This window comes from Mesoaciditoga sp. (assembly GCF_054006115.1).
The window spans coordinates 1-115,343 of the sequence record NZ_JBPNHS010000022.1 but is presented as its reverse complement, the minus strand read 5'-3'; the positions used below and the strand labels follow the sequence as shown (position 1 = coordinate 115,343).

Here is a 115,343-nt window from a genome sequence, read left to right as displayed (position 1 = left end):
TTTAACCAGGCGTAGAATTTTTGATTCTTAACTTCATTTAGTAAAGTGTTGTAAATGGGAGTTGCACTTTTCACGGCGTTAAAATTATTGTAAAGTTTCTTGCCTTCAACATCTATAAGATGCCATCCATATTGAGACTGAACCGGCCCAACGATTTCTCCAACTTTTGCATTGAAAGCCGCCTCTGCAAAAGGCTTAACCATTTGAGTTCTTGTAAACCAGCCCAGTTCTCCTCCATTTGTAGCGCTGCCAGTGTCTTTGGAATATTTTTTGGCAGCATTGTAGAAAGTTATCTTCTTATCCTTTATCATCTTCAATATTTTGTCTGCCGTTGCTTCACTGGAAACCAAAATGTGTGAAGCTTTAACCTCGTCGTATTGATTTTCTATCTCCTTTTTGTGTTCTTCGTAGTATTTCTTTACATCATTTTCAGTCACATTTGCAACCAAATTTATAACTTTCTGCGTAATGAGATTTTGACGGACATTAGGCTTAATCGCATTTTCAAAGTTCTTTATAGAACCATACTTGTTGATGATGTAAGATTTCGTTTGAGGATTGGAAGTGTATTGTTTAACTAAAGCCGCCAATTGCGAGTTAACTTCACTGTTTTCAACACTTATGTTATTCGTATTTGCAAAGTAATTAACCACTTTTTGGTCTGCAAGTTGTTTTATAGCATCCACCTGCATTTTTGGGAGTTCAAAAAGCGAATCTGGCTCCTTGCCGTAGTAAGTTTTATAATTTGAAATCAAGCTCTGAACGTAGTTTTGTAGGTCATTTGGCATAATCCAATATTTGTACGACAGTGGTGTGCCATCTTTGGTTAAGATGGCAACAGCCTGACTTGGAGAAGGCTTATAAGCTTTGTTTTGAGCTCTAGAACCTCCCATGTAAGCCGCTATGGACCAACCGGCAATACCGGCAACAAAGGTGATAACGATTATCCATACGATGAGAAGAGCATGTTTTTTCATTTTCTGCATCCACATATTTTTTAAGACACTCCTTCCTTTATGATTGCCATATATTTTTTGTAATTCAAAAGTATTTCCAACAACGATCGTAAATCTCCATTATGTATTACATCGCGCAAGATCATAACATTTTTAGATGGATTTGTTAAGCCTTCTTTGTAAAATCTTTTAAAATTCGTCAAAGCCTCTATGCTTTCAAAGATCATTTCCACGTCTTGATGCTTTGCTTTTATGCTTTCCACACCACTTTGAGCGGCAAGCACCCTGATTTTGGCATGTTGCAAAAGTCTCGTAACTTGTGTGGGAATAGCACCAAATCTATCTCTCATTTCTTCTTTTAAGCTGTCAACTTCTTCAACATTTCCAGCCGATGCCAATCTTCTGTACATTTTCATTCTTTCTATCGAATCGGGAATGTAAGATTTTGGCAACACCGCTGATGGCAATTCCACTTCTATTTTCTTATTTTCAAACGTTTTTTCTCCTTTTTTAACTCTGGATATTACCTGATGAAGAATTTCTTTGTACATATAAAGACCTATGGAATCTATATATCCGTGTTGCTTGAAACCAAATACTTCCCCAACGCCTCTTAATTCCATATCTCTCAACGCCAATTCCATCGCACTACCAGGCTCTGAAAATTTGGTCAGCGCTCTTAGCCTTTCCATAACTTCATTAGAAGGCTCTTTAAAGTACGTTAAATAAATAAACGCCCGCTTATTCGATCTTCCAACTCTGCCTTTCAATTGATAAAGCTGGCTCAAACCATATCTTTCTACATCGTCTACTATCAAAGTATTCGCATTTGGAACATCAACGCCATTCTCAACAACACTTGTGGCTACAAGAACGTCTACTTTTCCGGTGTAAAAATCGTCTATCGTTTTTAAGAAATCTTTTTTTTGCATTCTCCCGTGAACGCACGCCACTTTTAAAGAAGGTAATATATTCTTTAATTTATCTGTGACAACATTCAAATCTGCAACACGGTTGTGAACGTAAAAAACTTGACCTCCCCTGTTGATTTCTCTTAAAATAGCGCTTTGGATTATTTTCTCATTCCACTTTGCAACGTATATTTTAGGAGTTACTCTTCCAATTGGCGGCGTTTGAATGACGGACATTTTTTTGATACCGGAAAGTGCCATGTGCAGCGTTCGTGGAATAGGGGTGGCTGCAAGTGTTAAAACGTCTACGTTAACCTTAATCTTTTTCAGAAAGTCCTTTTGTTTTGTACCAAAACGTTGTTCTTCGTCTATAATAACAAGACCCAAATCGTTAAATCTTAATTTTTGATTTAGCAACGAATGGGTTCCAATAACGACATCTATTTTCCCATTTGATATAGCTTCAAAGAGCTCTCGACGTTCTTTCAAAGAGATTTGAGACGTAAGTAAAGAAACTTTTATCCCAAAAGAGTCCATTCTTGAAGAAAAGAGGTTGTAGTGCTGCCGTGCTAAAATGGTGGTTGGTGCGAGCAAAACTACCTGTTTTCCATTGACCACTGCGCGAAAGGCTGCCCGTAGGGCCACTTCAGTTTTTCCAAATCCCGTATCTCCACATACTAACCTGTCCATTGGCTTGATCGATTCCATGTCCGATAAAACTTCTTCTATTGCCTTTGATTGATCTGGAGTTTCCATGTGTTCAAAACCTTTTGCAAAAGCCCTTTCAAGTTCCGTGTCCGGTTCAAATGCGTATCCTACACTTTCTTCTCTCTCAGCGTATAATTCCATCATGGAACGTACTTCTTCTTCAATATTGGCTTTGATCTTTTCTTTTGTCTTTTTCCATTCTCTGCCGTTAATATCTGACAAAACCGCTTTTTCGTTTGAACCAACGTACTTGTTAACAAGTGTGAATTTTTCCACTGGAACGTAAAGGATGGCGTTGTTTTTATACTTTATTTTTATGTATTCATGTTCCCCGTCTACATCTTTTATAATTTGAGTTCCCTCGTAAATACCTATTCCATGTTCTGAGTGTACTACTAGATCGCCCTCTTTTATATCTGAAAATCCAGAACTTTGAATATTTTCTGCTTGGTCATTGGATTGTTGTCTTGGCATGGTATAAGAGAATTTTGGACTTTTAGTGATCTTTATTACGTCATCAAATGGAGCTTTTATTGGATTTTTGGAGATTGAGATTTCCTTGGGATGTTTCAAATTTTCGAAGAAAGCGTACGAAAATTTTTTGTACAGTTCTTCAAAGCTTTTTCCGTACAACTCTACAATTTCTTCTTCGTATTCTTCATATCTTTTCCTGCATGTTTGGGGTTCAAACACCACAAGATATTCATCTTTATCAAGCATATCGATAGCGGAGTAAGAATTCTTCCAGAAAAGTCCACCCATTCCTTGAAGGGTTTCAAAAGAATTTTCCGTGAATTCGAGGTGATTTGATTCTTTTAACCTTTCATGCGCTAACTTTAAAGATTCATCGTTGACTACAAATTCAAGAAACGGGAAAATTTCCACACTTTCAACTTTTCTTTCGCTTAACTGAGTATCTGCGTTGAAAATGCGAATGGATTCGATTTCATCGTCGAATGTTTCCACCCTCACGGCGGTAGAAATAGGTGAAAATATGTCTATTATGTCTCCTCTTATTGCAAATTCTCCGACACTTCTAACTGTCATTACACGCCTATAGCCCCGTTGAATGAGCCATTTTACGAAGTTCTCTTTTAATTTTCCGCCTTTACGAAGGAGCATGGCATTTGTGAAGAATGAAGGTGGGGCGCTTCTTTTTAACGCAGCCATTACATCTGCAATGACAGCCGTTTTCTTTCTGACTATACTCGTTAAAGCTTTTATTCTGTTCGAGATGCTTTGCTTTGATGGTTCCAAAGATTCGAAAGGAAGAGTGTCATGATCTCCTAATATTTCACATTCAAAGCCCGTTTCTTTGATTAAATTCGCGAACTTTGATGCAAGTCTCATATCTGGTACAACGATCAATGGCTTTAAATTCTCACTTAAAAGCGAAAACGCAATCCCTACTAACACGTCATCTGACGCTGGATAGACATTTATTCTATTCGCTTTTAAGTTCATATTTAGAGTGGGGATACTTTTTTTTACCTCTTCAAGATTCATAGTCGAATATCTATAACCTTTCCGCGATAAGGATCTGAGTTTTCACTCTCTTTTTTGCGTCTTTTAAACGAGTAAAACGACTTGCCGTTTTCATTAGAATCGGTGGAAGTGCCAACGTTAGGATTTTGAGTTCTATCTTTGGAGATAACCCTGCTTCTGTTAAGCGTGTTTTGTTTTTCCTGTTCAAATGTTGTTATTTGTTGAGCGGAACTCATCATTTGTTGGGAGTATTCAACGTTTTGTGCGCTGTCAACACTTTTTACTATTACAACTTGTAAATCTATTGGTCTTAACATCACCTCATCCCCTTAAATTTTTCCCTTATCTTCGAAAGAGCCACAGAATGTATTTGACACACTCTCGACTCGCTTATTTCCAAAATTTGAGCTATTTCTTTGAAAGTTAAGTCGTCGTAATAATACAACGAAAGTAACAATTTCTCTCTTTCTGTTAGACTGTCTATAGCGTCTTTTAGTTTTATTACCATTTCTTCGTCTTCGTAAAGTTCTTCTGGGGTTTTATCCTGAGAGGGTATCAAATCTCCTATTTCTTCGTTTGAAAGAAGGTATCTATCTAGTGAAAGAATTTGATTTCTGGCTATTTCACGTTCAATTATTCCCACTTCTTTTTCGTCTATCCCAAGTTCCTCGGCGATTTTGAAGTTTATCGTTTCTGGATCTTCATTCATGAATTTCATTCTTGCCTGTTCCACAGCTTTTAGCTTTTTTCTGAGTGTTCGGGGCATCCAATCTATCGATCTGAGATAGTCTAACATTGCACCACGAATTCTCGTTACCACGTAAGTTGAAAGTTTCACATGACGTGATGGATCAAACCTTTCCAAGGCCCCTAAAAGACCTACCACTCCTTCTTGAATTAGATCTTCAATTTCAACGGAAGGAGGTAAGGATTTTGCCAGGTCGTAAGCGAGCTTTCTTATTAAAGGTGTAAATTTCTTTACTGCCCATTCTTTATCCACGTAACTTTTCAGCGATATCACCTTTTTTACTCTTTACCGTTTTGAATCTCTTTTATCAAAATACCTTCCCTTTTCTTTCTTTCCAGATGTAAAAATGGCGTAAACCAAATAGAGCAAAAACTCTATCAAACTCGCAGAAACAGTTGCCCTTATCAAAGAATCAACGATATCCCAACCTGCATGGACATTCAGAAGAAGAAATAAGAATTCAAACAATAAAAATAGGTAGGTCCATGCCTTATATTTTGGAGAGTTCAATCTTTTCTTTTCCACCAACTTTCTTGATAAATAGCTCTCCTGTGTCAAGGTGAAACTCTATGCTTCTTGCCCTATTTTGTCCAGTGTCTTCAGCGACTAGTGGAATTTTCAAAGAAAGTAGAACCTCTTTTACCTTTTCAACGTTTCTCTTTCCAATATCGAAACCTTTACTTTGAAACATAGCCGCTCCGCCGGCTATTTTCGCTTCTAAATCTCGCAGATTTGCGCCTTTTTTGAGTATCTCATTAACCATTATTTCTATTCCCGGTTTTGCGTACTTACTCAATTTTCCAGTGGTTGCATTTGTTTCCGGAAGCATGACATGTATCATTCCACCTACACGTTTTTTCTTGTCCCTTATGCATACACCCACACATGAACCTAATCCTAGAGTTACGAGAATAGCGGGATTACTTGCAACAGCGTATTCGCCTATACCTATTATTATCTTTCCTGCCATACTTTTTTACCTCACTGAATGCCAAGTTTTGAGAAGATTTTATCGAGACTTTCCCCTTCTGGAAATAGCATCAAAAAGCCTTTAACGTCCCCTTCTTCTGAAATGTTTAAAAGATTTTCCACCATTATAACATCATCGTACTCTTCCGCGGCTTGAATTGATGTTTCTGCGATTATCGCTCCCAACATGTCCACTACCAACATGGGAACATCACTTTCCAAGAAAAGAGACGTGAAATTAGAAAGTGCTATTATGTACGAAGAGCACATGATATTTCCTATCTCTTTTAAAACAGATTGCCCCATTTCATCCAAACTCGTCAGATCTTCTGGTTCCTGACCAATTAGAAAAGATATGAGTTTTTTGGCAGCCTGAGATGGAAATATCATCAACATTTTTCCGGGTGCGTCTCCTTTTATACCAACAACTGTGGCTGCGGTTATTTCCTCCGGCTGGTCAAGAACCTTGTACAAATCCGATAGATCCACGATTTGCGCATGCGGAACTTCTATGTCCACGGTTTTTCCTATCATATTTGAAAGAGACGTTGCTGCATTTCCTGCCCCTATATTTCCTATTTCTTGTAAAACGTCAAGTTGCATATCACTTAGTTTATCTCTCCATTTCACTCTTCATTTCCTCCTTTCGATTTCAGCTCGAGTTTGAATATAAACCTCATTATCTTATCTTGTGTTGATAAAGGCATATTAAAAAATTCCAAACCGTAATAAAAGATCCCATTTGTACGATTTTCATTTTCTATTTTCCTCACAATTTTTGCCTCTTGATTTGCTAAAAATAGATCTTCTTCGAATTGAAAGTTAATTTTGACTATTGTTCCGACGGTGAGTTCTTTAGTTGTCCCTATCTTCATTCCCCCGGCACTTACGTCAAAGCTCATAAAAGTTACACTTTCATTCTCCGGTGTTATCAAAGTTCCATTTGCTATGAATTTTATTCTTAAAAATCTTCTCCTCTGAACCCTTCTTATTTTTCCCTGTATTCTAAACAAAGTCAGAGGAAGATTATCTTCTTCTTTGTTTTCCAAAACTACTCCGTAAAAAACGTACAGAGACATCTTGTCCACCACCGAGAGACGAGCCGTCAAACCTTTTGGGAATGGGACAAACCTTCCCTTCAAAGAAGGCATTGCCGCTTTCACGATATCGTTTTCAACATCCTGAACGGTAGATTTGAACACGCCTCCCGTAAAGCCCGTGATGGAACTTGCCTCTATTCTTAAAGGTAAACCGGGTTTTAATTTGCTTACATCGACTTCCTCGAGGAAATAAGCCAACGCTCATCTCCCCCACCTGAAAAATTTTTTTATCTTTTCCACAAAGCTACCTTTTCTATTCACCATTTCATGTTGATTTTCCATTATAGCAGAAACCAGCCCCATTACGCCAAATGTAGGTTGAATGTGTTTGTAAGAAAGCACAAAGGGCTTTTGTTCTCTAACCGATTTTTTAACTCGTATATCGTTAAGCATAGAGTAAGATTTTTCGAATTTCAACGTTGTGAATTTTGACGTTATCTCTTGAAATCTTTTTCCGAGCATCCTACCCTCATTCAACGAATTCGCCATGTTGACCATGAGATACAACTTACTTTTTAGCCCTTTTAAAGATAAAATTTTCAAAAAAGTGTAAGCATCCATTATCGCTGTTGGTTCTGGAGTTAAAACCAAAACAAAGTCATCTGAAGCCATGTAAGCGCTGTCCATTTTTTCTGAATATCCCGCTCCCATGTCTATGAGAACGTAATCCATTTCATTGCCAAGCATTTGAAATTCAGAAAAAAATCTTTCCATTTCTCCCATTTCAAAGGCATATATGTCTTCCACATCATTTCCACTGCTTAAAAGTGAAAAACCATACGCGGTTTCTTCAAGAATATCTTTTACGCTTAAACCTTCATTAAAAAAATCTTTCAACGTGTGTTTTACATTTATTCCGCCCAGAACATCAAGATTCGCAAATCCGACGTCCATATCTATAACGAGCACTTTTTTACCCCTTTTGGCAAGAGAAACGGCCGTATTTAGTGTTACAAGAGATTTACCTACTCCTCCTTTTCCAGAGGCAAATACAACGAATTTGGCTGTGTCTACGCTGTTCCTTAAGGCAACGGCTTGATCTTCTATCATTTTAAAACCTCCTTAATCATCAAAGAAGGTATGTCTATCTCATCGGCGTTGATTATATCATTTGGAACGTTTTGACCATTGGTAACAAAGGATATGGGAAGAGAAAATTCTTCCAAAGCTTTAACAGCCCCCAATATTGAAGACGTTTCATCTACCTTGGTAAGTATGAAATGTGTTGGAGCGGCTACCGAAAAGCGCCTTAGAACGTCTTCCATGTCTTCTCGCTTTTTAGTCGCATCCACCACAAGGAAAACGATGTCCGGTTTTATCTTTTGAACGTAAGAGGATATCTCAGTGATTTTCATTTCATCTTTTTGGCTTCTTCCAGCGGTATCAACCAAGAGCACTTCGTCTTTTACTTTAGATGAAAGTTCAAAAGCTTCATCTGGAGTATAAATAACTTTAAAAGGTATATGCATTATGTCCGCATACGTTTTCATCTGTTGAGCTGCCGCTATCCTGTAAGTGTCCAAAGTGACGATCGTCAGAGGTTGCCTTTCTTTCATTTTTATCATGGCCGCTATCTTTGCAAGCGTGGTTGTCTTACCCACCCCTGTTGGACCTATGAGCATTGCCTTCTTTGGCGCTGAGAATTTTATTTTCTCTGTTTTTACCATTTTTTCAAAGTGGGATCTTAGAGCCGCAGAAAGTTTCTCCTTATTTTTAGCTTCAACTGTACTCATATTTTTTGAAAGCTCTGTAACGATCTTTGAAGCTTCTTCGCTCTTCATTCCCTTTTCAACCAATCTGACGTATATGCTTTCAAAGGGTTCTGAAAAATTACCACTGATTTTTGCAGAAGAAAGACGTTGATTCATGATTTTCAGAGTGCTCTTTATTTCACTCAATTCACTTTTCAATTCACTGGTACTTTCACTTTCTTTGAAATACGTGCTTTCTTTCTTTTTTAAGTGATCACTTTGATCATCTTCTCTAAAGGCGGTCACTTCAACGAATACTTTCGAACCTATTCCCAAAAATCCGCCTCGGCGCACGCGACGTGTTTGGAGGATTACCGCGTCTGATCCCAATTCATTTTTTACTTTTATCATGGCTTCGGCCATGTTGGCAGCGAGAAATTTCTTCAATTCCATATCTTTCACCCTTCGCAAACTTTTGCAGTTGCCATTGATAAAAAATGAAAAATAACTTTGATAAGATATAAATATAATATTACGTTTTTATGAAGTTTATAATTTTCATTCAATCCTTGAATTAAGTTCATTATACACGAATATCCATTAAGAAGTGAACAGTTTTATCGCATGAAAATCAAATTAAATGAAAGAATCTATTTTTTGCCCTAAAGTTCAATTTTTGGCGTTTATCGTTTGAAAATATTGTAACTAATATTTTTTCACCACGGCTATTCTATTTCTTCCTGATATATCGTTGATTATCTCGTACGAAAAGCCTTCCTTTTCAAAAAAAGTTTTCAAGCTCTTTCTAAATGGATGTGCTATTTCAAAGTAGAAGATTTTTGGAAAATACCTTTTAAGAATGAATTTGTAAAGTTCATTACCATCTTCGCCTCCAACTAAAGCGTTGTAAGGTTCTTTGTGAAGTTCAGGCAGTTCTTGCCATTCTTCTTTTGTAAGATACGGAGGATTGGAAACGACGATGTCCGGAGATAAGGGCTCTATGCCGTAAGTGCCAATATGTATTTTTTCAGAAACATTATGAATTTTTGCGTTTTCTTTGGTAAGCGCTATGGCGTTCTCGTCCACATCAATTGCCCATATTTCACAATCAGGGACGTATTTTGCTATAGAAACTGATATAACACCGCTTCCGCAACCGATCTCAACTATCTTTAACCATTTTTGCCTTTTTGCATCTATGATAACTCTTTCAACTAATTCTTCAGTTTCCGGACGTGGCACCAACACTTTGTCGTTTATTTTAAATTCCAAAGCCATGAACGACTTTTTTCCGATGATATGATGAACTGGAACTCCTTCATATCTTTTTTTTATGAATTCTCTGTATTTTTTTAGCGCATCGTCGTTTAAATACTCGTCAAAGTGGGTGTAAAGCCATAACCTACTTTGCGAAGTAGCGTAACTCAAAAGCATCTCCGCGTCTACACGCGGAGATGGCGAAACTTTTTTCAAATATTTTGTGGTCCATTCTAAAACACTTTTAACAGTCCATTTTTCAGAGGCCAAGACGCGCCCTCACCTCTGGTTCTATCATGTCGGGCGTCCACGGTGGATCCCATACCAGTTCCACATCCACGGATTTCACGCCTTCCACATTTTCCAATATGTTCTTCGCATCTTCTGTTATCATTCCAACGAGAGGACATCCTGGAGTCGTCATTGTCATTTTTATCTTTACGTCTCCTTCTTCTGAAATATTAACTTCGTAGACTAAACCAAGAGATACAACATCCAACCCTATTTCCGGATCGATAACGGCTCTTAGGGCTTCCATAATTTTTTCTTTTGTAACCGCCATTTTCTCACTTCTTTCTTTTTTCTTTAAATAAACATTTTTATAGTGCTTTCTTTTTTGAATTTATCAAAAATATTTTTCATCCAATCATTCCATATTTTTTGCTGCTTTTGGGAAAGCAGTTCGTTTTTTATTTGACTTGACATTTCGTCCAGACTTTTCACAGAAGCGTCTTTTTTCCCTATAACTTTGAACAATTCCCAGCCGTACGATGTCTTAACCGGACCCACTATACCACCTATTTTGGTTTTGAAAAGTTGTGCTTCAAATGAGGGCATTTGAGATGTTTCGGGTATCCATCCTAAATCTCCATTTTTGTCTTTTGTTTGAACGTCCAAAGAGTACTTTGAAGCCGCGGATTCAAATGTGATCGCACCTGATTTTATTTCATTTAGCACCTTATTTGCCGTGGCCTCAGAGTTCAACATTATGTGTTCAACGTTTATCTGCTTTGGAGTTTTAAACATATCCAAATTTGCCTTGTAGTATTGTTTCACTTCATTTTCGCTTACCGTGGCGGATGACGTCACAACTTTTTTCAAAGCGTTAACGGTGAGGGTAAACTTCATTGTGAATATAGAATTCTTTTCAAACTTTTCAACACTTCCATAACCTTGAGATTTCAAATATTGTGAAAATTGATCCATGGTTATGTTGTATGATTTAAGCATCTGATCTATCTGTTCTTTTATCTTTTGAAGAGCCTGTGCATCTGTGAACTTAATTCCGTAATCTTTCTCTGCTAATTGTTCCATAAGAACGCTGTCTATCAAATCTCTTAGCACAGTTTCGTTGTAAGCTTTGAGAAATTCTGCTCCCGCTTTGGATGAAACCATTACTTGATACATCTTTGGGTTTGCCTTTTCTATGGCTTTTAACGTTTCGGGAACGTTTGCCGCTATCTGCAAAGTTTCAGCGTATATTGGCTCACCATTTACCAAAGCAACCATCTGATTGGTCGCGTTAGTTGACACTGTCGTTGGTGTGGCAGACGTTGCAAAGATTGCCACAACAAACACACTCACAATAAACGAAAGAATTAGAAACTTTTTCAAATTACTCACTCCTCTCCTTTGGCTTTTTGCCAGAATTTTTCCATTATTTCAACGGGTTGAGATTTGAAATCAACACCTTCTTTTTCTGAAAGTTCGTACATCTTTTCAAACCTGTCTATGAACTTTTCATTTGCCTTTCTGACCGCGACTTCTGGATCGATGTTCAAATGTCTTGCAAGATTTACCACGGCAAAGAGCAAATCACCAAGCTCTTCTTCCACTTCTTCGCGCGTTTTTGCTTCTTTGAGCTCTTGAAATTCTTCTTCTACTTTATCGAAAACAGGTTCGGGGGTTTTCCAATCAAAACCGTAAGCGGCCGCGTTTTCTTGAATGCGTCTTGCCATAGAAAGCCCTGGTAAAGCGGGATTAAGATTTCCAAGCTTTTTCTTTTTTTCTTTCTTTTCGGAGGCCTTTATTTCTTCCCATCTTTCGTAGGAATAACCTTTCACGTTTCCAAAAACATGGGGATGCCTTCGAATTAGCTTTTCGTTCAAGGTTTTAGCTACATCGTAGATATCGAATTCTCCTTCTTCTTCAGATATAATGGCATGGAATATCACTTGAAGCAAAACATCACCAAGCTCTTCTTTCAATTTCTGAGGATCTTTTGAATCTATGGCTTCCACAGCTTCAAAAGCCTCTTCTATCATGTAAGGCTTTAGGCTTTCATGGGTTTGTGCCGCATCCCATTCGCATCCACCTGGAGCACGCAGAAATTTCATCGTCTTTAAGAGTTCTTCTATATCTTTTATATCGGACATAAAACGCTATCACGCACTCGTTTTCAAAAGTATTATTTCTATTCTATCGGAAGCGTCTTCGGATCTATCTGCTATATCCCCAACCTGGAAGGCCAATTCCCTCAATTGCATTTTAAAAGCCAATTCTACGTCCATACCGAATATCTTTCTTACCAATTCTCTTTCAACGTGATCTCCTTGATTTTCGAATTTTTCAACTTCTAAAACCAATTCTTTTGTTTTTTCGATGTCTTCAAAGAGATTTTCACATGCTTTATGGAGAGCATCATATGTTTTCATGGATATTTCGAACTCTTTTTTGTAATCTTCTATCAATTCCGCTGGAATTTCCAAATTTTGTAGGTAAATTAGATCGGAAACGAATTCTGCCTTGTTGGATATTTTATCTATTGTTTCTATTAAACCTAGCATATCTCCTCTCGATTGAGCTAGAAAAGCTCCACTGTACATTAGAGTTTCCGCATTCCTTCTAATTGAATCTGCTTCCGTTTCTAAATGCCTAACTTCTGAAGCCACATCGCTTATTTCATCCGCAGAAACTTCGAATAATTTGTAGGTGGCTTCCAATGTCTCCTTTACTTTCAGGAGGTGCTTGAAGAACAAATCCAACACTTCGTTTTCTTTTTTACCGAAGAGTAACGACATAACTCACCTCCATACTTTTAACAAGATCTCGTATATTATAACAGCAAGAGCTCCAGTTGCAAAGGGAGTTATTGTCCAACCAGAAATTACTTTTATCAGTGTTTTACCATTTATCATCTTGGTTCCCTTAACAAGTCCAACGCCTATGACTGCCCCCACGACGGCTTGAGCGCTTGAAGTTGGAATTCCGATTAGAGAATAACCAAGCAAGGCTGTCGATTCTGCAACAAGTGCCACAGCTGAGCCTAATGGATCTAAGTTTGTTATATCTTTTCCAACGGCGTAAATAACTTTTTTGCTTGCTGTGAAAGTTCCAAGAGCCATCGCAAGCCCTCCGAAGATAAGTGCCTGTGGCACGGTCAACATTCCCTTACTTGTAAATTGACCGCTTACAATCGCAAGGTTGTTTGCTCCAAGCGAATACGCGGCATAAATTCCAGCAGAAAGGGATAAAAGCCTGACGAAGCTGCCACGCCTTCTCACTGATTTCATATTCTGGTAAAATGAGGCTATTAGTTTAAAGAGCAAAAATGAAAGCAATATGGCGCCAAAGGGAGTGAGTGCCCAGAATATTATCAATTTTATAACCAATAGCCAGTTTACATTAGCCTCAACTATGCCTATTCCAACAACGGCACCTATAACTCCCTGTGTTATAGAAGTTGGAATAGAAAATGACGTCATGATCAATGTAACGATCGCTGCGCTCAAAGAAGCACTCACAGCTGATAACACCGAAAGATGGGTGATGGTTGAAACTGTTCCAACACCCATATTTCCACCTAATAATGCTCCCAAAAGAATAAATGCGGAAGCCAAAATGGTAGCTATGCGGTATTTTATAACTCCAGATACAACTGGAGGGCCAAAAACGGTTGACATGTTATTGAAACCAAGCGTCCAACCCAAAAACAAAACGGGTATTATTATTGCAAGAAATGTCAGAACTCTTTCCTCCCTTGGTTACGTTTTAAGAAAAAAGTGACTAACGCTATGTCTTCCTTTGTTGTGATTTTAACGTTTTCCTTACTTCCCATAACACCTATGACATCTATTCCATTTTTTTCAAAAACTGCAGCATCATCGTAGAAATACTCATTTTCATGCTCTTGATAAAGCTCTTTCAATTCTCCGGCAATGCAACCTTGTGGCGTTTGTATTCTGAAAACTTTGCTTCGATCTATGGAGTATAGTTTACCATATTTTTTTATCCTTAAAGCATCTTCACTTGGAATAACTGGCACCACACATGCGTGAGGTACTATTTTGTTTTTTACTCTGTTGATTAAATCAACACTTACCAAAGGACGTGCGCCGTCATGGATTAAAATTTTTTCATTATCTTCAATTACTTTTAAAGCGTTCATCACAGAATCTTGTCTTCTATTTCCACCAACGACAAAGGAAAAAAATTCCTCTTTTGGAAGGAATTTTTCAAAGAGAGGTTTTTCTTCTATTTTTACAACCAAGATGATTTTTTTTACGCCACACGAAAGGAATTTTTCCACCGAGTGCATGAAGATCGGTTTTCCATCCAATATTTGAAGCGTTTTGTTATCTTTTCCCTGTGAAAAGCGTGTAGAAGATCCCGCGCATAGAATTATGGCAGTTGTCATTTTGGATTTATTCTCCCGAATAAGAGCTTTCCAGCATTTGTTCTAAGAATATTTGTTATGACTATTTCATGGTTTGTACCAACGAAGTTTCCACCGTCTTCCACAACTATCATCGTTCCATCTTCTGTAAATCCTATTCCCTGTTCTTTGTTTTTTCCTCTTCGAATTATTTGAATCATAACTTTTTGGCCTGGAAGCAAAGTGGGTTTGAGTATTTCGGAAAGATGATTTAAATTCAGCACCTTTACACCTTGCAATTGAGCCATCTTCGTGAGGTTGTAATCCAAAGTTACTATTTGTCCGCTGAACTTTCTTGCAAGATTTACTATTTCTTCATCTACTTTTCCTTCTTCGTAAGTTATGGTATCGTCTATTTTAAAGTTTATGTCCGGGATCTTTTTTATCTTTTCAACTATTTCAAATCCTTTGCGTCCTTTCTCCTTCTTTTCATTGTCAGAGCTATCTGCGAGTTTTTGTAATTCTATTAGAACGAATTGGGGTACAATAACGGTACCATTGAAGAGCCCTATGTCAAAAAGGTCTAAAATTTTGTCTTCTAAAAGCGCCGATGTATCAAATATAAAACTTCCTCTATTTTTGAACTTCTCTTTGCTTAATATCTTTTCTAAATTCACCCTTTTAGATATTTCAACAGCACTTAAAAGTGCCATAAAAATCACAGAGAGTTTTACGGCTGAAATCGTTATGATGTTTTTGCTCCATAAATGGTCGGTAAGGAATAAACCCGTTGCGGAAAAAACGGTAAAAGATCCCAAACCCACGGAAAAACTTATTGGTTCTATTTTTCTACCTTTTAAGTCTTTGAACAAAAAGTAAAGTGCGACACCTACAGATGCTCCTATAACGCCTCCTGGCAGCATTCCCATTCCCGGGTGCAATGTGTATCCAACGTAAAGACCAAGGAAAGTTGGTATTAAAGCCAACGCCCATTCCATGATTATTCCCCCCAAATAATAATTTTACGCGAATAATTGATGCGCTTAACGTCGTTATAATTCATTTCAAATTCGCTCTATGCTTTAGAGAAGAGATGCCAGTGATGATCGATTGAGCACGCTTTTCGCCTATTCCTTCAACTTTGACAAGTTCATCGAAGGATGCGTTTAAAATGCCCGAGAGATTTCTAAAGCGCTTTATCACGTTTTTTGCAACGCTCATGGGTATTCTTGGAATATTTCTAAGTAATCGATAGCCACGAGGTTGGATTTCCAATTCGAACAGTTGAGCTTCCTGAAGTTCATAGCCGAGAGTTTTTGCGATAAAATTGGAATCGCCTTTGTAACCCATCAATTTTGTAAAGACATCACCCGGTTCATGTTCCTCGCCTATTGCTTCATCAGATGCGTAATCCATTATCAGCAATTTTATGATATTTTCCACATCGTAAAGCAATTCATTCAAATGCACTTTTGCAAGTGTTCCTGCTTCTCCAAGTTCGGCAAGATAGAAATTCAATTCTTTGGAAATTTGAAGAATTGCAATTCCCCTTTCTATAACTTCAACCACGTCAAATAACGTAACCCGTCCTTCTATTTCCTGAATGTCTATATCAGAAATCCCCTTATCAAAATTACTTCTGTACCTCTCAATAGCACGAAGGCCTTGATTCATTTGCATAACAACGAATGAGACGTCATTTAACATGTGTTTCCATGTTCCACGATAGAGAGTTATAACTTTTCTTCTTTGAGAAATACACAAAACGAATTTGTCGGTTTGCCTGGCAATCCTTTCAGCAGTTTTGTGCCGCGTTCCAGTTTCATCGCTAGGTATGGTACTATCTGGTACCAAATGAGAGTTTGCGTACCAAATAGTTTTAAGATCTTCAGATATAACTATGGCGCCGTCCATCTTTGCAAGTTCGTATAGTTTGTTAGCGGTAAATGGACAGTTAAGTTCAAAGCCTGGTTGAATGATTCCGTTTTTCACGTATTCAGATGGATTCTGCACGAAAAATATTATGGCACCGTTGTCTGCTCGCATTATATCGTCAATGGCATTTCTCAGAGCCGTTCCAGGTGAAACCAATGTCAGCATATTCAATATTTCGTCGTAATCCATTTCATTCATCCTCCATCAGAGCCTTTGCTATGGCTTCCTTTATCGTTCTAACACCCATAATTCCTTTTTCTTTTGAAAGGTAAGAAGATATAATTCTTTTTATTCCCATTCTTCTCGCTTCTGAAATTCGCATTTTCATTTGTTGTACGGGTCTTACCCTTCCGTCAAGTCCAACTTCTCCAATAAAAACGGTTTTTACCGGAAAGCTCATCTTTTTTGCAGAAGAATAGAGCGCAGCGATTACCGCCAAATCGATGGCCGGATCTGTGATTTTCAATCCTCCTAAAATGTTTAGATAAAGATCGTTATTTTCTAAATGAACTCCCAGATAATTTGATGTTAAAGCCGAAAGCATGAAAAGCCTTGAATTTTCTATTCCTCGAGCAATTCTTATTGAATTTGAGCGCCTGTTAAAAGTTGTTAAACTTTGAACATTTACCAACAACGAACGAGAACCTTCCACTACCACTGATAAAGCGTTGCCAGGTTCTTCAGAGTCCATGTCGGCAAATATTTTAGATGGATCTGGAATTTCTACCATTCCTCGTGAGCTCATTTCGTAAACTGCTATTTCGTCCGTGGGCCCAAAACGATTTTTTGTAGATCTCAAAATTCTTCTTCCAGATCTCGCTTCTCCTTCCAGGTAAAGCACCGTGTCTACCATATGTTCAAGCACCATAGGTCCTGCTATGTTTCCGATCTTAGTTATATGACCTATCATGAAAACTGACGTATCGGTTTTTTTTGCGTATTCTACAAGTTTTGCCGTGCATTCTCTCATTTGGGATAGACTTCCGGTTAACGCGTTCATGCCAGATATGTGAAGAGTTTGGATAGAATCGAAAATAACGGCGACCGGCTTTCCCTTTATAGAGGAAAGAATACCATCAACTTCGACGCTGGAAGAAAGAAAAAGTGTATCTTTTTCAACACCAAGCCTTTTCACGCGCGACAACACTTGCGAAATAGACTCTTCTCCGCTCACATAGTAAACATTTCCATTTTCTGCGAGTTCGGAAGCGTATTGCAACAACAATGTAGACTTTCCAATCCCCGGACCACCCGCAAGCAAAATCACGCTTCCCTTTGTTAATCCACCACCTAAAACTCTATCCATCTCTCGCATCCTCGTTTTTACGCGTTCTGTTTTTAAAACGCTTTCTTTTGAAGATGCGAATTCTATTGAAGAAGGGGCGTTTTTAACGGCCCCTTCTACTTCTACTGCGGTGTTCCATTCTCCACATTGGGGACATCTTCCAAACCATTTTGCCGAAGTGTATCCGCAATTAGAGCAAACGTAAACTTTATCCTTTTCCCGCTTCACTTAAAATTACCTTTTTGTTTTTTGATTTTCGTTTTCTAAAGACTATTCTTCCTCTATTTACACTTACCACAATGGTATCTCCTAAAGAAAACTTGTTCGCCAATAACTCTTCTGAGAGGGGATCTTCTATATCCCTTTGAATTTCCCGCTTTAAAGGCCTCGCACCGTATATTGGGTCGAATCCTTTTGAGATGATGTATTCCTTCGCTTTTCTGTTTAAAGTGATCCTCATTCCACGTTCTTCAATACGTTTTTTCACATCTTTCATGAGAATGTCTATTATCTTTTCGATATCCTTTTTCTTGAGCGGATGGAAAACTATAACTTCATCGAGTCGGTTTAAAAATTCAGGTCTAAACGTTCTTTTTACTTCTTCCATCACTATGGACTTCATAGAAGAGTAGGAAGCTTCTTCGCTATTTTCTTCAACGAAACCCAAAGCGTGCTTTGTCTTATTTATTATTTCTCCACCCAAATTCGAAGTCATTATTATTATGGTATTTCTAAAATCAACGGTATGCCCTTGTGAATCGGTTAAGCGCCCTTCGTCTAATATCTGCAACAGGATGTTGAAAACGTCTGGGTGGGCTTTTTCTATTTCGTCAAGCAAAACCACTGAAAAAGGCTTTCGCCTTATTTTTTCTGTCAAAGTTCCTCCTTCTTCGTAACCCACGTAGCCTGGAGGGGCTCCAACAAGTCTCGAAACGGCAAATCTTTCCATGTATTCGGACATATCAATCCTTATAAGAGAATTTTCGTCTCCAAAGAGATATTCAGCCAACGCTTTGGCCAACTCTGTTTTTCCCACTCCGGTTGGACCTAAAAACATGAATGAACCCGTTGGTTTTCTTGGATCTTTTAATCCAGCTCTTGCCCTTCTTATAGCTTGTGATATCGCCCGAATGGCTTCTTCCTGAGAAACAACTCGTTTGTGAAGTTCTTTTTCCAGACTTAACAACTTTTGACTTTCGCTCTTTTCGATCTTCGTCAAAGGTATGCCTGTCCAGTTTGAAACTATTTGCGATACATCTTCAGTTCCGATATGTATTATTTCCGTTTCATGCGCTTTTTTCCACCTATTGTAAGCGGCGTTCAATCTTTGTTGAAGCTCCCTTTCTCTTAATCTGATTTCCGCAGCCTGATCGTAATCCTGGCGAGCAACAGCAAGCTCTTTCTCTTCTTGCGCATTCTTTATCTCAATTTCTATCCTCTTTATCTCATCCGGAATGATCATATTTTGCAGGCGTGCCCTCGCACCAGCTTCGTCTATAACGTCAATGGCTTTATCTGGTAAATAATGATCACTTATGTAGCGCTGAGAGAGTTTAACTGCGAATTCTAAAGCTTCATCGCTGTATTTGACTCCATGGTGAACTTCGTACTTGGATTTTAAACCCCTTAATATTTCCAGTGCTTGTTCTGCTGTGGGTTCGCTAACGTACACCTTTTGAAATCTTCGTTCCAGAGCCCCATCTTTTTCTATGTATTGCCGATATTCATCTGGTGTGGTGGAACCTATTATTTGAATTTCACCACGTGCCAAGGGTGGCTTCAAGATGTTGGCCGCGTCGACTGCCCCTTCGGCAGCCCCCGCTCCGACTATTGTGTGCACCTCATCTATGAAGAGTATTATATTTTTGTCATCTTTAACCGTATTTATGACTTTTTTCAATCTCTTTTCAAATTCGCCTCTGTACTTTGTTCCAGCAATAAGTGCGGCAACATCCAGAGAAAAGATGATCTTTCCTTTAAGCAATTCCGGCACATCTCCAGATGCTATCTTTTGAGCCAGTCCTTCCACAATGGCAGTTTTTCCAACTCCAGGTTCACCAATAAGAACGGGATTGTTCTTCTTTCTTCTGGATAAAATTTGCATTATCCTCTCTATTTCTTTTTCACGACCAATAACAGGATCTAATTTTCCATTTCTCGCTTCTTCTGTGAGATCAACGCCAAGATTCTCAAGAGTTTTCACACTTCTTGAAACATCTTTAGAAGAGTCTTTAACGAATCTATCACTTTCTTCGTCTTCTTCTCTTGGTATGATCCCCATCTCTTCTATGAGTTCTCTTCTCATTTCACTCAAATCAATACCGAATTTTCTCAAAATATGGGCTGCCACTCCTTCACCTTCACGCAATATGGCAAGAAGGATGTGCTCCGTTGAAATGTAATTTTGCTTTAGCATTTGAGCTTCTTCATAAGCCAATTCTATGATCTTTCTTGCTCGTGGAGTCATTTGGGGGGAGGAAAAGCTTTCCCTCGGAATGCCAGAACCAACTATGGTTATTATTTCCTTTCTCAATGAAGGATAATCTAAACCGCTTTCGCGGAGAATGTTGTAGGCCTCTCCGTTGGCGGATTTCATTATTCCCAAGAGCAAATGTTCGGTTCCAACGTACGAATGTCCTAAAGCGCGAGCTTCATCTTGCGCATTCACGAAAACTTGAGCTGCCCGTTTTGAAAATTTGTTGAACATATTACCACCTCTTTCAGACCCTTGACGTGTAAAAATACATAATCGACAGATAAAGCAAATTCACCATAACGTGGATTGTGGCTGGAACCGTCAAGGTCTTCTTTCTATAGTATAACAAATTTAAGAGTATTCCAAGCACAAACATTTTCATCCAATCCTCTAATGGATGTACCACCGCAAATGCCGTAGACACCATAACCATTGAAAATTCAGGGGAAAATTTCCGTTCCAGATAGTTGTATATCGCACCTCTAAAGAGCACTTCCTCTGCAACTGGAAAAAACAACCCTAAAGCTAAGACCATCAGAAAAGGATTTGTGTTCAACGAAAAATAAGGACGCAGTATGTTAGCGCTCCAGATCTTTGATGTTAGAAAAGCCATCAAAAGGTATACACCAAAAACGATTGGAAATATTATTATAGCCCATAACAGGTCATTTCCAAATGTTTTCATTCTAAACCATGTACCTATTCCGAAGCCTTTCTTTTTCAACAAAATGTGAAAACACCAGATTATGTAGATGGAAAATGAAATCAAAATCACCGCAGCTATTTCAGAAGAGGGTATAACCTTTTTCATGAGATAAAAAGCTGCTAAAAATGGAAAAGAAAGCACCATTAATTTTATAAAATCTTCAAAATCAACATTTGGATTCTCGCTCATCTTTGCTAATTATACACTTTTTTTGTTCTCAATGCTATAATTCAAACCGCTTACATGAAATTATTGAATTGGGAGGAAATTGTGAAAAAATATCTAATAACTACAGCATGTAATGAAAAATACGAAGATTTCTTGCTTAATCATTGGTACAAATCGTTAAAAGAAAACGTGAATTTATCTGAAACGGACGTTTTAATAATAGATTGGGGTCTAAGTGATAACATTAAGAAAAAATTTGATGGAGCCTTGATTTTTGAAAGCAAACACAAAGATGAAGGATTCATAAATACTTTAAGATTTATGGATCTACATGATTTTTTAATAGACAATCCACAATACGAACAAGTTATCCTGTGTGATAGTGGGGACATAATATTTCAATCGGATATATCTCATCTTTTCACATTAAAACCATCAATGGTACGTGGGGTAACCGAAAAAATATCTCCAAACATGGAAATACTCATAACAAACCGTAAAGTGAAAAACGCCGATAAGATTGTCAATTTTCTTAAAGGAAAAAATCTTATAAATGCAGGTTTCGTTGTTTACCCTTCCAACACATTTATCCAAATCGTGAAAAAAATGTTCGATCTTGTATTGGATAAAAAGGCGTGGGGAGTGGATATGATATTGTCCAATTATTTCATTTATAAGAGTGGTTTTTACGAAATAGATTCAAAATACAATTTCATACCAACAACTTCTAAAAGAAAGTTCTACATAAAAAATTCCACATTTTATCTGGCAAACGGAGAAATCATTCCTGTCGTTCATAATGCTGGAAATAAGGATTTCTTCCGTTCTGTTCGAAATTTTGGTTATGGTCCTGGCCACAATAAAACAAAAAAAGTAGTTATGAGTGTTTTAAGAGCTTTTTATGAGACTTTAAGCTTCTTAAGGAAAAAGCGCTAATCATTCACGCTTCGTTTTTTCAAAATTTCCACTTTCCAAATAGCGTGGATTACTGAATATAGCTCTGTTGTACACGTAAACGTTATAGAGTGTTGAGAAAAATAATTCTAACGAAAATGCCAAAAAGCCTAGTATTGCCCCTTTAATTTTTTTAAAGGACAGCGCCATACCGAGGATAATTCCAAATAAAATTGCCAACACACCGTAGGTTATTAAAGAAAGATAAGTCTTAGGAAATAAAAATGAAAAAATTATCATAAATAGCGCGAAGTACTGAATCAAAACTCCCATTGAAAGTGATCTTATTCTTTCAAGAACACCATTTTTCGTCCATTTGAGCATTTGAGATAATTTAACCGAGAATTTTTCAGGGGCCAATTCCATCACTGAAGCAGAATATATCCTTTTCCCTTTCTTTTTGTGTTGCGTAATCCAATTTCCAATGTAAGTATCATCGCTCAAGCAAACATCATCGTATTTAAAAGTCTTGAAACTTTCTTTGTGAATCAAGTGGCCTGATCCTGGAAATATGCTTCCTCCAAATAGACTTGCCACTTCATTCATCAAAGACATGAAAAGTTCATTTACATCCGCAGAGTAGTAAGATATCTTTTCCTTTTCTATATTTCTTCTTTGAGCTGACACGTAATCGAGTTTTTCTTTTTCCATCGTTAAAATTAAAAAATTCAAATCATCCAGCGATATCAAGCTGTCACTATCACAGATGAAAACAAAATCACTTTTTTCATCTTTAAGGGCAATTTCAAATCCTTCACCTTTTGGATGTAAAACCCTTCCGGATCTTATAAGCCTTCTAATTTCAACATTTTCAAAATCTTTCGAAGCTTTCACTAAATATTCGTACGTTCCATCGGTAGAATTATCATCAAATATCAGAGTACGAAAATTAGAAGGGAACTTGCTGTAATGTCCTACAAATCTTTTTGCCGATGTGATGTCGTTTTTTATGACTGTAAAGATCAGAAGGTTTTTTGATGATGAAAGAAAAGAAGAGGCCTTTTCATCTTTTTCTTTCTTTATTTTAGTAACGAAAATAATGTAAGAAAACAAGGCGGAAAAGAAAAATAAAAGCGGTATTAACCACTCCAAAAAGAGTGATCTTCCAAAGAAAAAAAAGATACCAAAAGCCCCAATTTCAGAAGTTAACAATAAAATCCTTTTTAATATCATTTCGCTTCCTCCAAATAAGTTATCCCAGCATTTTCCTTAGTAAGGTTGATTTATTCATTATTTGTGAAAGTTCATAACAGATTCCTAAGCCTATAATCCCACCTGTGGCGTTTAAAATGAAATTTGACTCATTTAGCAGATTATGATCAAACATCAGAGCAATTCCCAGGATCGAATAAAGTACCAATCCATGGCTAAGATAAATTCCAAATGAATTTTTCCCCAATGCCGATAACATCCTTGACAGAATTTTCAATTTTCTAAATGAATGGTAACTCAACCATAGGTAAATTTCCATTGCAAATACATAAAAAACGTACACAGCTGGACCAAGAATCAGGTAAGATTCCCAATCTTGAACGATCTTGGGAACGCTAATTATTTCCACGCACGAAAGAGCGTAAAATACAAAAAACAAAATCAAAACTTTAATAGAAGGGCGTTTTCTCCAGGGTATATCGTCATTTCTGGCCAAATACATTCCCCAAACATAAAAAAACATCCATGCGAGAGGATCTCGATATGTCATTAAAGAAGACACGTATTCCTTACCAAAGTAAAGTGGTACGAAGTAAAGACTCATAACTGTCAGTCCACTTATGAACAAAACTATCAATAATTTCTTCATTTTGATTAAGTCCATTTTTGAAATTATTGGCGTTAAAAGATAAAAAATCGCAAGAACTATTATGTAATAGAAAGGTAAAAACGCTTCCCCTAACAAATATTTTTGGGCAAAATTTACAAATGTAAAATGATAGGGTTGTTTTATAATGTACCCCACCTCAATCTGAAGTAAAAGATATATTGTTGACCAAATCACGTACGGAATCAAAATAGATTTTAACCTTTGACTTTCAAACATTTTAAAACTCTTTCTCTTCACATAGCTACGATACCCCAAAAAGCCGGATACGAAGAAAAAAATCGCTATAGCGGGCGCTAAAAGCGTTGAAGATACCATGAGTAGTCCACTTGTAAGGACGTGCAATTTGTCTAAGTTCAAAAAAGTTGCATGAACAAACACAACAACGAATATCGCAAATCCCTTTGCAACATCGAATTCATCTATTCTCATCTTCGTAAAAATGTTCCTTCACCACTTCAAAGTCGTTATCAAAAATTTTTGTGTCTTCTATGCTAAAAGAGCACTTGGTTATATCCTCTATCATTTTGTAATTCAAAGTCATGTGCTCTATCTTTAAATTCATAACAATTGTTAACTCTTCTACATCTTTAACACTTGCGGCCAACACTTTCGTTTTGCCATTTTCTAACGCTTTGAGTATGGAAGACACGTTTTCAAAAACGTTGAAGCCTCTTTTTTTCATTCTGTCAATGTAAATGGCAATGTAATCAACTCCAAGTGCGTCCCACATCAAAGCCTGTGAAGACGTGTAAACGGCAGTTGCACAAATTTTGTATCCTTTCTCTTTTAACTCACTGGCAATTTTTAAGCCTGCTGGAACCGATGGGACTTTTACAACAAATCGGGAAGTGTCCATTCTTTTTATTTTTCTTAGAAATTCTGGGATGTAAGACGAAGGAATTTGTGCGAAAATTTCTCCATCGCACACATTCATCAACTTTGAATAAAATTCCTCTATGCTTTCAAAGCTTTCCCATATTCTTTCACGCCTTAAAAGAGAGGGATTCGTTGTTACACCTTCAACGTATCTTAACGAAATGGCCTTTTCTATTTCTTTCAAGTTTGCCGAATCGACGTAAAAGCGCACGCGTTTTCCCCTTTCTGTCAGTTAAAAATCTTTTTTCGACCATCTTATTGCAATTTCTTCGGCTTTTAACCATTTAGCGTATTCGTTTGAAAGATTTTTTTTGGATTCAAAGATATCAGATGGGTTATTATATAACTTCAGTCTCTCAAAATCCCACTTTTCAGCGCCAATTCCACTTATCAAAAACGCTCCGTAGGCTGTCATTTCATTGAATTTTGGTCTTTCTACTTTTACGTTTGAAGCATCTGCCAAAATTTGGATGAGCAAAGAATTCTTAGCTCCTCCCCCATCCACGCTTATTTTGAAAATGGGTAAACCACTCTTTCGAAAGGAATCTACAACTTCAACGGTGGAAAATGCCATGGCGTCCAAAATCGAACGAAGTATATGAGCCTTTGTGTGAAAAGAACTTAAGCCCAAAAAAATTCCTCGTGCTTCGGGAATCCACCTTGGTGCCCCGATTCCATCCAATGCTGGTACGTAATACACTCCCTCGCTTGAAGCAACCGATCTCGCAAGAGGTTCTATTTCTCTTTCTTCTTCTATCAAGCCTATGTTCTTCTTTATCCACGTGATGTTATGACCACTTCCTAAAATCGATCCTTCCAATGCATAGGTTACTTCATTTCCTATTTTCCAGGCTATTGTTTTTAAAAGACCATCTGGGATTGAAGCATTTGAACTTCCAATGTTAGCCAAAACAAAAGCTCCTGTTCCGTAAGTGCATTTCACTTCACCAACATTGTAACATCTATTTCCAAAAAGCGATGCTTGCTGATCTCCCAAAACCCCTACAACATCTCCATATTTCGAGGCGCCAAAATCGTAAGCGGAGGGTTTAACCTCGGGCAATGTTTCTAACGGTACACCAAAAATCTCAAGTAAATCATCATCCCAGGAGAGCGTTGATAGGTTGAAAAGAAGCGTTCTAGAAGCGTTTGACACCTCTGTTAGATGTTTTCCGGTTAACTTCCATATCAAATACGAATCTACGGTTCCAAAATTCAGTTCTCCCTTCATCATCGCATCTTTTACTTCTTTTACATTGTCTATAAGCCATTTCATCTTCGAGGCGGAAAAATAAGGATCCAATAACAAACCGGTTTTTTTGCGAATTTCGTTTTCATATCCTTTCGCTCTTATTTTTTCGCAAAGCGCTTGTCCTCTTTTGTCTCTCCAAACGATGGCATTGTATAGAGGCTCACCTGTTTTTGAATTCCAGGCTACCACAGTTTCACGCTGATTTGTGATACCAAGAAATCTGGGCGAGCATTTGCACTTTTGTGCTGCTTCTTTCAACGATTCAACGCTTTTTTCATACAATTCTTTTGCCGATTGCTCGACCCATCCATCTCTTGGGTAAAAAGTCGTCAGTTTTTTTTGTGAAATGGATACTAACTCTCCTTCTTCTGTGAAAATCATAGCTCGCGTGCTCGTTGTTCCCTCGTCAATGACACCAAAATAATCCATTCAATCCACCTCTTCGTACTTTTTACACATGGCGTTCGAACATTCCAGTGTTCCAATTTCGTTTAACGCCATTTCGGCCACGGGATTTTTAATTCCACCAAGATGATAAGCCACGTGCAAATGAAGGCATTTTATGTGTGAAAAATCAACTATGCCACCCATGCCCGCATTTTTTATTCTCTCTTTTACCCATTTCAGATTTGATCTCTTTAGCATCTTTAACGCTTCTTCTCTAGCCATGATGTGAGCTTTCAGTTGTCGGTCGTATATTTTTGAAGACGACAAAAGCGCTTTTTCATATTCTGGAATTTTTCCTTCCGCTTCAAGTTGAGAAATTCGATACCTCAAATAAGGACACGTGAGCCAATAAATTGTTGGAAAAGGTTTGCCATTTAGAACGGGCTCGGATTTTATCACCATCGGAAAACCAAAAGAACATTTTAAAGATATTTCCGATAGGTTTTGTGGGAACTTTCCTATTTGGGCTGAAACAATTCTTAAGTCTTTATTAGAAATGCGCACCATTCATTTTCACATCGCTTTTCTATTATTTGAAATTCATATTTTTCGCAGGATCTCGCAAAATCGTCGCTTCGTGGTTTATCGATACCCGATGCGATAAATAGCACTCCCTTTGGCAATTGTGGAAGAAGCTTCATCAACACGTCGAAGACTATGTTTGCAACGTAAAGATCAAATTTGGCGTGCACTTGTGCCAATAAGTCAGATTTTTTCACTTCGTACTTTACACCATTTAGACGGGCGGTTTCTTTTGCCTGTTTGATGGCATTTTCATCCATATCAACCGCCAACACCTCATCGGCACCCAATTTCATTGCAATGGCGGAAAGAATACCAGTCCCACATCCAACGTCACAAACTTTCATTCCCCTCTTTAAGGCTTTTTTCAAAAATAAAGCCGCTAACTTTGTGGTTTCATGCTCACCGGTTCCGAAAGCCATTCCGAGATTTACATTTATAACAATACCTTTTGAAGGTTCAGCAAGCCTTTCTGGATCTGGGTTAACGTAGAGATCTTCATCTATGCGCACGATCTTTAAATTCTTTCTCCACACGGATAGCCAATCTTTATCGTCTGATAAAGTTGATTTGTAAGACACGTCAAATTTTTTGGCCAATTCCTTTATCAATTCTTCATCTTCTGTGTAAACGTGAAAGATCTCTTCTTTCTCAGAGGGATTTGTTTCCGAGTAAAATGAAGTTAAATTATGAATGGCAAAAAATTCGAAGAGATCATCCGATTTGCCCGATGAGATTTTTATTACCCATTCTTTTCTTTTCACTTAGCACACTCCTTTTCAAAAAATTATATCATTTTGGCAATGCTATTTGTGTATAATGCTCTGAAGAACGTTTTGAAGCCATCTCTGGGAGGAAAGATGAAAAAAGCAAACTTCTTTTCCATTTTTGCGACATTTTTCAGAATATCATTGCTAACCATAGGCGGTGGTTACGCGATGGTACCTGTCTTGGCAAATGGGGTGGAAAAAAAACAATGGATGGATAAAGATGAGTTTTACACTTTACTCGCAAAAGCGCAATCTATTCCCGGCTCCGTGGCTTTTAACCTTTCAGTGCTTGTTGGAGGAAAAATTGCCGGTTTAAAGGGAAGCTTGGCTGGTGGAATAGGAGTTATACTTCCACCTTTTTTTGCGATAGTGCTAATTGGTGCCATCCTTTCGACTTTTTCAAACTCGCCCTTTATCGTGGGCTTTCTAAAGGGAGCCTACGGCGCCGTTATGGGATTGATAGGAGGCGTACTTTACAAAATGATATCTTCGAAAAAGTGGAATCTTTTGGAAATTTCAGTGACACTCGTTGGAACTTTCCTTCTTATCGTGAAATCGAATTACGTCTTGGTTATATTTTCATTCATAGTGCTGATTGTTTGGCTGGGTGAGAAAAAATGGAAACTTTAGAGCTATTTTTGGTGTTTTTTAAAATAGGATTTCTTTCATTTGGAGGTGGTTGGACAGTCGTTGGTTTGATAAACCATGAGGTCATATCACACGGTTGGCTTAGCCCCTTGGACTTTCCGAAAATCGTTTCCGTTTCGCAGCTCACCCCGGGTCCGGTAGCCGTAAACGTCGCAACTTACGTTGGATTTAGAATAAATGGTATATTGGGTTCGATCTTTTCAACGTTGGGAATACTATCTCCTTCCATCTTGATAATAGTTGTGGTGAGTGTTCTATCAAGATTCATCAAGGCCGGTTCAAAAGAGATTGACAACGCGTTACGTGTGGCCTCGGTAGCGCTTATATCTTTAACCTTTTATTCATTATTTCAAGCATCGCATGGAGAATGGTTAACACTGGTATTGGCGGGTATTTCTTTTGTTTTTTTTGTTAAAACGAAAATAGATCCGGTATACATAATAATTCTTTCTGCCGTTTTAGGTGCAATTGTTTATGCTTTATGATGTTCAACGTGATATAATCCCTGCGTGAAAAGCAAAAATACGATTTGCTTGAAAGGTGGGTAATGTTCATGGAAACGGTTAAATCAAATATCTCAAAATTCGAAGAGTACACGCTTTACCTGATAGCACTTTTCATTCCTATCGTTACGATAAAAGGATGGACTTACGAGTACAGTACACAAAAGTACGCTTTCTTTTCCATCCTGGCATTTATCGTACTGATAAGTGCGATATGGAATTCGAGAAAACGTGAAAGCATTACGATAAAGTTCACGCTTCCATCCGTGGGGTGGGGATTATTTGGTGTGGCTGCGTTGCTTTCTTTGTTTTCAGTGATGGCAGAGGATATGCCTTATTTAAGGTATTCTGGACAGGTTGCGCTTTACGTGGTTTTGACATTTGTCTTTGCCATATACCTTATGAACAGAGTTGATTCCAAGAGAGTTATGATAAACATTCTTGGTATGCTGTTGATAAGTGCTGGCTTTATAACCTTAGACGCTTTTCTAAATTTTTACACCGGTTACGATATATGGCTTGGACACATAGGCACGCCTTACGTAAGGATGAATGTAAGGGCGTCCATAGGAAATCCAGATTTCGTTCCCGATTACCTCGGCGTTATGCTTTTCGTCGCTTTTTACTTTCTTTTTTCCAAAGATCTTGGTTACAAGATAACGAAGGAAAATGCAAAGAAGATTTATTCGAGGTTAACCGTTATAAAAGTCTCTGTTCTTATCGAAGCCATAGCGATGGTTGCGGTTATAATTTTTTCACAGACAAGGGGAGATTATCTGGCAGTACCGGCTTCCTTCGTTTTCTTTGCCCTGAGTTACACGTATTACCACAATTTCAAAGAGAAGGATAAAAACGATTCTGAAGAAAGTAAAAAGGCTCTTGAAGTAAGCCAAACTTACAAAAAAATCGCCAGATTCACCACAATGATGGTGGTGATATTTGCAATTGCGGTACTTCTGGAATTTTTGCTCTATTCTGTGCCGGGACCGTTTACTGGCGGTAGATTCAGCCTTTTTGGAAGGGCTTCTACCATTTCTTCTGCCACAACCTCTGGCGGTAGTGGGCAGCAAAGGTATTTGGCGTGGTGGGCCGCGTTTTATCAATGGAAAGATCATCCCATCATCGGACAGGGCATAGGAACCTATCAGACAAACGTGTTGCACTACCTTGGTGTCGCGGTTCAACATCATCCCGCTCTTATCGTCGCGTGGAACAATTTCAAAAGGGCCCACAACGATTACGTTCAAGTTTTGGGAGAAACTGGAATAATTGGTTTCTTGTCGATAATTTTCTTTCTCATTTCGTTGTTACTCTACTATTTGAGGGTTTTGAAGAAGCAAAAATACGACAACGCGATGTTGATGATGATGCTGGCATCGGCATCGTTGGTTACCATTTTAACGAGTGTGCTTTCATTTGCAGAGCATCTTATGCCGGATTCTATGACTTTGATGTTCCTGCTCGCGTTTTTGAATTCAAATCTTTTCAACAAAGACGAAGATTACACGTGGAAATGGGTTCTTAACAAAGCAAAATTCGTAACAGTGGCAACGGTGGCCATTGTCATAGCTGGCAGTGTGGCGCTGTTGAAAACGATGTACTTTGTAAGCGAAGTTTACTTTTTAAAGGGCAATGTCAATTATCAGTACATCAGCGCTTATCAAAAGGCGGCAAGAGACGTTTCATCCCAACTTCGAAGCGTGAAAAACGACATTCAGCTTTTAAAAGCTTACAAGGGAAAGTTCGCTTATCTTGATCCGAAAAACTACATTCCAGAGCATCTGAGTGCGTTGATGATGAGAAATCCCAATTTGAATAGAACGCAAGCGTCAATACAATTGGAGCAACAACGCGTTCAGGAATACAACAAACAGATGAACAACTTGTTGAATGCGCAAAAGAATTTGGAGGAAAATTTCAAAATATTTGAAAAGAACCAAAATCTTTCTTACAACGGCGCGGTTTACAATTTCATGAATTCGTTAGGATGGGATTGGACGTACGGCACGTCTGAGTTTTATTTGGGTTTACTTTGCACTTTTCCACAACGTGATCAGGCTGTGGTTGGAGAGTTGAACGCAGCTTTGAAGAAAAGTACAACCGCTCAGTTGAAAATATTAAAGGATCTATTTTACGGAAAAGAAGGTATGACGTATTACATATATCCACCTTACAGGCATCTCAATTACATTGAAGACTACGAATTGATAGAAAAACTAGTCAAAAATGGTAAGAGTTTAGTTGAGCTATGGAATGAGTTGAACTTAAATCAATTGATACAAATGCAGATGTACAGGGATGGAATAGATTATTTGCAAAGTTCGTTCCTTTCATTTGACGAGAAGAATTCCTACAGATTGATAGCCGAGTTCTCTTCCAACCTTTATCACATGGAACGTCAACAAATAAGCGTTTACGAACGTGCCATGAAGCAATTCCCGAAGTTCAAGAATGATTTCAAAAAGATCATTTCAGATCACGAAAAACTCGCTGATGAAGACAGGATAGAAATGGAAAAATGGTACGACAAAACGATTTTCATCTTGCCTGGAGGTTGGAACAGGTACCCAGGCTGGGATAACGTCTATTCCGAATACATAAACAACATATTGAGAGATACACCAATGAACGCGCAAACTTATGCAAAGATAAAAGAAATAGCCAAGAAATACATTTGGATAGGTAAATACATGCAAAAAACTTACTGGGCAGTGCCTGTGAATGTGTTTGACGTATTCACTTCATTGGCTCAGACATTTATAAATGAGAAGAAGTACGCGGAGGCCCTTACCGTGGTTGACGATACGTTACAGATATTCAAGCCCGCTTACAAATGGAACCTAAAAGACGAAGAAAGATGGCAAAACAACGGAAAAATTCATTCTTTGATCAGGAATTTCCTGGAAAAGTACCAAGAGCTGGAAAAAAATCGAACAGTTTTTCTCAAGCAACTGAAAGAGGTCTACACGTACGCTTTTGAAAACCCTAAGGCGAAAAAAATTGGTGAAGAATATTTGAACGATTGGAACAGAAATTTATTACTTAATGGTGAACAAAAAATGTCGACATCTGATATAATATCCTATATTGTAAAATTAGAAAGCAAGAAGTAAAGTTCAAAGTAATGAAAGACGATAAATATGTTGGATAAAAAAGTAGCGTTAAACGCGCTTCTGAATGTGATAAAGCTCTATCCTCGTTTTCATGAGCGAAGGGATCCATTTTACGTACTCATAAGTACGGTGCTGAGTCAAAGAACTCGCGATGCAAACACGGAAATTGCGTCAGGGGCGTTGTTTGAAAAATTCCCAAGTGCTTATGAGCTTTCTAAAGCGAAGAGAGAAGAAGTGGAAAAGCTCATAAAAGCCGCGGGAATGTACAGGCAAAAAGCGGAGCGAATCATTGAGATCGCGAAGGAGATAGTTGAAAGGTACAAAGGAAATGTTCCCAACGATCTCGAAAGCCTCCTGACGTTAAAAGGCGTTGGTAGAAAGACGGCCAACATAGTTTTGGCGGTTTCTTTCAACATTCCTGCGATAGCCGTGGATGTGCACGTTCATAGAATCACAAATCGTATGGGAATTGTAAAAACCAGCAAGCCAGAAGAAACCGAATTCGAGCTCATGAAGATTTTGCCAAAGAAATATTGGACAGAGATTAACGGCGCGCTGGTGAATTTCGGTCAGGAAGTGTGCACACCGAGAAAGCCAAAGTGTACAGACTGTCCGTTTAGGGAGGTGTGCGAGTACGGTCGAAGGAACGCAAGCGAAGTTAGCGGAAATGGCAAGTGAAAGTGAGCTTTCTGTTCTCACAACTTTTCGTATGGCGGGAAAAGTTAAAAAACTCTTAAAACCTGCAAGCGTTAACGAACTGGCAGAAATAATACAAGCGTTTCATGAAAACGGAGAATATTTCAAAATCATTGGAGGAGGATCTAACACCATTATACGCGATGGAATAAGTGTGCCTCTGGTAAGCACCCTTCATCTGAAAAGAATGCGTTTTGATGGAAATTACATTTTTGCGGAAAGTGGTGTTAGCCTTTCAAAAATAATAAGCGAAGCGGAAAAGAGAGGTTTATCCGGTCTTGAGTTTGCCAGTGGCATTCCCGGAACAATAGGTGGAGCCGTTTTCATGAATAGCGGCGCATTCGGTGGAGAAATTTCAAATCGTCTACAAAGTATTGTGGTTGTAAATAAAAGAGGAGAAGTAAAAGAATTGAGAGCAGGCGAAGTTGAATTTTCTTACCGAAGCTCTTCTTTTCATTCAGAAGATATGTGGATTGCCGGATGTGTTTTAAAACTTCAGTACTCCACGCCCTTAAAGGTTAAAACAAAGGTTGAAAAGTTCTTTGAAATGAAGAAGAATAGTCAGCCTCTGAACATGCCAAGCGTCGGATGTATATTCAAAAATCCAGAGAACGATTACGCCGCGCGCCTTATAGATGCGGCAGGGCTCAAGGGTTTTAAAGTCGGCGGGGTTATGGTTTCGAAAAAGCATGCCGGTTTTTTCGTTAACGTTGGCAAGGCCACCTTCGAAGATTTTAAAAGCGTTTACATGCGAGTTTTAAAAGAGGTAAAAGAAAAGCTCGGAGTAGAATTGGAGCCCGAGATTACCATTGTATGGTGAATTGCGAGGTGTTAAAATGAACATTCTTTACGCTTTGTGCACCTGGGGATTGGGGCACATGACGAGGGGTTTGCCAATCATGAGGAGATTGGTAAAAGAAGGACATCATCTCACGATATACACCGCTCATCGTCCTTTGATAGCTTTGAAAGAAGAGTTTGGCGATAAGTGCGATTACATTGAAAGCGTCATGTACCCGAGTCCCTACGGTAAGAATGGAGCGTTTGCCGTAAAGCTTTCTTTCATAATGCCTTCTATAATCAATGCAATGCTAAAGGAGCACAAGCAAATTTTGGAGATTTCACAAGAGAGACATATCGATCTTTTCATATCGGATTCTAAGTACGGCGCTTTTGATAAAAAGAAGCCGTCTGTTTTCATATTTCATCAGCTTCGTTACATTCCACCGAGCTTTCTTAGTTTTTTGAGAAACAAGACAGAGAAGTTCAATTACTTTTTTCGTCAATCCTTTAAAAAATTTGTCGTTCCCGATTTTGAAGAAAACGATGGTTTAACCGGTGATCTTTCTCACAATCTGTCTTATTTTTTAAAAGATATGATAGAGTACATCGGTATATTATCCGATTACGAAAAGATGGATGTCAAAGAAGATATCGATTACCTTATTTCCCTTTCCGGAAGAGAGCCAAACAGAAGCATGTTAGAAGATAAAATAGTTTCTCAACTGCACGAGCTAAAGGGAAAGATTGTACTTGTCAGAGGCACGCCCGAAGAAACGAAGAAAATAAACATTCCAGGTGTTGAAATAATAAATTACGCTGGAAAGGGCGTTCGAGACCAGCTAATGAACCGTGCGAAATTCGTCATAGCGCGTTCGGGTTACTCAACTATTATGGACATGGTGGAACTTGGAAAAAAAGGGCTTCTTATTCCAACTCCAGGACAAACTGAGCAGGAATATTTGGGAGAATACCTTGAGAAAAAAGGATATTTTTATTCCGTTAAGGAAGACGAAATCCTTTTAAGCCGGGATGTAGAAAGGGCAAAAAATTACAGGGGTTTTATCCCTCCCTGGCGCACAGAAGAGAGCGTTGAAAGGTTCATGAAGCTCATAGGGAGTTTGGTGAAATGAAAAAAGTAATTTTAGAGGTGGAAGAAATATTTGACCAAGCCACCCCACTGGTGGAAAAAAGATGGAAAGAGTTTGTGGAGTTAGGTCAAAATGGTAGCGAAGAGGAGCTTTTCAATGAGCTTTCTTTTTGTGTGTTGACTGCGAATTGGTCTGCGAAGGGTGGAATTCGAGCTCAAAAAGAAATAGGAAATGGATTTGTTAATTTTACAAAAGAAGAACTTGAAGCTGCCTTAAAAAGGGTTGGCCACAGATTTCCACATGCAAGGGCTGAATACATATACTCCAACCGATGGCTTTTAGGTAGTTTTAGAGAAATTTTGAAAATGCCTGTCTTTCAAGCAAGAGAGTACATTGTGAAGAACGTCAAAGGAATCGGATGGAAAGAAGCCAGTCATTTTTTGAGAAACGTCGGGAAAGAGGAAGTTGCGATTTTGGACAAACACATATTAAAACTTATGCTGAATTCAAATATCGTAGACGAAATTCCAAAAGGCTGGTCGAAGAAAAAGTACCTGGATTACGAATCGCGCCTTAAACCCATTGCCGAACATTTCAACGTCTCGTTGGGAAAGTTGGATCTTTACCTCTGGTATACTGTCAAAAAAAGCGTAGATAAATGATGAATACCATCTTAGGAAACAAAAGGCTGAGCGCTTATTCTTCCATCTTCATTTACGAATTTCGTGGGGCCCATCTCTTTTTCTATTATGGCGCGCGTGCTTCCTATTTTAAGCTCAAGACCAGGATAAACCTTTGAAGTTGCTATAACGCTACCTTTTTCAGCTTCTCTTTCAATTTCCTGTTGATAGGCTTTCATTTCGTCCATCATCTTCGTAAGACCTTGATAGAGCACGTACTGCGTTTTTTTCAATTTTGCGTACGTTTCTTCTTTATCGGACGGTAAAGAGCCGCCGAGCTTTTTCTTCATTTCTTCTAAAGCTCTTACCAGTTTCATAACTTTCTGCAAATTTTCCTTATCTATGTAGATCTTGGCGGAGAGTTCATTCATCTTATCACTTATTTCAGGATTTAATCCCACTTCAAGGTGTGTGGTAGCGGCCATCCATGAACCTATTTGTTTTGCCATGATCTTTATTCTCGCCATAACATTTGAGCTTACTATTTCTCCTTTCCCTTCTACAACTTCAACCAATTCCCCCGCCCTTACGACACTGTTTATTATGGAATCTCTGACGTAAAGAGAACCCTGACACTCCACAGTGGCATTTTCCAAAAACGTAACCCTTACGTCTTTTTTTGCTGAGATTATTCCTTTGTTCTTTCCTTTAACGCCTTTGCACTCTATGCTCATTTCACTTTGAATGGTAGCCGCTTCAACTGTTCCATCTATTTTTATATTTCCCTTTGCTTTAACCACAAAAGTTGGTTTAACACCACCTTTTATGTGCACATCTCCTGGAAAATCTATGTTGCCTGTGGAGTAGTCAACGTCTCCGTTTATTTCAAGCAGCTCACTGACATCGATAACGTTATCGCCGAGCTTAGGAATCCCCGACACCGTAGCCACAAGTTTGGCGCCGTCCGGCGTTAATTCCGTGTTTTTTCCAAGTAAAAACTTCACGTCTTTTCCATCTTTCGCGGCTATTTCATTGCCGAAGACATCTTTTCCATTTCTTCCCGTGCTTTTGGGATGTTTAACGGCCAGAACTTCTCCCGCCGAAACGACGTTGTACGATTTTATCTCTTTGTAGTTAACACTTCCATCTTCCATTATCACGGGCTTTTTTTCTTTCACTTCACCGCTGAGCTTGTACTCTATGAAAGCGTCTTTGCCGTCAACGGCTGGTATGCCGCGGGCTACAAGAACGGGATCGTTGACTATGGGTGCTTTTATCAGGTTTTTCACGTTCTCTTCGAGAATTCCAAATTTTATCCCGGCCTCTTTTAAAGCGGTGTAAATTTCTTCTTCAGAAATCTCACGAGTGTGCAAGATCACAAAGGCGTTTATTTTATTCGCATCAACCCTTATTTCTATTTTCCTTTCTTGCGCATTCATCTTTTCTCCTCCGCCAAACGACTTCTAAAATTTTTTATATCTTTTTTTTGGAAAGTACCGCTTTTATATCTTTAACACCGATTTTTTTGTTCCACCCACCTTGTGCCATATCAGGGCGACCGCCTCCTTTGCCTTCAAAAGCATTCGCTATTCTTTTGGCCACCTCGTTTGCTTTTGTGTTTCCGGAGGACTTAACCACGAATGATGTCTTATCCTCTTTTGGAGAAAAGAGGACGATAACAACTCCATCTTTTAAGATATTCAACGCCGTATCCGCGATATCTCTGGCCTGCGCGTTATCAACCTTTTGGGCGTCAAAGACGAACATTTCGTCTTCAGAATTTTTGAAATCGTCCAACGCTTTTTTTAACATATGATTCAGATTTTCTCGTTTCATACTGTTTACAAGTGCACGAAGTTTTTCCTTTTCTTCAATTGTTTCTTTTATCTTCATTTTTAGAGAATCCAAAGGCACTTCTAAATCTTTTGAAATGTCTTCAAGCTCTTCTTTCATTTTTCTCAACATATCGAGCGTGTACCTTCCGCTTATGGCCTCTATACGCCTTACTCCAGCCGAAACTGCCTTTTCTTCCAGTATGACGAAACTCCCGATATTTCCCGTATTTTTTACGTGGGTTCCACCGCAGAGCTCTTTACTGAATTTTCCAACACTTACAACCCTTACCTCATCAGAGTATTTTTCGTCAAATAAGGCCATCGCGCCGCTTTCCTTAGCCTGTTGTAAGGACATGATTTCCGTAGTTACTGGTATGGCTTCGAGAATTACAGAGTTAACAATCTTTTCAACTTCTTTAATCTCATCTTTTGACATGGCTTTCATGTGGGTGAAATCAAATCTCAGTTTCTCAAACGATACGAGAGATCCGGCCTGCTTAACATGTTCACCCAGCACTTTTCTAAGTGCGGCGTGAAGCAAATGTGTAGCAGTGTGGTTGCGTGATATGTCTTTTCTTCTTTCCTCATCTACTGACAACAGCACCTTCATTCCAACTTTTAGCACTCCGGATCGAACTTCAATTTTTTGCAAATGCAAGCTTCCTTTGAAGTAAGTGTCGTGAATTTCAGCAATTCCCCCTTGCCATTCGCATATTCCACTGTCACCTATTTGCCCGCCTTTTTCAGCGTAAAATGGAGTTTTATCGAAGATCACTTCTCCATTTTCCCCTTCTTCTAATTGAGGAACGCTTTCACCATTCGAAATAATGGCCATAACTTTCGCTTCAGCTTTCATTTCGTTGTATCCAACGAATTCGCTCTTCAGCTGAGAAAGCGTTTCGTACGTCCCCTCGATAAAATGCTTATCTCCCCTGTTTTTTCTTGCACGTTCCCTTTGTTCTTCCATTAAAGTGTTAAATCCGTCCACTTCAACTTCAATTCCCTTTTCCTTCGCTATTTCCACGGTTATATCAAGTGGTATGCCGTAGGTATCGTACAATTTGAAAGCCTCTTGAGAAGAGATCTTTGAAGATTGGGAGGCTATTTTATCTATAAGCGCCAATCCTTGATCCAGCGTGTTGAAAAATCTTTCTTCTTCATTTTTTATGGTTTCTTCGATCAAAACACGCCTTTCAGCTATTTCTGGATAAAATCCGCCCATCACACTTTCCACAACCTCAACGAATTTGTAAAGAAAAGGTTCATTTCTACCAAGTAACTTTCCATGTCTTACAGCTCTTCTTATGAGTCTCCTCAAAACGTAACCTCTTTCAGTATTTGAAGGAAACACCCCGTCGGCTATCAAAAAGGTAGCGGCTCTAACGTGATCTGATATGACTCTCATTGAAATATCGTCTTTTTCATTTTTCGCATACGTTTTTCCAAACGTTTCTTCACATTTTTTTATGAGTGGAATAAAAAGATCCGTGTCGAAGACGCTCTCAACATTTTGCATTACCGCTGTAATTCTTTCCAATCCCATGCCGGTGTCTATGTTTTTTCTTTCTAAATCGCCGATTTTTCCTTCTTCATCTTGATACAAGCCGGTAAAAACCAGATTCCAGATTTCCAGAAATCTATCGCAGTCACACGTTGGATCGCACTTATCTGGATCGGGACATTCTTTCACATTTAAACCGGTATCGAAGAAAATTTCTGAATCCGGTCCACAAGGACCGCTTGGTCCAACCGGTCCCCAAAAATTGTCTTCTTTTCCCATTCGTACTATTTTTTTAGGCTCAATTCCAATATGCTCTTTCCATATTTTGTAAGATTCGTCATCATCTTTGTAAATTGAAACCCATAACCTTTCTTTTGGGATCTTCAACCATTCAGTTAAGAATTCCCAGGCGTACTCTATCGCCTCTTTTTTGTAATAATCTCCAAATGAAAAATTTCCAAGCATTTCAAACATCGTCTGATGCCTTGGAGTCTTTCCAACATTTTCTATGTCATTTGTCCTCAAACATTTTTGAACGGTTGCGACTCGGGTATATTTTGGTTTTTCCAAACCCCAAAATATTTTCTTAAATGGTACCATCCCAGCAACCGTGAACAACAGCTGAGGATCGTCTGGAATTAAAGAACTACTGGGTAAAATTTTGTGCCCTTTTGATTTGAAAAAGTCCAGGAACATCTTTCTTATCTGTGCAGAGGACAATTTTTCCAATTTTCACTCATCCTTTCATGGATAAAATGTTGAAATATTTCAGCAATTCAAGAGAAATAAAGTACATTGGCGCCGTAACTACCAAACCATCTATCCTATCCCAAAACCCACCGTGACCTGGTAAGACTTTTCCTGCATTTTTAAGCTGTCTATTCCTTTTGAAAACAGATTGAGTGAGATCCCCCACGGAATCGAAGAAAGCTATCACGGCTGAAATCGTGAGTACAGAAATCCACGAATAATGTCTCCAACCAAAAAATGGCCAGAGTATGGAATCGTATATTAAAAAGAAAACTACTGTGAACAACCATCCTCCCACTATTCCCTCGATTGACTTTCCAGAACTTATTCTTTTTACGAATTTATGCCTTCCCCACTTACTCCCCACGAAGTATGCAGCTGAATCAAAAGAGTAAACGGCTCCCAATAGAGCTAAAGAGTAAATCGCATCGAATTTGTAATAGATTACAGTGAAAAATGAAAGGTTAAAAGATAAGTACCATAACCCTATGGTTCCGTAAACTATGTTTTTTTCTATCGTTTCGTTTGAATCTTTAAAGAGTATGGCAAAGAAGAATCCACCAGCCATTGTTGCCAGGTACAACGAAACCACCACGAATGGCTCTTTTACGAATATTCCGAAAACTATGGCAAGCAAAGGAATAGCAACTATGTAGTAAAACTTATGGAATTTCCTTGAACCATCCAAAACGATGTTCACGTAATTGTATCCTGCCAATCCTATTGCCACAGCCACCAGGCCGACGGTACTCCAAAAGTTGACAAAACACAACACCGACGATGGCACAGCCACCGCGGCGGTTATAAGCCTTATCTTCGTTTCCTTTTTCAATTTATTCCTCCGAATTTTCTTTTTCTGCGTGAAAAATCGGCCAAAGCTTTGTCGAATTCTTCTTCATTGAAATCTGGCCATAAAACTTCTGTGAAATAAAGTTCCGTGTAAGCGAGTTGCCACAGCATGAAATTGCTTATTCTCATCTCACCGCCAGTGCGTATCAAAAGATCCGGATCTGGTTGACCGGACGTGTAAAGGTAGTCTTCGAATTTCCCATTTCCATTCCATCTTTTGGCCGCTTGAATTATTTCCAAGCGCCCTCCGTAATTCAAAGCTATATTCAAAGTCATGCCCTTAGCCTTTGAAGTTTTTTTCTCGGCTTCTTGGCATATTTCTTTCGTCTCATCTTTTAAAGCTTTTACGTTGCCTATGAACCTTACTTTCACTTCGTTTTCCATTAGTTGGTCTGTTCGATTTTTCATGTATTCTGCCAATATAGAAAATATGGCATCGATTTCCTCTTTTGGCCTTTTCCAGTTTTCTGTGGAAAATGAAAAAAGAGTTAGATACTTGATGCCACGATCGTTGGCCCACCTCACCACGTTTTCCGCAACTTTTGCTCCGACACGATGGCCTTCCCATCTATGAAGGCCTCTTTGAGTGGCCCATCTGCCGTTTCCATCCATTATTATTGCCAAGTGAGTTGGAATCAAAATTCCATTATCTCCTTTTCTTTTTCTTCGTAAATATCGTCTAATTTCTTCACGTATTCGTCTGTAACTTTTTGCACTTCATTTTCTAACGATTTCGCGTCGTCTTCTGGAAATTCACCACTTTCCTTTTTCTCTTTTATCTCCTTCATGATCTCTCTGCGAACGTTTCTTACCGCCACTTTTCCATCTTCAACTATGGATTTTGCCTTTTTGGCAAGTTGTTTTCTTTGTTCTGTGGTTGGTGACGGAAAAGCGAGTCTTATAACGCTTCCATCATTGGAAGGGTTTATTCCCAGATCTGAAGCCTGAATGGCCTTTTCTATAGAGCCTATCAAGCTTTTATCCCATGGTTTTACCACCAGTGTTCTGCCTTCACTAACTGAAATTGTGGACAACTGTGAAACGGGTGTTGGATTGCCGTAATAATCAACCTTTATTTCTTCAAGTAAAGCGGCAGAAGGTCTGCCAGTTCTAAGATGATTAAGCTCTGTCCTTATGCTTTCAACTGATTTTTCCATTTTTTCTCTTGCCTTTTTAACCAACGGGTGAGACTTCATAAACACTCTCCTCCTTCTTGTGTTAAATGTATGCCGAAATCTTATTATTGATTTCACCGCGTACAAATTGAGATGTGTACATATCGGAATCACCGTATTATACCATTCAAAAGGTTGAGTACGGTTGAACATCTACTTTTAAAGAAATTGAAGGATCGAATTTGAGATTTTCCTTTGTTAAGCGTTTCCTTAAAAAATCAAGTGCGTCTTCGAGTTTTTCGCACTTCAAAAGCAATTGATAACGGTACACATTTTTCAATTTGAAAACGGGTGATTCAACGGGACCAAGAGTTTCAAATGGACCACCTTTCAACACGTTTTTGGTTTGAAAGGCAAACGCTTTCGATCTATTTGCCTCTTTGTCTTGAATTGTGAGAAGTATTAGTTCTTTGAATGGAGGGTACCCAAGCATTTTTCTTCTTTTGAGTTCTTCTTCGTAAAAACCTTCAATATTTCCATTCGTTATGGCTTTAAATACGGAATTGTCCGGTTCCATGCTTTGAATGATCACGCGCCCTTCAACACCCCTTCCTGCTCGACCAGCCATCTGGGCGATGAGCTGAAAGGCACGCTCGTTCGCGCGAAAATCCGGAATTGCAAAAACGTGATCGGTATCGATAACTCCAACAAGTTCAACTCTTGGAAAGTCCAGTCCTTTGGTTATCATTTTGGTGCCGACAACTATGTCCACTTTCATTTCTGATATTTCTTTTAGCACTTCTTCAAGAGAAGAAACATCGTTTATTTCGTCTTTGTCTATTCTTTTAACCCTTAGTCCGGGGAAGATCTTACTCACTTCGTTCTCTACCCTTTCAGTTCCAATTCCACCTTTTATCAAATTCTTTGAGCCACATTTCGGACATTCGTCTGGAACCTTTTCACTGAATCCACAGTAATGGCATTTCAAAGTGAAAGTGTTTTTATGGTAAGTAAGCGCAACATCACAGTTGGGGCACGTGAATATGTATCCACAATTCGCGCATTGTACGCGTGGAGAAAAGCCTTTTCGCGGTACGAAAAGAAAAGATTGATTCCCATTTTTCGCAACCTTTTCCATCTCAGAAATAAGCTCTTGAGAAATTATTTCCGTTCTTCTTCCACGCATGTCTACAATTCGAATGGCGGGCAACTTTCCAACGGCCCTTGAAGATAAGCGATGTAAAGCGATTTTGCCTTCTTTCGCGTCGTAATAGGTTTCAACACGAGGCGTGGCCGAAGAAAGTATGAGTGCTGCTTTTTCCAGCTCGCATCTCCTCTTTGCCACGTCAACCGCATTGTAAAACGGACGCATTGCGTACTGTTTGTACGACTCATCCTGCTCTTCGTCCACAATGATGAGACCCAAATTTTTTATGGGTACCCAAACGGCGCTTCGAGTGCCGAGAAGAATATCGATTTCTCCATGAACCGCTCTCAGCCATTCCTTTTTCCTCGCCGCGCCAAGTGCACTGTGATAAACTCCGATTTTTTTATTTGGAAAGCGTTGACGGATCCTCAGAAGCAATTGTGGTGTGAGAGAAATTTCGGGTACCAATATCATAACTTTTCTTGATTCAATCAAAACTTTTTCGGCAACTTCAAAATACACTTCCGTTTTTCCGGACCCGGTTATTCCATATAATAAATGGGGTTTGCGGGGAGAAGAAAGGATCTCTTTCACAACTATCTTTTGTTCTGAATTTAACGTTAATTTTTTTGGATGGAACGAAGGAGCCATTTCTACAACTCTTACGAAACCTTTTCTTTCCAACGCTTTAATACTTGAACGTGGAAATTTTTTTAAAGCGTAGGTGTATTCCACAGAATCGTTTTCAAGCAGGTATTCCACAATTTCTTCTTCTCTTTTACCAAGATGGGAACTTAAAATCTTTGACACGGAAGCGCTAAGAATAAGGTATCGGTTTTTGATTTCTGTGATTTTTTTTGATTTCACGTCCTTGTGAGAAGGCAAAAAAGATAAATCAAGGATCTCTCCCACGCTGGAAAAATATCTTTTAGCCATTTCAATTGCAAGTTGCAACATTTTACCGTCAAGCAACGGAACTTCATCCACTACTTGAAGAATATTTCGCGTTTGAAAATGAGGTTTTTCAACCTCGCGCAAAACGTACCCGATTTTTTTGGAGTTTCTTATTGGTACCCACACCCTTACACCACTTTTCAATTTCTCAGAAAAAGAATAAACAAGTGGCTGAATGGGATATTTGGAAATGGCGATTAAGTAGAAGTGCGTCATTTTGACAGATCTATTTCAACGCTTTCGATAAACAAAGCGAGCATTGGAATATCCGAAAGCTCAATCTCACATAGGTATGCTCTCTCTTCTTCAAGTCCATTATTTCCTTGCTCTTTCAAATGTACTATTTCAAGCTTTGCAAGCTCAAAATCGTTGACGAACACGATGCCGCTTTCCCTTACGACGCTTTTATTTTCAAAAACGTATTCTTCCCTGAACATCACATCTCTATAGATGGAAACTTCGCTCTGCTGTTGCGTGTTTTTATCGTAAACCTTCATCTTTCGAACCTTAGGGAGGACTTTTTTTTCAAGCTCTTTCTTTTTCAATTCAAGGGTTTTAGATGCGTTTTCCAGAACGGAAGCTAGAATGTCCTCAAGGGCCGAAAATGTTTCTTCTTTTACGTTCAATGTGACACCTCCATTTCAAAAATGCGTCCCGTTGTTTTTACTTTTTCCTTGCCACAACTTATGAAGGCAGTTGGAACGGCGCATTCTTCATCGTCAAAAGTGCCCTTTTCCAAAAGGTAAACACTCTTGCTGGTGGTGAATTCGTTTTTTTCCATCAACTTAATGTTGAAATATGGAGAAGAGAATTCCTTGAATTCAAATGGTTGAGCGATGTGTTCGGTGGCGACTGCCAGTGATTCTTTTAAATGCAGCTTTCTTCCCCTTCCCCAATCGTAAAACCTGTACGTCATATCCGATGTGAGCTGGAATTCGTAAACTTCGACACCTGGTCCCATCGCGTGAACTGTCCCGGGTTTTATGTACACGGCTTGTCCAGCCTTAACTTCCACGAAATTGAGAAGAGAATCCCAGTCTCTGTTGCCTCTTTTAATCTCTTCCAAGGCGCCCTTTTTCAAACCATTCACTATCTTACCGCCATTTAAAAATACCCATATTTCTGGCTTTCCCCAGGGTTCCCCAACTTTTTTTGCAAATTCGTTATCCGGATGTACCTGAACTGATAGCCATTGTGAAGCTCTTATGTGTTTAACCAAAAAGGGAAACCTTTCGCTTTTCCACAATTCGTTTACCGCAGACCAACTCACTTTTTTTCCACTTTGGTCAACCAGTTCAGTTCGCTTCGTGGGAAAATCGGAACACAGCCAAACTTCTCCAATTTTTCCCCTTACGGAGTAACGCTTTGCCAGTTCTTCATCTCCCCACACTTTTTCAACGAATTCAGGCACGCACCTGTAAATCATCAGTTTATTTCCTCCACGTCTTCCAGTCTGCTGAACAGCAGAATGGAAATGAGAATTGAAATACCAACGTACAACAAAATTGGAAATAAATCGTAGTTCAAAACATTCAATATAGTGTAACCCAGCACGTTTATCCTTTGAAGCGCATCTGCGGTGAACGTCATCGGAAAAGCTTTAGATAGCCACTGCGCCACTTTTGGCATCTGGTGAATTGGTATGAATATGCCACTTAAAAATATGCTTGGAAAGATATATCCAACGACGATGGCGTTTGAAATGCGTTGGCTGGGCGAAAGCATCGATACGATGGTTCCTATTCCAACGAAAGCCAAAGTTCCTATGAAAAGCATAAAAATGCTTCTAAAAGGCGTTTGAAGTCCACTCGAAAAGAAAAGCTGAGCGGCTATCAACGCCAGCACGCCCTTTAAGGTACCGTCAACGGATTGAGCCGCTATTTTTCCAAGAATATGTGAGCTTCTGTTTACGGTACTTATCAATATAACCTTCAGAATGCCATTTTCCCTTTCGTATGAAATCGAAGATGAAAGCGTAACCGCAACGCTTGCCATGGCTATTAACACGGCAAGGGATGGTATCATGAAGTTCACGTAATTCATTTTCTTACCGTAAGGCCCGGCTATCGTAAGGGATGGCGGGATGATTTCCACCCGATCTTTTGGATTTCTGTAAAGTTCTAAGATATTTCTAACAACGACGGCATTTCCTATTTCCGAAAAGAGTGTTTTGAAAGTATCGTATATTATCACGGAAGTTTGTATGTTTACCGTCGAAGGAACGAAAACAAGATGGAATTTTTCTCCTTTTTGAACGGACTCGGAAAATCCCTTCGGGATCACCACCGCTCCATCATAAGTACCATCGTTTAGCCCCTTGTGCATTTCTTCAAGGCTGTCTACTCGCTTTATGGTATCCCCCTTTATCATACCGTAAACCAACGTCAGCGCGAGATTGGAGTAAGGTCCTTTGTCAGCGTTGTAAACCGCTATTTTGTAATTTTGCATATTCATGATGTTGGGAAATATCAGCCCTACGACTATCATGGCCGCTATGGGGATTATAACTGTTAAAAATATACCATTTTTGTTTTTGTATATTATTTTTAGCTCGCTTGAAAAGGATTTAAAAAAGTCATTCATCTGTTGACACCATCCTACAACTTTCCGCTTTTTGAACTAAAGTCATTCCTTCTTCATCCTTAAGAAGTGCCACATTTTCCGTTTTTGGATAGTTAAACCTGTAAATGAAATTTTTGCCATCGTCGAACGCGATCGTAAAAGAGATATCGACCAATTTTTTCATTTGAACGCGTTTTCCAAAAGCGTCTTTAACGGCTGCTTCCATTATGCCGGTCAACATCTGCCTTCTAGCCCAGGCAAAGTTGGCAAGACAACCTAGGATGCCGTACGCCTTCCTTCCATCATCGCTGGAATAATCCGTCTTCTTCATCTTCTTTGCAACGGCTTTTGTAAAATCTCCTCCACCTATATTCAAAGCGATCACCGAATGATCTTCACAGTGTAAAAAATTCGTTTTAAGATCAAAGAGCGTTTCCAGAGTTCTCAGCGCAACTTCAAAGTCTTCATAGTCGATCACTGTAGGGTCAGCAAATGAAAAAACGCCTGAGAATTCCGTTGCTTTCATGTCTTCTTCCGTTCCAAATGCGCTGTCTATCGCCCATCTACTTCCCTTGGTGAAAAGAGACTTTATTCCCTTTTTACCCATAAAACTCACTCTGTTAAGAACTCTTTCCAAACGTTTCTTGAAAAAACCTTCCAATTTTTGAATTTCTTTCTTTTCAAATCTTTTGTACACAAGCACAAATGAAATTCCGTCATTCATCGATGCAAAAAATTCGGGCACTATCTGCGTCTTTTCTCTTTCAAGGCGCACCATGAATCCATCCCAATCAAGATCTTTTTTCTTTTCGACGATTCCATTACTTTCGCTCAGCACGTGATACAAAGCGTCCATTTCCATTTCCTTCCCCTTTTTTAAGTGCTTTACAAAACGCTTGACAATAAGAGAAAATCTTCAACATCGAAGACGGCATCTCCATTTTCGTCAATTCCAAAAGTGTATGGTATGCCTTTAACGTGATCAAAGGCGTGAACGTATGTGGATTTGAACTTTTCTCCGAACTTCACCTTCACTTTGTGAGCTTGTCCTTCCAAAATTCCAACGTAAAGCAGGAAATACTTGTCCATCTTTCTTAAGATTGAAACGGAATCCCGTGAAGAATCATTTGGCAAAACGTAAATTTCTCCATACCTCATTACGGGCATTCTCTGGCGCAAATTGAGCATTGAAGAAAAGAATTCTTGAAAATCGCTATCTCCTTTTGAAAAGTCCAGCACGTACTCGTTGAATATGTCAGGCTTTTCTTCCAGCGCAAACTCCTGACCATTGTAAATGAGTATTGCACCTTTTTGAATGAATAAGAAAGTTGTCCACGCTTTCAGCTTTTCTTTTGAGACGTAATGCGCGATCCTTTCCTGATCGTGATTTTCGAGGAATCTCAATTTAACATTTCCATCAAAAGCGCTTTTTTGGTATTCAAAATGATTTACGTATTGTTCCAAAGATGTTTTGCCTTCAAAGTGAGCACGCAATATGTCATAACTGTCGTAATCGTACGTTAGATCAAAGGCCTGATACATCTCCACTTCTTTTGATTCTGAAATCCAAAGAAGCTTTTTCATCTGTGAAAGTTCAGCACGTGCCCTATTCCAAAAAGAAATGGGAACCAGCCCTGCAACGTCGCATCTAAAACCATCGATATCGTACTCTTTTACCCAGAATTTCAGTGTGTCTATGAGGTACTTTACGAGATCGTAATTCGAAAAGTCGAAGTCTACAATGTCCGTCCAATCGGCCACCTTTCGAGTTGGACCATTTTCATCTCTCATGAACCAGTCTGGGTGTTCCTTCAGCAAAACTGAATCCGCGGCCATGTGGTTGAAAACCACGTCCATTAACGCTTTCATCTTTAAAGCGTGTATCTTGGAGATCAACCTTTTAAAATCGTCAACACTTCCCAACGATTCATCGATTTTTCTGTAATCTTGTATGGCGTAAGGCGAACCCAATTTTCCCTTTCTGTTTAGTTGTCCCACGGGATGAATTGGCATGAACCATATCGTGTTAACTCCCAAGCTTTTTATCCTTTCAAGGTCTTTTTCAACCTTTTCGAAGCCACCGTACACTCGGGTGAATACTTCATACACGACCAAATCTTCGAGCTTTTTTTCGGTATCAAGCGCCATTTTTATCTCCCTTTTTGAATATACTTCTCCTTAGATGTTATAATTCACACGGTATATTCTAACATGAAAAGCGAACTAAAATTGGTGGATTTGGGAGGAAAAGTTGAAATTAGAAGATTTCGATTACGAAGTTCCAAAAGAAGCAATAGCGCAGGTTCCAGTTCATCCGCGCGATAGCGCAAAGCTGATGGTAATTCACCGCGAAAACGAAAGGATAGAGCACAAAATATTCAGAGACGTTGTGGACTACTTAAAAGAAGGAGACCTGCTCGTTTTAAATGAAACTAAAGTTATAAAAGCGCGTTTACTCGGCAAGAAAACGACGGGAGCGCGAGTTGAAGTTTTCCTTTTGAAAAAAATAGAAAATAGAGTTTGGCAAACCCTTGTTAGGCCAGGTGGAAAGGTAAAAGAGGGAACAGAAGTCGTCTTTTCGAAGTCAATACGCGGAAAATGCATTCGGCATCTAAACGATGGAACCCGATATTTTGAGTTCAATGTCGATGACAAGGAGCTTGAAAGCGTGGGAGAAGTTCCACTTCCTCCTTACATAACAAGCAGAGAAAGCCAACCCGAAGACTACCAAACGGTTTTCGCAAAAGTACCCGGTTCGGTCGCGGCTCCAACGGCTGGTCTTCACTTCACGAATGAACTTCTTGAAAAAATAGAAAGAAAAGGCGTTAAAATACTTAAAGTTCGTCTGGACGTTGGACTTGACACCTTTAAGCCCATAGAAGAGAAAAATATTGAAGAACATAAAATGCACACCGAATTTTACAGAATAGAAGATGAAGTGGCCGAACAGATAAGAAAGAAGAAAGGACGCCTTTTTGCGGTTGGAACAACGGTTGTGAGAACTTTGGAATCGTGGGCAAAAAGTGGCAAGTTAACCGATTACACGAGTTTGTACATCTACCCACCTTATCGCTTTAAGGTGGTGGACGCTTTGATAACCAATTTTCACATTCCAAAATCTTCTTTAATAGTACTCGTTTCAGCATTTGCCGGAAGAGAATTGGTGATGAAAGCTTACAAAAACGCATTGAATAACGGCTACCGTTTTTTCTCATTTGGCGACGCGTGTCTTTTCTTATGAATTGTTTTCAAAAGATGGAGTGAAAAATGGAGAAACCGAGGGAACGAGCTGAAAAGTACGGCATAAGGTCTTTGGAAGATTCTGAACTCGTTGCCATCCTTTTGAGAACTGGAAGAAACGGAAAGAATGTTGTAGAATTGGCAGGGGAAATCATGGCAGCTTTCGATAATTCTTTCTTAAGAATGGAAAGAGCGTGCGTGCAAGAATTTTTAAAAGTGGCTGGCGTGGGCAGGGCAAAAGCTTTGACAATCCAGGCGGCTTTGGAAATAGGAAAGAGAATGTGGAAGGAGTCTTTAAAAAACAGGCAACGCCTTTCAAAAGCCGAAGAAGTCTTTGAGTTCTGCAAGGATATGACGCTTTTAAATGTTGAAACCGTGAGGGTGATAGCGCTTAACGGAAAGCTCGAAGTGGTTTCTTCTAAGGATCTCAGCGTCGGAACGGCAACGACGTCATTGGTTCATCCGCGCGAAGTCTTCGCCTTTGCGCTTTCCTATCCCACATCTGGTATCATATTGGTACACAACCATCCATCTGGTGATCCTTCACCGAGCGAAAACGACAAAAAGGTGACGCGAAAGATAAAAGACGCTTCAAAGATAATGGAAATTCCCCTTTTGGATCACATCATCGTTGCAAGTAAAGGTTATTACAGTTTTTTAAATGACAAATTTCATTTTAAGAAGTGACCTTAGCGGTCGATAATTGTTTGGGAAAACGTGAAATCAATTGGTTGTAAAAATATCAAATCTTGGAGGTGCGATATGAAAGTTTGGCTTAAGATCTCTTTGATCGCCATCATAGTTGGTGCCATTTTGGGCGTTCTGGTCTTCGCCGTCTACATGAAGCGTTTGAGTGTGGACAACGCAATACAAAAGGTGAACGCTTCAACGCAACAGGTTCAGAACGCTTACTCGCAAACGAGAAAAGCTGCGGATCTCAGGTACACATCAACTTTTGCCCTTTCAACTTTGAATCTTGGGGTTTTCAGCTCAACTTCTTCCGATCTTCAACAGCGTGAAAAAGACTTCAACTCTCAGGTTTCCAAAGCCATCGATTTGGTGTCTCAATTTCCAGGTTCAAAAACCACGAAGAATATAAAGGAAGAGCTGAACACTTTAAAAATCAGTGGCGATGCCGTGCTTTTACAGGCGAACTCTTTGATTAGAAACAAACAAAATTTAAAACGTCAACAGCAAAAATTGAAAGATCTACAGATGCAGCTTACGAAACTTGACGGCGAGATGTCAAATCTCTTTGAATATCACAAAAAGCTCTACGACACGATTTCGGCAAGCTACATGGCTATTTCTCAAAAGGCGAACAATCTCACGTCTCTTTCAGGCGATAAATTGAAAGAGGCTCAAAGCAAGATAGCTTCCGAGATAAAAGCTCTGCCAATTTCTCAAACGAGCATAAGCGATCTCGAGAAATTGCTTACAGATCTCGCGAATTACGCCGGGGTTTCTCAGGCAAACGATGCCATAACATCGATGAAATTGGCGGTCAGACAGATAAGACTGGCTTCAAGCAATGAAATTGTTGACGACGATTTGAGCGATTTCAACGTGCATCTGCAGGATTACGAAACGGTTCTTGACATGGGCCTTCTCAATTATGCCGATACTGTGTACGGAAAGATGCTGTTGAAAAGATACGGAGATCTGGCGACAAAGTTCGCGAATTTCATAAAACAGTACTCAGCCATTCAATTCGAATTAAGCTCCCAAAACACGATAGTGAACGGTTATTCGTCTCAAATTGAAAACCAGAGAAAGCTCATATCGACGCTTTTGAACACGAAGGTTAAAGACACATTTGAATCCTTGATTTCTAGCATTTCAACGCTATTCAGCCAATCTGACAAGACACTGAAGGCATCTCTTTCCAACATCCAATCCGCGTCGCAAGACGTTTCAAACGCTTTCAGCTCTCTAATGATACTTTTCTTGATAATAACAGCTGTTGCGATAGCCGCGATGATATTGGCTGCCATATGGCTCATTTTGAACTTCGTCAGAATATTGAACAGGTTAAAAGCCATGGCAAAGAAGATAGAAGAGGGAGACTTAACCTTTGAAATAGAGAGAACGAACAGGAAAGACGAATTTGGAGTGTTGCAAAACACCTTTAAAGATATGGTCGATTCTTTGAAGACAATGGTGAACAACATAAAGGCGAGCGCTGACGATGTGAACGATGGTTCGCAAAATCTGAGCGCCGCTATCGAAGAAAATTCCGCAACCGTTGAAGAAGTGGGAGCCAGTCTGGAAAAGATGAAAAATTCCGCTCAAGAGGCCGTTAACGGCTTAAGCGCGATGGTTGAAAGAATATCCGATCTGGAAAAATTGGAAGACAACACGAATGACAGCGCTCAATCCGTCAAAGAAGCCGCGGAAGGTTCGGTTGGAGTGGCGCATGAAGGCCAAAAGAAGATAGAAAAGATGGTTGATGATTTGTTGCAAACCAAAGAAAGCATCATGGATGGTGTCAAATCCATTGAAAGCCTGAAAGAATCCTACTCATCCATTTCAAAATTCGTTGAGACCATCGAAGCCATAGCCGAACAGACCAACCTCCTGGCACTCAACGCCGCGATCGAAGCTGCTAGGGCTGGAGAAGCCGGAAAAGGCTTCGCAGTTGTCGCGGAAGAGATACGCAGTCTTGCGGAAGAATCCAACAAGGCGGCGGAAGAGGTAAGAAGACAGATAAGTTCTCTTCAGAATGATATTATGGGAACGACCAAAGACATAGAATCCGGCGCCAAGTCAATAGAAGAACTTTCAAGCGAAGCCAGCTCCGTTGTTGACGCCGTTCACAAGATGATTTCCGCCTTTGAAAACATAAACGGCAAGGTGGAGGAAATCACCGAAGCGCTTCAGGCTCAAAAGGTGGAAATGGCCGAAACGGCTGCGGATTCCAAAGAGCGCGAAGAAGCCTTCAAACAGATGATAGAAGATCTTGAAAACGTCTCTGAAAGCTTGAACGAAAGCGGAAGGGCGGTTGCCGATATAGCGAACACGGCCGAAGAGCTGGCAAGGATATCCGAAAAGCTGAACGAATTGACGAAGAGATTCAAAGTTTGACAAAAATGCATTTACAACATAAAAAAGGCGGGACCTTCCCGCCTTTTTTGTTTTTCTCTTTTTCCTTATTCGTATTTCAACTTTGAAAGCTGTCTCTTGTATTCATCGTACGCTTGTTGAAGTTCCCTTACCGCTTGCGCCAATTCTTCTCTTATTTCACCCTGTTCACTTAAGCGTTGCATTAGATGTTCCATTCCTTCATCCATGTTCTGTATTCTGTTGGTTAAATCTGTGATGCCGGACGTGATTTCTTCGGTTGAAGCGCTTTGTTCCTGCGAAGCCGCGGCAATGTTTTCTATTGTGGAAGTTATCTGATTTATATTGGACGCTATCTCTTCGAATTTGGTTGCCATCTCATCCACTTGCTCGGCGCTTTCTGAAACGGATTCGGTCGACTCTTTCGTGGCTTCAACCGCCTGACTGGTCTTCGATTGAACTTCTTCGATTATCTTTGAAATATTGGCAGTTGATTGTTTTGTCTCTTCCGCCAATCCCCTTATCTCTTCCGCGACAACCGCAAAGCCTTTTCCAGCTTCTCCAGCCCTAGCCGCTTCGATCGCGGCGTTGAGCGCCAGGAGGTTGGTCTGTTCGGCTATCTTGTTTATCGCATCCACTATTTCTCCTATCTTCTTTGAAGATTCGTCAAGGCCTTCCGCTATCTTGGCAGTCTCCATTGCCGAATTTTCCGTGTTGGTCATCGAATCCTTCGCCTTGGCGGCTATTTGTGTCAGTTCCTTTATCGTTTCGTCAATATTTGTAGCCGCTTCGCTTGCCTCTTGAGCGGCTTTCGCGAGTGTTTGCGACGCCGAAGCGATCTCTTCGATGCTCGCGTTGGTTTCTTCAACGGAAGAAGCCATGTTTGAAAAATCAGCTTTGGAATTACTCAAAAAGTTTGTTATCTCTTCAGTTATGCCCGCGAGCCTTTCTTCGTGTTCACCCACAATTTGAGACACTTCTCCAACCTTTTCAGAAGAAGTCGCGATATTTTTGATGACCTCTCTCAAATTGTTCAACGCCTTGTTGAAGCGCCTGAATAGATCTCCTATTTCGTCGTTTCGCGTGGTTTTGAATTCGTAAGTCAAATCGTTTTGGTCGAATTTGTTTCCAAGCATCGCAAAGTGTTTCAACGGCTCTGTAGCGTAACTCACACCGAATATCATAGCTGCGACAGCTCCGCCACCTATTAAAACGATCAACAATATGGAAATGTCCCTTACATGATTTATCATATTGGAAATATCGGAAACCGGCGTGATTATCATCGCTATCCATCCGTTTTGAAGCGGGACGAAAGATGTGAATTTCGTTATGCCTTCAAGCGTGTACGTGAGCTCTCCCTCTTTTTGATCTACTATTTTTTTACCCCAATCGTATTTCGCCAAGTTTAACCCTATCAACTTTGGATAAGGATCTACCAAGATCCTTCCATCTTGAGAAAGAATTGCCAAATAAGAATGAGGCGTCAATCGAGCCGATTTCATCATTCCCGCGAGTGCGTCCAAAAAGACGTCGCCTCCCACCACGCCTATCACATTTCCATTTTTATCCGTAACTTTGCACGCGGCGGTCATAACCCATTTTCCGGTAGACGCGTCTCTGTAAGGTTCTGTGATCACCGGACCATCTGCTGCCATTGCGGCTTTGTACCAAGGCCTTACGCGTGGGTCATACCCTTGTGGAAGATCTTGCTTGGGATAAATGAAGAATTTCCCGCTCTTCGTTCCTATGTACAAATCCGAAAAATTCGGGTAGTCTCCGATCGTCGTTTTGAAGTATTTCCTCAGCGCGTTTTCGGAGCTTTCAAATTCTTCTTTCGTCAAATTTGGAGCGGCAAGCAATCTTGGATCTTTTGCGGTATGTCCAATTATTCTCATATCGGTTGTGAAGATCTGGTTCAAAAGTTGCGCATCCAGATTCACGGTGTTAACTTGAGAATTTTTCAAATGGCTCATCAACAGACCATGCATGTTAAAGTAAAAGAACAAGCCTATCACCACGGCTGGAACCATACCTACTACTACGGCCATTACTATAAGAAAATTTCGAAATCTTTTCTTGTCGCTTTTTCTCCACTCTTCCTTTGCCATAAGGCACCTCCTTTGGAATTGTATTTGAAAAATGAATCATTCAAAGTCATTTTAATATTTTTTTCAGCTCTTCTATTTGCTCTTTCTTTCCAAGCACTATAAGCCTCATTCCCTTTTCTACTACAGTTGAACCCGCGGGGTTGAAATTCACGTTTTCGTCCTTTTGAACGGCTATGACTATTAGTCCCACTCTTTGTGGGATCTTAAGCTCAGACAGCGTCTTTCCCGCCGCAGAGCTTTGGACGTCCACAAAAACCTCGTCTATTTCCAGCGTCATTCCCGTTGCCCTGTAAAGCGCATCCATCATCGGGGACACACCCGGATTGGTAACGAGCAACGCCATACGTGAACCCACCATTTCAGTGGACGACACGATGTTGTCAACCCCAGCGTATCCCAGCCTTTTTATGGCCCCAACGTCCGACGCTTTGCTTATGATCTTCAGCTTGTAATTCAAACTTTTCGCCATGAGCGTTATATAGACGTTGAGCGAATCGTCTGGAAGCGTGAGAACCAATGTTTTTGCTCTGAGAATTCCGGCTTTTATCAGCGTGTCTTCATTGGTGGCGTCTCCTATAACGTACGCGAAATTCTTTTCGTTTATGAGTTCCCTCACATTTTCTATTATTTCCTGGCTTGAATCCACCAGAACGTAAGGGTATTTTCTGTTTGTCAGCCTTAATGCCACGTACTTTCCAACTTTTCCCCCACCAACGATCACACAATGATCTTTCATGCTTTCTATCATTTTGTTCACCTTTTTCAGTTCCATGTACTTTTTAATATCTCCGTCCATGAAGAAGGCGGCGAAATTACTAACCGCGTACACAAAGATACTTATTCCACCCATTATCATGATGATTGTGAAAATGTATCCAGGCTTCGTCATCTCTTTTGGAAGACCAAATCCCACGGTGGAAAAGGTTATCATCGCCATGTACAAAGAGGTTAAGAAATCCCATTTTTCTATGATCATGTACCCGCTCGTTGCCACGATTATACCCGTAACCACCAGCAGGAACGAGACGATCATCTTTCGAACCCGGGCTTTGAAAGCTTCCAGCATCAATGGATCCATTTTCCTTCTACCCCTTTGCCATTTGGCATATCAATCCATCTTGGTTTTAAAAGCGAAAGGCAACTATGAAATATTTTATCACGATTTAATGGCTATTTTGTTACGACCGTCTTTTTCAAAGATGAACTATTGCCAAATTCGTCCTTAGAAATAACATTTATTTCATATACCGCCCCCTTCTTAGCCTTAAACGTGAGAGTGGTACGCGTTGAAGGATAAGAGAACACCTTTGAAATGATGGGAATGATATCGGGATACAGATTCGGAGATTTTGATGAGTACACTTCGACTTTAAGACTTTTAACCTTGCTCTCTTTGTCGTAAGTGGTGATATTCACCTTTACTTCTTGTCCAGACGCGACTGTTGAAGGCGCGCTGATGTTCAAGTAAGGCGGGGTTTCATCCTTTTCAACGATGAAATTCGACTGAGCGTACCCTTTATTGGCGTACATATCAACCGCCTCAGCCATTAAAGAATGCACTCCAGATTTCTCTGTTTTTTCCTTGAAAACGTATGGTGGAAGGTATTGGGTATCCTTTAATTTTCCGTCGACGTAGAAATTAACGTAATCTATTTCCGCGTTTGATTTCAGAACATCCGCGGTGGCCACAACACTTTGGCCCACGTACAATTTTGCCGGTTTTATCCTCAAACGCACTATGGGCAATTTTCCCGGATAAACGTAAAAATAAAATGTTTCCGTGGCTTCATGACCGTACACGTCCTTCGCGGCGACTGTGAAGTTGTGCGTTCCGGTCGCTTCCGCTATCCATTTCACGCAGTAAAGTCCGCTCGCGCTCTTAGAAGGCGTGATTGGAACTTCATCCACCCACGTTTTAACATTTTCTATCTCATTTTTGTCGCTCACACTTGCACACAAAGTTACCCTTGAAGATTGTTTTATGAGTGAATTGAATTCGGGCCTTATTACGGGAGCGTTTTCGTTTAGAAGACGTGGAGTGACTTTCACCATAACGGTCGTAGAAGAAACCGTGTTGTAAGAGTCAACCGCACTCACGAGTATTGGTATGTATCCGGCTTTTTTCGGGAGCCAGGATATGGAAAATTCGCCATCATTTCCATTTAGGCTTTCGCCAAGTAGAGAGGAATCCAACATGTTCACAAATGTTACCTTTTTTATCACCGCGCTTGGGGCGGTTGGACTGGCAAAAGCCGTCAAAATTTTGGCAATTCCAACAGTTGCCGTTTGTGTGAATTTGGCTTTCAATTGAGGAGGATACATCAATGGGTTAAAGTTCACCGTGAAAAAGAGCTGTGAATAAGCTTTTTTGTTCATCTTGTCCACGGCTTCAACCTTTATTTCATGGTTTCCATCCGAAGGGAAAAAAGTGTACGATAGGACGTTCGTAGAAACGGTGTCACTTATCGCACCATCGATAAAAAGACTCATCATTTGAATTGGAGCGTAGGAATCCGACGCGTAAGCCTTGACCGTAACTTTATCGCCGTGCTTTGGTGTGGATGGCGTTATTCCAACTTGAACGCTTAAATCGCTTTGATTAGGTTCAATGGAAATATGGTAAATCTTTTTAACGCACCATCCCTTCAAGTCTTCTAAGTTTACTTCCACTTCATGGTAGCCTGATACGATGTCCCACGTTGCGACGTAGGTGTCCGAAGAAATTTGGGTGGTGTTTAAATCGTTTCCATCCACCGAGATGTTAGCGTAAAAACCGTTTGGATCTTCTCCTATAACTTTGAACGTTACGAATCTGTCCTCTAAGCTTGGATTTTGAGGTGTCCATGTAAAAGTCATTATCTTTGGAAAAGGATAAGGACCCACATTTACTATTACTCGAGTTGAAAAAGTGGTACCCATCATGTCCTTTACCGAAATTTCTAAAGCGTGGTCTCCGGGAACAGCATCCCACTTTGCCGTGTACATATCACCGGTGTTGGTGACATTTAGAATTGCCGAATCGAGCTTCATCGTGAGATCTGATATTCCTATTACAGAAGTTGCTTCGGTTTCAAAAGTGATTTGCTCGCCACCAATCGGATTTATCGGATCCCATCTTATCTTTTCCACGGATGGAGGCGAAGGCATCTTTACTTTTAAATATTTCGATGTGCTCACAGAATTTCCATAAGTATCACTCGCAGTGGCCACTATTGTGTGAGTGCCTTCTTGAGCCGTCCAGTAGAAAACGCCACTTGCCGAGTTTCCCGGCAAGGACACGCCATCCACAGCGACGGAATAAGATATATCAGAATAATCATCATTTGATTTAACCGAAACGGTGACCTTTTGTCCCGCGACTGGTGCTGCTGGGAAAAGAGATATAATTGGTGTGGAAGGGGGAGCGACTTTCATACAACCGCTCAAAATCAAAATAGTAGATATCAGAATCATAAAGAGAATCACCATTAAAAGTAGATTGTTACCCTTTTTCTTCAAAATCATCACCCCGCACGTTTTCTATATTATAATTCATTTTTCTTCACCCATTTACCTTTCTTTGAAATAACTAAAAACAGCTTTTTCATGGGAATATTGGCAAAAAGTGGATTTTCACGAAATGTTTCAAAATCTTTAATTGACTTTGTAACACATTCAGGAGTATACTACACACGCAGCTGGAGGTGTAAAAATGTTTGATAACCTTCAAGAAAAATTGGCAGGCGCCTTTAAAATTTTAAAGGGAAAGGGAAAGATAACTGAAAATAACGTGAGAGAAGCTTTGAGGCAGGTCAAAATGTCTCTCCTTTCCGCCGATGTTAATTACAAAGTTGTAAAGGAATTCATGGATAAAGTTACCTCCGAAGCGTTGGGAGAAAAGGTTATGCGAAGCATAACCCCCGATCAACAGTTCATAAAGATCGTTAACGACGAACTTGTCGAGTTGCTTGGAGGGCAAAAAAGCGATCTTGATCTGAAATCCCGACCCGCCGTTATTCTGATGGTGGGCTTGCAGGGAAGCGGGAAGACCACTACAGCTGCCAAACTCGCTTTGTGGTTAAAAAAGAAAAAGGGAAGAAATCCCTTGCTGGTTGCGGACGACGTTCATAGGCCCGCTGCCATTGAACAGCTGGAAACGCTCGGTCAAAGTATAGGTATTCCAGTCTTTACAGGTGATAGAAAAGATCCGTACGGAATAGCGAAAAAAGCCCTGGATTTTGCCGTGGCAAAGGGATTGGATACCGTTATCATAGATACCGCTGGCCGCCTTCAAATAGACGAAGAGATGATGAAAGAAGTTGAAGAAATTTCTAGAATAGTTAAACCAGATGAAATCCTTATGGTGCTCGATTCCATGGCTGGTCAAGATGTTGTTAACGCGGCGGCCGAATTCGATAGAAGACTTGAAGTTACCGGTTTTGTCGTAACAAAATTGGATGGCGATTCGAGAGGGGGAGTCGCGCTTTCAGCCAAGTACGTGACCGGTAAACCGATAAAATTCGTGGGTATTGGTGAAAAGGTCGATCAGATCGACGCTTTTTATCCGGATAGAATGGCTTCAAGAATTCTTGGGATGGGTGACGTTGTTTCACTTGTCGAAAAGGTTCAGGAGAGCTTTGACAAGAAAAAGATGGAAGAGATGGAAAAACGCCTTCGAAAAGCTCAATTCACCTTTGACGATTTTCGTGAACAGCTGAAACAGATAAAGAAGATGGGATCCCTTTCTTCACTTTTGGAAATGATTCCAGGCGCTTCAAAGATAAAGAACGTTCAAGTGGATGAAGATCAACTGAAACACGTTGAAGCGATTATAAATTCTATGACGAAAAAGGAGAGAACAAATCCAGGAATAATAAATTTCTCCAGGAAAAAGAGAATAGCCGCCGGAAGCGGAAGGCCTCTCAGCGAAGTCAACAAGCTCATGAAGAGCTACGATGAAATGAAAAAGATGATGAAGAGGTTTGGAAAATTGGATAAAAAAGGAAAATTGGGAAAATTTCCATTTCAATTCAAATAAAAAACGGAGGTGTTGTGAAGGATCATGGTAAAGATAAGACTTACCAGAATGGGAAAGCGTGGACAGCCTTTTTACAGAGTTATAGTTGTGGATGCAAGAAAAACGAGAGACGGTGCCTACATCGAATCGCTTGGGTATTACAACCCAATGAGAAAGCCATTTGAGCTTAATATCGACAATGAAAGAGCGCTTTTCTGGCTTGAAAGGGGAGCTCAGCCGACAGATACAGTAAGATCGCTGCTTTCAAAAAATGGTGTCATGCAAAAGTTCCATGAAAAGAAGTACGCCAAAAGCTCTAAGGAGTGAGAAACTTGGACCTGTTAGAGCCGCTTGAATTTCTCGTAAAAAGCGCATGTAAAGAGCCTGAATTGGTTAAAATAAACGAAAAATTTGAAGGAAAAAAGACGATTTACGAGATATTCGCGTCAGATGAAGACATAGGTCAGATAATCGGTAAAAATGGACGAACGATAAAATCAATAGACCTTTTGTTGAGAACTTTAAAGAAGGGAAATGGCGAGTTTGAACTCAAGGTGATAAGGTGAGATGAATAAACGTCACGTTGAAATCGGTAAAATTTACACCACTTTTGGTTTGAAAGGCGAAGTAAAGGTTTACGCCTATGAAAAGAGCCTTTTTGGGAATTTGAAAGGAAAGAGCGTCTGGATAGAAGATGGCTCTTCTTCCCTTCAGGTTAAGATCAAAAATGCGAAGCCTTCCAAGAAAAACGATTTTTTAGTCAGCTTGGAAGGATTCGATAACATCAACAAATCCAAAAGGATTGTAGGAAAAGCCATAACGGTTGAAGAAGGTGAACTTCCACCGATTGAAGAAGACGAGTACTACTTTTATCAGGTAATTGGAATGGAAGTTTACGACGAAAATGAAAATTACATTGGAGAAGTGGTGGATATAATCCAAACCGGTTCCAACGACGTTTTTGTGGTGAAAAAAGGAGAAAGGGAAGAAGTGCTTGTTCCTGTAATAAAAGACTACATCATCAAATTGGACAAAGCACATTCTAAAATAAAGATGAAGAAGATGGTGTGGTATTAGTTGAAGGTAGAAGTTGTAACCACCATTCCAGCGTTTTTCGATGCCTTTAAGCGTTATGGAGTCGTTGGTAAGGCGATTCAAAGAGGTGTTATTGATTTCACAACAATTGATCTCAGGAAGTACACGCACGATTCCCACAGAACAACAGACGATTACGCTTACGGCACAGGCATTGGGATGGTGATGAAAGTAGAGCCGGTCTTTGAAATGTTTGATGATTATCTCTCGAATTTTCCACGACCATGGGTTGTGTATCCTTCCCCACAGGGCGAAAGATTTGATCAGGAAAAGGCAAAGGCTCTTGCGAAGAAGAAAGATTTGATGTTCATCTGTGGAAGGTATGAAGGTTTGGACGAGAGGATAATGACAATAGTCGATGAAGAGATATCAATTGGAGATTTCGTTGTGAGCGGTGCTGAGATCGTGGTTATGGTATTCTTGGATGCCATTGCTCGAATGGTTCCCGGGGTGGTTGGCAAGAAACAATCCGTGGTAAATGACTCTTTTTACAACGAACTTTTGGACTACGTTCACTATACCAGACCCGTGGAATTCAGAGGAATGAAAGTTCCAGAGATATTGAGAAGTGGCAATCATGCTAAGATAGGCAGATACCTTTTGAAAGACGCTTTAAAAAGAACTATACAAAAGAGACCTGATCTCTTCTTGAAACATGATTTCAGCTTGGAAGAAAAGGCGGCGCTCATCGAGCTTTTCAAGGAGATGCTGGACAATGCTGAATAAAATCTACGTGGCGGTTTTGCACTACCCAATGCTTGGCAAAGATGGAAGAATAGTGACAACTGCCGTTGCAAATATGGATGTGCACGATATAGCTCGAAGTTGCAGGACTTATCAAATTAAGAGATATTACATAGTAAACAATTTGCCGATGCAGAGACAAATTGTTATGAGAGTTCTAAATTACTGGAAGAGTGGTTTTGGGAGGGAATACAATCCTTCTCGTGCCGAAGCGCTAAAGCTTGTAAAACTCGTGCCTTACTATGAAGATCTGATTGAAGAAATTACAGAAGAAAACGATGGAATTGCACCGTTAAAAGTTTTTACATCAGCCAAAAGCAGAGACAACACCATCTCTTATAAAGAGATGAAAGAGTTGGCGATCAAGGAAAAAAAGCCTATTTTGCTTCTATTCGGGACCGGTCAGGGAATGCCAAACGAAATTTTGAAAACGTGCGAGCTTTCCCTTGAACCTATAAGAAGCAAATCGGATTACAACCACCTTTCAGTTAGATCTGCGGTTTCAATTACATTGGACAGAATAATAGGAGAAAATGTTTATCAAGGAGGGAAATAAAATGGATCAATTAATCAGGGCCGTTGAAATGCCTTACAAGAAAGAATGGCCCAAATTGGCAATAGGAGATCACGTTAAGGTTCTAACGGCCGTGGTAGAAGGAGGAAAAGAAAGGGAACAACTTTTTGAGGGATACGTTATAGCCATGTCCGGAGCGGCCGGAGGAAGAACATTTACCGTTAGGAAGATTTCTCACAACGGTATCGGAGTGGAAAAGATCTTTCCGTTTTCGTGTCCAACAGTTAAAGACATAAAAGTCGTGGGCCATGGAAAAGTGAGAAGGGCAAAATTGTATTACATTAGAAACCTTAAAGGTAAAAAGGCCCGAATAAAGGAAAAACGTGAAACCAAAAAGTGATATAAAGGAAAAAAAGAAAGAAAAAGTGATATATCAGAAAGCGAAACACGAGGCCTGGGAATGGGCGAAGGCTTTCGTGGTCGCTTTCTTGATAGCAATAGCGATCAAGCTGTACGTGTTGGACACGATGGTGGTACCAACTGGTTCCATGTTGCCAACGATTCAACTGAACGATAGAATGTTCGTAGACAAGATAACTTCCCATTATCAATGGCCAAAAGTGGGAGAAATAGTCGTCTTTTGGACGCCATTCATTGATAAAAGCGCTTTAAGCATGTTAGGACCATTTGATAGATTGATGGACGCTTTGAGTCCCGTAAGGTTTCACGGGCACGTTAAGTACGTGAAAAGGCTTGTAGGCGTTGGTGGAGATGTTTTAAAGCTTGTTCCGGCGAAGGGACATCCCTATCTTTACCACTTAGAAGTCAATGGTAAAATTCCCGATTCCCTTAAAAATAGACTTTATTCTAAACAGGGTATCTTTGCGGACCCAAATTTCTACAAAAAATTTGCTTACCCTCAAAAGTACCCCTTTGATCCAAATTACAGGCTTTTGATGTATTTCAACAAGGATACGGATTACACTAAAGTTTATGAGAAATACGTCAAATTGTGGGGAAATTACGTAAAGGTTGACAATGCTGGAAATGTCACAATTTACGTGCCAAAGGGATTTTTCTTTGTGATGGGTGACAACACTACGGACTCATTTGACAGCAGATATTGGGGATTTGTGCCCGATAACAACATGGTGGGAACACCGTTCTTAAGAATCTGGCCTTTAAACCGTTTTGGTACCGTGAATCTAAGACATTAGGGGTAGGGTGTGATTATGGAAATAGAAGTGTGGTATCCCTCTCATATCGAAAAGGCAAAAAAAGCATTGAAGTCTTTAACTAAGACGGTAAAAGGGGTTGTTGAAATAGTAGATGCGCGTGCGCCAATGGCCACGCGTCCTTTAGATATAGAGCCTTATTTCAAGGACAAATCAAAGATGATTTTTTTGAACAAGAGCGATTTGGCAGAACCCAACGTAACGAATAAATGGCTTGATGCTTTTTCAAAAAGGGGAATTAAGGCTATGGCGGGCTCTTTAAAGGAAATGAGAAATGTGAATAAGATTTTCGAGCCGTTTAAGAGCGCAAAAGAAGTAAACATAGCCATTGTGGGAATGCCAAATGTTGGAAAATCGACTTTGGTCAACATGATAAAAAGGAGAAGATCAGCATCGATTGGAGACAAACCTGGAGTTACAAGGGCAGTCCAATGGATAAGGGTTAGCGACCAGCTAAGAGTTCTGGATACCCCGGGTGTTACATATCCGAAGATATTCAACGATCTCCTTTACGCAAAACTCGGTTTGTGCAATGTCATAGACGTTGAAAAGATAGATTTTGAAGCCTTGATATATTACGAACTTAACCTGTTGTGCAAGATTCATCCCGAGGTGTTTGAAAGGATAGCAGAAGGTACATCTGTTATGGAAAGAGTTGAAAATTACGCCAAAAAGCGCCATTTTTTGCTAAAAGGCGGTATCTTAGATATGAATAGGGCACTTTTAACGCTTCACCGAGAAATAACTCATGGTGAGTTTGGAAGAATTTCATACGAAAAGCCTGAAGAATTTGATAAAATCTGAACAGGAGGGAAATAAAATGGATGACATTTTTGAAAAAGTGAAGAACATCATATCCGATAAGCTTGGTGTTGAAGCTTCAAGTATAAGTGAAGATTCTTCTTTTATAGACGATTTGGGAGCCGATTCTTTGGATGTGGTCGATATAGTGATGGCTTTTGAAGATGAGTTTGGCATCAAGGTTGAAGATGAAGATTTGGAAAAGTTTTCTACAGTTAAAGATGTTGTGAATTACATTAAATCAAAGATGTGATTGCCCGCTGATTTATCGATTGATTAACCATAGAGGGGTGAATGATGGGTAGTGTTGATCTCAGAATGACGAAACGGGGAGTGGTACTTTTCATAGAAAGCTATGATGAGCTTTCCCAGCTTTTTGCAGACATTACCAACAAAATTTCCCAGTTAGAAGGTTTTTTCTCAACGGGAGACAAGCTGTCAATAATGATGAAAGACAGGGAAAAGTACTCAAAAGATATAACCGATATAGTGTCTTTCGTAGAAGAAAAGGGGTTCAAGGTTGGAGAAATACTTGTAGGAGAAATGAATAGAAAAACTCCCAACAGAATGTCGGTAAAACAAAAATTAAACGTTGTGGAAAGTGAAACGAAGAAACGTTTGAATCCAACAAAGGTAATTAAGAAAACCATTAGATCAGGTCAGGCCGTTGTTCACGATGGTGACGTTATCATCATGGGAAATTTGAATTCCGGTGGAGAGATAATATCTGCCGGAAATGTTGTTATTTTAGGGGAAGCAAAAGGAGTCATAAGAGCGGGTGTTAAGGGAGAAGAGGATGCCATTATTTACGCCGTTGTGATGAATCCAGAACTTGTTCAAATAGCCAAACATGTGGCCCACCTGACTGAGGTCTCTGAAAATTCCATTGCTCACGTAAGAGGTGGTAAAATAGTCTTTGAAAAATACGACAATTTGAATTTTTCCAACGGGAGAGGTTAAAATTGGATAAAATTGAAGAGCTACTGAAAAAACTTTCTCAAGCCTTTGGACCTTCTGGGTATGAAGATGAAGTTGTTGATGTTGTTGAAAAAGAATTGAATGATATTTGCGATTTACATCGTCTTTCATCGAATTCGCTTCTGGCAATTTTAAATGGAAATAAAAAAGGGAAGATGCTTTTTTCTGCTCATTTAGATGAGGTTGGTATTATGCTTTCAAAAATAGAAAATGGTTACGCGCGCATCGTACCGGTGGGGGGAGTCGACCCAAAAATTCTTCCCGCGCAGAAGGTGAAGATAAGGACAAGTGAAGGTTTTCAACACGGTGTAGTGGGTATGCTTGCTCCTCACCTTCAAAAAAAAGGGAAAAAGGGCAATGTCACTTTTGATTCGCTCTTTGTCGACTTAAGTTGTGCCCCAGCGGCAAAGGTGGGAGACGTTGCCGTTGTTGAAACATCGCCTTTTAAAATGGGAAAACACCTTTTTTCAGGGAAAGCCATGGATGACAGAGCAAGCGCGGCGGCATTGATAACAGCCATGAAAATGCTTGCTGATGTGCAAAATCGGCCAAATGTGTATGCACTCTTTTCATCAAGAGAAGAAGTGGGAATGATAGGGGCGATGACCGGGACTTTTGAAGTTAAACCGGATGTTGGAATTGCCGTAGACGTTACATTTGCCGATAATTCTTCAGGCAACGCGCCGGATTTAAGGCTCGGAAAGGGTCCTGTTCTATCATTTGGAGTGGGAACATACCGTAAGATGTACGATGTTATGCGTGAAGTCGCAGAAAATGAAAATGTGAAATATCAAATTGAGCCAATTCCAGGAAGGACCGGAACCGATGCCGATGCCATTCAGCTTACTTACAAGGGCGTTCCCGCTATGCTCGTATCCATTCCGGAAATGTTCATGCACACACCGGTTGAAGTTGTCAATATGAAAGATCTGTGGGAAACGGCAAGGCTGTTAAGCGCTTTTGCAGTTAAATGGGGTGAAAGGTATGCATCTTGAAAATCTTTCCAATATACAGGCCATTTCAGGCTTTGAAGATGGCGTGGTGAATTACGTTAAAAGGGTGCTTGATTCTCACAGTTACGAATACAAAGAAGATTTTATGAAGAATTTAACCGTTTTTATGCCAGGCAAAAATCACGATTTTAAAATGGGAATTTTTGCCCATATGGATGAAGTTGGCCTTATGGTGACAAGGATAAAAGACGATGGAAGCGTGAAGTTCACAACGGTTGGAGGCGTGGATGCAAGGGTTCTTCCGGGAAAAAAAGTGAAAATTGGAAACGAAGTTGAAGGTGTGATCGGTTTTAAACCGATACATTTACAGAAAAAAGATGAAGTTCCTACTGTGGAAGAGCTTAGCGTGTTCGTTGAAGATACTTCAAAAATTGAGGTGGGAGATCCGATTTTTTTCACTACTGAATTCAAATCCTGCGGAAGTTATTACGTTGGAAAAGCTTTCGATGATAGAGTGGGATGCGCGATCATGCTGAATTTAATTGAAGAATTTGAAGATGAAAAGCCTCCCTTCGATCTTTACCTTTCTTTCGTTTCGCAAGAAGAAGTGGGACTGAGAGGAAGCGCTGTGGCGGCTGCAAATTTGGACATAGATACGGCACTTGTTATAGAAGGAACGACTGCCGGCGATAATCCGGAATTGGAAGAAGAGCATTGGGCTTCGCATGTGGGTGATGGTCCCGTTTTGATAGCCGTTCACAGTGGTTATATCGTAGACAAGAACATTTTTGAATCCCTTGTAAAAACGGCTCAAAATGAAAAGATCGCTTATCAGGTAAAGAGAAGGACGGCTGGTGGTACCGATGCGGCGAGAATAGCCAGAACGTTTTCCGGAATTCCAACGGGCGTTTTGGCCGTTAGCACGAGATACATTCATTCACCGGTTTCGTTGATATCTAAAGAGGATTTTGAAAACACTTATAAGCTTGTAAAGGCTTACATCGAGAGCGAGGTGCTTGTGCATTGAACCTGGAACATCTAAAGAAGTTACTCACGGCTTTTGGTCCAAGTGGCCGAGAGGAGAAAATAAGAAACACGATAATAGAGTTGATAAGGGATCACGTAGATGGATACAAAGTGGATAAAGTTGGAAATTTGATAGCTTGGAAAGAAGGAAACGGCGAAAACAAAAAGAGAATCCTTTTAGACGCTCACATGGATCAAATTGGCTTCGTGGTAACGCATGTGGATAAAAATGGATTTCTGAGAGTAGAACCTGTAGGAGGAATTTTGCCTCAGGTCGTATACGGAAGCCGCTTGAATTTCGATGGAATTACAGGCATCGTTGGAATAGAAAAAGAGAGCAGGGAAAGTTTCGAAAAGAATTTAAAAGAGATGAGCTTCGATAATTTATACGTTGATGTTATGGGACAGACTTCAAAAGTGTCGGTCGGTGCCTTTGGAATTTACGATTCTTATCCGGTTTTTGAGAATAACTTGGTTGCATCGCTGGCGTTAGATGATAGAATTGGATGCGAAATCCTTGTTGAGTGTCTTACAAGCGATGAAAGACCTTACAACGATCTTTACACGCTTTTTGCCGTTCAGGAAGAACACAGCTTATTAGGCGCTGCCGTGGGGGGCTTTGAAGTTGATCCGGATTTGGCAATTGCCATAGACGTAACAGATAGCGCAGATGTGCCAAAAGCCAATAAAAGGGTTTCCATGATTATGGGAAAGGGACCCGCCATAAAAGTAAAGGATTCCATGAGCGTTTCGAATCCAAAAGTGGTTGATTTTTTGAAAAAAGTGGCCGAAAAACACGCTATAGAGTACCAATTGGAAGTGCTTCCATTTGGAGGTACAGACGCTTATTCTCTGGAAAGGGTTAAAAATGGAATTCCAACAGCTGCCATTTCAATACCGACGAGATACATCCATACACCATCCGAAGTGTGCAACTTGAACGATGTGGAAAAAGCCATCACGCTTGTTCGTACAGTGGTAAATGAGGAGGTTATACTCTGAAAGTAGTAAGCTACTCTCCGGAACTTTCAAGGTTAGATGCCATGGAAGTTTACCTTTTGAATTTGAAAAAGGAATTGCTTCCTTTGATGGATTCTTTGTACCCCGGCAGAGAGATCTTTTACATTGTCGACTCTAAAGTAAAACTCTTTCATCCAGAGATTGGAAATTCAATGAGCTCTCTTCCCATGTTTGCGGGTGAAAGGGCGAAATCAATAGTTGGCGTGATGGACATACAGAATCAATTGATAAATTTGGAAGAGAAAAATCCAGTAGTCGTAGCCATAGGCGGCGGAAGTGTCTTGGACGTTTGCGGTTTTGCTCTTGCAACATTTGCAAAAAAGCTGAAGGTCATTTTCATTCCTACCACGTTTAGCGCACAACTTGAAGGTTTTTTTAAAGATGAAAGTTACATCAATTTCGATAGAGTCAAAGATGTTATGAAGGTTAATTTTCATCCAGACGAACTTGTGATTGTAAGCGAATTTTTCAAAACTCAGAAGTTTGAGGAGAGAAAAGCCGCTTTCATCCATGCGCTATCGTTAGGTCTTTCGCATTCTGAAAGATTTTTTGAAGCCACTTTGAAAATTTTGAATTCCAAGCTGTTTGAAAGCGATGAGATGATAAAGTATTTGCTCTTTGAAAGTTTAAGAACGCGTGCCAATGTGAACGGAAAAATGGTCGGTGAAGAGAGCGCAAGAATGTTGATCAGCGCCTCAAAATTGGAAATGCCTTACCTGACGGCTTTGCAATACGGCGTTTTGATAGAGTCATTTATCTCTATGAAACTCGGTTTTCTTTCAAAAGATTTATTTGAAAGGGTTTATCGCGCGGTGATTTTGTGTTCGAAGGAACACTTTGATCTTTCTGGAGCCGTTGAGACTTTATCTTATTTTGAAGAGCCCATGGTGGTACATTTACCGGTGAAAATAGGCTCTGTTATGGAATACAAAATCTTCCCTGGCTTTTTAAGTGAAATGATATACTCTGCTCACTTTCAGGGGTATCTGTAGGGCTGGAGTGCGGATAAGAAAAACGAAAGTTAAAGATAAAGGAGAAGGGAGATATAGATTATGAGCAAGGATAACAATGCCTATTACGTTGCCAGATTGGTAATACTTTTAAGCCTGATAGGCATAGTGCTGATTCTGATAGGCTGGATGGTAGGTTTGAACGGAAAAGTCAACAGTATGGCAACTTCTGTGAAGAATGAGAATGAAAAGATCTCACAACTTTTAACGGCTGTGGCGAGCGTTACAGAAAAGGTTGAAAGCCTTAGCGCTTCAAGGTTGTCAAATAACGTAACTGTGAGCTTACCTTCATTAAGTGCTACAAGCGTGACTGTTCAACCGTTGGAGTACACTTCTTTGCTGAGAGATGCGCCATTGAGCTTATCTTCAAGTGTCACGCTTTCCACTATATCGTCAACCAATTTAAATGCTTTTAAAGCGGTGCTTTCAAAGTACACTATTTACGAGATAACTCAGGCCAATGGAAAGTATTATCTATCTTATCCAGCTTCATTTGGAAAAACCTATTCTTTTCAAGTTTTATCTTCTCCTTATCCGGACAGGGTATTGGATATAGTGAAGACTCTCAGAACTATGGGGCAACCTGCCTTTAAGATAGACTACGCAAACCAATCTGCGCTTTTCCTAGGAGTTTTTCCAACGCCGTCTGAAGGAAAAGCCTATCGTAGCACTTTAAACGCTTCTTCTCTTGTGAAGGTTTTAGGAACGAAGCCATCGGAGTGGGTGCTAAGGCACATTCCATGAGGAAAAGATGAGTACGAAAAGCAGGATAATGATTGGAATCGCCTCTTTGATTGTTTTAACAGGGGCGATTGTTGTTTTCACACCTTTTAACTCTTTTGTAAGAAGAACAAGAAAGCCTTCCAATGTTGTATCGAACGAAAAAGTTGAAAGCGCCAAATTTTCTCTGATAAATGTTAACGAAGCGGATGTGAAAACTTTGGAAAAACTTCCTGGAATAGGTCCAACTAAGGCAAGAGCCATAGTTGAGTACAGAAATGAACATGGCAGTTTTTCGTCTTTAAAGTCGTTGCTCAACGTCAAGGGAATAGGTCAGGCAACTTTGAAAAGAATGGAAAAGTTTTTAACTGGTTTCGTTTCTTCGCCCGCTGGTGAGTCCGACGATACTGATGTGGTTAAGAAAGAGAATGTGAAAACTTCAGGCTCTTTAAATCAAAATGCTTTGATAGATATAAATCACGCTGATATCATGGAAATAGCGAAATTACCGTACATAGGAATGGCAAAGGCAAAGGCTATAGTTGAGTACAGAAATGAGCATGGTCTTTTTAAGAATGTCCAGGATTTGAAGAAGGTGAAAGGAATTGGTGATAAAATCGTTCATAAGATAGAAAAGTTTATTGAGATAAGGCGCTAAAGTGGTATATTAATTCTTAAGAGGTGGTTTTCAATGACTAGTGATGTCTTCATGGATGTGGTAAAACAGGGAATTTTCATTCTTTTAACCGTTATAACGCCCGTAATGGTGTTGAGTTTGTTGGTTGGTTTGACGATAAGCGTATTTCAAGCCGTAACGCAAATAAACGAGCAAACTCTGACTTTTGTCCCCAAAATACTCGTTGTCTTTTTAACTCTGGCGGTAACTGGAGGTTGGATAATGCAAAAGATGGTGGAATACGCTCAAATGTTGTGGACACAGTATTTGGCAATGATATGAAGATATGAGTTTTCAAGCTTTTCTTCAAAATAATTTTTTAACTTGGATGATGATAATGGCGCGAGTGACGGGATTGTTCTCTTTTTCTCCCTTTTTAGGCGCGCCTTTTATTCCAAGAAGCGTTAGAATTTTGATCATCGTTATCTTTTCATGGCTTTTGATTCCTTACTCCGGGGTTGTTATTTCCTTTTCAATCCCGGTGGGTATCATTGTGTGGATGATCTTGCTTAACTTTACAGTAGGAATGGCAATTGGCCTTTTCGCAACGATTTTTTTTGAAGCCGTTCAATTTGCGGGAAGGGTATACGGCTATCAAATAGGCTTTGCCGTTGCGAACGTTTTAGATCCACAAACTCAATCACAGGTTCCAATTTTAGGGCAGTTAACTTACCTGATAGCGGCCTTTTTGTTTGTATCCATGGATGGGCCGGCCATACTGTTGCTGGCAATGGCGAATTCGCTGAAAAAAATTCCAATTGACTCGTTGGTACTCGGAACGAATTTCGTTCCACTTTTTTGGAAAGAAGTGGGCACGATCTTTTCTCTTGGACTACAAATAGGTTTTCCGATCATAGCTTTTATGCTTATAGTTACCATAGTTTTGGGAGTTATGGCTAGGATAATGCCGCAAATGAACGTTTTCATGGTGGGAATGCCTCTAGACGTTTTCGTCGGCTTGATAATGTTTGCGATGCTAATACCAATATGGTTCACGCTTTTTGGAAACCAAATCGCTGAGCTCTCGACAAAATTGGCTATGCTTATAGGTGGAATGTAAAAGTGAAAGATAGAAAAGCGGCTGAAACGATGTGGATCGACCTGGGAGTGTTTGCCGATCCGGAAAAAACAGAAAAGGCGACGCCTAGAAGGAGAAAGAAGGCCAGGGAAGAAGGAAACGTTTCGCAGTCCCAGGATTTGAACATGGCAATTTCTCTTTTAAGTGTTTCAAGTGTCGTATATTTCACGTTTGCCGGTTTGTACCATTCTTTTGTTAAGATACTTCTGGTGATGACCGATGGCTTTGGCGGAGCGGCAACTATGTCAATACCGCAAGCAATGCACTATTTAGCTTTTGCTTTTTCCGCCGCGCTTTCGTGGTTGTTAATGGTTATGATCGTGGGACTAATGGGAGCAGCTTTGCCCTCCATGCTTCAAACGAGATTTTTATTTTCTTTAAAGGCCTTAGTACCAGATTTGAACAAGTTGAACCCAATTGAAGGTTTTAAAAAGATGTTCTCGTTGAGAACTGTTTTTGAGTTCATAAAGTCATTGCTTAAAATGGCGGTGATCGCTTACATCGGATACGTTTCCATAGTGCACGCGTGGCCTGGTTTGTTTGCCATGTCTGAAAAGCCGTTAGAAGCTTCTGCATTAGCTTTAGGCTCTTTTATGTACCATATGATAATGGAAATAGGGTTGGCGCTTCTGGCAATTGGAATATTTGATATATACTATCAGAGATGGGAATACGAAAGATCATTGAGGATGACAAAAAAAGAAGTAAAGGATGAAATGAAAGATACCGAAGGAAATCCGCTCATAAAGAACAAACAAAGGCAAAAGATGATGCAGCTTGCCAGAAGTCGTATGATGCAGAACATACAAAACGCCCAGGTTGTCGTTACAAACCCTACGCACGTTGCCGTTGCCATAGAATATCATGAAGATATGAACGCTCCAAAAGTCGTGGCAAAGGGTGCCGGCGAAGTTGCCGAAAGAATAAAGAAAGAAGCGAGAAAGTATGGTATTCCCATTCTGAGGAATCCTCCTTTGGCACGAGATTTGTTCAAGAGCGTTGAGATAGGCGAAGAGATTCCATCTCGTCTTTACAGGTTAGTGGCGGAATTGTTGGTCACTGTCTACAAGATGAAGAACAAAGCTTGAGGTGTTTTGATGTCAAAATACGATGATATTTTCATAGCCGCGGGAGTACTTTTCATAGTTTTACTGTTGATCTTACCGATATCTGGATGGGCCCTTGATTTGCTTCAAATTCTTGACATAACGATTTCTGTATTGGTACTCCTTACGGCCATATATTTGAAGAGAGCCATCGATCTTTCTTCTTTTCCGACGATTGTGTTGGTGCTAACCATATATCGTGTTGCTTTGAACGTGGCTTCAACTCGTCTTATCCTTCTACAAGGTAAAAATTTTCAGGGTCACGTGATAAAGGCCTTTGGAAATTTCGTCGTTGGTGGAAATTTCGTTATCGGAATAGTCGTGTTTTTCATACTCGTTATCGTTCAATTCATAGTTATAACCCGTGGTGCCGAAAGAATAGCCGAGGTCGCAGCAAGGTTCACCTTGGACGCGATGCCCGGAAAGCAGATGTCCATAGATGCGGACTACAACGCCGGAATAATAACTGAAGAAGAGGCAAAGCGTAGGAGAGAAGAAGTGCGCAGGGAAGCGGATTTTTACGGTGCAATGGATGGAGCCTCTAAATTCGTGCGTGGTGATGCCATTTCCAGCATAATAATAGTGTTCATAAACATAATAGGTGGTCTTATAATAGGCATGCTCATGCACCACATGGGTGCAGGTGAAGCCGCTCATGTTTACACCTTGCTAACCGTTGGCGATGGTCTTGTAACGCAAATACCCGCCTTACTCGTTTCGACTTCAAGTGGAATAATCGTTTCCAGGGCGGCTTCTACGAGCTCGCTTGGAAAGGATATTCTCAGAGAGTTAACTCAAGAACCAAGGGCTTTGATGATTACCGGAGCGGCAATTTTGCTTTTGGGAATATTCACTCCTTTGCCAACGATTTCAATGGTTTTAGTGGGGTTCTTAACAATTGCCCTTGGATACATGTCGTACAGGGCGACATCTCAGAAAAAAGTGGTTGAAGAAGTTGGAAACGTATCCTCTTCAGCACAACCTTCTGGCGGCGGAAACTCTTCGAATGGAGCCATGGATATTTCAGATGTTATAAATACGGACACCGTTGAGGTGGAAATAGGATATGGATTGATTCCTCTGGCCGATAGAAGCCAGGGTGGAGATCTTTTAGAAAGGGTTACAATGGTTAGAAAGCAAATAGCGTATGAGCTTGGTTTTATGTTAAGTCCGATAAGAGTGAGGGATAGCGTTCTTTTAAAACCAAATGAGTACGTGATTAAAATTTTAGGTTCGGAAGTGGCGAAGTACGAGATATTTCCAAACCGTTTGCTCGCTATGAATCCTGGCATGGTTGAAGAAAAAATAGAAGGTATTCCAACAAAGGAGCCAGCTTTTGGATTAGAAGCTTTTTGGATAACAGAGGATCAAAGAGAGCGTGCTAGAGGGTTGGGATACACGGTGGTGGACGCGCCAAGCGTTTTTGCCACGCATTTAACGGAAATATTGAGAGAGCATGCTGCCGAATTGTTGGGTAGAAAAGAAATGGAAGTGTTGATAGAAGGCTTAAGAGAAAAGATGCCATCACTCGTAGATGAATTGATACCTGGCGTTATGAAAGAACATACCGTAAGAAGAATACTTCAGCGCTTGTTAGAGGAAAAAGTTTCATTGCGAAACTTGCCCCTCATATTTGAAACGCTCATTGAAAATGGTGAGAAAACTTCGAGCATTTCTGAGTTGGTTCAGAAGGTTAGAATAGCCCTCAAAAGACAAATAAGTGAAAGTGCAAAATCAGACGATGGTTACGTTCACGCTGTGGCCCTTTCCCAAAACCTTGAAGAAAAGCTTATGGATGCGATGACGGTTTCTGAAGACAGAAAGATGTTCAACGTGAATCCAGATCTCATGTCGAAGATCATGGACACTATGGCGGTTTCACTCAAAAAAGTTATGGAAAAAGGGTTCTATCCAGTTGTTATCTGTTCGGCCTCTATAAGAGAAGCGGTGGCGAGATACGTGATCAAGAACATCCCAAAGATTCAAGTGGTTGCTTACGAAGAGATGACCGATGACGTTAAATTGAAGATAGAAGAGATCGTTAATCTTTAAGTGCGATGTTCACGCCGAGGCTTTTCAATTTATCATCTACCTTTTCATACCCTCTGTAAAGAATATCGAAATTTTTCACAACACTTTTTCCTTCAGCAATGGTAGCGGCTAAGGTAATTGCCGCAGTTTCTCTCAGATCCCATCCAATAACATTTGCGCCGTTGAGCCTTTGTGGACCGGATATTTTTATCTCTTTATTTTTGTCAACTGATATGTGGGCTCCCATTTTTTTCAATTCTTCAACGTGGCTCAACCTGTTTTCAAAAATATTTTCAGTTATTGTTGAATGTCCCTTGGCAACTAACGCCAAAACGCCCATTTGTGGCTGAAGATCGGTTGGAAAGCCTGGATAGGGAGCGGTTTCAAGGTGAAACCCTTTTATCTTTGAAGGTCGTGCAACGATCTTCGAATTTTCAACGATTAAATTTGCACCGATTTCTCTTAAGAAATTCACATAATTCAAAGAGCTTTTTTCAACGCCATTTATCACGATTTCACCGTTGTTTATCAACGAAAGAATAACGTACGTTCCCGCTTCTATTCTGTCACCCATTATTTTAAAATCGATAGTTGAAAAATTTGAACTTCCCTCTATTTTTATATTTGCCGTTCCAGCGCCTTTTATCCTTGCGCCCATGGAATTCAAGAAGCTTTGCAATTCAACTATTTCAGGTTCCCTGGCACAATTGGAGATGTACGTTGTGGTTTTTTTCAACATTGCGGCCGTGATCATGAGATGTTCAGTTGCCCCTACGCTTGGAAAGGGAAGACGTATTCTTGCTTCACGCAATTTGTGAGAAATTTTAGCCCTCACAAAATTTTCCTCGACTTTTACATCAAAGCCCATGGCTTTTAAACCTTGAATGTGAATGTCTATTGGCCTTTTTCCTATCGAACAGCCACCAGGATATGAAAGAATCGATTCGCCATTTTTAACCGCCAAAGGTCCAAGCAAAAGTATGGAAGCCCTTATTTTTGAAGGAAGAGTGCTGAGATCGCCGTTCATGTCATGAGCGGAAAAAATCGTAACGTTTTCTTTCTTATTGTAGTTAATTCCGCTCTTTTGAAGAAGACTCAGCATTTCCTTAACATCTGTAAGATCGGGAAGATTCAGCAAAGTGACATTTGGATTTACAACGAGCGCTGCCAATAAGGGTAAGGCCGCGTTCTTAGCCCCTCCAACTTTTATTTCGCCTCTTATTTCGTTTCTTCCTTTGATTGTCGCGTTCAACTATTTTCACCTTTTCTTTTTTTATTCCTTCCAATTTGAAAACTCACAGCGAGTATGGAAATAACAAGGAATATGGAAACGAAAGCGGTCAACATCCAAATGTGCTTTCCATCTGAAAGTGAACTCACGATATTCTGAGGTTTTACACCAAACTTTGGTGCTATTGGAATCATCAAGGAATAGGCAACTACCAAAGAACCAAAGGCGGCTAACGCCGTACCGACCGCTTTTCTTTCACTCATTAGGGTTACAAAGCCAATTATTACACCGAAAGTTAGAAAAACTCCTAACCCAACCAAATTCGGATTGTTCGCTATGGTTATTTTTACGTTAAAGGCGCTTACTATCCAATTGTAAAAGTAATAGACTACCAAACCACCGGCAAGAAAACCTGCCAGAAATATCGCGAATTTGTAAAAAGCTATGAAGAGCGCCGTTGATAAAAATGCGATTATCAAAAGAAAGACTATGTGTATCATTCCTATGTTGGAAGTCGAAGCCGATAAATTGAAAGTGTGTTGAGCCATTATGCCATTCCAAAGCATCTGACCAGCGTAAATTCCACCTATGAAGCCTATAATGGCCAGAGAAGTTCTTAAAAGGTAATAACCAAAAAATGCCATGGCAAGACCTATTGCCAATGCCACAGGCCAGTATAATATCATGATGTGGTAAACTTCATCCAATTGCATTTGAAAGCCTCCCATCTATCCACTCTTTTACAAGAACTTCGATCAGGAATTTTGCATTCCCTCCATTTTTGGCTTCCACTTCGATATCTTGAACTTTTTGAAGAAATAGGATAACTTCATCGAATTTTACACTTTTCAAAAGATTCTTTCTTTGCTTTTTTCCAAGTGAAAAACCCACCAAATCCGCGATTTGTGGTGTCCTGACGTTTAGAAGTTTCGCCGTGTCTTTTACATCGTTCCACGAGTAATTTTTCTTTTCCATCAAGATCAGTTGGGCTAGAAGAATTAACGTTTTTTCAAGATTTGTTAGTATCACGAGTACATGCGAGTCGTCTAAAAGCTTTTTGAATTTATCTAATGCAAATTCATTGCGCGCTAAGATCATGTACGTTGATTCGAATAAATCAGCTTTAACGTAAAAGGGCACGAACTCTGCTACATCATCAACTGTCACGTTATTGGATATGGTTCCAAGCTTTTCCAATTCTTTGGATATGAGATCTAGTTTGGTCCCTACACGAATAAATATCTCTCGCGCCGCTTCATCGTCGATTTTTATAGATAAAAGCGATCCAATCTCTTTTATCTTTTCAACCCATTTCTCTTCTTCCCATGGCTTTGGAGATGTGAGATCGTCAAATTTGCCGAATTTTTTCAATATGTCTGCCTGTGATGAAATTACCATGATATCCGTTTCACCTTCAAATTTTTTCAACGCGTCGTTTAGCCATTTCAATTCTTCTTTGTGCCATTTTTCAACTGATTTTACCAGGATCATGGGTTTTTCCATCATGGCGTAAGAAAAAAGAAAATTCTTAACCTTTGAAATTTTCAAAGGATCTTCCGGTTCTATCTCAACGATCCATCTATCTTTGATCGTTGATAAATACTTTTTTAATTCCCAAAAATTGTCGCTCAATATGTACTTTTTCATTTTTCATCCCATTTTATGGTATTATAATACTCGCCACATCGAACCACTGAAATTCATCAAGGATGGAGGTGGGAAGATGAAATACCGTGATAGGCTTCTTAACTCTCTTGGAAGTTTGCTTTCTGAAAACTTGAATCGTCGAGTTTTTCTCGTATCAGAACCACAGAACGGATTGTCTAAAGTGATTTTTCACGATGGAAACAGGGTTTTATTTTGCGGTTCGTTTCACGATTCAGAGTTTCTTTCTCCTGGTTTTAAAGAAAAGGTTCTCATGGAGGCTAACGCATCGCTTGAGGCTAACTCTCAATTTCTTCGAAGCCAATCGATGCGGCCCCAAATATTCCGGCGTCGTCAACTAAATCACTAAGAACTATTTCGTACGTGTTCCAAAAAGATCTCATAACATTTTCGCGCGTGTACTTTTTAACGCTAGAAAGCAAAATATCTCCAGCGCGGGAAACACCTCCGCCGATAACGATTATTTGTGGATTAAAAATGTGTATGAGGCTTCCAAGAGCCGTTCCCAACGATTGTGAGACAATCTCCAGAACTTTAACTCCAAGTTGGTCGCCCATTCTTGCGGCGTCCATAACTTCTTTCGCGCTGAAATTCTTTATCTCACTTTCAGGATACCTTTCCTTCCACTCTTTTGCAAGTCTGGAAATTCCCGTAGCCGAGGCTATCGTTTCAAGGCAACCATGATTTCCACAACCGCAAGGATAGCCGTTTGGATCAACTATTATGTGTCCGAGTTCGGCACCTATTCCATTATGGCCTCTCAAGAGTTTTCCTCCTGTAATAACGCCACCTCCAACACCGGTGCCCAGCGTTATTCCGATTATATCGGTGTAGCCCTTTGCTTTGCCAAACCATTTTTCTCCCATCACGAATGCGTTGGCGTCATTTTCCAAAGACACGTTCACTTTCGTCCTTTTTTCTATTTCCTCAGCGAGTGGAACGTTTATCCAACCGGGAAAATTCGGGGAGAATCTCACAATACCGTTTTTATGATCTATAGAGCCAGGTGATCCAATTCCTATCTTTGAAACACCATTCACTTTTTCTATCAATTCGATGGCCGCATTTGACATTCTTTGAACAACTCGCTCGAAGCCTTCATGGACTTTCGTTTCCACTTTATTTCTTGCGAGTATCTCGCCATTATCGTTGACAACGGCCATTGCGATATTCGTTCCACCAAGATCTATACCGAGTACTTTCATGTATTCCTCCCTGTTCGCGCTTTGAAATAAAAAGAATTTGTGATAAAATTTCCTGTGGACACCGTGCTAGGTGGGGAGTTAGCGGTTCCCTTTACCCGAAATCCGCTTTATGCGGGGCCGAAGGTCGTCCCAGGGCGCTTGTTGCACGGAAAGGGCTCACCTTTGAGCGTTGAAAGCAAGGTCCCACGCAGCGGAAAACCACGAACCTGGTCAGGTCCGAGAGGAAGCAGCCATAAGTGGCCACTTCCGGGTGACGTGGGGTAGCCTTGCTGGAGCTTTGAAGATGAGTACCGCCTTGTAGCAAGTTGTTCGAAGACGTCTGCACGGTGTCTTTTGTAATTCTTCATTCCATTCCCAATTCTTTTCTCATGAATTTGACGAATTTTATTGCCAAATCCGGATCAAAAGAGCTTCCCGCTTCTTTCTCTATTAAATCAAGAACCTCGCCTTCTTTTAAAGGTCTGCCCAATATCTCCGATGAAACTGTGTTTAAAGCCTCATCGTAGAAATCGCATATTCCTATTAATCTTGCGTAGTACGGAATCTCTTCTCCTTTTAAACCATCTGGATAGCCCTGGCCATTCCATTTTTCATGGTGACTGCGTGCTATCGGAGCTGCATCTTCCAAAACTATGGTTGTTGCAAGAAAGATAGAGCCAACAACCGTGTGATCTGTTCCGTCATGAAGCCACATTCTTATCCTCGTTGGGGTGTAAAGCATGAGCTGTTCCAATCCTATCTTTCCGACGTCGTGAAGCATGGCATATTTGCTCAACAATTCCAATTCATCACCAACTATTCCCAAGGTTGGAGCGAATTTTTCCACCAACTTTGTGACTCGCTCGGAATGGCTTAATCCTTTTCTGTCTTCAACTTCACTGTTTACGATGAAGCTTTGGAGCATTCTGCTTATCAAAGTTCTCATTCTTCCGGCGTAAACAAAAGTGTTTTTAAAACCAAATTGCATGGAAAGGCCCACTCCCATTGCTAACAGCGGATCAGAAATTGGAACATTTGCCTTTTTATCTGCATAGAATACATCAAAGCCGTTGTTCGTTTTGACACAGAGGGGCTTATCGCTTTTTATGGGAAACGTTGAAAAGACAACATCGGCATCTTCTTTAGAGGTAAATTTTGCCATTGAATCCATTTCTTTCTTCAAATCTTTCAATTCTTCAGGAAGGTACACTTTCACGTCGTTTTTCAAAGCTATCACCTCGCGAAAAACCGCGCCGTTACGTTTATCATCCATAAGAGCGTGGGATTAAGTATGACATTTACTATTCCAAAAAAGATCAAAACCAACAATATTATAGTACCGTACATCTCATATTTTAACATCCAATTCATGTACTTGCTCGGTAAAAAAGCCACTAACGCTTTTGAACCGTCCAAAGGGGGAACCGGAATAAGATTGAATATGAAGAGTACGTAATTTATCAATATAAACCAGGCCGTCGCATCCGCAAGATACGATACGTATGGGTTGGCGCTCATGTTGGGAAAGGTGTTGAAAATGAGGGGAGAGTATCTCGCGTAAGCGTAAAAACCGGTCTTTACAAATATCCCTTCCGTTATAAAGCCAAGTACGAAATTTGAGAATGGTCCAGCAAGAGAAACAATTATAATGTCCCTTTTGAATCTTTTAAACTTCCAGAAGTTTATCGGGACAGGCCTTGCCCATCCAAAGTGAAAGAAAATGAGCATCAGGGTTCCGATGGGATCTAAGTGTTTAACGGGATTGAGAGTTAATCTGCCAGCTTTCTTTGCGGTATCGTCTCCTGAAAGGTACGCAGCCAAAGCGTGAAAGAATTCGTGTACCGTTATGGCGATTAGCACTCCTGGGGTCGCACCAAGCGCTTGAATGAAAAACATCCTACCGAACATTTTCTTCTCCTTCAAAGAAAGCGATTTCTTTTAAAGCCATTTTAAAATCTTCCGCAAGTGGAGCCACAAACCTCATTGCCTCGTTTGTAAAAGGGTGGTAAATTTCTAAAACCACAGCGTGCAACAACTGTCTTCTTACCCAACTTAAAGGGTATGATGGCTTTACACCGTAGATTTGATCTCCAACGACCGGGTGTCCTATGTGTTTCATGTGCACCCTTATTTGATGAGTTCTTCCAGTCATGATTCTCACTTTTAAAAGACTCCAATTTTTAAAAGTTTTCAGTGTTTCGTACTTGCTCAACGCGTTTCTTCCCCAGCTCAGCACGTCCATTCTCGTTCTTACCTGTGGATTTCTTGCTATGGGAGCGTTTATCTCTCCACTTTCGTCTTTTGGGATGCCTTCTACCAGGGTGAGATAGGTTTTTTTTGTTCTTCTCGCTTTGAATTGTGCTGATAATAAGCGCTGGCTTTCTGGGTCTTTTGCGACAAGGATCACCCCTGATGTATCTTTGTCAAGACGGTGAACTATGAAAGGTTGAGTTTCCCCTTTGAATCTCCAGAGTAAAGCGTTTACCAATGTGCCGGTTGTCTTTTTCACGGTTGGATGGGTAACGAGTCCGGCTTGTTTGTTCACAACTATCATGTGATCGTCCTCGTATATCACATCTAACGGTATATTCTCGGCTGGAATAATCGGCATCTCTGGTGGTGGAAAAACGGCTTCAACGAAGTCTCCATCTTTTAACTTGTAAGATGGCTTTGTTGGTAAGGAGTTAACAGTTACCTTTCCCATTTTTATCAGATTTTGAATGACCGTTCTTGACGTGTGCTTTGGTGCAAATTCCATGAGCGCCACGTCAATTCGTCTTCCCGCTTCTCTGGTCGTAACCTTTAACTCAACTTTTTCCAACTTTTCTCTCTCTCTTCAAAAAGTAAATGCCTAACCCTATCGCTCCGGCCACAACACAAGAGTCTGCAACGTTAAAAATTGGCCAGTACGGCAGTTGAATAAAGTCCGTTACAGATCCATACGCCAATCTACTAATCGCATTGGAAAGCGCACCGCCAATCGTTAAACCCATTGAAAGTTGAAAAAACCAGTTCTTTCTTTCTTTCCAGGTTAAAGAAAATATTGCAAGCGCTACAATTATGGACAGAACGATGTATTCAACCACTTTAGGGTCACTTTGAAAAACGCTAAAGCCCATACCGGTATTTTTGGCGTAAGTCAAGTTCACAACGTGCTTTATCACCACTATACTTTGCCATAGATGCATGTGAGTTTCCACTGCGTGTTTACTCAGCTGATCAAAAAAGATAACGGAAGCTGCTATTAACCATTCAACCCACATCTCATTTCACGTTTACCACTTTTTTGTAGAAGAAAGGTTCGATCGGTTCAAGGCCTATTTTTCTACTGTTGAAAATTCTTTCAGTTCCTCCTACAAAAAGGATCCCTCCGGGTTTTAGAGCCTCCGCAAATTTTCTGTAAAGTTTTTCTTTTGCATCCATTTCAAAGTATATGACCACGTTTCTACATAAAATAGCCATTAAGTTTTTTTCAAATGGATCTGCCAGCAGATTTTGCCTCTTAAAAGTTACCCTCTTCTTGATCTTATCAATGACTTGAAAACGTCCGTCTTCGAGCTTTTTGAAGTATTTATCTCTTACAGACTCTTTTATGTTTACCAACGATTTCTTGTCGTAAATTCCCTTTTTGGCAACTTCAAGTATGTTGGGATCTAGATCGGATGCTAAAACTTTGTAATTTATTGGAGAAGCGTGCATCTCTTCCAGCATGATGGCTATCGAATATGGTTCCTCTCCACTTGCACATCCAGCGCTCCAGATCGTTCCACGAGGCGTGGTCTTCATTTCCATTTCTATGTAGCGTTTGAATTTTTCCCATTTGTCCGGATTTCTAAAAAATTCGGTAACATTTATGGTGATCCTATCGAAGAACTCTTTTTGTTTGGATGGATCTTTGTCCAAAAGCTTTAAGTACTCGTTGTAATCATTAAATCCGTACTTTCTTATCAGAAAGTCCACTCTTCTTTTCATTCTTTCAAGTTTGTATCCCGACATATCAAAATTCAGCTTTCTTCTTATAGCGTCGGCAAATTTCATAAATGATTCGTTGTCAAGCATATTCTAAAACCTCCATTTCATTCCAAGCCATAAGCTCATTTCTTTTTCATATGAAAAATCCGCAAAAAGCGATACGTTCTTTCCAAAGCTTTTTTCAATTTTCATTCCAAAGTTAGTTTCTAATATTTGCGGAAAAGTGTTCACATACGTTGTGGATAAAAACGTTTTGAAGTTCGCAGAAAATAATTTGAATTTTGTACTTGAATTGAAATAAAACTCATTTTCACTCATCGCGAAGAACGCCTCTGAAGAGCCATTATCGTATTTGAAAATTCCAACGTATTTAGATGGAATTTGTTCACTCGCATTTGGGAAAACCATTTCTTCGTTTGAAAATCCTTGAAGTAAAACTTCAAAATTTTCGTACTTCCCTCCAAGTCCAACGAAGTATGAACCACCGTACTTTCCACCATTTAGATAGAAAAGACCTTTTGAAAGGCCAAAGGTAAAAGTCATAGCGTTTTCGTACCACCAGAAATCTGAGAAAAAGAATGGCGATACATATTTCAAATCATATGTTCCTCTATCCCAGAAGATTGCCATATCATTTCCGGCGTTGTTCACTTCTACACCATTTCGCCAACCTCTTGGGATGTTTCCAACATCCCACGTTGTTAAAAATAGAGTTGAATGCGTCGAAGTGGCACCATACTCAATTTTAAGATTCTTCCAATTGAAATTCGCGTATCGAATAACATTCGAAGAAAAAGACGTTACGTTAAGGGTGTTATTACTGGCAGTCACACCTATTGAAAGCTCGCTCACGACGTGAGCAACCCAGAAATTGAGCGTGAATCTTCCATTTATCGCCAGTTCACAACCATTGGATGAGAAATAAGGGCCTATTTTACCTTCAAAGTGACTAACGGGCTTGGCATACAAAATGGTTGCCATTATCAAAGTGAGCGAAATGATGAACACTACTTTTCTCATGAATTCGGCCATTTCCCGTTAATTTTTTCTTACCCTATGGCCTTGTCTCCTTTCGAAGAATTTCGTCAGCTCAAATATCACTTCTCTTGGAATTGCCATAAATTCCAATGGATATATTCCATCGTGGTAATCGCTTCCAACGGTTACCAACATACCGTGAATTATGGCTAATTCATGATAAAATTTTGAAATAGAATAAGTGTGTTTTGAATGGTAAGCTTCTACACCATCGAGACCCCATTCAATCATCTGAACGATATCTTCTTCTTTTAAGCCATGCTGTTTTGAGTTTTTGTAAAGACCCGGATGTGCGACAACCGCGATTCCTCCGGCTTCGTGTATTTTTTCTATCGCTTCCTTCGGAGAAAGACCGTCTGGTGCAACGTACGCAGCTCCATTGTCCCCTATTAGTTGAGCTGTAAAAGCTTCTTTTGGACTGCGAATGTATCCCTTTTTTACTAGCGCCTTTGCAACGTTCATTCTCCCAACAAATGGACCTGGAGACTGGGCCAACACATCGTCAAAAGTTACGTCGTACTCCATCGAGTTTAATTTGTTTACTATTCTTACAACTTTATCTATGCGGGCTTTAAATCTCGAAGACAAAAAAGAATTAAACTCTCTATTTTTTATGTCGAAATCGTAACCAAGAATATGAACTTCCCCTTCCTTGTACATAGTGGATATTTCTACACCGCTTACAAGAAAGATACCCAACTCTTCAGCCGCTTTTTTCGCTTCTAACACACCGCTTATCGTATCATGATCGGTAAGCGCAGCCAATTTGACGCCTGACCGCGCTACCAATTCCAAAACTTCCCTTACACTCAAAGAGCCATCGGAATTATTACTGTGGAAATGCAAATCTACCTTTTTCAACATGAATTTACCCGATTTTAGACATTATTTCTTCAAGCTCCGCATCGTCTATGTCAAAATTAGCGTAGACTTCCTGCACATCATCAAGATCTTCGATAAGACTCACAACTTGAAGAACTTTCTCAGCATCTTTTCCGCTCACGTGAACCGTCATTTTGGGTACAAAAGTGTTTTCATAAGATTCGACTTCGTAGCCAGCTGCTTTCAAAGCATCAACGACCTTTAAAAGATTTTCTGGGGCTGTGACTATTTCGTAGCCATCATCATCTTCTTTTATGTCTTCAGCTCCGGCATCGATGGCACTCATCATAAACTCGTCACCATCAGATACAGCTTCCTTTTTCACGTTTATGATTCCTTTTCTTTCAAATTGCCATGCAACGCTTCCAGATTCTGCCAAATTTCCACCGTATTTTGAAAGTATGTGTCTTATATCCGCCGTGGTTCTGTTTTTGTTATCCGTAAGCGTTGATATGTACATTGCCACTCCCGCTGGAGCGTAACCTTCGTACATGATTTCTTCGTAGTTAACCCCTTCCAGCTCTCCAGTTCCGCGCTTAATTGCCCTTTCAATCGTGTCTTTGGGCATGTTAACCTGACGAGCCTTATCGATGGCCGTTCTGAGCCTTGGATTCATACTTGGATCTCCACCGCCCGTTCTTGCGGCAACTGTCAGCTCCCTTATGACCTTTGTAAATTCTGCAGAGCGCTTGCTATCCTGGGCCGCCTTTCTGTGCTTGATGTTGGCCCACTTATTATGTCCAGACATTTAAAATCCCTCCTGAATTCATATAGTTTCAGACTATTTTAACATAAAATCATTCATATTTTGGCGACTAACACCGTTATATCGTCATGTTGTTGAGCGCCGTAGGAAAAATCGGCGACATCGGAGACTATCAATTGAAGAAGATCGGATGGTTCAAGCATAGTGGAATTCTTAACCAAATTGTTCAGCCTTTCAAGACCATACTCTTGACCTGAAACGTTTCTGGCTTCCGCAACCCCATCTGTGTACATAACCAAAACGTCTCCCTTTTTTACATGCACGGTTTTTATTTCATAAGCTTGCGGGACGTCTAAAATCCCGAAAGGAACACCGTTAGCGTTTAAGAAACTTAGTTCTCCGTTCCTTGAAAAGATAATCGGATCATGGCCTGCGTTTACGTATTCAAAAGTAGATTTATTTGGATCGAATATGCCAACCACGGCGGTTACAAATCTGTCTTCTGAGATATCAGAAGAAATAAGATGGTTAAAGTAATTTATGAGCTCTGAGAAACTCCTGTTACTTTGCACAATTCCCTTTAAATAACTTCTAAACGAACTCATTATCAAGGCTGCTGGTACGCCTTTCCCCGACACATCGGCGATTGTGATGAAGAGTTTCCCGTTTAGTTCAAAAGCGTCATAATAATCTCCCCCCACATCGTGGGCGGGAATGGATGTGCCCGCAACGCTGAACTTTTTCGGAAAGTTCTTTGGAAAAAGATGCTGCTGTATATCGTAAGCTATCGATAATTCCTTTTGAATTGCCGCTCTTTCAACTTCACTTTTAAAGTAATGGTAATTGCTAAAAGCCACTCTTAACTGTTTGGCAGTGGATTCAACCAATTTTCTATCTGCCGCGTTGTAGAATGAACCACCCTTTTTGTTTACCAAAACGAAGGCACCGTAAAACTCTTCTTCAGATTCTATCGGGATGATCATCAAGGAATTTTTATCGTCCAACACAACTTTGTGTTTTTCGGTAAGCATGTAAGAATCAAAAAATTCTTCCGCTTTATTGGTTTTGGTGCGGCTGAATTTTCTTATTTGTCCTTCTTCCATTGTGAAAAGTGCAACTTCTTCCGAGGGAATGTTCTTTTCTATTATGTTCACCACTTCCAGGGCCACGTCATGCGGATTGACACTTTTGGAAAGCGTGTTGGTGATTTCCAGCAAACTCGACAACAGATCGTACGTGTTTGAAATTTCTTCCAAATTCGCTTCCATCATCAAAGAAGTGTTTTCAAGCTCATCCCTGTATTTTTTCACGCTTTTCATAAGACATTCAAACATCGAAGCCATTTTTTCTATCGTTATATCTTCTTCTGATAGATCAACTTCTGGACAGTCGTATTCTATTTTTTTATAGTCACTTAAGATGAGATCGTAGAGCTTTTTCAGTTCATTCTTCCCCTGCAAGTTCATTGACAACCTCCACCAATTTTTTAGGGCTGAAAGGTTTTGTCAAAAATTTTTTTGCGCCCAACTTTAGCGCGTGTTCTGCATCGTCGTCTCCACCCTTTGCGGTTAACATGACAACGTTTATGTCTTTAAGAGAGTCGTCGCTTTGCATTTCTTTTAAAACTCCGAAACCATCTAAACGTGGCATCATCACGTCTAAAATGACGACCTTTGGTTTCAATTCTTTCATCTTTTCAATACCATCCACTCCATCGATGGCTTCATAAACGTCAAAACCGGCGCGTTTTAAATTGAATACCGATATTCTTCTCAACACATCTGAATCATCTATCACAAGTACTTTTATCATTTGCACCTCCTGTGATGACCCGGCTTCTAATCGTTAAGAATTGCCCATATTCTCCATTCTTCGGAATTGAAGAATTGAATGATCTGAAAATTTTCGCGATCCATATTTCGCCCTTTTTCTCAATATCAAGCGAAGCATCTTCAGGTTCTTTCAGAAATATCAATTTGAATTCATATCCATTCACAAATCTAGAGAGTTTGAATTTTTCATCAACTTTTTCGGCTTTGACAAACTCACAACCCCTTGGGCAGAGTTCATTTGCCTCTTTCAAACGTGAAATGTCTATTTCTTCAAAAGTCGTCACCACGAACAATCCTGCCAGATCTATTATACCCGTTGGCAGCGCTTGCGCAAAGGAAATTTTTGTTCTTTGGTGAAAACCTTCGGTTTGTTTCAATTCTATGCCCGTCCTTCTTAAAGCTCTGTCTATCATTTTCATCGTTTCCAGGTGAGACAAATATCTCAGCATTCCGTATTTTTTGTAGTGAAAAAGGTACTTGATTTGGTTCATAAGATTTCACCGCTTAGTTTTTCGATAGAGGCTTCTAAAGGCTCAGGAGCTTTCCTTCCCATCAACACATTTTTTACTCCAAAACGTTGGCACACTCCACATCCTGTACAACCATTCCGACAATCTTGCGTAAGCGAACCCTTAAGCGCTCTTTGATATTCTAACCACAAATATCCCTTTAAGACTCCTATATCTATTTTATCCCATGGAAAAACGTCTTTTACATCTTTCGCCGCACTTATTTGTTTTAAATTCACATTTTCTTCTTCAAAAATTTTCATCCATTCATCTGGATTGAAAGTTTCGTTCCAATCAGGAAAAATCAAGTTTTTCTTTTCCGCTTCTTCTATAACTTTTCCAATATTCGAATCTCCCCTTGAAAGCACACCTTCTATTAAAGCTTTTCTGGGATCGGTGAAGTTGATCTTTGCGTATTTATGTGCCCATGATATTAGTTTATACCTTCTGTAAGCTTCCTCTGGTTCTATCTGTGGTGCAAACTGGAAAGGCGTATGTGGCTTGGGAACGAATACACCCAACGTGGCGGAAACGTTTTTAAAGCCCATTTTTTTAACCTTTTGTAGCATTTCGCCTATGGCCATAACATCTTCATCACTTTCTGTGGGTAATCCCAACATGAAATAAAGTTTTATCCTTGACCATCCGGAATCTTTAGCGTGCTTTAAGGCTTCAAATATCTGTTCTTCTGTTATTCCTTTATTTATAACGTCCCTTAATCTTTGACTTCCCGCTTCTGGTGCCAGCGTTATGCCACTCTTTCTAACTCCGCTCACGGCATTTGCCAATTCGACGCTTAGAGCGTCGACGCGCGTAGATGGTATTGAGAAAGAAACGTTTTTCATTTCTTTTAAATGTGACATTAGTTCCTTTATTTGTGAATGATCTGCGCTACTCAAAGACAAAAGGCTTATTTCTTCGTAACCCGTGAATTTTACTATTTTTCTGGAAAGATCCACGATTTCTTGGTAGCTTCTTTCTCTAACCGGTCTGTATATCATTCCAGCTTGACAAAATCTACACCCATGCGTACAACCTCTCAATATTTCCACAACACCTCTGTCGTGAATGGTATTCATGTAAGGGACTATTTGTGCGGTTGGTGCGTTTGGCATACGAGAAACGAATCTTTTTGAAACTTTCTCACTAATTCCAGGTACGTACACACCTTGGATTGTGGAAAGCTTCTCAAGCTTCTGTCTCTTGTTTCCACCTTCATCGATGACTTTTAGCATTTCAATAATGCCTTCTTCACCGTCACCTACAAAAAATGCGTCTATGAATTCCTCCATAGGGGCCGGGTTCACGGTGCATGGTCCGCCCGCTATGACAATTGGGTACGTGTCATCACGTTCGTTCCTATGAATCGGTATGTTTGCCAACTTCAGTGCCCTTAATACATTGGGGTAAGACATTTCGTATTGGAGGGTAAACCCAATAACATCGAATTTGTCCAATGGTCTGTAGCTTTCTAACGAGTAAAGTGGTATACCTTCCCTTTTCATTTCCTCTTGCATATCAATCCACGGTAAATAAGCGCGTTCGCACGACGCAAACGAAGAAGAATTCACCACGTCGTACAAAATCGACATACCAAAGTGGGACATTCCCACGTCATAAAGATCTGGAAAGATCAAGCACAGATTTATTCTGGAATCTTTTTTGCGTATGCTATTGTATTCCCCACCTATGTACCGACTTGGTTTTTGCACTTTATCTAAAACGTTCACCAGTTTTTTCAATACGTTCAATTCTTTCCTCCATTCTCGTTTGCCTTTTCAATTTCTTCATCTTTTAAATTTTCAGCATTTTCGGCTTTCTTTCTTTTTCTTTTTATTATATCATTCAAAAACTTTCTCCGTTCTTTGAGAAATTCTTCTCTTATAGGATGCGTTTTTGCTATCTTAGCCAAAATCCTGTCTCCAAGGAACAAAAGAAGAGAACCAACTGAAAATGAAAAGACGTATCCGAGTTTTAAAGCAAGGTATCCAGCAATGAAGGAAGCGGAAATCGCACCCAGATTTATGACCATATTGAAAAGTCCCATTATCTTTCCCCTATTTTCAACCATGGCAAGGTTTGTAGCCTGAATGGTGGCGGGAATGTAAAAAAATGGCCATGTAAATCCTACAGCCATAAAAGCGGAAAGCGTTATCCAAAGGCCAAAATGTGGTACAAAAATGGAAAGCGCAATTGCCAAGAACATGGTTATTCTTATCCAAAGCACTACGCTCATTATGGACATATCCCTAAATCTTTCCATAGCCTTATTTGTGAAGAGATATGCCATGTTCGTGAATAAATTATTTATTCCGTAAATTATAAAGATGTATCCGCTTGGAATGTTCATCACTTTTTTCAAAAAGATTGGAAATGGTGTGAAGAACATATTCGCTCCCAGAAAGACGATAAAAAGCCCAAACATGTAACGTTTTGTCTCCGGCTTGAAGTACGACATGTTGAATGGAGAAAGCACGTTGTGAGGAAGAGCCATGATGTTTCCAGCCAAGGAGTGGAGGTTTACGTTGAACTTTCTCGAACGGTGAATTTTTTTAAATGACATCTTTTTTCGCAAGTAGAAAGAGGCAAAAAGTGCCGAAATACCAAAAAGAAGCGCTGAAAGTAAAAAAATGGAGCGCATTTTCAGCGTTTCATTGCTTATTGTTGGAATGGAAACCGTTAACCAAGCTCCCCCAAGAAAAATTCCAATCGTTATTCCTACACTGTTGAAAAGATTAAGTGTGCTTATTTCTTTACGATAAATGCTTTCGTCGAATTTTCTATTAAGGTACGTTACTATCGTAGGGCTCATTATTGACAAGAAAAAGCCAAATGTCATGGAAAGAAGGTAATAAATCAAGATTGATTTTGTAAATCCCATGAGGATCAATGTTACGCCGTCAACCGATGCGCTTAAAAAGACCAGCTCAAAAAATCGCGGGTATTTGTCCAGAAAGATTCCGGTAAATAGGGAACCAAGTAAATTTCCCAAAGAAAACATGGCCATCGCCACACTGGCGCTGGCCACATTTCCATTTAACGCTACAACAACGAACAAACTTACTATTAAACTCGCCAATCCGTACGCGCTTCCTTGAAACCCGAAAGCGTAGTACCACTTCTTTAGATCTTTTATCATTTAAAGACTCCCAGCTCAGAAATCCCTCCGATTTTACTTCAAAATTCATGAAGAAAAAATTAAATGCATTTAAGACTTTGTTTTAATTAAAATTTTTCTTCTTAACCTTTGGTTCTTTTGATTTTTGTGCTTTTCAAACGTGAGATTTCATCGCGTAAATCGTCTATTTCTGAGTAAAGAGAACGTAAGGTTTTGGAAAACTCTTCGTTCTTTTTCATGTATTCATCCATAAGGGAAGCCACCTTCTCTTGACAATTTTGTTTTTCTTTTGCAACGGCGCTTTCTCTTTCAAATTCGGCTTTTGCCTTCATGTTTTCAATTTCCGTTGCGTGAGTTTTTCTCAAAGCGCTGAGCGAACTTTGTAAACTTTCCACTCTTGCTTTTAATTCCTTTTTTTCGCTTTCCAGCGACTGAACGTAAGCCTTCATATCGTTCAACGCCTTTTTCACCTTTTCGTTTTCCTGTACCAATCCTTCGAATTTTGAAAGAGACGATTTCAAGCTTTCTATTTTCTCTTTGTATTCAGAAATTAAGGCGTTTTTATTTTCGTCTGTTGAACGTAAACGCTTTATTTCATCATTTAAATGAGCGTTTTCACTTTTCATTTTCTTATTCTCAGTTGATAGCTCACTTAACTTCAATTTCAAATTTTTATTTTCATTTTTCAACTCTTCTTCTAATTTTTCCTTTTCATGTAAGCTTTTTCTCGCTTCATCTCTTAGAGCTTCGGCTTCACTTTGAAATTCCTCCACCAAGTTGGAGTATATGGCTCTTACTCTTGAAAGATGATTTTCGAGCTCTTTGAATTCTCTAACATGGTCTGCACCCTTTTCTGAATACTTTTCAATTTCATACATTTCTATAAGCTTGGCAAAGAATTCCTTAGCCGTTACCCCAGATTCTTTGACAAATGTTGTTATCTTTTCCTTCAATTTCTCATCTAACTTAACCGAATAAGTGGTATCTGACATTTAAATTCCCTCTCTCCGTTGAATAGTTGTTTACCTTAAGTTTACCACATGCGAATACGGTAAACGATCTCGTGTGTATATAATAGAGAGGTATGAAGGCGAAAACGTACAATTTTCTAAAACACAATAATTAAGAGCGAGGATTTTTCGAGAAGTTGCGAATGAAATTCTAAAGCAGACGAGGTGGAAAAATGCGGAAATTTGGAATAATTGGAGAACATCTTTCACATACTTTTTCTCCGCTTATTTACAACGATCTTTTCAAAAAGCATGGAGTGGACGCCACATACAAAATTTTGGAAATCCCACGCGATGCTTTTGATTTCATAGTTAAGGACATAACAAGCGATCTTATCGGATACAACGTAACTATTCCTTACAAATCCAAAATTATGGGATACTTGGAATCGGTCTCCCAGGACGCGAAAGAAATAGGAGCCGTCAACGTGGTGAACCACCTTAAAAAAGGGTTCAACACCGATTGGCAAGGTTTTAGAAAAAGCCTTGAAAATGTGAAACTGAAAGGCAAATACGCCCTTGTTTTAGGTGCCGGTGGAGCGGCAAGGGCAGTCTGTTATGCGCTTAAAAAAATGGATATGGACGTTTTTATAACGAATCGCACAATGGAAAGAGGGAAAAAGCTCGCGAAAGAATTCAATTTGAGATATGGAGTGCCATCTTTATCCAAAGTGGCGCTGCTAGTTAACGCCACCCCAATTGGAATGTATCCAACCGTTGAAGAGATGCCCTCAATAGATTTTTCCCGCCTTTCGAAGAAATGCGTTGTTTACGATTTGGTCTACAATCCCCGTCCCACAAAACTCATTCAGGAAGCTCAAAACAGGGGATTGAGAACGATAGACGGCCTTGAAATGTTGATACAGCAAGCCATTTTGAATTTGCGCATATGGTCCCTTGATGAATTGGCTGATGACCTGGAGAGAAACAAAAATTTGGTTTACGAATTGCTTAAGGAAGCCAGACAAGATTAAAAGGTATTTTAAGAAATCATGAGAAAACAGAAGAATTTTTGAGAAAAACTTAAAAAAACGGAATTAATTTCTAATAAGTGACGTAAAGTGTTGTTAATCAACGATGAGTGAATTTGCTTTTGAAAGAGAAAAGGGTATATTATGAAAGTAAACGTTTACTATAAATTTTATTTTTGTTCTTTCATAAAAAGACTCTGCTGTTTTAACAGCACGGGCAACTTCTAAAAAGGAGGGATTTGAATGAAATTTAGAACGGTGTTGCTGGTGGCCATTGCGGTGGTGATCTTTGGCGCACTATCAATGGCTCAACCCCTGCAATTGGCATTCTGGGGAGGTTGGACAGGTCCGGATGGAAATGTCATGCGTCAACTTGTTGCGGAATACAACAGTACGCATCCCAATGTCCATGTAACTTTGACCACAATGCAGTGGACGCCTCTTTTCACGAAATTTTTAGTCTCTTCTAGAGGCGGGCAATCTCCAAATATTTTGGCAATGCACGGTCCCGATGTTCCTGAATTTGCTTCCTACGGATTGCTTACTCCTATTTCTGATGTGTTGCAAGCAGCCGGCTTTAGCGCAAAAGATTTTGCCCCTGCAGCGTGGAATGGAACTTTTTACAATGGAAAACAATACGCGTTTCCGCTTGATTTACACATGAATTCCATATATTACAACAAAAAACTCTTCGAAAAGGCGGGCATCACTCCTCCAACGGGTTGGATAAGTGGCAAGGAATTTTTAAACATGGCCATTAAACTCACGGTTGACAAGAATGGAAAGCATCCTGGTGAAGCTGGTTTTGATCCAAATAACATTGTCCAATATGGAATAGCGCTTTATTCTTTGAATTGGCACGGATTTTTGGAATGGTATGAGCTTTTAAGACAGGAAGGATACAATTTCCTCAATCCTTCAATGAATAAGATCGGCTACCCGTTGCAAGCTGGAGAAAAAGCATGGAAATGGCTGCAAGATCTGTTCTTCAAATACCATGTAGCTCCGGTGGGAGCCAACAGCCCACTTCAAGATTTCTTAATTGGAAAAACCGCAATGCTTGAGGATGGTCCGTGGGAAATACCGGCGATGAAAGCGCAAAAAGGATTGGAATGGGGAACATTCCCGGTACCGCAGGTATTTGCTCATAAAGCCGTTTGGGGAAGTGGTCATGTCTTGACAATACCGGTTCATCAGGACAAGGCTCATATGAAAGCGGCGGAGGACTTCGTCATCTGGTTGATAAAACATTCAGATAAATGGGCACTTTCTGGCAACATACCGGCGTACAATTCGGCAAGAAAGTACGCCTCGAGCCTTGTGGGGCGTAACGGATTTCTTAAAGAAGCAGAATACGTTGCCATGCTTCCAAGGATACCTAAGGAATCACAGGTCTTTTCTTCCGCTTCGGTAAGTCCAATTGTCGTTGCCGGGCAAAATATTCTTGTGAGAAATCAAAATATAATGTCCGTCATGAAGTGGATGAATCAACAAATAAACATGATACTCGCTCAATAATCGCTTTATTTCCAGAAGCCACGATGTGGCTTCTGGAAATAACTTTTAATATGAAGTGAACGGGGGAAAGAGATGAAGAGCAAAAAGAAATCTTACAAATGGGTGCCGTATTTGTTTTTAATTCCGTATCTTGTAGCGTTTTTTGCTTTCAGATTTGGTCCTTCAATAGCGGGATTTTTTGTGAGTCTTACAAGATGGAATATAGTTGGGCAGGCAAAATTCGTTGGTTTCAACAATTTTGTAGAACTCTTCAAGGATCCAAATTTCATAAAGAGTCTGGTAAACACTTTGTATTTCATGTTGTTAACAGTCCCATCATTGGTAATAGGTGGTTTGCTAATTGCCATGCTTGTCGATCAACCATTAAAAGGAAGAACAGTAGCACGAACATTCGTTTTCATGCCTTACGTGATTATGTCAACCGTTGTTGGAGTTATCTGGTTATGGATATTCGATGCCCACTTTGGAATTCTAAATTATTATTTGGGTTTTTTAGGCATAAAACCAATCGCTTGGCTATCGAGTATAAATTGGGCAATGCCTGCCGTGGCTATCGCAACAGTGTGGTGGACCATAGGCTTTAACATGATATTATTTCTTGCAGGGCTTCAAGATATTCCAAATGAATTAAAAGAAGCGGCTCGCATAGATGGGGCATCCAGTTGGCAAGTATTTTGGAATGTAACTCTTCCCCTATTAACTCCTACTACAATTGTGGTGATCATGCTAACACTTATAAACACATTTCAAGTTTTCGCCCAAGTTTACGTCATGACTGGTGGAGGACCTTCTATGGCAACGCTTACAGTCGTTCAGTACATGTACGTTCAATCTTTCCAGTACTACAGATTGGGATACGGTTCAGCAATAGCGTACGTGATATTCATGTTCCTGGTTGTCTTCATACTTATAGAGAAGAAATTCTTGAAGAGGTTTGGTGATGAAAATTGAAAAATAGAGGGAAGAAACGTTTAATAAGGCTTTTACTGTATTTTCTCCTGATTTTATGTATCATCACGTCTTTCTTTCCCATTCTCTGGATGACTGTTAGCGCCTTTAAGCCGGAAGGGGAGATATTGAGTTATCCTCCTCAGTGGGTACCTTTGCATCCAACGTGGTCCAATTTTTCTTACGTTTTAAGTAAATTCAATTTTGCCCGTTGGACTTTTAACAGCGTAATTTCAGCTGTGGTGGCGATGATCATAGTGATTTTTATAGATTCGCTTGCGGCGTTTGCCTTTGCGAGAATGAAATTTCGAGGTAATAAAGTGCTTTACTCCATCATAATATCCATGCTCATGGTTCCCATTCAAGTAACAATAGTGCCTCTGTATCTTATGTTTGCAAACATGAATCTCTTAAATACATTGATAGCTCTTATTTTGCCAACAACTGGAAACGTAACGGGAGTTTTCATACTAACGAGCTTTTTCAAAAGCGTGCCTCAGGATCTTTTAGATGCTGCCATAGTCGATGGCGCGGGAAGTTTTAGGATATGGTGGTCAATAATGCTTCCTCTTGCGAGGCCGTCTATTAGTGCGGTGGCCATTATCACATTTATGAGTAATTGGACAAGCTTCTTATGGCCATTGGTATCTGTAAGTTCAGATGCTTCGCGAACCTTGCCTGTGGGAATTGCGCAATTCTTTGGAGGACAAAGTGGAGTCAGCGGATCTGCTCCTCAATATGGGCCGGCTATGGCCGCCGCTTTGATGGCAACTATTCCGGCAGTAGCGATATTTTTATTCTTGCAGCGATACTTTGTTAAAGGCATCATGATGACGGGGATAAAAGGATGATGAAGAATTCGTTTACTTTATCGAATGTATTGCAACGGGAGCTTTACCCTCCAATGCATCATTCAATAAGTGTAGAACAAGTTGAAAACAGGATTGTGGCCGTGTGGTACTCCGCATCCTATGAAACGGCACCAGACAGCGTTATATATTCATCTACATTTGAAAATGGTAAGTGGAATGCCCCAAAAGCTGTTGTTAAGCTTCCAGGATTAGGTTTGGGCAACCCAGTACTTTGGAAATTACCAAACAGAAATGAAATCTGGCTTTTATTTGTAATACTGCCCGAAAAGAGCTGGAAAAGTGCGGTAATTGCCAGAAAAATCTCGAAAGATGATGGAAAAAGTTGGTCTGATATTGAAATTATAAGTGAACAACGAGGGTTAATGACTAAATCGAAGCCTATTAAATTATCAAATGGAAGATATTTGATACCAATTTATGACGAAAAAGAGTGGTTTCCAATGGTGTTGATTTCAGAAAAAAACGGCAACAAATGGAATTTATATGGTGATACGACAGTTAAAGGCGTAATACAGCCTAATGTGGTGGAACTTGATAACGGTACTTTGCTAATGCTGAGTAGAACAAAGATGGGAAGAATGTACTATTCTCTCTCGTTTAATCAAGGTTTAAGCTGGATTTCCTCATCAAAAATGGATGTTCCTAATCCAAACAGTGGTATTTCCCTTGTCAAAATCAAAGAAAAGAAAATTTTTTTGTTAGCCTACAATCATTCAGAGTTTTTCAGAAATAGGATTGACATTTCGGTATCACGTGACGGGTTTTCATGGTCTAAGCCCATAAATGTGCTTATGGGGAATGGAGAATATTCATATCCTTGCATTTTAGTCGACTCGGAAAACATTCACGTTTTTTTTACAAAAAATAGGGTGAATTTCATTGACGCTCGTGCAAATCTAAATGAAATTTTAAAACATATAAGAGGTGAAGGCAATGCTTGAAGGTGTTGTAACGGCCGTGGTAACTCCCATGTCCAAGAATGGAGGTAGAATCGATTTTGAAGCCATTCCACCTTACGTCGATTTTCTCGTTGAAAAAGGGGTAAATGGCCTTTTTGTTAACGGTACGACATCTGAAGGATTGTTAATGAGTATAGATGAAAGAAGGCGCGTCCTTGAAGCTTTTCTTAGGGCAGCTAATGGAAGGGTGAAAGTCATCGCTCATTGTGGGGCAATGAGACTAAAAGAGGTACTTGCGTTGGTTGAGCATGCTCAAAAAAACGGCGCTCATGGAGTGGGTGTAGTGACACCTTTTTATTACAGAATTGGGGAAAGAGAGATGGAAAATTTTTACGCCAAAATAGGGGAAAAATTTCATGATATTCCCATGTACCTTTACAACATTCCGTCTTTGACTAACAATTGGATTACCCCACGAATTGCCACTGATTTGCATGAAAAATATTCGAACATCATGGGAGTTAAAGACAGTAGCGGAAATTTTTCTCATGTGTTATCTCTCATAAATGATACTCCAGATGATTTTTCGGTGTTAACAGGTTACGACAGGGCTTTTGCCTCCGTGCTTTTTGCTGGAGGAAAAGGTTGTGTTTCTGGGCCGGCAACGGTTTTTCCAGAATTTTTCGTTGAAGTTTGGAAGTCCTTTAAAGCCGGAAAATATTCTCAAGCAAAAGAATATCAAAGGAAACTCACAAAATTATCGTTGGCCCTTGGTGATGGAGCCAGTATTCCACTTTTGAAAGCCGCTTTAGAATGGAGAGGTGTAAAAGTTGGGGGGGTTAGAACACCACTTCTAGATCTGGAAGAAGATGAAGCAAGAATTTACAAAGAAAAAATAAGCAAAGTTTTAAATGAAGTGGGATTGAAGTGGAAAACATGAAGAGTAAAAAAGTATTTTGCATACTCATGTTGTGTGTGAACTTTACGGAAAGTATTGTAAGAGACATTACAAAAATTATTTATAAAAAATATGGGAAACACTTGACAACACTTTTTGATTTAAAACCCGCTTTCCAAGCGGACAAGGTGATTTCTTTTGAAGTCCTGTCAGAACGGATTCGCTCTTTTTTCCGCCTTTCAATTCAAAATATGAGGCACGTTCAGACACTCATCCATGAGTGCTTCGCTTTCCCGGCACGTCCTGTGCCTTTCAACCTCATATTTTGAATCTTCAGATGGCGAGCTCATATATTCTGACAAGTACTTCGAGGGTGAGGTTTAATCCCTTTTTGAAATGTTTCGTAACATTGACGCACAGGTTGAATTGCATAGTTTAAAACATAAAGAACGCAAAGAGGTGAGAGGATCATGGAGAAGATAAAAGTCGGAATAATGACCTTTTCTGATGGGAGGAAAAACGTTAACGATGAGTTGTTGGAAATAAACAAAAAATTCCAAAAAGCGATAGTGGAAGCTTTAAAAGACACAAATGAAGTTGAAATGATAGAGGCTGATGAGATAATTTCTAAGCCTTCACTTGCCAAAAGGGAAGCCTTGAAATTGAGGGAAAGAGGAGCCGAATTGACGATATTCAATTACTCCGTTTGGGCTTTTCCACATTTTTCCGTGATAGCAAGCAAATTCGCACCATCACCTTTTCTCCTTTTTGGCAACATAAATCCACAGTATCCTGGAATGGTTGGAATGCTTGCAGCCGCTGGAGCGTTGGATCAAACTGGCGTTGTTCACAAAAGGTTATGGGGAGATATCAACGATGAAAACGTTCTGAAAAAGGTCATGTCTTTTGTGAGAGCCGCATCGGCTTTCAATTCTTTAAAAGGACAAAGGTACGGCGTGATAGGTGGAAGGCCTATGGGAATGTACACAACCGTTCCGAACGTTGACCTTTGGAATTCCATTTTTGGTATAGACGTTGAACATATAGATCAATACGAAGTTATAAGGCTGTCCGAAAAGGTTGAAGAATCCCGTGCTCAAGAGGGATTGAAGTGGCTTGAGAAAATGGCAAAGAAAATTCATTACGATGGAAAGCAGCTTACTCCGGAAAAGCTTAAAACGCAGATAAAGAGCTATCATGCCATACAACGTATCATAGAAAACAACGAGTTGGATTTCGCTGGGATTAAAGGGCAACCGGAATTGACGGACAATTTTGTTACCATGGATGTGGCGGAAGCTTTCATGAACGATCCGTATGATTGGGAAGGAGAACACGAACCTTTCGTCCTGGCGACGGAAGCGGATTCTGATGGGGCTCTCACAATGCAGATATTCAAGCTCATAGCAAGAACGCCCGTTCTTTTTGCCGATGTTCGCCATTACGATGCGGAAGATAACTTCTTTGATCTTTGCAATTCCGGTGAGCATGCAACTTATTTTGCCGGCAAATCATTCGATCCGCAAGAAAACCTGAAAAAGGTTGAATTCTATCCAGAAGGTTTCTACTTCCCCGCTGGTGGCGCATCTGTAAGGCATATCGCCGCACCAGGAGAGGTTACACTTGCGCGTCTTGCGAGAAAGAACGGAAAGTATTGGATGGCGATTTTACCCGCTGAGTTCATGGATTTTGGAGAGAAAAAGAACGAAGAAAAGGCAAGAGCCACGCAGGTGGAGTGGCCTCACGCTTTTGCAAGGCTGAAGGTTGATGCCCAAGAATTCCTTTCCACTTACGATTCAAATCACACTCATGGTGTTTATGGTAATTACGTGGAAGAATTGGTGGACTTTTGTAAAATCGCCGGTATAGATTACAAAATTTACGGAGGTAAAGAATGAGATACTTCGCCGGTGTGGATATTGGAACTAGTTCTACAAAAGCGATTATAACGGATGAGAATTTAAACATCATCGCCGAAGCGACGGCGCATTACGGTGTGGATATGCCTAAACCGCTTTTCGCCGAACAGAGAGCGGAAGTGTGGTTGAAAGGTTTTACTCAAGCGTTAAGCGAGGCGGTAAATAAAGCTAATGTAAGGGACATAGAGGCGGTGTGCGTCAGTGGACTTTACGGAGGTTCTGGAGTGCCCCTTGATAGCACGATGGAACCACTTGGCCCCGCTCTCATTTGGATGGACAAGCGTGCCACCCAAGAAACGGAATGGGTTAAAGACCATATAGGGGTTGAAAAGCTCTTTGAAATAACGGGAAATTACGTCGATCCATACTTTGGATTCACAAAGATACTGTGGTTGAAAAATCACCATCCTGACTGGAAAAAGTTCAAACTTTTATTAACGCCGAAGGATTACGTGATATACAAGCTCACCGGCGAAATAGCGATTGACTATTCCTCTGCCGGAAACATTGGAGGTGTATTCGATCTCAAAAAAAGGAACTGGTCCGAGGAGCTTCTCAAAGAAATGGAAATACCGCGTCATCTTTTCCCGGACAGAATACTTCCCTCGAATGCCGTTGTTGGAAAGCTTAACGCCGAATTCGCTTCAGTTCTTAGTTTGAAAGAAGGAACTCCTATTGTGTCTGGCGGAATAGACGCAGCGGTCGCCACTTATGCCGCGGGCGTGGAAAAAAGCGGAGATCACGTGGCTATGATAGGAACGTCGATGTGTTGGGGAACCATTCATGACGGCAGATATCTTACCCCAAAGATGGTCAACATGCCTTACGTGATTGAACCCTTGAAAAACATCTATTCGTTTGGCGGTGCCACGACAGCAGGAGCAATTCTTGAATGGTTTAGGAAAGAATTTGCGCCGGATCAAACGTTGCAAGAGCTGGAAGAAGAGGCAAGAAAAGTCCCGGCTGGCGCAGAAGGCGTGAAAGTAGAGCCTTACTTCATGGGAGAAAGGGCACCTTTATGGGATCCGAACCTGAGAGGAAAGATCACCGGTTTGACCCTTTCAACTACACGCGCTCATATTTACAGGGCTTTTTTGGAGTCATTGGCGGAATCTTTGAGGCTAAACGTACAAACCGCAAAAGAGGCCTCAATACCGTTAAAAGATGAAATCTATGTGGTAGGTGGTGTAACTAAGAGCGCACTTTTGATGCAAACCATAGCTGATTTTTTGAAGATGAAGGTTAAAACGCTAAGTTCCACCTTAGATGCTCCAATAGGAGATGTGAAGTTGGCCATTAACAGGATAGAATTTTGACTTTCGAGGACACCTGAATTTTTCGTTGATACAAAGATTAAAAATGATGGACCAAAGTAGTGCCATATACCCTTATCTTCAAAGTATGATATAATTCGCCGTAAATGGTTGAGTAAAAACAAGGGGCGTGGGAAGCATCATATGATAATTCTGTCAGCGCATAAGTAAAAATGTCATCAAAGATTACAGATGTTAGGATCTTTAGAAAATTAAATGAATTTGAGGAGAAAAGGTTAAGAAAAAAAAGTATGCTGCTGTATATCAGAAAAGGTGATGTTCTTCATTCTCCTCGAGAAAAGATAAAACATGTAAGTGTTGTTTTAAACGGTTCTCTTAAGGTTGTAAAGTATTTCACAAATGGTAATGAGCAAATTCTGAGACATGTGAGAAAAAATGAAACTTTTGGAGAGAGCCTTATATTTGCGTTCAAAAATTACCCATCTTACATAATAAGCATGGAGGATTCTGAGATTTTGGAAGTTCCTTACGAAATTATTTTAGAACTTTTCGAAAATGAAGGATTCATGAAATCTTATTTGAATGAAATAGGGAATAAGGTGTTTAATCTTTCAAACGTGATAGAATTATTACTTATAAAATCTGTTGAAGAGAAATTGATGAGGTATCTTTGTCTCTTACGTCAAAAACAAAAATCCTCGATCGTTTATTTTGAATCAAAGCAGAAAATAGCAAGTGATATTGGCAGCGTAAGAGAAGTAGTATCAAGAAAGTTCAAAATTCTTGAGGATAAAAAGATGATAAAGATCGTTGATCGTCATCACGTAAAAGTGCTTGTTGATTTTTTGTTTTGTTAAAACAAATAAAAAGGCGGATAAAATAATGTCCGCCTTTTTATCGAAGTAATCCTCACTCCTCTTGATGGCTTTCTTGAAGACCAGAGGAAGTTTTCTTCGCCCGCTTTCTTATAGCACAGTCGTCTATCACGACTTCCCCTCTCATGACACCCTCGGCAAAGTCTTGACAGGACTTATATCCACAAGCACCGCAGTTCATATTTGGTAGCTCTCTCAAAACATCTTTTACAGATTTATATTCGACTTTCCTGTTGTTTAGTTCTTTTAGGACATCTTCTCTGCTTACCAATTTTCCCATGATATATCCCATGATTATTATGAATGGCACAGTCAACATGTACCTTGTGGATGCAAAAGTTATGCCCAAGAAGCTAGATTCGACCATGAACATGGTAAACTTTATGACAGCCCAAGAACTCAATATGATAACAGTGTTTTCCACACTGGCTCCTTTGTAAAAGAGGGACTGAGCAACTGGAAAAGCAGCGTATATTGGACCAGCTGAAAACCCTCCAATGAGCACAGATAAAAGCTTTCCTTTAAATCCAGATCCCTTTCCAAAAGCTTTTGTTATAACTTCTGTTGGAATCCATACCATTATTAACGAAGAAATGACAAATATGGGCGGTAAAATCTCCAGCATTTGTATGAGAAAGCCTTTTGTTATTTCCAAGCTCCTGAAGAATATGTGAGGGGACACGAAAAAAGTTATCGCATAAAGTAAAATACTTAAGAATATGAGCTTGTTATTTTTAATAATATTCTTGAGTTTCTTCATCCTAATATCACCCCCATTAAGAGCGCAATGAGAATTGCCGCCAAGAAACTTATCCATAATCTGTGTAAAGTAAATTTCTTTCCAAAGAATTTGAACTCTATCGGCATAGTTGCGAAACCTACCATTGTTAGCGTTGTTATGAAAGCGGCTATTGCCGCTATAGACGCTCCACTTTTAAGTAATGATTCGGAAAGTGGAAAAGCGATAAAGGCGGGTATAATCGTAACCGTTCCAATGGTTGCTGAAAGTAAAATACTGATAATTCCGTTAGAATTACCAAGCCACTGTTTAATGAGAGACGGAGGAAGCATAGCTAGAACCCATCCTACTAAAGCCATCACTCCTATTACCTCAACAAAAGTTGTTGCCATCAGGTTTTTCGAAATCTTCAAACTTTCTTTGGTTTTTTCTTTGCTTTTGAAGATTGAAAAACCAAAGAACCCACCAGCTATTATTACTAAAATCAACGTAGTCAATTTTTCTACCTCCTTTTCCAGGATTTTTAGCATTTTAACAAGAAGAAAGGAGATTAATAGTGATTATAGTCACGATAATTATCGCAAAACATGAATGTATGAAGATTATTCAAAAATAAATCTGAAGAAGTTAGAAAGAAGCAGAAACGTAAACGGCATCCGGTCCAAATTCCATTCAAAAGGTGAAGTGAATAGAATTAATAAGCCCTCGATGACTTCTCGATAAAAGCATCTCACAAAATGATAGGAAAGGGGTGTTTTAACTCATAAATTAAAGATACGAATTTGAAAAAGGCATGGTGATGATGAAACCGGGCGCTCCTAAATTGTAAGGATAAAAAAAGAATAAACACATTTTGATCGTCCTCAAAAAGAAAATGTTTTTCGTAATGTTCACATATACCAAAATACAAAAAAATAAGTTCACCTTAAAGGTGAACTTTAAATTTTCATTTCAAGTTGGATTGGAGCATGATCTGAACCCAAAACGTCTGAAAGTATAACGCTTCGCTTTACCCTCTCCTTCATTTTTTCATTCACCACGAAATAATCTATTCTCCATCCTATGTTTCTTTCACGTGCTTTAAATCTGTAAGTCCACCAAGTATAATGTCCGCCATCTTTTGTGAACATTCGGAAAGTATCCACATAACCATCGCTTAAGAATTCGCTCATCCATTCTCTTTCTTCTGGCGTAAAACCGGCATTACCTTCGTTTTGCTTTGGATTCGCTATATCTATTTCTTTGTGTGCCACGTTGAAATCGCCACACAACACCACGTCTTTTTTTGCTTTTAATTTGTTTAAATGTTCCTGTATTTCTCTATCGAATTTGAGTTTGAAATCCAATCGCTTCAAACCGTGTTGAGAGTTGGGAAAATAAGCATTTACAAGAAAAAAATCTTCAAATTCAATAGTTATGGCTCTTCCTTCGTCATCAAAGATCTCATTTCCTATGCCATAAACGACGTTTAGCGGTTTTAACTTCGTCAAGATGGCCGTGCCGGCATATCCTTTTTTCTTAGCAGAGTAGAAAAATTTCTCATAATCTTCGAGATTCATAACGTCTTCTGGAATACTTTGTGCATCCGCTTTAATTTCTTGAAAGCAAAACACATCTGCTTTGGTCTTTTGAATGAAATCGATTAGACCTTTCCTATGCGCGGCCCTTATGCCGTTAACATTCCATGAAATTAAAGAAATATGTGCCATTTTATCACTCTTTTAATCCGCTCGAAGCCAATCCCTTTACGAACAACTTCTGTACAAAGAAGAACAGCAACAAAGTTGGTGCCAACGCGATCAAAGTTCCAGCCATTATTATTCCCCAATTGTTATTGGACTGATTGCTCATCAACATCTTAAGTCCTATTTGAACAGTTTTCATATCGTTGCTGTTGGTTACAACCAATGGCCACAAATAAAGATTCCAAGCGTAAACGAAGTTTATCGCTGCGACTGCTCCTATCATGGATTTTGAAATTGGAATTAAGATGTGGAACAGGAATTTCATCGAAGTGGCTCCATCTATTCTTGCGGCGTCTTCAAGATCTTTCGGAATTGTCATGAAATGCTGTCTCATTAAAAACGTTGATGTCGCACTTGCCAAAAACGGAACCGTCAAGGCCCAGTAAGTGTTGACCCAATGAAAAATCCTCATCAAGTTGAACAAAGGCACAACCAAGAGCAACTCGGCGGGCATGAAAAGTGTCATGAACAATATGGCAAATAGCAAATTAGAACCCTTAAATTTGAAATTTGCGAAGGCAAAACCCGCAAATATTCCGAATATGGTCTTTCCAACCGTTATTATTGAGGCTATTATCAAACTGTTAAGCAAGAATCTTCCCATGTTGACTTTTTTGAAAACTTCTATGTAATTTTGAAAGTACAGCTTGTGAGGAAGAAGCGTGGGTGGAAAAGAAAAAACTTCTCCAGGACTCTTCAAGCTCATGCTCAAAGCAAGTAATATGGGTAAAAGCACTATCAAGGCTATCGCAACCAGCAAAATTTCTATTACAATCACTCTTACTTTCTTTTTTGTACTCTTTCTCATCTGTAATGCACCACTCTTTGCACGAATTTGAAATAGATAAACGTTACAACACCCATTATCAAAATAAGAATCATGGACTCGGCAGAAGCCATTCCACTGTTGAAATAGATAAAGCCATCTCTATATAAGCGGTATATGAAGGTGGTTGTTGAATTTCCAGGACCACCTTGCGTCATTATGTCTATTATTCCAAAAGATGAGAACATGGTAAAAATTATATCCATAATGGCAAGGTAAAAAGTTATAGGCGAAAGCAATGGAAGCGTTATGCTGAAAAACCTTCTTACGGATCCAGCGCCATCTATCTTAGCTGCTTCATAATAGCTATCTGGGATGCCCTGAAGTCCAGAAAGGAAGAATATTATATTGAATCCTAAATTCTGCCATATGGTTGCGATTATTATGGCTATCAAGGCAGAAGGATATGTGGTTAACCAATGGCTTTGAACGCCAAACATTTTCAAAAATGCGTAACTAACGTATCCAACAACTGGGTTTAACAAAAATGACCATAGCATTCCAGCGATCGCTGGAGAAACGGCGTATGGCGAGAAAACAATTGTCCTGAATATTCCCACGCCTGGCACTTTCTCATTTAGAACTAATGAGAAAAGCAGAGAAATTATCAATCCTAAGGTTATACTCACAACAACAAATATAAGAGTTGTCCACGCTTCCTGCTGATAACTTGGAGAATGGAGAAGCGCTTCAAAATTTTTTGCTCCTACAAAAAAAACTCTATTGCCAAATGGGCTTACCCTGTAGAGACTGTTTTTCAACGTTAAGACGGCTGGATAGTATATGAACAGCCCTATGATGAGAAGAGTTGGGATCAGTAAAAAGTAAGGTACTAGCTTCCTTGACAAATTCATCACCTCTCAGCGACTTTAAGAATAAAAGCAGGGTAGAGGCTCTACCCTGCTTTTTAAATCATTGATAAAGCGAGTTGTATTGTTCTATAGCTTCATTTGCCTGATCTTGAGCCCATTTGAGCGCCTGAGCCGGCGTCATGGTGTGGTTAAACACTTTGGAAAGAGCTTCTTCAATGGTTGCTCTAACTTTCGGGAAGACACCACAAACTCCGCCCCTTGTTGCGTAAGTAACGTTAGACATGAGAAGCTGGAAAACTGTTGTAAGGTATTGAGGGTATTTGGCGTAGAAGCCATGATACATCATTTTGGTTATGGCATTTTTGTTTATTGGGAAGTAACCCGTTCCTTCGCTCCACTGAACCTGTTGTGGAGTTTGTTCAAGCCATTTCAAGAAGGTCCATGCAGCCTGTTCTTTTGCCGGATTGTGAGTGTTTATCATCCACAAGCTTGCTCCACCTATTATGACACCGCCGTAAGGCACATCAGCTGGATGTGGAAGAGCCATAACGCCCAATTCAAAGTGTCCTTCTTTTGCCTGTTGAAGCATCATTCCAACATCGGATGTAGAATCAAGCAACATAGCGGCTTTTTGAGATGCGAAGATGGCGTTAGCGTTATCCCATCCAGGGCCACCGTTTATCATTATTCCTTCTTGAATCATGTTGTTCCAGAAGTTGAATATTCTCAAGCCAGCCGGGCTATCGAAGATAGCTTTTGTTGCTCTCTTTATTCTTCCATTTCCATTGTTGAACATCAAAGCGTTTTGAACAGCCATGTACTGCTCAAAGAACCATCCAATCAATCCAGAAGTGAAACCGTATTGGATCGTCTTTCCATCTTTCTTTATCGTAAGCTTTCTTGCCACTTTTTCAAATTCTTTCCAAGTTGTAGGAGGATTATTTGGATCTAAACCGGCTTTTTTGAATAACGTTTTGTTGTAGTAAATAACCGGGTTGGAGGAGTTAAATGGCATGCTGTAGAGCTTTCCACCAATTGTGTAATATCCACGCACTTGTGGAACCAACGTGTTGACATCAAAAGTTTTGTCTTCATCTATGAACTTTTGGATTGGAATAATTACTCCGCTATCTTTCATCATTTGCGTACCGATATCGTATATTTGGACTATGTCTGGTGGATTTCCACCCTTGACTGCTGCGATGGTCTTACTTAACGTTTCGCTGTATGAACCCGCGTAGTCAGCTTTTACAATTATATTGGGGTGCGTTTTATTGAATTCGGTCACGAGCTTTTGAACCATTTCTCCTAACGGTCCGTTCATCGCGTGCCAAAAATGAATCGTTATTGGCGCTGCGATGGCAAAAGACATGAGAAATACCACTGCCAAACTCAACACTACCAATTTACGCCACACAAAAACCACCTCCATTGTTTTTTTGCCCATTGGGCAATTTTTTATAAGACCTTAGAATGTCCATTCTAAATCCAGTTCTTTTAGTTTTTCCCTTGTGGGAATTCCATCTTTGTCCCAGCCTCTTGCTTCGTAGTATTCTTCCAACATCATGTCGTAATTCTTTATCGCACTTTCAGGAACTTTAGCGTACTTTCCAAATTCCGGTAAGCTCTTTACCCTTTCGGGAAGTTGATCGTCTTTTCTCGTGATTCCTTCCCTGACGTTGAACATGCGTTGAAGGTTGTATATCCTTTCGCCTATTTTCAAAAGTTCTTTTCCATCGATATTCCATCCAGTGAGATATGAAAGTTGAGTGGCAATGTCGTCTGGTGTAAGCCCAGCGTAGATGTAGAATTTGCACAGTCCTATTACGTCTGGTATTATTCCAAAGTCATGAAGAATTTTAGAAGCCTTTCCTTTTCCCTTCTCATCGAACCTATCAATTTCATTTGGATCTCGCAATCCATAAGGAATCAGCCCAAAGTCAACTTTATAAGCATCGTAAGCCATTCCTTCAATAGGGTGTATATGACTCATGCCTATGTTGCTTGCACCGTAAGTAAGAGCCAACGCTTTTCCAGAACGCGGATCGTGAGCGGCGCCTTCCAAACCTTTAACGTGAATCGCCATTTCATCCGCACCTTTTCCGACTTTTCGCGCCGCTCTCATAACGCCATCGGCCAAAAGATCTCCTATTCCCTCGCGCCTGGCAATCTTCTTTATCAATTCAACCGCGGCATCCATGTTTCCCCATTTCATATCGAGTCCGTCAAGTTCGTCTTTTGTAAGCAGCCCTTTTTCGTAACAATCCATCGCAAAGGCTATAGCTGCGCCCGTAGAAATCGTATCAAGTCCGTAAGCGTTGCAAAGGTAAGAAGCGTGGACGGCGGCATCCATGTCGTCATTCATTATGAAAGCTGTAAAAGCGGAAATCGATTCATATTCACTCCCCTCATGAATTGGCGTCTTCCACTTCCCGGAATCCACTTTTGCAATTCTCCCGCAAAAGAGGATACATCCTTTGTAGCATCCATGTGAAGCAACTAAGTTGTGCGTTTTAAAGTGTTCGTAGAGTTTTTCGCCTTTTCCCCACGAATTTGCTCTCCAATTTTTTGTTGGCCAATCCCCAGCATCATCACATTTGCCGAGATCACCAGTTGTACCATCTGTTTTCATTCCAAGATTGTCAGGATTTAGCAATTTTCTAGAGGAGTCTCTGCACGCTTTGTAAAATTCGTCACGATGCGCTATCGGAATCCTTTTGTTTCCACGCACGGCTACGGCAATCAGATTTTTAGAACCCATTACCGCTCCCGCACCTGTTCTACCGGCTGCGCGTGAACCATCTCCAAACATTACACTTGCGTAAAGCACTTCTTTTTCACCTGCAGGTCCTATGGAGGCTATCTCAAAATCCTCACCCAGTTTTTCTTTTAACAAAGAGGTCTTTTCGTACGAAGTTTTTCCAATTAATTCATGCGCATCTGAAAATTTAACTTCATTCTCGTCTACTGTAACGTAAAGTGGATGATCAGCTTTACCCTCCACTATTATCATATCATATCCAGCCTTCCTTAGCATAGGTCCCCAATCGCTTCCACTTCTTGATTCTCCCCATATGCCGGTTAATGGAGATTTGAAGCAAAGATCAACGCTTCCCGACCCAGGGGCCGCCGTGGCGGTTAATGGACCTGTAGCGAAGATAAGCTTGTTTTTTTCAGATAATGGCTCCACTCCTTTTTCGAGCTCTTCGTACAAAATTTTTGCCGCCAATCCCGCCCCACCTAAATACATTTTTGCGTCTTCTTCTTTTATGTTTTCCGTCCATGATTTTTTGTTTGAAAGATCTATCCTTAAAATTTTACCGTTGTAACCGTTCATTTCTCCCATATAATTCACTTCCAATGCCTTTTTGAGAGTCGTTTTTCCAACGCTTCTCTTCCTTCGTATGCAACTTCAAAGAACTCTTCAAGATTCTCTTGAGTGGCTTTTCTGGGATTGAAGGCCGACATTGAATACATCTTTTCTGATCTTTCCAAAATGTATTTTGCCACCGTTGGAATATCTTCCTTCTTCATTCCATATGACTTTAAATCTGTTGGCATATCCACATCTTCCATGAGATCAAAAGTTGCCTCAATCGCAGCCTCAGCAGCTTCTTCGGTTGACATGTACGATGTATCCACTCCCATTGCTTGAGCTATGAGAGCAAGCTTTCTTTGGGCGTAATCACTTGAAAAGTTAAACCAGTAAACGTATGGAAGCAGAACTCCACACGCCGCTCCGTGTGGGACGTTATACTTTGGAGATATGCCTTCCGATGCCGCATGACCCAGCGTTGCTGGTCCGGCCACCCATGGGAAGCTTATAACAATGCCACCTAACGCCGCAGACATGGCCATGTTCCATCTCGCTTCAAGATTTTCACCTTCGTGGTACGCGGCCCTTATATTTTCCGCCATTAGCTTTATCCCTTGAAGTGCCAAAGCGTCGGAGAATGGATTCGCTTGTTTGGAAATAACACCTTCAGCGCAATGGCTTAAAGCGTCAAACCCAGTGTTGGCTGTTACACGCGGAGGTAATTTTAACATGAGGGCTGGATCTATTAAAGCGTATTCAGCCAACACGGGGTCACCTGTTATCCACGTTTTGGCCGTTCCAACGTATTTTTCAGGAACTATGACAACCGCCGTGTTAGAAACTTCGCTACCGGTGCCCGAAGTTGTTGGTATAAGCATTTTAGGTTTTGAAGGGGGCAACGGTTTTGTGCTTGGTGCGAGGTAATCATCTATTTTTTCATCTCTACCGGCAAAACATGCCGCCATTTTTGCTCTGTCTAAACTGCTTCCACCACCTATACCTATTATCAGACCATAATCTTTTTTTGAGGCTTCTTCTATGACTTTATGTACTTGATCCAAAGTGGGCTCGATGGCATCTGGCGCGTACACGTCGATTTTAAAGCCATGTGCCTTGAGTGAATTTATAAGTCCTTCTATAAGTCCAAGATCGTACAACGCTTTATCCGTTATGACGATCACATCCTTGTTTTTAGCTATTTCTTCCGCTACTTCTCCGCTCTTTTCAATGGTGTTGAAGCCAAAAAGCATCTTTGGTGGCAATCTGTATTCATCATTTCTTCCCAACCAGTGTGTTAAGAAAAGCTCTTTTCCCATTTTTTACGCCTCCCATATTATGTCTGTTATCAAAAAAGAAACCACACCAATCACTTTGGGTGGTTTCTCTTATTCTCTCCACTCGTTTGTAAAATTATATCACCATTTGTCTTAACATGTCAACTGAACTTAAAACTTTTTAATATTTTTGTACATATTTTTGCGAAAAAATAAACGATCGGTTTTTCCAATTTTCGAAGTTATCTTCCATTTTATGTTCTTTTGTGATATTCATACATTTCATACACAAAGTAAGCCTATCATCTTTTGAACTTTCTCGCTTCGGTTATGAGAATTTCATACGTGTTAGAAAGGTTTGATGATAAGATTTCCTTCCACAGCATTTTCATAACCTTGGCAATATCCTTTCCGCTTATGCCTATTTTTTTAAGATCCAATGGTGATATTTTCAGAACACTGCGAGCGTACTTTTCAACAGCTTCATGCGATATTTTAAAAGATTTTAGAAGCTCTATCAAGCAAAGAAGCTCATCCTTTTTTACTCTTACGGTCCATTCCCAATCATTATTTTCAACACTTGAAGCGAGAAAGGTCATCCTTCTAACTTGGTGAATAACCCGTTTGGGCGGAAAGACGCGCTCAACAAAACTTTCAAAAGATGGTGTTTTGTAGAAAATAACACTCCATCTACACAAGGGCTCTACAGAGTCCGCTTTTTCCAAATTTTTTGTGGGAAATAAAAGATACGTTTCAATGTCTATTTCTTTAGCGATTTTGCAAGCCTTTGAAAAGTACCTTCCATTAACAAATCTTTCTAAAGGTGGAAATACCCTTTCTTTGGCACTTTGAGATATGTATTTTATGGCTTTTCGCATCGCAATTAGCGTTGGAGGATCAATGTTCAGGTTTTCTTCCGCGATAAAGCGCAGTCCCCTTATCACCCTGACGGGATCTTGAAAGAGATTTTGAGCTTTAAATGTTCTCAAAATACCGTTTTTCAGATCGTTCTTTCCATTACAAGGATCTACAATGTTTTTCGTGTTTAACTTTCCATCTTTTTCTACAGGGATTGCCATGGAGTTGATCGTGAAATCCCTTCTTTTTAAATCTTCATAAAGATCCTCATAATGTGTTACATCGTATTTAACGCCTTTGTAGTAAATTCCCACTGTTTTTCCATTATTGGAAGGTGCAAAGGTTTTCAAAGAGATATTTTCTAAGGGCGAAGTTGTTATGAGATCGTATTCTACAGGTTTTCTGCCCAACAATAAATCTCTAACTGCGCCTCCAACGACGTACAAGTCATCAAGTGAATTGGAAATGATTTGGGGAATGAAAATGGAGATCAATTTTTTAACTCCAAAGAGATCTCTTTTATCAAAGCATCGGCGCTTGCCAAATTCGTTGCGAGTGGAATGTTATGGACGTCGCATACCCTTAAGAGCGCTGAAACGTCTGGTTCATGAGGCTGAGCTGTAAGCGGATCACGTAGGAATATAACAAAATCTATTTGAGAAGACGCTATGAGAGAGCCTATTTGTAGATCTCCACCCATTGGGCCAGAGAGCACTTTGTTTAATTTTAATTTAAGTTTGTCTTCTATTATGCTACCTGTTGTGTGAGTTGCGTACAATTCGCATTGAGATAATATTTCCATATTTTCCCTTACAAACATTATCATGTCCACTTTTTTCTTGTCGTGGGCAATTAAAGCAACTCTTGGCTTTGGCATACGATACAGACCTCCCGTGTAAAATATGAGTGCTAAAGCTTACGTATGAATTTTAACACTTTTCAAATTCCAGGCACTCTTACACGTTTTTCAACCGCTGAAAATGCCCACGTTATGATAAAGATAACGATGAGGTACAACAGTGCAACACTAAGAAAAACATTCATGAACTCAAAATTCCTGCTGGCAAAAAATTCTCCCTGTGCCGTTAGCTCTGGAACACCAACCAGGTACGCAAGTGAGGTATATTTGATGAGGTACACGAACTCATTCGTCCATGATGGAAGAACCTTTCTCAACGCTTGGGGCAATATCACCGTTCTTATGGCCTGCCATCTTGTCATTCCTAATGAGAGGGCAGCTTTCATTTGCCCTTTTTCGACGGCTTGCAAAGCTCCTCTTATGTATTCGGCTTGATAAGCACCGCTGTTCAACGAAAAGCTTATGATCGCAGCGGCTAAAGGAGAAAGATGAATTCCTATTTGTGGAAGCGAAAAGTAAAGTATAAAAAGCTGTACCAACAAAGGCGTTCCACGTATTATTTCCACGTACGCTGTTGAAAGTCCATAAGAAATTTTTCTACCGTACACCCTTTCAATGGCTATAAAAACTCCTATGATAAAGCCAATTACTATGGAAACCGATGCCAATATCAAAGTGAATTTCAACCCTCCAATGAGAAGAGGAAAGCCCTGAATGAATACATGCAGAAAATGGCTCATCATTCCCTCCTGAATTTGGCAAGAAATTCTTTTGTTCTATCTTTTTCTGGATGAAATAGAATCTTGTCAGGTGTGCCTTCTTCAACTATGTAACCGTTTTCCATGAAAATAATCCTATCTGCTATGTCTCTGGCAAAAGACATTTCATGTGTAACTATTAGCATAGTCATGCCCTCTTGAGCGAGTTTTTTCATAACTTCCAAAACTTCTCCCACAAGTTCTGGATCAAGTGCTGATGTTGGTTCGTCAAAGAGAATAAGATCGGGTTCCATCGCCAACGCGCGAGCGATCCCCACCCTCTGTTTTTGACCACCCGAAAGCTCAGCCGGGTACGCATTCACTCTGTCTTCTAGACCAACTTTTTTCAAATTTTTTAATGCTATCTCCGTTGCCTTTTCTTTTGAAATCTTTTTCACCTTCCACGGCCCTATTCTCACGTTATCTAGAACTGTTAAATGATTAAAAAGATTGAATTCTTGAAACACCATGCCTATTTTTTGACGCATCTTTTCTATATTCTTCGTCTTAACAAGATCTTCACCTTCTAACAGCACTTCTCCGCCATCAGGCGTGATAAGCATGTTTATGCACGACAACATCGTTGATTTTCCAGTTCCAGAAGGCCCAATAACGACTATTGTTTCGCTTTTATCCATGTTGAAAGAAATACCCTTTAAAATTTCTTTTTTTCCAAAACTTTTTTTCAGATTTTTAACTTCTAAAAGCTTCATGCCCTTTCAACTCCCCTGATTTCATATCCTGGAATGGAAAATTTTCTTTCTATGCTGGAAACGAACTTGTTTGTTCCGAATGTTATGACGAAATATATTGCCGCGCACAACGAGTAAATGAGGAGAGGTTCATATGTGGTAGAAACTATGTATGTTCCTTCTCTCAGCAATTCCGTGACTCCAAGCGCATACGCTATGGAAGTATCTTTTAATACAATGGTGAATTCGTTGGTTAAAGGGGCTATTGAAAATCTTAACGCTTGCGGTAATGTTATGTAAAGGAAAGTTTGTCTTCCATTCATTCCCAAAGACTTGGCTGCCAGAATCTGGCCTTTGGAAACAGCCAGAATAGAACCACGGAATATTTGTGATTGATACGCTGAACTTCTTATACCCAACGAAATTATCGCCGCTACAAATGGATCGAATCTTATCCCGACAATTGGAAAGCCGAAGAATATTATGAACATTATCACAAGGATGGGAATACTCCTGATGATTCTTTCGTAAGCCGTTGCCACGATCTTTATCCAGATATTTCCGTACACTTCGGCTAATGCTACAAACACGGCTACGGCGGTTCCTAAAAAAAGGGAGGTAACGGTCAGTTCAACCGTTACCCACGTTCCATTCAGCAAAACCGCTATGGAAGATGATAAAAAATGCATGGCCTCACTTCATCACTTTCCGAAGTATTTATCTATGAGAAGCGTCATCTTTCCGGAAGATTCTAATTTTTTCAATCCATTGTTTATTTTGTTTAAAAGCTCCGTGTTTCCCTTTTTTACAGCTATACCGTAAGATTCACCAGTTACAAGCGTTGCCACGATCTTAACAGGCTTTATCTTCGCAAACCTTTCAGCTACAGGGCTGTCCAACACATTTGCATCCACCGAACCGTTAAGTAAAGCTTGAAGAGAATATATGAAGCTTTGATACCTTTTCACATTGTTTGGATTCAACAATCCTGGTTTTACAAGATTGTCACTTACCCAGAGATCGCCGGTCGTTCCTGTTTGAACTCCAACCTTGTGGTTTCCACATAAAACAGTAACCGTGAATTTGGAATCTTTTTTCACTATAACATCTTGGTCGGCGTGCCAATATGGCTCAGAGAAGTCGACTATTTTTTCCCTTTCGTTTGTTATGGTCATTCCAGCTATGGCAATGTCTATAACGCCAGCTCTTAAGGCCGGTATAAGAGAATCAAAAGACATATCCCTTATTTGAATTTTGAACCCCTCAATTTTGGCTATCTCGTTGATAAGATCGATGTCAAAGCCAACGTACTTGCCATTTTGCACATACTCAAATGGTGGAAAGTCCGCTGAGGTACCAACTATATAGGTAGTTGCCAGAGAAAGTGTGAAAAAAGTTAACGTAACAATTAAAAAAACAATAAAACTTTTTTTCATAACCTCTCCTCCTTTCGATTATTTGAATAAATTATATCATATTTATGTACTATTGTTGTGTGTGAGCACCAAAGTTTAATTATGTGTCGACAAATGTAGGAAACAAATCATAATTCAGCATAAAAAGTACGACTCTTTTGTTCCTTTAGACACGAAAATATATGAAATTAAAATTCATCTATCAAGGAGAAAATGTTTTTGTTTTCTAGATTTTTAATGTTCTCTCGGCGATATCTATCTATTCAAAATCTGTTAGAATAATGTGAGATAATAATACGCTGCGCAAAAAAATAAGAGAGAGGTGGGGCAATGAGAAAGACGCTTTTGTTTTTTGTGGTATTAGTTTCCTTTTTTGCTTTTTCCTTTTCTCTAACCATTAAAGTTGGCATTTACGATAACTCACCTCTTTCTTTCTATAAAAATGGAAGCGCTCAGGGCATACTTGTGAATGTTATGAACTCCATAGCAAAAAAGGAAAATTGGAAAGTTGAATATGTTTACGAGTCTTTTTCCAGGC

The 115,343-nt window shown here is 39.9% G+C and carries 116 protein-coding genes and 1 other RNA gene (1 of these 117 running past the window's edge); 43 read left to right on the top strand and 74 right to left on the bottom strand.

Annotation, left to right across the window (positions count from 1 at the left end; genetic code table 11):
• The 22 genes from ACXJIN_RS04475 to ACXJIN_RS04370 form a co-directional block, all read right to left on the bottom strand.
• On the bottom strand, nucleotides 1–977 hold the 5' end (the start) of the coding sequence (locus ACXJIN_RS04475) for a peptidylprolyl isomerase (protein ID WP_456399807.1). The gene continues 1,009 nt to the left of window position 1, outside the view; only the first 977 of its 1,986 coding nucleotides appear in the window; the start codon lies at nucleotides 975–977; its stop codon lies off the left edge, out of view.
• A 20-nt stretch (nucleotides 978–997) separates the two neighbouring features.
• The gene (mfd, locus tag ACXJIN_RS04470) at nucleotides 998–4,081 is read right to left on the bottom strand and encodes a transcription-repair coupling factor (RefSeq protein ID WP_456399806.1); all 3,084 of its coding nucleotides are present in this window, start codon (nucleotides 4,079–4,081) and stop codon (nucleotides 998–1,000) included.
• Nucleotides 4,078–4,377: a hypothetical protein gene (locus ACXJIN_RS04465; RefSeq protein ID WP_456399805.1), complete on the bottom strand. Its 300-nt coding sequence runs from the start codon at nucleotides 4,375–4,377 to the stop codon at nucleotides 4,078–4,080. The genes mfd and ACXJIN_RS04465 overlap by 4 nt, the downstream gene beginning before the upstream one ends.
• Entirely contained in the window at nucleotides 4,377–5,081 is a 705-nt protein-coding gene (locus tag ACXJIN_RS04460; protein ID WP_456399804.1) for a FliA/WhiG family RNA polymerase sigma factor, read from the bottom strand. Before ACXJIN_RS04460 ends, ACXJIN_RS04465 begins: the two co-directional genes overlap by 1 nt.
• Before the next feature lie 12 nt (nucleotides 5,082–5,093).
• Nucleotides 5,094–5,276 carry a hypothetical protein gene (locus ACXJIN_RS04455; protein WP_456399803.1) on the bottom strand — a complete coding sequence of 61 codons (183 nt, stop codon included), beginning with the start codon at nucleotides 5,274–5,276 and terminating at the stop codon, nucleotides 5,094–5,096.
• A 22-nt stretch (nucleotides 5,277–5,298) separates the two neighbouring features.
• Nucleotides 5,299–5,778: a chemoreceptor glutamine deamidase/glutamate methylesterase CheD gene (cheD, locus tag ACXJIN_RS04450; RefSeq protein WP_456399802.1), complete on the bottom strand. Its 480-nt coding sequence runs from the start codon at nucleotides 5,776–5,778 to the stop codon at nucleotides 5,299–5,301.
• An 11-nt stretch (nucleotides 5,779–5,789) separates the two neighbouring features.
• Complete coding sequence (gene cheC, locus ACXJIN_RS04445) at nucleotides 5,790–6,407, bottom strand: CheY-P phosphatase CheC (RefSeq protein WP_456399800.1); 618 nt, start codon at nucleotides 6,405–6,407, stop codon at nucleotides 5,790–5,792.
• Complete coding sequence (locus ACXJIN_RS04440; protein ID WP_456399799.1) at nucleotides 6,404–7,075, bottom strand: flagellar brake protein; 672 nt, start codon at nucleotides 7,073–7,075, stop codon at nucleotides 6,404–6,406. Before ACXJIN_RS04440 ends, cheC begins: the two co-directional genes overlap by 4 nt.
• Before the next feature lie 3 nt (nucleotides 7,076–7,078).
• Entirely contained in the window at nucleotides 7,079–7,927 is an 849-nt protein-coding gene (locus tag ACXJIN_RS04435; RefSeq protein WP_456399798.1) for an AAA family ATPase, read from the bottom strand.
• Nucleotides 7,924–9,021, bottom strand: a complete 1,098-nt coding sequence (gene flhF, locus ACXJIN_RS04430) for a flagellar biosynthesis GTPase FlhF (RefSeq protein WP_456399797.1) — start codon at nucleotides 9,019–9,021, stop codon at nucleotides 7,924–7,926. The genes ACXJIN_RS04435 and flhF overlap by 4 nt, the downstream gene beginning before the upstream one ends.
• 252 nt (nucleotides 9,022–9,273) lie before the next feature.
• Nucleotides 9,274–10,095: a peptide chain release factor N(5)-glutamine methyltransferase gene (gene prmC / locus ACXJIN_RS04425; RefSeq protein WP_456399796.1), complete on the bottom strand. Its 822-nt coding sequence runs from the start codon at nucleotides 10,093–10,095 to the stop codon at nucleotides 9,274–9,276.
• Complete coding sequence (locus tag ACXJIN_RS04420; RefSeq protein ID WP_456399795.1) at nucleotides 10,085–10,387, bottom strand: metal-sulfur cluster assembly factor; 303 nt, start codon at nucleotides 10,385–10,387, stop codon at nucleotides 10,085–10,087. Before ACXJIN_RS04420 ends, prmC begins: the two co-directional genes overlap by 11 nt.
• A 23-nt stretch (nucleotides 10,388–10,410) precedes the next feature.
• Entirely contained in the window at nucleotides 10,411–11,439 is a 1,029-nt protein-coding gene (locus tag ACXJIN_RS04415) for a peptidylprolyl isomerase (protein ID WP_456399794.1), read from the bottom strand.
• A gap of 5 nt (nucleotides 11,440–11,444) precedes the next feature.
• Nucleotides 11,445–12,200, bottom strand: a complete 756-nt coding sequence (gene mazG / locus ACXJIN_RS04410; protein WP_456399793.1) for a nucleoside triphosphate pyrophosphohydrolase — start codon at nucleotides 12,198–12,200, stop codon at nucleotides 11,445–11,447.
• A gap of 9 nt (nucleotides 12,201–12,209) precedes the next feature.
• The gene (locus ACXJIN_RS04405) at nucleotides 12,210–12,845 is read right to left on the bottom strand and encodes a TIGR00153 family protein (RefSeq protein WP_456399792.1); all 636 of its coding nucleotides are present in this window, start codon (nucleotides 12,843–12,845) and stop codon (nucleotides 12,210–12,212) included.
• Nucleotides 12,846–12,848: 3 nt separating this feature from the next.
• Nucleotides 12,849–13,727, bottom strand: a complete 879-nt coding sequence (locus tag ACXJIN_RS04400) for an inorganic phosphate transporter (RefSeq protein ID WP_456399791.1) — start codon at nucleotides 13,725–13,727, stop codon at nucleotides 12,849–12,851.
• Nucleotides 13,728–13,786: 59 nt separating this feature from the next.
• Entirely contained in the window at nucleotides 13,787–14,461 is a 675-nt protein-coding gene (locus ACXJIN_RS04395; RefSeq protein WP_456399790.1) for an IspD/TarI family cytidylyltransferase, read from the bottom strand.
• Nucleotides 14,458–15,417, bottom strand: a complete 960-nt coding sequence (locus ACXJIN_RS04390) for a PIN domain-containing protein (RefSeq protein WP_456399789.1) — start codon at nucleotides 15,415–15,417, stop codon at nucleotides 14,458–14,460. Before ACXJIN_RS04390 ends, ACXJIN_RS04395 begins: the two co-directional genes overlap by 4 nt.
• A gap of 61 nt (nucleotides 15,418–15,478) precedes the next feature.
• The gene (gene disA / locus ACXJIN_RS04385) at nucleotides 15,479–16,543 is read right to left on the bottom strand and encodes a DNA integrity scanning diadenylate cyclase DisA (RefSeq protein ID WP_456399788.1); all 1,065 of its coding nucleotides are present in this window, start codon (nucleotides 16,541–16,543) and stop codon (nucleotides 15,479–15,481) included.
• A 1-nt stretch (nucleotide 16,544) separates the two neighbouring features.
• Complete coding sequence (radA, locus tag ACXJIN_RS04380) at nucleotides 16,545–17,867, bottom strand: DNA repair protein RadA (protein WP_456399787.1); 1,323 nt, start codon at nucleotides 17,865–17,867, stop codon at nucleotides 16,545–16,547.
• Entirely contained in the window at nucleotides 17,848–20,346 is a 2,499-nt protein-coding gene (locus tag ACXJIN_RS04375) for an ATP-dependent Clp protease ATP-binding subunit (RefSeq protein ID WP_456399786.1), read from the bottom strand. The genes radA and ACXJIN_RS04375 overlap by 20 nt, the downstream gene beginning before the upstream one ends.
• Nucleotides 20,347–20,359: 13 nt before the next feature.
• Complete coding sequence (locus ACXJIN_RS04370) at nucleotides 20,360–21,010, bottom strand: CPBP family intramembrane glutamic endopeptidase (RefSeq protein ID WP_456399785.1); 651 nt, start codon at nucleotides 21,008–21,010, stop codon at nucleotides 20,360–20,362.
• Between the two features lie 81 nt (nucleotides 21,011–21,091).
• Here ACXJIN_RS04370 and ACXJIN_RS04365 point away from each other — a divergent pair, with 81 nt between their 5' ends.
• Nucleotides 21,092–21,925: a glycosyltransferase gene (locus ACXJIN_RS04365; protein ID WP_456399784.1), complete on the top strand. Its 834-nt coding sequence runs from the start codon at nucleotides 21,092–21,094 to the stop codon at nucleotides 21,923–21,925.
• On the opposite strand, the gene ACXJIN_RS04360 is transcribed toward ACXJIN_RS04365, so the two are convergent.
• Genes ACXJIN_RS04360 through ACXJIN_RS04335 form a run of 6 tightly spaced genes read right to left on the bottom strand, consistent with a single transcriptional unit; the run spans nucleotide 21,926 to nucleotide 27,626 of the window.
• A complete protein-coding gene (locus ACXJIN_RS04360) occupies nucleotides 21,926–23,116 on the bottom strand; it encodes a glycosyltransferase family 2 protein (protein ID WP_456399782.1) in 1,191 nt (396 codons plus the stop codon).
• Between the two features lie 19 nt (nucleotides 23,117–23,135).
• Nucleotides 23,136–24,194, bottom strand: a complete 1,059-nt coding sequence (locus ACXJIN_RS04355; protein WP_456399781.1) for an acyltransferase — start codon at nucleotides 24,192–24,194, stop codon at nucleotides 23,136–23,138.
• Nucleotides 24,181–24,852, bottom strand: a complete 672-nt coding sequence (locus tag ACXJIN_RS04350) for a transaldolase family protein (RefSeq protein ID WP_456399780.1) — start codon at nucleotides 24,850–24,852, stop codon at nucleotides 24,181–24,183. The genes ACXJIN_RS04355 and ACXJIN_RS04350 overlap by 14 nt, the downstream gene beginning before the upstream one ends.
• A gap of 21 nt (nucleotides 24,853–24,873) precedes the next feature.
• Complete coding sequence (locus tag ACXJIN_RS04345; RefSeq protein WP_456399779.1) at nucleotides 24,874–26,322, bottom strand: FGGY-family carbohydrate kinase; 1,449 nt, start codon at nucleotides 26,320–26,322, stop codon at nucleotides 24,874–24,876.
• Nucleotides 26,323–26,847, bottom strand: coding sequence for a DUF501 domain-containing protein (locus ACXJIN_RS04340; protein ID WP_456399778.1), 525 nt, complete (start codon nucleotides 26,845–26,847; stop codon nucleotides 26,323–26,325).
• Nucleotides 26,820–27,626, bottom strand: coding sequence for a 50S ribosomal protein L11 methyltransferase (locus ACXJIN_RS04335; RefSeq protein ID WP_456399777.1), 807 nt, complete (start codon nucleotides 27,624–27,626; stop codon nucleotides 26,820–26,822). Before ACXJIN_RS04335 ends, ACXJIN_RS04340 begins: the two co-directional genes overlap by 28 nt.
• Before the next feature lie 96 nt (nucleotides 27,627–27,722).
• On the opposite strand from ACXJIN_RS04335, the gene ACXJIN_RS04330 reads away from it, so the two are divergent.
• From ACXJIN_RS04330 to ACXJIN_RS04300, 7 genes are all read left to right on the top strand, one after another.
• Nucleotides 27,723–28,262 (top strand): chromate transporter, encoded by a 540-nt coding sequence (locus ACXJIN_RS04330; RefSeq protein WP_456399776.1) that lies wholly within the window; start codon nucleotides 27,723–27,725, stop codon nucleotides 28,260–28,262.
• Nucleotides 28,250–28,765: a chromate transporter gene (locus tag ACXJIN_RS04325; RefSeq protein WP_456399775.1), complete on the top strand. Its 516-nt coding sequence runs from the start codon at nucleotides 28,250–28,252 to the stop codon at nucleotides 28,763–28,765. The genes ACXJIN_RS04330 and ACXJIN_RS04325 overlap by 13 nt, the downstream gene beginning before the upstream one ends.
• Before the next feature lie 68 nt (nucleotides 28,766–28,833).
• Entirely contained in the window at nucleotides 28,834–31,896 is a 3,063-nt protein-coding gene (locus ACXJIN_RS04320; RefSeq protein ID WP_456399774.1) for an O-antigen ligase family protein, read from the top strand.
• 30 nt (nucleotides 31,897–31,926) lie between these two features.
• Nucleotides 31,927–32,574: an endonuclease III gene (gene nth / locus ACXJIN_RS04315; RefSeq protein WP_456399773.1), complete on the top strand. Its 648-nt coding sequence runs from the start codon at nucleotides 31,927–31,929 to the stop codon at nucleotides 32,572–32,574.
• A complete protein-coding gene (murB, locus tag ACXJIN_RS04310) occupies nucleotides 32,564–33,412 on the top strand; it encodes a UDP-N-acetylmuramate dehydrogenase (protein ID WP_456399772.1) in 849 nt (282 codons plus the stop codon). Before nth ends, murB begins: the two co-directional genes overlap by 11 nt.
• A gap of 16 nt (nucleotides 33,413–33,428) precedes the next feature.
• Nucleotides 33,429–34,505: a glycosyltransferase gene (locus tag ACXJIN_RS04305; RefSeq protein ID WP_456399771.1), complete on the top strand. Its 1,077-nt coding sequence runs from the start codon at nucleotides 33,429–33,431 to the stop codon at nucleotides 34,503–34,505.
• Entirely contained in the window at nucleotides 34,502–35,125 is a 624-nt protein-coding gene (locus ACXJIN_RS04300) for an N-glycosylase/DNA lyase (protein WP_456399770.1), read from the top strand. The genes ACXJIN_RS04305 and ACXJIN_RS04300 overlap by 4 nt, the downstream gene beginning before the upstream one ends.
• Before the next feature lie 11 nt (nucleotides 35,126–35,136).
• On the opposite strand, the gene ACXJIN_RS04295 is transcribed toward ACXJIN_RS04300, so the two are convergent.
• From ACXJIN_RS04295 to ACXJIN_RS04245, 11 genes are all read right to left on the bottom strand, one after another.
• Nucleotides 35,137–36,522 (bottom strand): flagellar assembly protein A, encoded by a 1,386-nt coding sequence (locus tag ACXJIN_RS04295; protein WP_456399769.1) that lies wholly within the window; start codon nucleotides 36,520–36,522, stop codon nucleotides 35,137–35,139.
• Between the two features lie 34 nt (nucleotides 36,523–36,556).
• On the bottom strand, nucleotides 36,557–39,148 hold the full coding sequence (gene alaS, locus ACXJIN_RS04290) for an alanine--tRNA ligase (protein WP_456399760.1): 2,592 nt from the start codon (nucleotides 39,146–39,148) through the stop codon (nucleotides 36,557–36,559).
• A gap of 7 nt (nucleotides 39,149–39,155) precedes the next feature.
• The gene (locus ACXJIN_RS04285; RefSeq protein ID WP_456399739.1) at nucleotides 39,156–40,001 is read right to left on the bottom strand and encodes a phosphatidate cytidylyltransferase; all 846 of its coding nucleotides are present in this window, start codon (nucleotides 39,999–40,001) and stop codon (nucleotides 39,156–39,158) included.
• Entirely contained in the window at nucleotides 39,998–40,657 is a 660-nt protein-coding gene (uppS, locus tag ACXJIN_RS04280; RefSeq protein ID WP_456399737.1) for a polyprenyl diphosphate synthase, read from the bottom strand. The genes ACXJIN_RS04285 and uppS overlap by 4 nt, the downstream gene beginning before the upstream one ends.
• On the bottom strand, nucleotides 40,654–41,214 hold the full coding sequence (frr, locus tag ACXJIN_RS04275) for a ribosome recycling factor (RefSeq protein WP_456399735.1): 561 nt from the start codon (nucleotides 41,212–41,214) through the stop codon (nucleotides 40,654–40,656). The genes uppS and frr overlap by 4 nt, the downstream gene beginning before the upstream one ends.
• A 106-nt stretch (nucleotides 41,215–41,320) precedes the next feature.
• Nucleotides 41,321–43,450 carry a replication restart helicase PriA gene (priA, locus tag ACXJIN_RS04270; RefSeq protein WP_456399733.1) on the bottom strand — a complete coding sequence of 710 codons (2,130 nt, stop codon included), beginning with the start codon at nucleotides 43,448–43,450 and terminating at the stop codon, nucleotides 41,321–41,323.
• A complete protein-coding gene (locus tag ACXJIN_RS04265; protein ID WP_456399731.1) occupies nucleotides 43,447–43,860 on the bottom strand; it encodes a hypothetical protein in 414 nt (137 codons plus the stop codon). Before ACXJIN_RS04265 ends, priA begins: the two co-directional genes overlap by 4 nt.
• Nucleotides 43,857–44,660, bottom strand: a complete 804-nt coding sequence (locus ACXJIN_RS04260) for a type I phosphomannose isomerase catalytic subunit (protein WP_456399729.1) — start codon at nucleotides 44,658–44,660, stop codon at nucleotides 43,857–43,859. The genes ACXJIN_RS04265 and ACXJIN_RS04260 overlap by 4 nt, the downstream gene beginning before the upstream one ends.
• Nucleotides 44,660–45,817 carry an ABC transporter permease gene (locus ACXJIN_RS04255; protein WP_456399727.1) on the bottom strand — a complete coding sequence of 386 codons (1,158 nt, stop codon included), beginning with the start codon at nucleotides 45,815–45,817 and terminating at the stop codon, nucleotides 44,660–44,662. The genes ACXJIN_RS04260 and ACXJIN_RS04255 overlap by 1 nt, the downstream gene beginning before the upstream one ends.
• A complete protein-coding gene (locus ACXJIN_RS04250; protein ID WP_456399725.1) occupies nucleotides 45,810–46,652 on the bottom strand; it encodes an RtcB family protein in 843 nt (280 codons plus the stop codon). The genes ACXJIN_RS04255 and ACXJIN_RS04250 overlap by 8 nt, the downstream gene beginning before the upstream one ends.
• Before the next feature lie 29 nt (nucleotides 46,653–46,681).
• Nucleotides 46,682–47,944: an alpha-amylase family glycosyl hydrolase gene (locus ACXJIN_RS04245; RefSeq protein ID WP_456399723.1), complete on the bottom strand. Its 1,263-nt coding sequence runs from the start codon at nucleotides 47,942–47,944 to the stop codon at nucleotides 46,682–46,684.
• A 103-nt stretch (nucleotides 47,945–48,047) separates the two neighbouring features.
• Here ACXJIN_RS04245 and queA point away from each other — a divergent pair, with 103 nt between their 5' ends.
• From queA to ACXJIN_RS04230, 3 genes are all read left to right on the top strand, one after another.
• On the top strand, nucleotides 48,048–49,037 hold the full coding sequence (gene queA / locus ACXJIN_RS04240) for a tRNA preQ1(34) S-adenosylmethionine ribosyltransferase-isomerase QueA (protein ID WP_456399721.1): 990 nt from the start codon (nucleotides 48,048–48,050) through the stop codon (nucleotides 49,035–49,037).
• Between the two features lie 26 nt (nucleotides 49,038–49,063).
• The gene (radC, locus tag ACXJIN_RS04235) at nucleotides 49,064–49,723 is read left to right on the top strand and encodes a RadC family protein (RefSeq protein ID WP_456399719.1); all 660 of its coding nucleotides are present in this window, start codon (nucleotides 49,064–49,066) and stop codon (nucleotides 49,721–49,723) included.
• A 75-nt stretch (nucleotides 49,724–49,798) separates the two neighbouring features.
• The gene (locus tag ACXJIN_RS04230) at nucleotides 49,799–52,120 is read left to right on the top strand and encodes a methyl-accepting chemotaxis protein (protein ID WP_456399717.1); all 2,322 of its coding nucleotides are present in this window, start codon (nucleotides 49,799–49,801) and stop codon (nucleotides 52,118–52,120) included.
• Between the two features lie 65 nt (nucleotides 52,121–52,185).
• Here ACXJIN_RS04230 and ACXJIN_RS04225 read toward each other — a convergent pair whose 3' ends face one another.
• The 3 genes from ACXJIN_RS04225 to ACXJIN_RS04215 all read right to left on the bottom strand — a co-directional run bounded on the left by ACXJIN_RS04225 (nucleotide 52,186) and on the right by ACXJIN_RS04215 (nucleotide 57,705).
• Entirely contained in the window at nucleotides 52,186–54,207 is a 2,022-nt protein-coding gene (locus ACXJIN_RS04225; protein ID WP_456399715.1) for a methyl-accepting chemotaxis protein, read from the bottom strand.
• A gap of 46 nt (nucleotides 54,208–54,253) precedes the next feature.
• Nucleotides 54,254–55,285 carry a potassium channel family protein gene (locus tag ACXJIN_RS04220; protein WP_456399713.1) on the bottom strand — a complete coding sequence of 344 codons (1,032 nt, stop codon included), beginning with the start codon at nucleotides 55,283–55,285 and terminating at the stop codon, nucleotides 54,254–54,256.
• A gap of 92 nt (nucleotides 55,286–55,377) precedes the next feature.
• Nucleotides 55,378–57,705, bottom strand: a complete 2,328-nt coding sequence (locus ACXJIN_RS04215; RefSeq protein WP_456399711.1) for an Ig-like domain-containing protein — start codon at nucleotides 57,703–57,705, stop codon at nucleotides 55,378–55,380.
• Between the two features lie 193 nt (nucleotides 57,706–57,898).
• On the opposite strand from ACXJIN_RS04215, the gene ffh reads away from it, so the two are divergent.
• Genes ffh through flhA form a run of 21 tightly spaced genes read left to right on the top strand, consistent with a single transcriptional unit; the run spans nucleotide 57,899 to nucleotide 74,211 of the window.
• Complete coding sequence (gene ffh / locus ACXJIN_RS04210) at nucleotides 57,899–59,224, top strand: signal recognition particle protein (RefSeq protein ID WP_456399709.1); 1,326 nt, start codon at nucleotides 57,899–57,901, stop codon at nucleotides 59,222–59,224.
• Between the two features lie 24 nt (nucleotides 59,225–59,248).
• Nucleotides 59,249–59,530, top strand: coding sequence for a 30S ribosomal protein S16 (gene rpsP / locus ACXJIN_RS04205; RefSeq protein ID WP_456399707.1), 282 nt, complete (start codon nucleotides 59,249–59,251; stop codon nucleotides 59,528–59,530).
• Complete coding sequence (locus ACXJIN_RS04200; RefSeq protein ID WP_456399705.1) at nucleotides 59,527–59,769, top strand: KH domain-containing protein; 243 nt, start codon at nucleotides 59,527–59,529, stop codon at nucleotides 59,767–59,769. The genes rpsP and ACXJIN_RS04200 overlap by 4 nt, the downstream gene beginning before the upstream one ends.
• 1 nt (nucleotide 59,770) lies before the next feature.
• On the top strand, nucleotides 59,771–60,280 hold the full coding sequence (gene rimM / locus ACXJIN_RS04195) for a ribosome maturation factor RimM (protein ID WP_456399703.1): 510 nt from the start codon (nucleotides 59,771–59,773) through the stop codon (nucleotides 60,278–60,280).
• Nucleotides 60,281–61,024: a tRNA (guanosine(37)-N1)-methyltransferase TrmD gene (gene trmD / locus ACXJIN_RS04190; RefSeq protein ID WP_456399701.1), complete on the top strand. Its 744-nt coding sequence runs from the start codon at nucleotides 60,281–60,283 to the stop codon at nucleotides 61,022–61,024. It begins immediately after the preceding gene.
• Nucleotides 61,014–61,598, top strand: a complete 585-nt coding sequence (locus ACXJIN_RS04185; RefSeq protein ID WP_456399699.1) for an RNA methyltransferase — start codon at nucleotides 61,014–61,016, stop codon at nucleotides 61,596–61,598. Before trmD ends, ACXJIN_RS04185 begins: the two co-directional genes overlap by 11 nt.
• 1 nt (nucleotide 61,599) lies before the next feature.
• Nucleotides 61,600–61,956, top strand: coding sequence for a 50S ribosomal protein L19 (gene rplS, locus ACXJIN_RS04180; protein WP_456399697.1), 357 nt, complete (start codon nucleotides 61,600–61,602; stop codon nucleotides 61,954–61,956).
• The gene (lepB, locus tag ACXJIN_RS04175) at nucleotides 61,940–62,773 is read left to right on the top strand and encodes a signal peptidase I (RefSeq protein ID WP_456399695.1); all 834 of its coding nucleotides are present in this window, start codon (nucleotides 61,940–61,942) and stop codon (nucleotides 62,771–62,773) included. The genes rplS and lepB overlap by 17 nt, the downstream gene beginning before the upstream one ends.
• 15 nt (nucleotides 62,774–62,788) lie before the next feature.
• A complete protein-coding gene (gene ylqF / locus ACXJIN_RS04170) occupies nucleotides 62,789–63,595 on the top strand; it encodes a ribosome biogenesis GTPase YlqF (protein ID WP_456399693.1) in 807 nt (268 codons plus the stop codon).
• A gap of 16 nt (nucleotides 63,596–63,611) precedes the next feature.
• The gene (locus tag ACXJIN_RS04165) at nucleotides 63,612–63,845 is read left to right on the top strand and encodes an acyl carrier protein (protein ID WP_456399691.1); all 234 of its coding nucleotides are present in this window, start codon (nucleotides 63,612–63,614) and stop codon (nucleotides 63,843–63,845) included.
• A gap of 44 nt (nucleotides 63,846–63,889) precedes the next feature.
• The gene (minC, locus tag ACXJIN_RS04160) at nucleotides 63,890–64,552 is read left to right on the top strand and encodes a septum site-determining protein MinC (protein ID WP_456399689.1); all 663 of its coding nucleotides are present in this window, start codon (nucleotides 63,890–63,892) and stop codon (nucleotides 64,550–64,552) included.
• Between the two features lie 2 nt (nucleotides 64,553–64,554).
• Nucleotides 64,555–65,565: a M20/M25/M40 family metallo-hydrolase gene (locus ACXJIN_RS04155; protein ID WP_456399687.1), complete on the top strand. Its 1,011-nt coding sequence runs from the start codon at nucleotides 64,555–64,557 to the stop codon at nucleotides 65,563–65,565.
• Entirely contained in the window at nucleotides 65,555–66,550 is a 996-nt protein-coding gene (locus ACXJIN_RS04150; RefSeq protein ID WP_456399685.1) for a M42 family metallopeptidase, read from the top strand. The genes ACXJIN_RS04155 and ACXJIN_RS04150 overlap by 11 nt, the downstream gene beginning before the upstream one ends.
• Nucleotides 66,547–67,551: a M42 family metallopeptidase gene (locus ACXJIN_RS04145; protein WP_456399683.1), complete on the top strand. Its 1,005-nt coding sequence runs from the start codon at nucleotides 66,547–66,549 to the stop codon at nucleotides 67,549–67,551. Before ACXJIN_RS04150 ends, ACXJIN_RS04145 begins: the two co-directional genes overlap by 4 nt.
• Nucleotides 67,552–67,592: 41 nt before the next feature.
• Nucleotides 67,593–68,561 (top strand): dehydroquinate synthase/iron-containing alcohol dehydrogenase family protein, encoded by a 969-nt coding sequence (locus ACXJIN_RS04140; RefSeq protein ID WP_456399681.1) that lies wholly within the window; start codon nucleotides 67,593–67,595, stop codon nucleotides 68,559–68,561.
• 60 nt (nucleotides 68,562–68,621) lie between these two features.
• Nucleotides 68,622–69,323 (top strand): hypothetical protein, encoded by a 702-nt coding sequence (locus ACXJIN_RS04135; protein ID WP_456399679.1) that lies wholly within the window; start codon nucleotides 68,622–68,624, stop codon nucleotides 69,321–69,323.
• A gap of 7 nt (nucleotides 69,324–69,330) precedes the next feature.
• The gene (locus ACXJIN_RS04130; RefSeq protein WP_456399677.1) at nucleotides 69,331–69,957 is read left to right on the top strand and encodes a ComEA family DNA-binding protein; all 627 of its coding nucleotides are present in this window, start codon (nucleotides 69,331–69,333) and stop codon (nucleotides 69,955–69,957) included.
• Between the two features lie 33 nt (nucleotides 69,958–69,990).
• Nucleotides 69,991–70,257: a flagellar biosynthesis protein FliQ gene (gene fliQ, locus ACXJIN_RS04125; RefSeq protein WP_456399675.1), complete on the top strand. Its 267-nt coding sequence runs from the start codon at nucleotides 69,991–69,993 to the stop codon at nucleotides 70,255–70,257.
• Nucleotides 70,258–70,261: 4 nt separating this feature from the next.
• Nucleotides 70,262–71,035 carry a flagellar biosynthetic protein FliR gene (gene fliR, locus ACXJIN_RS04120; RefSeq protein ID WP_456399673.1) on the top strand — a complete coding sequence of 258 codons (774 nt, stop codon included), beginning with the start codon at nucleotides 70,262–70,264 and terminating at the stop codon, nucleotides 71,033–71,035.
• A gap of 2 nt (nucleotides 71,036–71,037) precedes the next feature.
• Nucleotides 71,038–72,141: a flagellar biosynthesis protein FlhB gene (gene flhB, locus ACXJIN_RS04115; protein WP_456399671.1), complete on the top strand. Its 1,104-nt coding sequence runs from the start codon at nucleotides 71,038–71,040 to the stop codon at nucleotides 72,139–72,141.
• A gap of 9 nt (nucleotides 72,142–72,150) precedes the next feature.
• Nucleotides 72,151–74,211 carry a flagellar biosynthesis protein FlhA gene (flhA, locus tag ACXJIN_RS04110; RefSeq protein WP_456399669.1) on the top strand — a complete coding sequence of 687 codons (2,061 nt, stop codon included), beginning with the start codon at nucleotides 72,151–72,153 and terminating at the stop codon, nucleotides 74,209–74,211.
• Here the strand turns inward: flhA and murA are convergent.
• The 4 genes from murA to ACXJIN_RS04090 form a co-directional block, all read right to left on the bottom strand.
• A complete protein-coding gene (gene murA / locus ACXJIN_RS04105; RefSeq protein WP_456399667.1) occupies nucleotides 74,201–75,442 on the bottom strand; it encodes a UDP-N-acetylglucosamine 1-carboxyvinyltransferase in 1,242 nt (413 codons plus the stop codon). The two genes, flhA and murA, sit on opposite strands and share 11 nt — an antisense overlap.
• Nucleotides 75,439–76,134 carry a hypothetical protein gene (locus tag ACXJIN_RS04100; protein WP_456399665.1) on the bottom strand — a complete coding sequence of 232 codons (696 nt, stop codon included), beginning with the start codon at nucleotides 76,132–76,134 and terminating at the stop codon, nucleotides 75,439–75,441. The genes murA and ACXJIN_RS04100 overlap by 4 nt, the downstream gene beginning before the upstream one ends.
• Nucleotides 76,121–77,068, bottom strand: a complete 948-nt coding sequence (locus ACXJIN_RS04095; protein ID WP_456399663.1) for a DNA polymerase III subunit delta — start codon at nucleotides 77,066–77,068, stop codon at nucleotides 76,121–76,123. The genes ACXJIN_RS04100 and ACXJIN_RS04095 overlap by 14 nt, the downstream gene beginning before the upstream one ends.
• Nucleotides 77,069–77,364: 296 nt before the next feature.
• On the bottom strand, nucleotides 77,365–78,291 hold the full coding sequence (locus ACXJIN_RS04090; RefSeq protein WP_456399661.1) for an ROK family glucokinase: 927 nt from the start codon (nucleotides 78,289–78,291) through the stop codon (nucleotides 77,365–77,367).
• 61 nt (nucleotides 78,292–78,352) lie between these two features.
• Between ACXJIN_RS04090 and ffs the strand changes: the two genes are divergently transcribed.
• Nucleotides 78,353–78,618, top strand: an RNA gene (gene ffs, locus ACXJIN_RS04085) — signal recognition particle sRNA large type.
• A 16-nt stretch (nucleotides 78,619–78,634) separates the two neighbouring features.
• Here ffs and ACXJIN_RS04080 read toward each other — a convergent pair.
• The 14 genes from ACXJIN_RS04080 to ACXJIN_RS04015 all read right to left on the bottom strand — a co-directional run bounded on the left by ACXJIN_RS04080 (nucleotide 78,635) and on the right by ACXJIN_RS04015 (nucleotide 91,319).
• Complete coding sequence (locus ACXJIN_RS04080) at nucleotides 78,635–79,498, bottom strand: HD-GYP domain-containing protein (RefSeq protein WP_456399659.1); 864 nt, start codon at nucleotides 79,496–79,498, stop codon at nucleotides 78,635–78,637.
• Between the two features lie 5 nt (nucleotides 79,499–79,503).
• The gene (locus tag ACXJIN_RS04075; protein ID WP_456399657.1) at nucleotides 79,504–80,178 is read right to left on the bottom strand and encodes a site-2 protease family protein; all 675 of its coding nucleotides are present in this window, start codon (nucleotides 80,176–80,178) and stop codon (nucleotides 79,504–79,506) included.
• Nucleotides 80,168–81,091 carry an RluA family pseudouridine synthase gene (locus ACXJIN_RS04070; protein ID WP_456399655.1) on the bottom strand — a complete coding sequence of 308 codons (924 nt, stop codon included), beginning with the start codon at nucleotides 81,089–81,091 and terminating at the stop codon, nucleotides 80,168–80,170. The genes ACXJIN_RS04075 and ACXJIN_RS04070 overlap by 11 nt, the downstream gene beginning before the upstream one ends.
• Nucleotides 81,078–81,533, bottom strand: coding sequence for a signal peptidase II (gene lspA, locus ACXJIN_RS04065; protein ID WP_456399653.1), 456 nt, complete (start codon nucleotides 81,531–81,533; stop codon nucleotides 81,078–81,080). The genes ACXJIN_RS04070 and lspA overlap by 14 nt, the downstream gene beginning before the upstream one ends.
• Nucleotide 81,534: 1 nt before the next feature.
• Entirely contained in the window at nucleotides 81,535–82,329 is a 795-nt protein-coding gene (locus tag ACXJIN_RS04060; RefSeq protein WP_456399651.1) for a CheR family methyltransferase, read from the bottom strand.
• Nucleotides 82,330–82,332: 3 nt separating this feature from the next.
• On the bottom strand, nucleotides 82,333–83,262 hold the full coding sequence (locus ACXJIN_RS04055; protein WP_456399649.1) for a hypothetical protein: 930 nt from the start codon (nucleotides 83,260–83,262) through the stop codon (nucleotides 82,333–82,335).
• Nucleotides 83,263–83,280: 18 nt separating this feature from the next.
• Entirely contained in the window at nucleotides 83,281–84,141 is an 861-nt protein-coding gene (locus ACXJIN_RS04050; RefSeq protein WP_456399647.1) for a PHP domain-containing protein, read from the bottom strand.
• A gap of 7 nt (nucleotides 84,142–84,148) precedes the next feature.
• A complete protein-coding gene (locus ACXJIN_RS04045; protein ID WP_456399645.1) occupies nucleotides 84,149–84,910 on the bottom strand; it encodes a YebC/PmpR family DNA-binding transcriptional regulator in 762 nt (253 codons plus the stop codon).
• A 53-nt stretch (nucleotides 84,911–84,963) separates the two neighbouring features.
• Nucleotides 84,964–86,334 (bottom strand): GAF domain-containing SpoIIE family protein phosphatase, encoded by a 1,371-nt coding sequence (locus ACXJIN_RS04040; RefSeq protein ID WP_456399643.1) that lies wholly within the window; start codon nucleotides 86,332–86,334, stop codon nucleotides 84,964–84,966.
• On the bottom strand, nucleotides 86,312–86,680 hold the full coding sequence (locus ACXJIN_RS04035) for a response regulator transcription factor (RefSeq protein ID WP_456399641.1): 369 nt from the start codon (nucleotides 86,678–86,680) through the stop codon (nucleotides 86,312–86,314). The genes ACXJIN_RS04040 and ACXJIN_RS04035 overlap by 23 nt, the downstream gene beginning before the upstream one ends.
• Entirely contained in the window at nucleotides 86,655–87,191 is a 537-nt protein-coding gene (locus tag ACXJIN_RS04030) for a TIGR03936 family radical SAM-associated protein (RefSeq protein WP_456399639.1), read from the bottom strand. The genes ACXJIN_RS04035 and ACXJIN_RS04030 overlap by 26 nt, the downstream gene beginning before the upstream one ends.
• Complete coding sequence (locus tag ACXJIN_RS04025) at nucleotides 87,188–88,960, bottom strand: radical SAM protein (protein ID WP_456399637.1); 1,773 nt, start codon at nucleotides 88,958–88,960, stop codon at nucleotides 87,188–87,190. The genes ACXJIN_RS04030 and ACXJIN_RS04025 overlap by 4 nt, the downstream gene beginning before the upstream one ends.
• Nucleotides 88,957–90,348 carry an MFS transporter gene (locus ACXJIN_RS04020; protein WP_456399635.1) on the bottom strand — a complete coding sequence of 464 codons (1,392 nt, stop codon included), beginning with the start codon at nucleotides 90,346–90,348 and terminating at the stop codon, nucleotides 88,957–88,959. Before ACXJIN_RS04020 ends, ACXJIN_RS04025 begins: the two co-directional genes overlap by 4 nt.
• A 101-nt stretch (nucleotides 90,349–90,449) precedes the next feature.
• Nucleotides 90,450–91,319: a coiled-coil domain-containing protein gene (locus ACXJIN_RS04015; protein ID WP_456399633.1), complete on the bottom strand. Its 870-nt coding sequence runs from the start codon at nucleotides 91,317–91,319 to the stop codon at nucleotides 90,450–90,452.
• A gap of 191 nt (nucleotides 91,320–91,510) precedes the next feature.
• On the opposite strand from ACXJIN_RS04015, the gene aroE reads away from it, so the two are divergent.
• The 9 genes from aroE to ACXJIN_RS03970 all read left to right on the top strand — a co-directional run bounded on the left by aroE (nucleotide 91,511) and on the right by ACXJIN_RS03970 (nucleotide 101,493).
• Complete coding sequence (gene aroE / locus ACXJIN_RS04010) at nucleotides 91,511–92,311, top strand: shikimate dehydrogenase (protein ID WP_456399631.1); 801 nt, start codon at nucleotides 91,511–91,513, stop codon at nucleotides 92,309–92,311.
• Between the two features lie 240 nt (nucleotides 92,312–92,551).
• A complete protein-coding gene (locus ACXJIN_RS04005) occupies nucleotides 92,552–93,826 on the top strand; it encodes an extracellular solute-binding protein (protein ID WP_456399629.1) in 1,275 nt (424 codons plus the stop codon).
• Between the two features lie 72 nt (nucleotides 93,827–93,898).
• On the top strand, nucleotides 93,899–94,777 hold the full coding sequence (locus ACXJIN_RS04000) for a carbohydrate ABC transporter permease (RefSeq protein ID WP_456399627.1): 879 nt from the start codon (nucleotides 93,899–93,901) through the stop codon (nucleotides 94,775–94,777).
• The gene (locus ACXJIN_RS03995) at nucleotides 94,774–95,625 is read left to right on the top strand and encodes a carbohydrate ABC transporter permease (RefSeq protein ID WP_456399625.1); all 852 of its coding nucleotides are present in this window, start codon (nucleotides 94,774–94,776) and stop codon (nucleotides 95,623–95,625) included. Before ACXJIN_RS04000 ends, ACXJIN_RS03995 begins: the two co-directional genes overlap by 4 nt.
• Nucleotides 95,625–96,587: an exo-alpha-sialidase gene (locus ACXJIN_RS03990; RefSeq protein ID WP_456399623.1), complete on the top strand. Its 963-nt coding sequence runs from the start codon at nucleotides 95,625–95,627 to the stop codon at nucleotides 96,585–96,587. The genes ACXJIN_RS03995 and ACXJIN_RS03990 overlap by 1 nt, the downstream gene beginning before the upstream one ends.
• Nucleotides 96,580–97,485, top strand: a complete 906-nt coding sequence (locus ACXJIN_RS03985) for a dihydrodipicolinate synthase family protein (protein WP_456399621.1) — start codon at nucleotides 96,580–96,582, stop codon at nucleotides 97,483–97,485. The genes ACXJIN_RS03990 and ACXJIN_RS03985 overlap by 8 nt, the downstream gene beginning before the upstream one ends.
• A 428-nt stretch (nucleotides 97,486–97,913) precedes the next feature.
• Entirely contained in the window at nucleotides 97,914–99,341 is a 1,428-nt protein-coding gene (locus ACXJIN_RS03980) for an L-fucose/L-arabinose isomerase family protein (protein ID WP_456399619.1), read from the top strand.
• Nucleotides 99,338–100,678, top strand: coding sequence for an FGGY-family carbohydrate kinase (locus ACXJIN_RS03975; protein ID WP_456399617.1), 1,341 nt, complete (start codon nucleotides 99,338–99,340; stop codon nucleotides 100,676–100,678). The genes ACXJIN_RS03980 and ACXJIN_RS03975 overlap by 4 nt, the downstream gene beginning before the upstream one ends.
• Nucleotides 100,679–100,926: 248 nt before the next feature.
• A complete protein-coding gene (locus ACXJIN_RS03970; protein WP_456399615.1) occupies nucleotides 100,927–101,493 on the top strand; it encodes a Crp/Fnr family transcriptional regulator in 567 nt (188 codons plus the stop codon).
• Between the two features lie 52 nt (nucleotides 101,494–101,545).
• On the opposite strand, the gene ACXJIN_RS03965 is transcribed toward ACXJIN_RS03970, so the two are convergent.
• The 14 genes from ACXJIN_RS03965 to ACXJIN_RS03900 all read right to left on the bottom strand — a co-directional run bounded on the left by ACXJIN_RS03965 (nucleotide 101,546) and on the right by ACXJIN_RS03900 (nucleotide 114,826).
• Nucleotides 101,546–102,271 (bottom strand): permease, encoded by a 726-nt coding sequence (locus ACXJIN_RS03965; protein ID WP_456399613.1) that lies wholly within the window; start codon nucleotides 102,269–102,271, stop codon nucleotides 101,546–101,548.
• Nucleotides 102,268–102,747 carry a permease gene (locus tag ACXJIN_RS03960; RefSeq protein ID WP_456399611.1) on the bottom strand — a complete coding sequence of 160 codons (480 nt, stop codon included), beginning with the start codon at nucleotides 102,745–102,747 and terminating at the stop codon, nucleotides 102,268–102,270. Before ACXJIN_RS03960 ends, ACXJIN_RS03965 begins: the two co-directional genes overlap by 4 nt.
• 441 nt (nucleotides 102,748–103,188) lie before the next feature.
• Entirely contained in the window at nucleotides 103,189–103,959 is a 771-nt protein-coding gene (locus ACXJIN_RS03955; RefSeq protein WP_456399609.1) for an exodeoxyribonuclease III, read from the bottom strand.
• A 4-nt stretch (nucleotides 103,960–103,963) separates the two neighbouring features.
• Complete coding sequence (locus ACXJIN_RS03950; RefSeq protein WP_456399607.1) at nucleotides 103,964–104,803, bottom strand: carbohydrate ABC transporter permease; 840 nt, start codon at nucleotides 104,801–104,803, stop codon at nucleotides 103,964–103,966.
• A complete protein-coding gene (locus ACXJIN_RS03945; protein WP_456399605.1) occupies nucleotides 104,800–105,675 on the bottom strand; it encodes a carbohydrate ABC transporter permease in 876 nt (291 codons plus the stop codon). The genes ACXJIN_RS03950 and ACXJIN_RS03945 overlap by 4 nt, the downstream gene beginning before the upstream one ends.
• A 58-nt stretch (nucleotides 105,676–105,733) precedes the next feature.
• Nucleotides 105,734–107,050, bottom strand: a complete 1,317-nt coding sequence (locus tag ACXJIN_RS03940; RefSeq protein WP_456399603.1) for an ABC transporter substrate-binding protein — start codon at nucleotides 107,048–107,050, stop codon at nucleotides 105,734–105,736.
• Between the two features lie 51 nt (nucleotides 107,051–107,101).
• Entirely contained in the window at nucleotides 107,102–108,979 is a 1,878-nt protein-coding gene (locus tag ACXJIN_RS03935; RefSeq protein ID WP_456399601.1) for an aldehyde ferredoxin oxidoreductase family protein, read from the bottom strand.
• Nucleotides 108,980–108,984: 5 nt separating this feature from the next.
• A complete protein-coding gene (locus tag ACXJIN_RS03930) occupies nucleotides 108,985–110,265 on the bottom strand; it encodes an iron-containing alcohol dehydrogenase (protein ID WP_456399599.1) in 1,281 nt (426 codons plus the stop codon).
• Nucleotides 110,266–110,525: 260 nt separating this feature from the next.
• Nucleotides 110,526–111,575: a tRNA nucleotidyltransferase/poly(A) polymerase family protein gene (locus ACXJIN_RS03925; RefSeq protein ID WP_456399597.1), complete on the bottom strand. Its 1,050-nt coding sequence runs from the start codon at nucleotides 111,573–111,575 to the stop codon at nucleotides 110,526–110,528.
• On the bottom strand, nucleotides 111,572–111,958 hold the full coding sequence (locus ACXJIN_RS03920; RefSeq protein WP_456399595.1) for a methylglyoxal synthase: 387 nt from the start codon (nucleotides 111,956–111,958) through the stop codon (nucleotides 111,572–111,574). Before ACXJIN_RS03920 ends, ACXJIN_RS03925 begins: the two co-directional genes overlap by 4 nt.
• Nucleotides 111,959–112,020: 62 nt before the next feature.
• On the bottom strand, nucleotides 112,021–112,680 hold the full coding sequence (locus ACXJIN_RS03915; protein WP_456399593.1) for an amino acid ABC transporter permease: 660 nt from the start codon (nucleotides 112,678–112,680) through the stop codon (nucleotides 112,021–112,023).
• Nucleotides 112,680–113,411, bottom strand: coding sequence for an amino acid ABC transporter ATP-binding protein (locus ACXJIN_RS03910; RefSeq protein WP_456399591.1), 732 nt, complete (start codon nucleotides 113,409–113,411; stop codon nucleotides 112,680–112,682). The genes ACXJIN_RS03915 and ACXJIN_RS03910 overlap by 1 nt, the downstream gene beginning before the upstream one ends.
• Nucleotides 113,408–114,079: an amino acid ABC transporter permease gene (locus tag ACXJIN_RS03905; RefSeq protein WP_456399589.1), complete on the bottom strand. Its 672-nt coding sequence runs from the start codon at nucleotides 114,077–114,079 to the stop codon at nucleotides 113,408–113,410. Before ACXJIN_RS03905 ends, ACXJIN_RS03910 begins: the two co-directional genes overlap by 4 nt.
• A 12-nt stretch (nucleotides 114,080–114,091) precedes the next feature.
• Nucleotides 114,092–114,826 (bottom strand): basic amino acid ABC transporter substrate-binding protein, encoded by a 735-nt coding sequence (locus ACXJIN_RS03900; RefSeq protein WP_456399587.1) that lies wholly within the window; start codon nucleotides 114,824–114,826, stop codon nucleotides 114,092–114,094.
• A gap of 309 nt (nucleotides 114,827–115,135) precedes the next feature.
• Between ACXJIN_RS03900 and ACXJIN_RS03895 the strand changes: the two genes are divergently transcribed.
• Nucleotides 115,136–115,343, top strand: a 208-nt coding sequence (locus tag ACXJIN_RS03895; protein WP_456399585.1) for a type 2 periplasmic-binding domain-containing protein, incomplete at its 3' end; no start/stop codon positions are given.

Bases quoted from the DNA above. Each gene is read 5' to 3' on its own strand.
- mfd (WP_456399806.1), bottom strand. From the start codon at position 4,081: ATGAATCTTGAAGAGGTAAAAAAAAGTATCCCCACTCTAAATATGAAC.
- ACXJIN_RS04465 (WP_456399805.1), bottom strand. From the start codon at position 4,377: ATGTTAAGACCAATAGATTTACAAGTTGTAATAGTAAAAAGTGTTGAC.
- cheD (WP_456399802.1), bottom strand. From the start codon at position 5,778: ATGGCAGGAAAGATAATAATAGGTATAGGCGAATACGCTGTTGCAAGT.
- ACXJIN_RS04435 (WP_456399798.1), bottom strand. From the start codon at position 7,927: ATGATAGAAGATCAAGCCGTTGCCTTAAGGAACAGCGTAGACACAGCC.
- flhF (WP_456399797.1), bottom strand. From the start codon at position 9,021: ATGGAATTGAAGAAATTTCTCGCTGCCAACATGGCCGAAGCCATGATA.
- ACXJIN_RS04420 (WP_456399795.1), bottom strand. From the start codon at position 10,387: ATGGCGGTTACAAAAGAAAAAATTATGGAAGCCCTAAGAGCCGTTATC.
- mazG (WP_456399793.1), bottom strand. From the start codon at position 12,200: ATGTCCGATATAAAAGATATAGAAGAACTCTTAAAGACGATGAAATTT.
- ACXJIN_RS04405 (WP_456399792.1), bottom strand. From the start codon at position 12,845: ATGTCGTTACTCTTCGGTAAAAAAGAAAACGAAGTGTTGGATTTGTTC.
- ACXJIN_RS04400 (WP_456399791.1), bottom strand. From the start codon at position 13,727: ATGTCAACCGTTTTTGGCCCTCCAGTTGTATCTGGAGTTATAAAATAC.
- ACXJIN_RS04395 (WP_456399790.1), bottom strand. From the start codon at position 14,461: ATGACAACTGCCATAATTCTATGCGCGGGATCTTCTACACGCTTTTCA.
- ACXJIN_RS04390 (WP_456399789.1), bottom strand. From the start codon at position 15,417: ATGGAATGGGCGTTGGCTTTAATACCAACTTTCCTTGGTCTTTACGTT.
- disA (WP_456399788.1), bottom strand. From the start codon at position 16,543: ATGGATTACGACGAAATATTGAATATGCTGACATTGGTTTCACCTGGA.
- ACXJIN_RS04375 (WP_456399786.1), bottom strand. From the start codon at position 20,346: ATGTTCAACAAATTTTCAAAACGGGCAGCTCAAGTTTTCGTGAATGCG.
- ACXJIN_RS04370 (WP_456399785.1), bottom strand. From the start codon at position 21,010: ATGAGCGAGAATCCAAATGTTGATTTTGAAGATTTTATAAAATTAATG.
- ACXJIN_RS04360 (WP_456399782.1), bottom strand. From the start codon at position 23,116: ATGATATTAAAAAGGATTTTATTGTTAACTTCTGAAATTGGGGCTTTT.
- ACXJIN_RS04355 (WP_456399781.1), bottom strand. From the start codon at position 24,194: ATGAGAATAGATGAATTCGATGTTGCAAAGGGATTTGCGATATTCGTT.
- ACXJIN_RS04345 (WP_456399779.1), bottom strand. From the start codon at position 26,322: ATGGATTATTTTGGTGTCATTGACGAGGGAACAACGAGCACGCGAGCT.
- ACXJIN_RS04340 (WP_456399778.1), bottom strand. From the start codon at position 26,847: ATGGTGCGCATTTCTAATAAAGACTTAAGAATTGTTTCAGCCCAAATA.
- ACXJIN_RS04330 (WP_456399776.1), top strand. From the start codon at position 27,723: ATGAAAAAAGCAAACTTCTTTTCCATTTTTGCGACATTTTTCAGAATA.
- ACXJIN_RS04325 (WP_456399775.1), top strand. From the start codon at position 28,250: ATGGAAACTTTAGAGCTATTTTTGGTGTTTTTTAAAATAGGATTTCTT.
- ACXJIN_RS04320 (WP_456399774.1), top strand. From the start codon at position 28,834: ATGGAAACGGTTAAATCAAATATCTCAAAATTCGAAGAGTACACGCTT.
- murB (WP_456399772.1), top strand. From the start codon at position 32,564: ATGGCAAGTGAAAGTGAGCTTTCTGTTCTCACAACTTTTCGTATGGCG.
- ACXJIN_RS04305 (WP_456399771.1), top strand. From the start codon at position 33,429: ATGAACATTCTTTACGCTTTGTGCACCTGGGGATTGGGGCACATGACG.
- ACXJIN_RS04300 (WP_456399770.1), top strand. From the start codon at position 34,502: ATGAAAAAAGTAATTTTAGAGGTGGAAGAAATATTTGACCAAGCCACC.
- ACXJIN_RS04295 (WP_456399769.1), bottom strand. From the start codon at position 36,522: ATGAATGCGCAAGAAAGGAAAATAGAAATAAGGGTTGATGCGAATAAA.
- frr (WP_456399735.1), bottom strand. From the start codon at position 41,214: ATGAAGTCTCACCCGTTGGTTAAAAAGGCAAGAGAAAAAATGGAAAAA.
- priA (WP_456399733.1), bottom strand. From the start codon at position 43,450: ATGACGCACTTCTACTTAATCGCCATTTCCAAATATCCCATTCAGCCA.
- ACXJIN_RS04260 (WP_456399729.1), bottom strand. From the start codon at position 44,660: ATGATTTACAGGTGCGTGCCTGAATTCGTTGAAAAAGTGTGGGGAGAT.
- ACXJIN_RS04255 (WP_456399727.1), bottom strand. From the start codon at position 45,817: ATGAATGACTTTTTTAAATCCTTTTCAAGCGAGCTAAAAATAATATAC.
- ACXJIN_RS04250 (WP_456399725.1), bottom strand. From the start codon at position 46,652: ATGGACGCTTTGTATCACGTGCTGAGCGAAAGTAATGGAATCGTCGAA.
- ACXJIN_RS04245 (WP_456399723.1), bottom strand. From the start codon at position 47,944: ATGGCGCTTGATACCGAAAAAAAGCTCGAAGATTTGGTCGTGTATGAA.
- radC (WP_456399719.1), top strand. From the start codon at position 49,064: ATGGAGAAACCGAGGGAACGAGCTGAAAAGTACGGCATAAGGTCTTTG.
- ACXJIN_RS04230 (WP_456399717.1), top strand. From the start codon at position 49,799: ATGAAAGTTTGGCTTAAGATCTCTTTGATCGCCATCATAGTTGGTGCC.
- ACXJIN_RS04225 (WP_456399715.1), bottom strand. From the start codon at position 54,207: ATGGCAAAGGAAGAGTGGAGAAAAAGCGACAAGAAAAGATTTCGAAAT.
- ACXJIN_RS04220 (WP_456399713.1), bottom strand. From the start codon at position 55,285: ATGGATCCATTGATGCTGGAAGCTTTCAAAGCCCGGGTTCGAAAGATG.
- ffh (WP_456399709.1), top strand. From the start codon at position 57,899: ATGTTTGATAACCTTCAAGAAAAATTGGCAGGCGCCTTTAAAATTTTA.
- rpsP (WP_456399707.1), top strand. From the start codon at position 59,249: ATGGTAAAGATAAGACTTACCAGAATGGGAAAGCGTGGACAGCCTTTT.
- rimM (WP_456399703.1), top strand. From the start codon at position 59,771: ATGAATAAACGTCACGTTGAAATCGGTAAAATTTACACCACTTTTGGT.
- ACXJIN_RS04185 (WP_456399699.1), top strand. From the start codon at position 61,014: ATGCTGAATAAAATCTACGTGGCGGTTTTGCACTACCCAATGCTTGGC.
- rplS (WP_456399697.1), top strand. From the start codon at position 61,600: ATGGATCAATTAATCAGGGCCGTTGAAATGCCTTACAAGAAAGAATGG.
- ylqF (WP_456399693.1), top strand. From the start codon at position 62,789: ATGGAAATAGAAGTGTGGTATCCCTCTCATATCGAAAAGGCAAAAAAA.
- ACXJIN_RS04165 (WP_456399691.1), top strand. From the start codon at position 63,612: ATGGATGACATTTTTGAAAAAGTGAAGAACATCATATCCGATAAGCTT.
- minC (WP_456399689.1), top strand. From the start codon at position 63,890: ATGGGTAGTGTTGATCTCAGAATGACGAAACGGGGAGTGGTACTTTTC.
- ACXJIN_RS04150 (WP_456399685.1), top strand. From the start codon at position 65,555: ATGCATCTTGAAAATCTTTCCAATATACAGGCCATTTCAGGCTTTGAA.
- ACXJIN_RS04140 (WP_456399681.1), top strand. From the start codon at position 67,593: ATGGAAGTTTACCTTTTGAATTTGAAAAAGGAATTGCTTCCTTTGATG.
- ACXJIN_RS04135 (WP_456399679.1), top strand. From the start codon at position 68,622: ATGAGCAAGGATAACAATGCCTATTACGTTGCCAGATTGGTAATACTT.
- ACXJIN_RS04130 (WP_456399677.1), top strand. From the start codon at position 69,331: ATGAGTACGAAAAGCAGGATAATGATTGGAATCGCCTCTTTGATTGTT.
- fliQ (WP_456399675.1), top strand. From the start codon at position 69,991: ATGACTAGTGATGTCTTCATGGATGTGGTAAAACAGGGAATTTTCATT.
- fliR (WP_456399673.1), top strand. From the start codon at position 70,262: ATGAGTTTTCAAGCTTTTCTTCAAAATAATTTTTTAACTTGGATGATG.
- flhA (WP_456399669.1), top strand. From the start codon at position 72,151: ATGTCAAAATACGATGATATTTTCATAGCCGCGGGAGTACTTTTCATA.
- ACXJIN_RS04100 (WP_456399665.1), bottom strand. From the start codon at position 76,134: ATGCAATTGGATGAAGTTTACCACATCATGATATTATACTGGCCTGTG.
- ACXJIN_RS04095 (WP_456399663.1), bottom strand. From the start codon at position 77,068: ATGAAAAAGTACATATTGAGCGACAATTTTTGGGAATTAAAAAAGTAT.
- ACXJIN_RS04090 (WP_456399661.1), bottom strand. From the start codon at position 78,291: ATGAAAGTACTCGGTATAGATCTTGGTGGAACGAATATCGCAATGGCC.
- ACXJIN_RS04075 (WP_456399657.1), bottom strand. From the start codon at position 80,178: ATGTTCGGTAGGATGTTTTTCATTCAAGCGCTTGGTGCGACCCCAGGA.
- lspA (WP_456399653.1), bottom strand. From the start codon at position 81,533: ATGTGGGTTGAATGGTTAATAGCAGCTTCCGTTATCTTTTTTGATCAG.
- ACXJIN_RS04060 (WP_456399651.1), bottom strand. From the start codon at position 82,329: ATGCTTGACAACGAATCATTTATGAAATTTGCCGACGCTATAAGAAGA.
- ACXJIN_RS04055 (WP_456399649.1), bottom strand. From the start codon at position 83,262: ATGAGAAAAGTAGTGTTCATCATTTCGCTCACTTTGATAATGGCAACC.
- ACXJIN_RS04045 (WP_456399645.1), bottom strand. From the start codon at position 84,910: ATGTCTGGACATAATAAGTGGGCCAACATCAAGCACAGAAAGGCGGCC.
- ACXJIN_RS04040 (WP_456399643.1), bottom strand. From the start codon at position 86,334: ATGAACTTGCAGGGGAAGAATGAACTGAAAAAGCTCTACGATCTCATC.
- ACXJIN_RS04035 (WP_456399641.1), bottom strand. From the start codon at position 86,680: ATGATAAAAGTACTTGTGATAGATGATTCAGATGTGTTGAGAAGAATA.
- ACXJIN_RS04030 (WP_456399639.1), bottom strand. From the start codon at position 87,191: ATGAACCAAATCAAGTACCTTTTTCACTACAAAAAATACGGAATGCTG.
- ACXJIN_RS04020 (WP_456399635.1), bottom strand. From the start codon at position 90,348: ATGATAAAAGATCTAAAGAAGTGGTACTACGCTTTCGGGTTTCAAGGA.
- ACXJIN_RS04015 (WP_456399633.1), bottom strand. From the start codon at position 91,319: ATGTCAGATACCACTTATTCGGTTAAGTTAGATGAGAAATTGAAGGAA.
- aroE (WP_456399631.1), top strand. From the start codon at position 91,511: ATGCGGAAATTTGGAATAATTGGAGAACATCTTTCACATACTTTTTCT.
- ACXJIN_RS04005 (WP_456399629.1), top strand. From the start codon at position 92,552: ATGAAATTTAGAACGGTGTTGCTGGTGGCCATTGCGGTGGTGATCTTT.
- ACXJIN_RS04000 (WP_456399627.1), top strand. From the start codon at position 93,899: ATGAAGAGCAAAAAGAAATCTTACAAATGGGTGCCGTATTTGTTTTTA.
- ACXJIN_RS03990 (WP_456399623.1), top strand. From the start codon at position 95,625: ATGAAGAATTCGTTTACTTTATCGAATGTATTGCAACGGGAGCTTTAC.
- ACXJIN_RS03985 (WP_456399621.1), top strand. From the start codon at position 96,580: ATGCTTGAAGGTGTTGTAACGGCCGTGGTAACTCCCATGTCCAAGAAT.
- ACXJIN_RS03980 (WP_456399619.1), top strand. From the start codon at position 97,914: ATGGAGAAGATAAAAGTCGGAATAATGACCTTTTCTGATGGGAGGAAA.
- ACXJIN_RS03975 (WP_456399617.1), top strand. From the start codon at position 99,338: ATGAGATACTTCGCCGGTGTGGATATTGGAACTAGTTCTACAAAAGCG.
- ACXJIN_RS03970 (WP_456399615.1), top strand. From the start codon at position 100,927: ATGCTGCTGTATATCAGAAAAGGTGATGTTCTTCATTCTCCTCGAGAA.
- ACXJIN_RS03965 (WP_456399613.1), bottom strand. From the start codon at position 102,271: ATGAAGAAACTCAAGAATATTATTAAAAATAACAAGCTCATATTCTTA.
- ACXJIN_RS03955 (WP_456399609.1), bottom strand. From the start codon at position 103,959: ATGGCACATATTTCTTTAATTTCATGGAATGTTAACGGCATAAGGGCC.
- ACXJIN_RS03950 (WP_456399607.1), bottom strand. From the start codon at position 104,803: ATGAGAAAGAGTACAAAAAAGAAAGTAAGAGTGATTGTAATAGAAATT.
- ACXJIN_RS03945 (WP_456399605.1), bottom strand. From the start codon at position 105,675: ATGAATTTGTCAAGGAAGCTAGTACCTTACTTTTTACTGATCCCAACT.
- ACXJIN_RS03935 (WP_456399601.1), bottom strand. From the start codon at position 108,979: ATGGGAGAAATGAACGGTTACAACGGTAAAATTTTAAGGATAGATCTT.
- ACXJIN_RS03930 (WP_456399599.1), bottom strand. From the start codon at position 110,265: ATGGGAAAAGAGCTTTTCTTAACACACTGGTTGGGAAGAAATGATGAA.
- ACXJIN_RS03920 (WP_456399595.1), bottom strand. From the start codon at position 111,958: ATGCCAAAGCCAAGAGTTGCTTTAATTGCCCACGACAAGAAAAAAGTG.
- ACXJIN_RS03915 (WP_456399593.1), bottom strand. From the start codon at position 112,680: ATGAGCCATTTTCTGCATGTATTCATTCAGGGCTTTCCTCTTCTCATT.
- ACXJIN_RS03910 (WP_456399591.1), bottom strand. From the start codon at position 113,411: ATGAAGCTTTTAGAAGTTAAAAATCTGAAAAAAAGTTTTGGAAAAAAA.
- ACXJIN_RS03905 (WP_456399589.1), bottom strand. From the start codon at position 114,079: ATGCATTTTTTATCATCTTCCATAGCGGTTTTGCTGAATGGAACGTGG.
- ACXJIN_RS03900 (WP_456399587.1), bottom strand. From the start codon at position 114,826: ATGAAAAAAAGTTTTATTGTTTTTTTAATTGTTACGTTAACTTTTTTC.